Here is a 109,491-nt window from a genome sequence, read left to right on the forward strand (position 1 = left end):
CTCCCCCCGCCCCCCCCCGCCCGCAGCCCCCCCGAGCGGGCGAGCCGCCCCGCGCGCCCCCCCCCCCCCCGGGGGGGGGCGCCGGCGCGCTCCTGCGTCTTCGGCGAAGAGGCCGAGCCGTTCCGCAACGGCGAGCGCTCCGGCACGCACGTCCTCGCCCTCACCCGCGACGCGGACGAGACGATCGCGGCCAACGCCGACGAGATCGAGCCGCCTTCGACTCGGAAGTCCTGACCCTTGCCCTGGGTGAGGTCAAAGCTCAGCAGGACGCGCGCGATGGCCACGGTCGGGGTCTTGGGAGGGGGGACTCTTCATCCTCTGGGGCTCCTTTGGGGTGTCCGGATACCACCGGACACCGTCCGGGCGGATAGTGGTTAGTCACTACGCCCAACGCGTGTGACCCGCTGGAGTTCCGGGGCGATCCGAGAGAAAACCGCAGTTCGGACACAGTGGACGCTGTCCGGACACTGTCCGGGCGGACGTGTCCGGACAGCGTCCGGGAGCGTCCGGGTCAGCCGATGTCGGCGAGGAGAACGGTGGCGTTGTCCGCGTAGGGATGCGGACCCTCAGCCAGGGATGCGCGCACGGCGGTCTCGATCGCAGCGTCCACGAACCGCAGGGCGATGCCGGTCGACAGGTCCTCGTCGACCTCGGCGAACAGGTCGTGGCCGGCGTCCTGGTGGGGCTCGTACGCGCCGTCGCTGGCGAGGAGGAGGCGGCACGGTCCGTCGAGCTGGATGGTCACCGCTTCGATTGCCGGGTGGCCATACCTGCTCATGGTCTCGTCGTCGGTGCGCCCGGATCCGAGGTACGAGGTGATCTCGTTCCGGCTCCCGCCGCTGGGGAACCTCGGGGTCGGCGGCAACACCCGGCGCATGTTGTGGTCCTCGGTCAGACGCCGGGTGATGCCGCGTACGAGGAGGTAGGCGCGGCAGTCGCCGGCCCACGCAACTTTCAGCCGCTGGTCGGGGGCGAGGACGGCGACCACCGCGGCGGCCGAGGGCATGTAGCGCCACATGTACGGGTCCTGCCGGTTCGGTTCGGCCGCGTAGCTGTCGTAGATGTGGCGCAGTCCGGCCTCCGAGTCGGCGCGGCGGGAGGCGGCGCGGGCCAGGCGGCGGGCCGCGGTGCGGGTCCACTCACGGACCTCCTCCGTGGAGCCGATGCCGTCGAGGAGGACGTACGCGCGGGTCCCATCGGGGGCCGTGTGGACGGCGGTCGCGTCGCATTGAGTGGTGCGCAGGCCGGTGTTCTGGGCAGTCGTATAGGTGCGCATAGGGGCTCCGTTCTTCTCTGCTTGGACGAGTGTGGGTCAGGCCGCGGCGAGCGTGGTGGCGGGCTGGGCGGTGCGGATGGTCTGCCAGATCTCGCCGGGGGTGATGCCGAAGGGCACGGGCAGCTCGACGAGGATCAGGCCGCCGTCGAAGACCGTGAGGCGTCCGGGGAGGTGCTGGGCGGTGCGGGTGCCGGTGCTCGGCCGGTACACCGTGGGGTGCGCGTCCGCGCGGCCGTGGTCGGCGACCTCGCCGGCGAGGTGATGGTGGTCGGTGTGCAGGTCGAGGAGCGCGACCAGTGCGGCCGTCACCTCCTGGCCGTCGCTGCTGTCGAGGAGGCCGCTGGACAGGATCGCCAGGAGGCGGGCGCGCAGCTCGCGCTCGCGGACCGCGTGGAGCGGGTTGGCGGGCATCAGGTCGCCGACGCCGGGCAGGTGGCCGACGAGGGGCGCGGAGACGTACCCGATGACCTCGCACGGGAATTCGATGGGGGCGGCCGTGCGGGCCTGGTGGAGAATCGCGCGGGCGCGGCCAGTGATGTCCTGGTCTCCGGTCCGGCCGTTGAGGACCGAGGCGGCCTGGTCGAGGGCGCGGGCGGTGAGGCGCAGGGCGCGGGACTCGGGGTGGCCGTCGGCGCGACCCAGGGTGATGCCGGCGAGGAGGAGGGCGCGGTGGGCGGCCTTCGAGCGAGCGTTCATGACGTCGGTCCTCTCTCTGTGGTTCAGGCGGCGGCGACGATGGCGGCGGCGGCCACGTGGTAGCAGCGCGTTCCGCGCAGGCCGGCCGGGCAGTTGCACTGGCCGGAGGCGGCCGTCCGGTAGACCTCGCTGCCGTCGTCGGAGACGGTGAGGAAGATCTGCGTCCGGCTGCGGTGACGCCGGAGGGGGACGAGCGCGCCGAGCTCCAGGAGCTCAACCGCCTTGGTGACCTGCCAGGCGTGATGGCCGGTGGCGTTGGCGCGGGCCCGGCGGACCTTGGCCCGGCACTTGGGGCCATAGCCGTCGGGCGAGGGGCAGCGCAGAATCCGGTGGCACTTGAGGCAGCGGGCGGGCTCGGTGGCGCTCATGGCCGCCCCTTTCGCTTTGGTGGGTGGTGTGTGGTGTCAACCCCCATCATACCCAAGTGACTTTAGGTAAAATAGGTTTGGATTCCTGGGGTGGCAAAGGGTAGGCAAAGAAGCCGAGTTGGAAGTCGGATGCCCGCCCCCTCCTGGGGGCGAGCACCCGCGCAGCCGGTCGGACTACTGACTCTTGGGCCTCACGCAGCCGTCGTGCCGGTCGCAGTTGCACTTCCCGCAGCCCGCGCAGCTCTGCCCGGCACCCAGCCCGCATCCGGAGCAGCCGCCGGACGCCTCCAGGTCGGCGTCCTCCAGCGCGTCCGCCAGGTCGAGCAGCGCGCCCCTCTTGAACAGCTTCCGGGGCCTGCACGAGCCGTCGCAGAACTCCGGGCCGCCGAGGAGCACCGCGTCCTCGCCCTGGTGGCCCTCGCAGCCCTCGGCGTTCCGGACGCGTACGGTGATCTCGCCGATCTTCAGCTCTCCCTCGCCCTCGATGTCGGCGCGGGACCGGAGGGCGCCGACCTCGGCGATCATCGCCAGGTGGTCGGTGACGGGCTCGCCCTGGGCTCGGGCAACGCCCCAGACGATGTCCCGCAGCGGGCCGGGGCCACTGGCGAAGAAGGTTCGCTCCTCGATGGCGGGGTGCTCGATCGTGACGTCGTACATGGCGGTTCTCCTCCGTTGGATGGTGGAGGGGCGGGCCGGGCGGCCCGCCCCGGTGTGCTGGTGCGGGTCAGGCGCGGGCCGGGTCCGGCTGCGGCCGGTGGGCGAAGACGCACAGGGAGCTGAGGCGCAGGGGCTCGACAGCCCATCCGGCGTCCGCGAACCGGTCACGGACGGCTTCGAGGCACGGGCCGTGCAAGCCGTCGTCCCGGCGTCGGGCGAGGCCGCGCTCGATCCAGTAGGCGGCGACCAGGCCGTGGCCGCGGGGCTCGACCGCGAAGCCGCTCACCGGGACGTCGGTGTCGGCCGGGTCCGTGATGTCGTGCTCGTCGGTCAGGTTCGCGCCCTTCATCCCGGCGAGAACGGTGCGGGCTGCGATGACGTCCGGGTGCTCGGAGTGCCGGGGGGCGCTGCCCCTGGTCCACGCGGCCGGAGCGGCCTCCAGCTCGGCAGCGGCCCGGTTTGCTTCGGCTGCATACACCGGGTCGTGCTTCGCGAGGTAGTCCACGGCGATGGTCAGGCGGTTAAGGGCCGCCTTCCACTCGGGGTCTGTCGCGTCCGGGTTGGTGCGCACCCGGGCGCCAGCCTCTTCGGCGGTCTGGCGGGCCTCGGAGATCAGCCGGTCGATCCGCACCTGGGCGGCCTTCTCGCGCTCGCCGGACAGGGCGGACTGCTCCTCGTCCAGCTTTCCGCTCACGGTGCCCTCGTGGCAGAGCGTCGAGGTCTCGCCAGGGGCCGCGCCGTGCGGGTCGGAGGTGTACCGGTCGTGAACGAGGACCTGGTCGGCCGCCTCGGCGAGCGCCAGGATCTCGGCGCTGCGCTCGCCGGGCTCGATCGGGTCGGCGGAGCAGCGGGCGGCGGTCAGGGGGGAGTCAGGCTCGGTGGCCGCAGGGCGCTCGGCGGCCAGCTTCTCGGCGGCCTTCGTGCACGGGGAGCAGAACCGGTCGACGTCGGCCAGCTCGGCGTCGGTGAGGCGTGTGCCGGTCCGCCGGCCGCACAGGGCCTTGTCGACCGCGCTCTGCGCGTAGTGGGGGAGGACGCCGCTGGCACTGCGGACCGGGATGATCCCAGCCTGCTGGTGGAGGGGGAGCGCGTGGGGCATGGTTCTGGCCTTTCGAGGTGGGTGGTGAGTGGGTCACCCCCCATCATACCCAAGAAGACTTAGGTAAATCGTGTTGGCTAAAGAAATCGCAGGAAGATTGCGCAGCACCAACGGCACTCGCGCTTACCGAACTCAACTTGTGGAACACTCCTCCGCATGACCGCCCGACCGAAGAAGACCCGCACCCCCTACACGCCGAGCGCCGACCTGGTGACCGCACTCGCCGATCTGAAGACCGAGGAGGCAGCGTTCGAGACGGCCCGCCAGGCCGCCCGCCGCGCGGTCGCCGACGAGCTGCGCGCCTCCGGCCAGTCCAACGCCCGCGTCGCCGAGCACACCCCGTGGACCGAGGAGACCGTACGCGGCATCGCCAACGAGCACGGCATCCCGCCCCGGCCGAAGGGCGGCAACCCGCCCACGTACAAACCCAGTCCGGAAATCGCCGCCGCGTTCGCCGCCCTCACCAAGGCCGGAAAGGATTACGAGGAGAAGCGACAGGCGACACGCAAGGCGGTCGCAGACGACCTTCGGGCCGCGAAGGTGTCCCACGCCCGCGTCGCCGAGCACACCCCGTGGACCGAGGCGACCGTACGCAGCATCGCCGAGGAGCACGGCGTTCCGCCGCTTCGGAAGCCCACCGTCCGATCCATCCACGACTGAGGAGCCCAGTGGCAGACACAGACACCGAGAAGACGACAGCACCCGTGGTGACCGTCGGCGTTGCGCAGCGGCCCGGGACCGAGCCGCCGTACGCGGATGGATGGCACGTCCACCGGCGCGGTGAACGGGTGTCTGCGGTCGTCGTGGACGGGGCTGGCCACCACGAGGTCGTCGTCGACTACGCCCGGCTCGCACCGTCGACGGTCGCCCTGACGGGGATGGCCATGGGCGGGCTCGTCGGCCTGATCACCGCCGGCCGCATGGCGCACGCGTACGAGTATCCGCCGCACGTGTCTGCCGCCATCGCCTCCGTGGAGCCCGGACTCCCGACCAGCGTCCATTGGATCGGCGACTGCCGGGTGTGCGGCTGGGACGGCGAGAAGCTGACCCTGTGGTCAACGGACCAGACCATGGGCGAGTGGCTGCGCTGGAACGGCGGCAAGACAATCAAGGTCCTGCCCGTCGAGGTCACCGAGACTCAGGACAACTGGGCGCGCCTCGGCCTCTCCCAGGCGACCGAGATGACGTGCCGCCAGGTGGAGATCCCTGAGGACATCCCGCTGGTGATCATTTACAGCGACGGGGTCTCGGACCAGGTGACCCCGGAGACCGCAGAGGAACTGTGCCGGGAGCACGCCGATGACCCGCAGGCCCTGGCTGACGCGCTCGTAGCCGCCGCCGAGGGCGAGAACGACAAGGACACCGGGGAGTTTTACCGGGACGACGCGACCGTGATCGTCCTGCGCAGGCCCGCCGCCTGACACGGCCCTGCCTCCCGCCGGGCGACCTGGCGGGAGGCTCAGTTGAACAGGCGCAGGTAGGCGGACCGGCCCGCCCGGAACGGGTCCTCCGCGATCATGCCCCGCTCCACGGCGGTCCGGATGTCCGACAGGGCCAGCTCCAAGGCGTCCACGACCGGATCGCGCTCCGGGGGGACGCCCGGGAGCGCGCGCAGTCTGGCCAGCGCCGTGGCGAACGCCTCGGGAAACGCCTCTTCGGTGAAGGCACGGTCGTCGTTGTCCAGGGCGGCGTCCTCCAGGACATCGTGGAGGCTGGCCGTGTACCAGTCGTGGGCCTGGTCGCCGGTATCGGATTCCGTGGTCACGCACTCAGTCAAGCATGGTGCTGACACGCAATATCGCCCTTTGCTTGCGCGACGAGGTGGCCGTCGGGGAACGCCCGCATGCGACGCTGTCGCACCTGCCATGACGGCCTCCTGCCAGCTGTCGGACGGGCGGAGCCGCACCGTCCCGGAAGACACGCAGTGGCCCCGCACGGAGTTCGTGCGGGGCCACTGCGCGTGCCCGGCCCGCCGGGGGAGGGCGGGCCGCCTAGGCGGCGCGGGCCATGATCAGGATCACGAGGAGAAGAGCCATCAGGCCGCCTGCGATCCACTGCCCCGGGGGGATGTCCGAGGGCCGGAACGGCTCGGGCTGGATGATCTGCTCGCCGTCCGGGACGTGGCCGCCGTGGAACTCCTCGCGGTGCCTGCGGCGCTCCTCGGTCGCGCCGGCCTGGGTGAGCACCGAGGGCGACGTCGTCTTGCATCGCTCGCACCGGTACTGGTAGCCCATCGCTGCCTCCGTCATTTCAGATCACCTCCCCTCATAATGCTGGATTTTCCATGCGGTCGGACCCCGGTCGGCGTCCTGGATGAACCGGTATCCGGCCGCGATGTCCTCCGCGATCCAGCGCTCGGCGGCCGGGTCGCCCCCCTCTGCCGGGGCGTTGGCGGTGTTGTTGGTGTTGGTGTTGGCGGCCTGACCTGCAACAACAACGTCCCCTTGGGGGGGGTCCTGAGCAGGGGGCAGTGGCGGGAAGTCGTGGTGGTGGATGCCGGGCCCGTTCCCGGCCGGTGAGCGCACCCCCGCCCGATAGGGGATACCGGCCTCATCCAGCAGCCCCTTCACGGCCCGAGTATCGGGCAGGGAGAGGTGTGCGCGGAGGGTCGTGTGAAGCACTCCGCTGCCCCCTTGGTAGAGGTGGTGGAGAGCCCGGATCAGGTCCTGCCGGGAGAGGCTGGCAGCGGCTTCTTCCGGCTCCTCTTCCAGTTGCTCTTCAGGCTCCGCTTCCGGCTGCTCTCCCGACTCCTCTTCGACCTCTTCCAGGAGGGCCGAGTCGACCTTCTCGTCGTCCTTTTTGCCGGCCTCCTCGCCGGTCGCCTCCTGGCGCTTCCGAAGGCGAGCGAAGAGGCCGCCGCGGGGAGCGGGGGCACCCTCCTTCGACGCCTCCTCGGTGGCCTCCTTCTTGCCTTCCGCCGAAGCCTTGCTCTTCGCGGGGGCGTCCTTCTTGTCCTTCGCGGGGGCCTTGCCCTTTTCGCCCTTCTCCCCCTTCGCGGCCCCCTTCACGGATTTGCTTTCGGGAAGTTCGATCTGGCCGGAGGCGACCAGGGCGGCGAGAGTGAGCGCCACTCCCCCGACGATCCAGGGCGTGATCCAGCTCCGCTGTGACAGCTGCGCCACCCAGTAGACGGCGAACCCGGTGCCGGCGAAGCGGGCCCCGATGGAGCCCTTCGATCCGATCTGGCCAGTGAGCCACTGGATGCCGAGCACTATGAGCATGGTGAGGCCGGTGGCGCAGAGGCAGAGCATCTGCCACAGGGCGGTCAGGAGGCTGCTCAGGGCGCGTAGGAGATGGCGTAGACCGCGCAGGAGGTGCGGGCTGGCGTTCTTGCCGACCTCGACGGCGAGCGGGCCCAGCTCGGCGAGCGGGCGCGGGTCGGCGTACTGCCGGAGTTCAGGCAGGGCGAAGCCGCGGGGGCGGGCCTGCTCCCCTGCCTCCTCGCGCTCGGCTCCTTCGGCGGCCTCGGAGGGCGCATGCGCGGACGGGGCGTCGGCGTCGGCGTCGAGCGAAGGGACGACCGCAGGGGTCGGGACCGGCCATGTCCCCGAGCCCGACTCCTCGTCGGGCCCGGGGACGGCGTGAAGGTGTGCGGGGCTCATCAGGAGATCCGGCTCACGATCGAATCGAACATGTTCATGAACACGGCCAGGGATCCGCCGGAGGATCCGGCGGCGAAGGAGAACAGGATCGTGACGACTGCCAGGGTGCGGGTGGTCTGCTTGCGGTACAGGATGATCGAGAGCAGGATCACGGCAAGGCCAGCCATGGTGATCCGGCCACCTCCGACTGTGACACCGACGTCGTTGAGGACCCCGAGGATGTCCTGCACGATGCTGCGGAACTTCAGGGGATCACCTGCTGCTGCAAGGCCGCTTCCGGCGAGGAGGCTGAGGCCGAACACGGCACCCCAGCCGAGTTCGGGCATCTTCCCCTTGCCGGCGTTCTTACCGGTGCCGAACATGAGGAGCGTTACGAGGAAGGCCGCGACGCCGAAGGAGCCGAGGCCACCGATGACAGACATGGTCAGGATTTCCGTTCTGGGTTAGACCTCGGCCGACGTTCCGTACAGCAGGACGCCGACGACCATCGAGACGAGTGGGATACGGGCGAGGAGTGCGATCGGCGGGAGCCAGCTCCGGGACTTGTGGTCGAAACACCAGATGGCGACGGCGATGCCGTACCAGATGCAGACGTAGAAGTCGGTCCACGAGTCGTACGTAGCGGCGAGGTAGGCGACCTCGGCCGTGAAGAACTGCGGGACTCCGCCCGCGAATCCGCCGGCCAGGGCGGTGCCGTTGTAGAGGCCGTGGCGGGTCGGCCCGCGCAGACTCCCCCACCACTCGGTCACGGACGCCTTGGGGTTGAAGGGCTGCGCCCTATAACTGGGGCGCTCGTACTCCTTCTTCGGGTTCTTGCCGTACAGCCAGCGTCGGCGGATCGTCGGGGGGACCGTGTCGCCACCCTCGCCCTCTTCCTCGCTGGCAGCCTCGTCCTCGCCGGTCTCCTCGTCGGTCTCCTCGTCGAGTTCGTCGTAGTCCTGGGGGACGTCGAGCTGCGTCTCACAGTCCGCGCACCAGAAGGCGACGAGCATGCCGGTGGGCTTGGCGCGGACCTCGTGCGGGGCCGGGTGCTCGCACGGGTCAGGAGCGGGGACGTGGTGGGGAACGCCGTTGATCCACTTCACGCTGTCGCCGGTGGGCTGCGGGGGCGGGGTGATGTCCTTCTTCGGGGCCCACCAGTCGGGGAGGCGGTGCCCGTCGCGGTCGGGCACTTCCACCCGGGCCGCCGGGGTGGCGACCTGGGCGGGGATGGCCGGCGGCTCGGCGGCCACGGGCTGTGCCGTGTCCACGACCTTCTTCTCCGGCTCGTCCTTGGCCCGGCCGAACTGGAAGACGTCACGGACGCGGAACGGGCTCTCGGCCGGGCTCTCGGCCGGGGCCTCGTCTTCGGGCTGATCGTCGGTGCGGTCCACGCGGTCACTTCCTTCGGTACGGCGTGAAGAGGGCGGCGGCGCGGCGGCCGGGGTGCTCCCCCGCCGCGCGGTGACGGCGGTTCAGAGAGCGCAGGACGGGCACGGTGCGGTCTGCGGGGACGATCCGGATGCCGTCGAGAACCAGCTCCCCGGCGGCGATCGGGGCGCCTTCCATGGAGACCAGGGGTGCTGCGTGGCATCCGAGGGCCTGGCCGACGGCGCGGGCCTCGTGGCGAATGCCGCGCAGCCGGTCGGTGACGTCGCGGTCGCCGTGCATCAGCCGGCCGCCGGAGACGCGGAGCGGGTAGCGGGCCGACCACTTCTTGCTGTCGAGGACGATCACGATGCCGCTCGGGCTGATCACGAGGTGGTCGACGTTCGCCCGGCCGGTCGGCAGGGCGCGGTCGTGGAGGACCGTCCAGCCCTCGCGGGCCAGGGGGCGGAGGCGGGCGGCGGTGCGCCGCTCCCCCACTGCCCCGGCGGCCCACTGGTCTGCCTGGCGACCGCGTGCGGTCTGGATGCCCGCGAGGTCGGCAAGGCGGACCAGGGGACTGCGGAGGCTACGGGCTCGGGCGGCGGCGGAGGAGCCCGCACCGGGCCGCCGGTGCTGCTGGACGTACCAGGCAGCAACGGCGACCGCGGCGAGGACCAGGGCGAGGGTCATGACGCCTTCTCGATTCGGGACCGGGTGCGGCGGATGGTCTCGGTGAGGTTCGGCCGGTCGCCGTGCGCGGCGCGGATCTGGGCGGTCAGGTCGTCGTCGCTGATCTTCGGGTCGGCCTTGAGGATCTGGCGCATCGTGGCGGCCATCGAACCCCCGGAGATTGGGGTGACCGGCGGTGCCGGAGGCACCGGCGCGGCCGGGGGTGCGGGCGCGGCCGGGGGTGCGGGGGGCGGGGGGACCTGGACGGACACCGACCCGGCCGGCTCTTCGTACGCAGGGGGTGCTGGCGCGGGAGGCACCGGCGCGGCCGGGGGTGCGGGGGGCGGGGGGACCTGGACGGACACTGTCCCGGTCGGCTGTCCGGACATCTGCGGGGCCAGGGCTTGAGCGGGCTGCTCCTGGGCGGGCGGCAGGGCCGTGGTGGCCTGCTCGGTGGCGAGGATCGCCCCGGCCGCCTCGTACTCCTTGCCGCCGATCGCGCTCTGGTAAGCAGCGCGCCGGTTCAGGCGGGTGATGCGGTCAGACAGCATGGCCCGACCGGCGAGCTGCTGCTCCTGGTCGGTGACCCAGTGGGCGACGCGGTCCGACAAGGGCACAGCGTGGTGGCGCAGCAGCAGCCACCACGCCCCCTTGGCGAGGAGGTCGGTGCAGGCTCCGACGATGCCCGCCTCCGGGTGGCCCAGGGTCTCGCCGTAGGTGTAGACGGCCGCCATGCCCACCAGGAGGGCGACCCAGCCGCCGATCTGGGCGGGGCGGGCCCGCTGCGGGGAAACCCTGTTCAGCCACTCGATTCCGAGGCAGTAGACCCAGGTGAGGGTGAACACGGTGCCCATGCCGTACGCGACGAGGCCCGGTACGAGGGGGGCGAGGAGTCCGCCGATGCTGGCGGCGGTCCCCACTGCGGCAACGACGAGGAAGACGATCGCGATGCACGTGAGGGCGCGGAGGATCGTCTCGTCCCACTCGCGCGGCGGCTGGGGCTCCCAGGCGTCGTAGCCCACGGGCCGGGTGGAGGGGCGGCCGTCGATGACGGTCGTCTCCTGCCGGTGGCGTCGGACCTTCTTGTACTTGACGCCGGGCACACGATGCTCGGTGGCCTCGTCCATCGGTCTTGCCTCTCTGTGTCGCGACACGGGGATGGCCGGCCCGCCCGAGGGGGATCGGGGCGGGCCGGCCGGTCTGCCGCCGCTAACGGAAGCGGCGGCGGTCCTGCTCCTCCCACGCCTGTCCGGCGCGGGCGGCCTCTCGGATGTCCGCCTGTCGGCGGGTGCGGGCCCTGGTCCGCTGCTTGGCGGCGGCCCGCTCGGTGGCGGACCGGCGGCCCGCGTACGAGGAGGCGGCCAAGGCGCGGTCGCTGCCGCTGCGGAGCCAGGTGGGGAGCAGGCTCATCGCCTGCCTCCGTTGCCCGGGGTGGTCGGAGTACCAAGGCCGACCGGCGGGAGGGTCCCGGTCGCGGCTACCCGCTCCTTGTGCTCCTGGTATTCCTGGAGGCACCGCTGCTGCTCGGTCGGGGGCTGGGCGTTCTGCTGCTCGCTCACCGCGTCCTCCCCTCGCGGGCGAGGACGCGGCGCAGGACCTCGTCCGGGTTCGGGTCGGAGTCGCCGGGGTGGTGGGTGATGACGCCGGGCTGGACCCAGCTCTTGCACTTCTTGCAGACGTACTGCGAGCCGCTGCGGCTCATCGGGCGTCCGCAGCAGGTCGGGGCGTCGCTCATCGGGCCCTTCCCTTCGCGGCGGCCGAGTTGCCGGCGCTGGCGGCGGCGGCGCGCTGGGCGTCCTTGACGGACCGCGGGTCGCGCTGCGGGGCGGCGGCCTTGTACGCGGCGGCGGCCTTCTCCTGCTCGGTCATCAGGCGCGACCGCCCTTCGGCACGCCGGTCGGGGTCGGGGTCGGCTCGGTGCGGGGGCGCGGGAGCGTGGGGATGACGCGCTCGTCGGCGTCACCGCCCCACGCCTGGTCGGTCTCGGCGATGTGCTTGCGGAGCCACAGCGCGTACTCGCCCCGGGTGAGCCCGCTGGTGGGCTCGGGGGAGGCGTCGAGGGCGATGCGGGCGATCGTGTCGGCTCCGCCGCTGATGCTGCGGTCGGTGAGCTTGTACGCGCTCGCGCCGAAGGCGACGAGGAGGTCCTGCCGCTCCAGGGCCTCGGTGGGGCGCGTCTCGGTGAAGTGGCTGGCGACGGCGAGGACGACGGCACGTACGGCCGCCTCTTCGCTCGCCAGTTTCAGATCAGTAAGCTGGCTCATGCGTCATTCCTGTCGATAGCAGGTTTGGCGTGTCCCGATCCGCGCGTGCGACCGCTCGGGTTCGGGGTGGTGGCCCGGGATGCGACTCCCGGGCCACTGCTTTCAGCAGCCCCGGACCTCTTGCGTGCGACCGCGCGAGCCGGGGCTTTGTGCTGACACAACCAGGCTAGCAACTTCTTGCCATTTGTCAAGAAGTTGGAGAGGATGACGCCTATGTCTGAGGAGCGCCCGGCCAGAGGGGGGGACGATCTGCTTTCCCTCGCTCAAATCAAGCAGCGGTTCGGCGTCAGCCGGACGACCATCCACGGATGGAGGGCGCGAGGGGACTTCCCCGACCCGGAGCCGACGCCAGGAAGTACCCGCCTCCGCTGGCGGGAGTCGGCGGTGGCCCGATTCATGGAGAACAACCCGAAGCGCCAGGGTGCCCGGACGGACCTGAAGTCACCGGGAGAGAGCAAGGAGGGCGACGGCCGATCGGCGTAGGCCGCCCCCTCCCCCCGACCGGCGCGCGCGAACTGCTCGTTCATCGTTCGTTTATCGGGCTCAACCGGGGTGATTCCACCAGCCGTCGAGAACGACGAGGCCCTTCCCGCAGGTGCAGCGGGAAGGGCCTCGTCGTTCTCGGATGCAGGGTCGCCAGTTGTGATCCAGGGCCGCGCGAGCAGCGGTCCGACCCGCGCGGACAGAATATCCGGACACCGTCCGGACGATGTCCAGTCCGTCAGCGGTGCTTGCTGGACGGGAGGACCTGGCGATGAACGTCCCGGTGGACCACGTCCGTCTCGTATCCCCCGACTCGCGCGAAGTCCACGAGGAGGGTGTGGACCACGCGGGCGACCGCGACGGCGCGGTGCCGGCCGCCCGCACAGCCGGTGGCGATGGTGACGGCCTGCGGCTGCGCCTGGTCCATGAGCATGTGGGCGGCCAGGGCCGCGTTGTGAGCGAGGAGCTGTGCGCCGGGGGTGGCCAGTACGCGCTCGTAGACCGCATCGTCCAGGCCGGTGAGATGACGCATCTTCGGGTCGTGGTGCGGGTTGTGGAGGGCGCGCCGGAGGTCGAGGGTGATATCCGCGGTGGGCGGTTCGATGACGGTGCGGCCGTCGTCGTCGAGGGTGCCGCTGTGGCCATAGCCGAAACTGATCACGCGGATGTGTGTGGTCATGGCTTCAGTCTTGCCGGGCGAGGGGGCCGCGCGGGGTTCATGCCGGGAGTTTCCTGTTTCCTCTTTCCCGGCCGATCGCGGCCCCCGTCGTGTCCGGACGGTGTCCGTGCTGGTCAGCCGTGTCCGGCGGCGACGGCCGCCGCGAGGGCGATGCATCCCTTGTGCCACGCCTGGTCGAGGAGCGCCCCGGCACCGGGGTCGCGGCTGAGCCAATTGCTCTTGCCGGTGGCGTGGGCGGCGCGGACCAGGAGCGGGGCGTCGTCGCCCTCCTCGGCCCAGTGCCCGGCGCACCGGTCCACCGCGTAGTGGGTCGCGGCCGACAGGGCGAGGCCGGCGAAGGCGCGGCCGGGGCGAAGGCCGAGCCCGAAGGCGCGGTTCACCGCCCACAGGGCCGCGCCCTGGGTTGCCGTGTACGACAGGACGTGTCGCGCGCAGGCAGCGGCCCCCTCGGGGCCGGGCTTGCCTTTGCTTTCGGCTTCCTCATCCCGCTGGACGATGTAGTCGCCGACTTCGTGGGCGGCGGTCAGGACGGCGTAGGCTGCGGCGAATCGGGCGGCGGCGGACGTGGCCATGGTGGAGGCTCCTTCATTCGGTGTCTCTCATGCTGGCCGCGCGGGGCCATCCAGTGTGCTCATGGAGTGCATGCGGGACGTGGGACAGCTCACGGAAGTCGGCGCCGGGGCGGCGGCCCGTACGGGGAGGCCCAGGGGGGCCGGGTCCGGGCGGGAGCGTTCACTGGTTGGGGGACGGCGGCGCGCAGGGCTCGGCCGAGTTGAGCCATCACGGGGGCGATGGCCTCGGCGGCCGGGCGCAGCGCCTCCATGAACACATGGATCGGCGCGAATGCCTCGCGCATAAGGCTGGCGGCCTCTTCGGCGACGAGGCGCGTGTGGGGGCCAGTGTCGCCCCGGTGGACCTGAGCGACGGCGGCGGCAGCCTCCTCGGCAGTCAGGCCCTGGTGCTGGATGAGCCGGCGGATCAGGACGAGGGCGGTGCCAGCTCGGGTCTGCTCGGGGGTCATTCGGTCGGGTCCTTCTGGAGGAGATCGACGGGCACGTCGAAGGCGGCGGCGATCGCGTGGACGGCCGCGCGCCGGTCGGCCGGGGACAGGGTCTGCTGCGACTCGGGCGCGGAGGTGAAGGGGGCGGCGTCGGCGCGGTGTTCGTACGCCGGGGCGGGCGCGTTCATCTGTGCAGCTGGGGGCGTATCGCTCACGGCCGGGGGAAATCCTTGGCCTTGATCTTCGCCATGCGTCCGTCTGGATGGTGCCAGACGATGCCCTCGTACGGGCGGGCGTGCAGCCACTGCCGCAGGCCGTCGTAGTCGCGGGGGGCGGTGTCGCAGTCCGTGCGCACGGACAGGGGGGCCCATCCGTGAGGCAGGAGGACGTGTGTGTCGTAGCCGTCGGGGTTTCCGTTGACGCGCGGTCCGACCAACTCGTAGGTGCCGGGGGATTCGGACGCCAGGCCGTCGACGGCTTCAGCGTGGATCTTCTTCCAACTGGCCTGGGCGATGGGCTCCCATCCCATCCGCTTGCCGGTTGCCTCGTCGGTGGAGATGAGGAGGTAGTTGGGGGGCGGGGTCTTTTCGGCCTTGACCTCGCGGCGTGCCCACCATGCGCCGGTGGCGTCGAGCATCACGCACACTCCGTCCCACTTCCGTGTGGGGGTGCCTTCGCCGGCGGCGACCCACGAGCAGGAGGAGGTGATCTCGGGGAGGACGTGCGCGGGCCGGGCGTTGTAGTCGCGGGTGAAGAGGGTTGGGATCTTCTGCATGGTCGTCAGTCCTTGTCGGGCTGGTGGGCACCCTTTTCACGGGCGATGAGGTTCAGGGCTTCGGCGAACGCTGCGCCGGCGAGGTGTCGGGGCACCCGGGCGCGGTACTCGATCCGGACGCCGTCCGGGATGTCCGCCGCATCCGTGTCCAGGCATGTCCTGACGGTGTCCGGGCTGGTGGGGGCGGGGTTGCAGCCGCTCGGCTGCGCTGTGTCCGGCGCTGCGTCAGGGTCAGTCCCGGATTCTGTCCGGATGTCCGGTCGCCCGTCCGGACGCGGTCCGAGGGCAGTCACGAGGTGGACTCGGGCTGGTGCCGGTCCTGGAGCGGGGTCGGCGCTGCAGGGAAGAAGCAGGGCTCACCCCCGCCATTCAGAACGGCCTTCGGCTGGCCCGGGGCGGGCGCGGGCGGGGGGACGGCGATGGGGACCTGGGCGGTCAGGTGCGGGTCGAGCTGCTGGCGGGCCGCCTCGGCGACGTCGGCGGGAATCAGGAGCAGCGGGGGGCCCTGCGCCCACAGCAGGTGGTCGGGGCGGACGTGGAGGTGGAACATCCTCAGCAGCGCCTCCGCCATGTGCTCGGCGCACTCCGGGGACAGGTCGAGCGCCCATCCCTGGTGGGCGTGCTGGAGCGCCAGGGCGATGTCGTCGAGGGTCGCCGGCCGGGGGCCGAGGGACGGGTTCAGCGCCTCGTCCCACTGGTAGTCGCAGCGCTGGCACTGGCGCTCCAGCCGGGCCGGGAGCGGGCCGCGCCGCTCGGTCCGGCCGTTGTACTCCTCGACCAGGAGGCGGGCGACGGACGGCCGGAAGACGGTGAACGCCTCCGGGTGGGAGCACATCACGCACACCGTGTCGTCTCCGGAGAACGGCGGGAGGGGGGCGAAGTCGGGCGGGGGGACGCTGGCTGTGTCGGCCACGAGGGGGCTCCGTTCATCAGGTGGCCGCGCGGCAGGAGTTGCCGCGCGGCCGGGGGATGGTAGGCCCTTCGGCGGTCGTCACAGAGGGTCTTCGCCGTGGCGGGCACCGTCGAGGAGAGCACGAATCCGGTCCGCGACCGGGTCGGACACGTCGATTCGCTCCGCCGTACGGCGAACTTCCTCGTCAAGGTCGTCCGCCCACACTTCCACCCGGACGAGTGCAGCGTGGGCCTGGTCGGCGCTGCGGTAGTCGCCGACGCTGCCCTCTTCGTCCTCGGCGATCTCGTCGAGCCGCTTCCGGGCTTCGGTCCACGCGTCGTGGTGGTCGGGGCCACCCCAGCCGAACGCTTCGGGCCTGATGGCGTGGGCGGCGTCGCGGAATGTCTGGGCGCGCCCCCGGCTCCCGGCTCGGGGCCGGCCGTCGCCGGGGACGACGTCGAGAGGCACGGCGGCCAGGGCCTGGCCTGTGGAGGGGATGACGAGCGGGAGGAGGCCGACGGTGACGGCGGCGCGGAGCCAGTTTCTTGCCGAGGTTCGCCAAGTGTGCCGCTCGTCCTCGCTCAGCTCGGCCCATGGCCGGCGGGCGTCGGGCGATGCCTTGTGGGCGGCGATGGCCAGGGCGCGGATGCGGGGGTCGGTGTGGTGGAGGCGGGCGGCGGCCTCGGGGCCAGTCGCCGGGACCGGGGTGGTGTTCATGGTGCTGTTTTCCGTTCGGTCAGAAGCCGTCGGCGTACGAGGCGAGGATCCAGGCCGGGGCAGCCTGCAAGGGGGTGAGGCCGAGGGCTTGCAGGGCCTCGGCGAGCAGGTCGTCCCAGTCGGCGGCGAGCCGGCTGCGGGTCAGGTCGTCGACGTCGATGACGACCGGGTCACCGCGGCGCGCGGTGGTGACGTTGACGGCGAGGAGGTAGCTCGGTGCCCCGTCGGAGCAGTGCGTCTCGACCTTCACGTGGACGCGGGCCTTCGCCGCTTTCTCCCGGTCGTAGTAGCCAGTGTTCCGGGCATCCTCGGTCCACTCCTCGGTAAACCCGCCGAGGACGGCCAGGAGCCGCCGCTCGACGGCGTCGCAGAAGTCGGCTTCCGGGTGCTCCTCGTCGAACCAGTCGAGTTCGGCGAGGCCGCCGTACTCGTCGGTTTCCTGCACCTTCCAGCCGTCTCCGTCTCCGTCGCCGCCGAGGTCGTAGCCGTAGACGAGGAGGGCGTTCGTTGAGCGTCCCATGAGGTGCTTCTCCAGGGTGGGTTGGACCCCGGCCGCCGGGCGGCGGCCGGGAGGCGATGGCGTCAGGGTAGGGTCCGGCCGGTGGCCAGGACGCGGATGATCTGATCGGCGATCAGGCCGGGCCGGTCGGGCGGGGCGAGGAGCAGCGCGAGGTGACCGCCCGCAGGGGCGTTGGGGTGGGCGGTTCCCCAGGACCACTCGGGCCGGTGAACGCCCCACAGGACGTACAGGTGCTCTCCGGCGGCGGCCGGGCCGGGCAGTCCGGGGGCCTGTCCGTCGAGGGGGACGATGATGCTGTGCTCGGTGGCGTGAGCTCCGGTGACGCCCTCGGCGTCGAGGAGGCCGAGGACCGTGCTGGTGATCTCCGGGGGGACCTCGTTCCGCCGGGGGTCGGACCAGCCGAACGGCTCCTCGTCGCGGTCCAGCGGGCTGACGATGGCCACCAGGGCGGGGACGCCGTCGGGCGGGTGGTCCATCACGGGATGTCCTCCTTTGCCGAACGGTGAATCGGGCAGTGCTTGGCGTGGACGGTGCCGAGGCTGGTCCACCAGGTCTCGCACCAGCAGCCGGGAGGGACTGCGGTGGCGTACTCCACGGCCGCGTCACAGTCGGGATCGGCGGGCTGAAGGTGCTGGTAGGTGCCGATGAGGTAGATCACCCGGGCCGCGTGGCGGCACTCGCGGTGGATGCCGACGAGGAGCCCGACGGACGCGGTGAACAGGCCGATCGCCGACAGGGCGTCGCTGGCGTCGAGGGCGAGCGCGCCCGCCCAGACGGCCAGACCGTATGCGGTGGCGTACGCCGCGATGACGGCCTGGCGCGTCCGGTTCACTGGGTGCCGCCGTCTTGGACACGCTGGCGGACGCGGTCGGACACGATCTCGCGGGCGGCGCACACGGCGAGTTCGTAGACGGCGCTGATCGAGTCGGCGAGCACGGACGTGCCGTTACGGTCGGACGGCTCGGCCATGGCCCAGAACAGATCGTGCGCGGTCTCGAACTGGCGGTTGCCCCAGCTGGTGATGAACTGGCCGGCGAACCGGATATCGGGCGGCAGGAGGTCGGAGGAGACCGTGCCGTCGGCGACCTCGACGACCAGGTCGTAAGCGGCGTCGGGGCCATCGCGGTCGCGGGCCCTCTTGCAAGTGGCTTCGGCGAGGGCGGAGAGGAGCGCGAACGTCTCCCTGGGCCCCTGATCGACGATCGGCTGGAGCAGGGCCAGGCCCTCGTCGCGTTTGCCGACGACTCCATACGCCAGGGCCTCGATCATGATGTGCGGATCGGGGGCGGGCATCCTGCTGTCCTTCCTGTGGGTTCGGTGGGATGGTGGGCCGCGGTCCGGCCCGCCCCGCGTCCTTCGGGGCGGGCCGGCCGGGCATCAAGCGGTGGCAAGTTGGGCACCGCAGCCGCAGGTCTCGGTGCTCACCGGCCGACGGTCTTCTCATTGCGGATCTCGCGGGCGGTGTCGACGCCGGGCCAGCTGTCGAGCCCGGCGGCCTCCAGGCAGTCGAGCCAGGCGGAGCGCTCCTCCAGCTCGGCGACGCGGGCGGGGTCGAGCTGGAGGGAGGCGGCCAGGCACGCGGCGATCACGACGGCGTCGGGGGTGTCGCCGGGGAAGCCCGTGTTCGCGCCGTTGGGGGTGGTCACCCCGCAGTCGCCGACGTCGTTGAAGACCGCCCAGACGGCGCCGGAGGGGTGGCGCAGGATCTCCAGCGGCCGGTCCGAGTCGCCGGTCCATCCGGCGGCTTCGAGTGCCTCGGCGACGTCGAGGCGGCTGTTCCAGGTCATGAGGTGATCTCCAGGTCTGCGAGCAGGAGCCCGCTGTCGATGTGGTCGTACAGAGCACGAAGGCGGGCCACGGCCGACTCGTCTCGGAGGGACAGGGCGTCGCGGGTGGGCGGCGGCAGGAGCAGCCAGCAGGTGGAGCACAGGTAGAACCGGGACGGGATCGGCGTCTTGCAGGAGCGGCAGGGCCGTCCGGTGAACGCGCCGCGCGGCGTCCGGGCGGTCACTGGGCGGCCTCGGTGGCCAGGTGGGCGGCGTGGATCTGCCCGACCTGCGGGGTGAGGTACCGGGCGAGGACAGCCGGGTCCATGCCGCTGCGGCACTCCGGTCCGATCCCGACCGTCTTCGACGTGGCGTCGCGCAGCGGCCGGCCGCACTGGCAGCAGCGGATGCCGAACTCGGCGAACCGCCGTCCGGCCGCGACCGGGTCGGTGAGGATCGCGTCGACGACCCTCGTCAGGTAGGCGGCCCGGACCTGCGACCAGGCGGTGACGAACCGCTCGCGCGCGGCCGGGTCGGCGGGGACGTCGGCCCGGCGCGGGACGGGCGGCCCGTACGACGCCTTCGCGGGCCACGGCTTCAGTCCGTCGACCTTCGCGGTGATGACCCTCCGCCAGTAGATGACGGTGTCCGGGGCGGTCGGGTCGTGTACCGCGTAGTAGCCCTCGGCGATGCCGCCCAGCTCGGGCCAGTCCGGAGGAAGTGTCACGGGGTGTCTCCGTCGGTGGTGGTGGGCGCGGCCGGGATCCCGGGCTGGTCGGCGATCCAGCGGCCGAGCGCCTCGTGCAGCAGCCGGGCCGTGGTGAGGCCCATGCGTTCGTGACAGCACTCGGAGTAGACGATCGGGCCGGATGCGTCGATCTCGACGGAGTAGTACGACGTGTGGTCGTCCGGGTCGAACCGGATATCCGCCAGGTAGGCCGTCATCGGGCGTTCCGGCAGTTGAGGGTCCGGCAGCCGTCGGCGATGTAGCAGCCGTGCTCGCAGCGGGGGCGGTTGTACTCCGGCTCCTCGTCGCGGCGCGGGGCCCGGCGGGGCGAGGTCGGGCGCTTGTGCCAGCCGGTCGGCTCGTCCTGCGTCTCGGGGTCCCACTTCTCGACGGCGGCCTCGACGGCGGCCGGGTCGCGCGGGTAGCACCAGGCGTGGTCGTAGCCGCCGGTCTCGCCGGTCGGGACGCAGATCACGCGGATGTTGGAGCCCATCCAGATCCACAGGTAGCGGTGGGTGGCGTCCTCACCGAGGACGTAGCCCTGCCAGTGGTCGTCGTACGGCCGGTCCGAGAGCCGGAACGGAATCCGGTCCTCCGGCTGGGCGGTGAGCAGCTTCACGGGGTGGTCTCTCCTTCGTCGCGGTGGTCCGGCTCGTCGGCTTGGCGGATGAGCCGGGTGTTCGAGGGGTGCTGGCTGATCGAGAGGGCGCGGGCCAGGGCCCGGCCGCCGTAGCGGTCCACGGCGGCCTGGTGGCCGTGCTCGTCGAGGTAGGCCAGTACCTCGGCGGGGGTGAGGTCTGATGGGATCTCGGCAGCTGGTCTGCGCTGCTGGTTGCCGCAGAACAGGCACCCGTTGGTCGCGCTGGGGTCCACGGGGGAGCCGGGGTGGCGGGTGCACCGGTTGGCGCGCTGCTGGCCGCGCGCGCCGGCAACCAGCGCGCGAGCCTGGTCGAGGTCTGCGCTGATCTCGGCGAGGGTGCTGTCGTTGACATCGTGCCGGGTGGCGTACTCGCCGAGTTTGCGCAGGCACGCCCCCAGCGGGGGCAGGTAGTCCGGGTTCATGGGGTGCCGGCTTTCTTGCGGGCGGCGCGGTCCTGGCGGGCGCGGTCCACGGCGGCTGCGTGGGTCCGGGCGCGCTCGCGCCGTACTGCCGCCTCGGGATCCTCGTCGGCGGGAGAGGGCCGGATGTCGGGCTCGCGCCAGCGGGCGGCCTCCGGCGGGGAGGGGCGCCGGGCTTCCTCGACACGCTCCGCGTGCCGGTTGCGGCCGGAGGTGGCGCCGGTGAGGCGCTGCCCGGTGACGGCTCGTGGCTGCTGGACGCCGCGACGGCGGTTGTTGTTGCAGAAGAGGCAGCTGCTCCAGCCTTCCGGGGCGACCGGGTCGACCGGGCCGTGAGGGTGGTCGGTGCAGCCGGTCTTCGATCGCTGGTGGGCGAGATCGGCGGCGATCCAGTACGCCTCTTCCAGCGCTTTCATGACCGTCTGAAAGTCCTCCGGCACGCTGGTGAGATCCAGGTGGTAGGCGAGATCATTCGCGGTCGCCATGCGCGCCTGGAGATCCTTGAGCCCGACGACGCGGGCGGCGGGGACGCGGGGTGAGCGGCGGGGTGGCATCGGGCCTCCTAAAACGGGGCGGCGGGTGACTGGAGGGCGTCGAGCCGGGTCTGGGCCTGCTGCTCGCGGCAACGCCGGTATGCGCTGCTCGGCGGGGCGGCGCAGTTGCCGGGATCGGTCTCCACGGGTGCCTCGCCGGCCGGGGTGCCGTTCACATGGGCAGCGGCCCGGTCCAGTCCGGCATGGCACTCCTGGCACACCCGGTCGTCCGGGACGACGCCGGGGAACGGCTGATCGCAGACCTCGCACTGCTCCCGGTCCCGGTAGAGGCGCGGCGGCCGGTGCTCCGGCACCCAGCGCCCTGCGAGACGGTCAGTGCGCCGCTCCTTGATCCGGGCCTCACACGGCTTGCACGCGTGTCCGGTGTGGATGTTCAGCCCGTCCTCGCACTCCGTGTCCGGGCAGTACGGGGTAGGGCGCAGCAGTTCCTCCACCACGCCGAGGGGGGAACGGAGAACGCCGTCGTGGTGGTCGCGCTCATAGCCGTACGCGGTCCAACGCCGGGCAGCCCGTACGCCGAGCTGGTCGGGCGTCCGGTCCCCGAGCGCACGGGCGATGACCTGGCGGCTGACGTTCGGCAGGTGGCCGTACGGGAACTGCGCGGCGAGGACGGTCCGCAGCTCCGGCGGGAGCAGTGCCTCCGTGGCGTAGATCCGCTGCCGGACGTCCAGCGGGAACGGACTCCCCGGCCCAGTGCCCTTGTCGCTCGCGGACTTCGGCTTCCGAGGGCCAGGCACCGGCCTGGCCGCGACGGAATCTCCAGGTTCCTCCTCAGCCTCGACGGGACCGGTCTTGTCCGTCGCGGCGGAGCCGCTGTCTTCCTCGCGCACGCCACTACCCGCACTAGCCCTACGGGCGTCAGCGGCGCTACGCGCCGAAGGCGCTGGTTGTTCTTCCTTGTTCTGGTTGAGCTTGTTCTTAGTTACCACCCCCTCCGGGGGGTGTACGTCCCCCCCAAGGAGAGGGCCTACGTCCCCCCCCTCCAGAGGGGGTACCTCCTGTTCTGCTGGTTCATCCGGGTGAACGCCTCGGGCGCGTCCGGCCATCGTTGTCCTGGCCAGCTGGCCGTCTCGGTTGGCGTGGTGCCAGTCGGACGACTGGAGCGGACCGGTGAAGCCCTCCGGAGGGTGCACTCTCAGCGTGATGACGTACCGGCGGCCGTTGCCTCCGGTCTTCGTCAGCGTCTCCACATCGACCGCGCCGCCGGTCTCCAACTCCCGCATGTACGGGGCAACCTTGTCGCCGCGGGACAGCCCCATCATCGAGGCCAGGTCGTCGAGCGTCGGCCAGACGACTAGGTCGCCCCGGTCGCGGTTCACGTGCGCGTTGTAGAGGTCGTAGAGCCGGTTCGCCTGTGCGGAGAAAGCGAAAGCCACCCAGTGCGGCTTGATCCCAAAGGGCGGCAACTCGGAATGGACGACCTGCGGAACGTCGGGAGCCCAATTAGTCATCGGACACCCCCCGCAGGGGACGGACACCCAGCAGCGCAGGCGCGGTACCGGCCGCCCTGGGCACTGCTTCCTGACGCATGGTGTCTCTTCTCGGTCGTGCTGTCGGGTGGTGTTTCAGCTGGCGGGGCGCGAGGGCGTATGCGATCCGCGCACCCCTTGATCGTGATGCACATCATAGCCTACATGGCTTTCATGTACATCTAGGCCGACCGTCAGGTACGGTGAGCCCATGAGCGCTACGAGGGACGAGTACGAGCAGTCCATCGCCAAGGTCCGCAACTCCTTCGCGGACGCCGTCGGGCGAGCCCGCTACAACGGGGCCATCACCGTGCTGACCAGCCGCAGCAAGAGGGCGGCGGCCATCGTGCCGATGGAGTTCTACGAGCGCGCCCTGGTCGCCCTCGGCGAGTCCGTCGACCCCAAGGGCGATCCCGACGCCTGACCACTGGTTCACTGCGGGCCGCCTTCGACGAAGGCGGCCTCTTCGGCGTGCGCGGCCCGCCGCTGGTCAGCGATCATGTCCGCGACCCTCCACCGCCGGTTCAGCCGGCGCCGCTCCGCCATGGTGAGCTGCACCGCTCGGCTGTAGACCGACAGGACCCGCGCGGCCGGGGCGCACCAGGTCGGGAAGTGGTCCTCCTCGGACGGCTCGACGTTGCCGATCAGCTCGACGACGTACAGGTCGCCGTACCAGGCCATCGATGCGTAGTGCCGTGCGTACTCCCGGTCCGAGGTCGCATACACGCGGTCCGGGCGGCCGGTCGGCGGGTCGACGACGCCGAGGCCGGGCACGACACGGTTCTCACCGCGCGCGCGGGCCTCGCACGTCGGACACCCGTCGACCGTGCGGTGGTGGCCCGGCTCGATCAGGTCGGCCGGCTTGAGGCCGGGCACGCCGCCGTGGAACAGGCGAGGCAAGGACATCGGGTCAACGCTCATCAGGGGCTCCGCTCCGGAAACGACGGGCGGGGCCAGGCCGGTGCCCGGCCCCGCGAGGGTGTTCAGGACGTGGTCACTCCGCCGCGCCGGGTCGCCGGACGCGGGTCCGCAGCGGCACCTCGGCCTCGATGAGGAGGATCCGTGTCAGCCCGAACGACAGGCCGTGCTCGGCCGCCAGGGCCCGGATCGACGACCCGCTCGCATAGCCGGCCGCCACGGCGGCACGCAGCTGGTCGCGGACTTCGCCCTTGAGGCGCGGACGCCGGACTTGCGGTCCCCGCACACCACGCCGCACGGACTCCTGATCCTGGTCCTCGTTCATCGCTCAGTTCCTTTCCGGGGGGGTGGACTTGCCGGGCGGCGCGGGCGTCCAGCCCGGCCGCGTACGTCATCAGCGACCGGAGCGACTCGGCCCGCTCCTCGGGTGAGGCACCGGCCATCGCCGCCGCGAGGGCGGTCACCGTCTCTGCGTCGCAGTTGCAGTAGGCGGTGACCAGCCGGGCCGCGAACAACCGGGCCGGGTCGCCCTCGGCGTCGCCGAGCTGGTCGAGGACCCACGCCTCACCCCGGGCCGCGTCCGGCGGCCCGTGCCGGGTGAGGAGGGCCTTCAGCGCGGTGTCCGCGACAACCCGGCACACCGCGATCAGATCCAGCGCCTCGGCCTGCCAGACGATCCGGCCGGCAGTGTCCGCGACGAGCCATCCGTCGCCGTGGCGGGCCGCTTCAAGGCCCTGCCGCGTCCAGAGCGTCAGCACATCCGGGCTCAGCACGGCAGCACCGCCCCGCCGTAGACGGCAACGATCCGGGTGATCTCCGCCCGATCCGCCTCCGCGCACACCTTGCAGGACGGCAGCTTCTTCCCGTCCCGCAGATTCGTCGCAGCGCCGCAGTGCCAGCACGGCCGCGCCTCGTCGTCGTAGTGCCGCGGGTGCGACCAGTCGAGTAGGCCGGCCAGCGGCACCACAACCTCATGCGACGGCATCGGCTTCCGCCTCTCTCTTCGCCTTCGCCTTCGCCTGCCGCCGCTGCTGCTCGGCCGTACGGCGGGCCGCTCGCAGCAGCTCCGCCCGCTCGTACTCGTCGAGACCGCCCCACACGCCGTAGTCCTCACGGCGCGTCAAGGCGTGCGACAAGCACTGCGGACGGACCGGACAGACACCGCAGAAGCCCTTGGCGTACTCGGTCTCCAGCTGCGCCGGAACTCCACCGGTCCCGACCGGGAAGAAGATCTCGGGCTCCTGGCCGGAGCACGCGGCACCATCACTCCAGTGCGCGCGGCGGGGCAGCGTGATGCGGTCAGCCGGCCTCGGGATGCGCGGCATAGCTCCTCCTCGGTGTCGTGTCCGGACACGTCCAACCCCGATGCGCGGACACGTCCGGACAGATGTCCGCGCAGGCCAGACCCCCTTCACTCCCCCTCGTTCCAGTTGTCCGGGGTGCAACCCGGACATGGTCCGGACACGTCCGGACCATGTCCGTAGCAGTGCCGGTCGCTCCCCCGGCAGCACCGCGAAACGACGAGGAGACCGACCACTCCGAGGAGCAGCGGCATCCAGATCGGGGCCATCTCGACCACTACGACGGCGACCGTGAGGCAGGCCCACAGCACTTTCCAGAGGCTCACGGCGTCACCACCGCCCCGAAGTCCCTGCGCCAGCGGTCCACCGTCCGGCTGGAGATCCCCAGCCGGTTCGCGATGTCCCGCGCCGACCACTCGGCCTTCGTCATCTCCTCGGCCGCGTACCGCTGCTCCCCGTCGGTCAGCGGCGGGCACACACCCCGGCGCGACATCGCACGCTCCACAGCGATCAGATCGATGCCGCGGTACCAGGTCGTGCCAGGGCGGATCACGCCCCGCCCCCGGTCGGGGAGCTGCGCCAGCAGTCCCCCGACCGATTCCAGAGCGGCGGTCTTCTCGCCGGTCACCGCCGCCCCCTTCGCTGCGCAGGGCGCGGAGCAGCAACTCCGGTACGGTCCAGCGACGAGGAGTGATGGGCCACGACCAGCAGCGTCCGAGGTGCCGCAGCATCCAGCTCGATCACCCCGTACACGGCCGTGATCTGCGCGTCGTCGACCCACGCAATGCCGTTTCCGGCATCGCACACATGCTTCAGCAGGTTGTCGACGTCGATCCGCTGCCTGTCCGGCCGGAAGAACACCGCACCGACCGCGAGGTTCCCGGTCCACGGCTGACGGAATGCTCGTCGCAGCAGCCAGGCCGTACGGGTCTCCGCCTCCTCGTCCGCGCTCGCCTTGTACGCCCGCCCCTCCCGGCTGAACCGGGGCCTCGACTTCGACGCCGGCGTGCCCGGCAGCATGAGGAACAGCGGCTCCGGGGAGTCTGGCGCCAGCACCGATGCCAGCAGCCGCATCCGCTTCTCGTCCGCGTCCCTCCCGCCGACCGGCAGGAGACTCGTCCCGCTCACGAGGCATCACCCTCGCCCGACATCCAGTCCTCGGGCAGCGGCGCGGACGCGCGGAACGCGGTCAGCACCAGCTCGTCGTCCTCCGCACCGCAGTTCGCCTCGACGTCCAGCCACCGGCCCGGGAGGCTGTCAACGTCCAAGCCGCTCTCCGAAGCGATCTGGTCCATCAGGACCGTCACCGGCACGCCCGGCAGCCAGGCGACGACCTCCACGCGCGCCAGACGGGCCTTCGTGTCGATGTCGATCACGCGGACTGCGGTGGCCTCGCGGATGTCGTCCCGGCCCCGCAGGTAGGTGTGTCCGAGCGGCGTGATCGCGGGCCTCGCGTGCACGAGCTGGCCGAGCCCCCGCAACTCCAGCTCCGGAAACATCCCGGCCGGGTCCTCGGCGTGCGCGCCCTTCGCCATCTCCCGCAGCAGGGCCTCCGCCTCCGGCGCAAGCGGCAGCTCCCGCGCCATGCGGGTCACCCGCACCTGCGCGGCGCGCCACGCGGCCGTGTGCCTGGTCGTCTCCGCCGAGCACGGGCAGCCCGACACCGTCTCACGGGCCTCATCGCCGGTGTGCCCCACGCAGCGCATCACACTGTCCCGACCCCGCTGACACAGCGCCTCCGTGCAGCACGAGCAGCGCGGGCAGTCCTTCTGGGCCGGCCGGATGTACTCCGGGCCGAACGGCTCATCCACGGGACTCCTCCGTCACGGTGCTGGTGGTCTTGCACGAAAGGCAGCGGCGCACGCCGACGTCGACCAGGTGCGGCGTCCACCGCTTCTCGGCCGGGCACAGGGACCACAGCGGCCCGACCCGGAACAAGGCAGCGCGGGCCGGCCGGGGCGACGACAGGAAGAACGCCACGGCCACCACGGTGAGGACGGCCAGGGCGACCGCCAGGGCCTCGGTCACGAGCCCAACCCCCCGAATCCGGGACGCGCCGGGACGATCGGCCAGTCCGTACGCACGGACGCCGCCAGGTGCCGCTTGTGCGGGGTCGACTCGAAGTACCCGCGCAGACCCTCCTGCTGGTCGGCGTACCAGCGGGCCTGCCGCTCGTGCAGCTCGTCCAGCGGCAGCCCCTTCAGCTCGGGGTGCTCGTCGAGGATCGCCGTGGTGACCGCGCATGCCGCGACCGCGTCAGCGACCGCGTCGTGCGCGGAGCCGTGCGGCACCGCCCAGTGGGCGCACAGGTCCTCCAGGCGGCGCTTCCCGCGCCGGTACCGGTCGACCTGCTTGTCCAGCACCTTCGGGTCGAGGACGCACGGCACCGACGACCCGAACAGCGACCGCAGCCCGTACCTGTCAGCCTCGGTCTCGATCATCGTCAGGTCGAACGCCGCGTTCATCACGACCAGCGGCCGACCGGCCTCGCACGCCTCGGCGAGCGCGGCCGTCACCTCGGCGACGACCTCGGCGGCCGGGCGGCCCGCCTCGCGGGCGGCCTCGGTGGTGTATCCGTGGATCGCCGTGGCGCCGGGCGGGATCTCGACCCCGCCCGCGTCCGACACCCACGCTTGGACCCGGGCGGGCCGGCCGCCGTCGTACGAGACGACGGCGGCCGTGACGATCCTGTCGACCTCGGGCTCAACGCCCGTGGTCTCCAGGTCGAACCCCACCCAGGGCATGTCAGCCCAGGTCACCTGCGGTTCCCCTTCCGTGCCTTGCGGGTCGAGCGCTTCGGCTGCGACCGCTTCACCGTCTTCGTCTTCCGGGTCAGGACCGTGCCGGTCGGCTCCTGCGAGCCCTCGGCCGCCGAGTGCGCGGCCACCGCGTCCGCGAGGGCCTGCGCGTCCTCGTCCGGGGCGTGGACGACCTGCACCTGGCCGGCGTCTCCGGCGTCCTCGGCATTGCCGAGCTGGACCAGCTCCGCGCTCATGGGGACGACCTTGTGCAGCCGCCGCAACCCGCTCTTGGCCCACATGGCGTTGAAGTCGGTGTGCCAGAACGAGTTCTTCGTCCCGGAGTCCTCGGCTCGCCGGTACGCGGCGCTGTACTCGTCGCGGATCTCCTCGGCGTCCTCGCGGCTGAGGACGATCACCTGCGACCGGGCACCGGAGGTCATCCAGCAGAAGGCGTACGCCAGGATCGGCGCGCCCCGGTTCTTCTTCGGGAGGTCCACGCGCGGCTTGTGCGTGAAGTCCAAGGGCGCGGGGGCGGTCGGCTCGTAGTTCCACTCGTCGTTCTCGTGGACCAGGCCGACGTGCACCGAGCCGACCCGGCCGGACCGGTACATCAGCTCGACGTAACCCTGGTACATCGGCACGAACACGGCCTGGTTGCCCTCGCGCTTGATGACCGCGTGGCGGCCGTCCGGCACGAGCCCGAACCGGGCGCACGTCAGCAGGGCTTGCAGGAGGCTGGCCGGGGTGCAGCGGACCAGGCCCGGCAGGGCGGCCCGCACAGCGGCCAGGAATGCCCCGGTGTCCATGTGGGACGGCAGGGCCTTGGTGAAGTGGTCGCCGTACCGCTCCAGCCACGCCAGGACGGCGTCGGTGCTCTCTCCGCCCTCCTGCCGCTCCGACGCGTGCAGCTCCTCCGCCGTGCCGTCCGCGACGACCTCAGCGGGCCGGACCTTCGGGCCGGCCAGGGCGGCGGGCTTCTCCTCGGTGGCCGCGCGCACGCGGTCCCTCAGCGACGTCAATGCCATGGTCAGACCCCCTTGGCCGGGACGTAGAGCTTGCGGGCGCGGTACTTCGCGTACACGTCGGGCCGCTCGGTCTTCAGCCGGTCCATGTCGAGCGCGGGTGCCATGTGCGTGAACTCGGCCGCCAGCTCGGGCTCGGCCTCCGCGAACTGCTTCGGGGCGAAGTTGCCGTTCTGCTTCCACGTCCACGCCGACTCGCCCCCGGCCTTGGCGATCTCGTTCTCGCCGGTCAGCAGCCGCATCTCGTTCTCGACGGCGCGGATCTCGGCCTCGAGGGCCTTCTCCCGCTCCTTGAGGTCCGCCCGCTGCGCCCGCAGCGCCTTCGCCTTCGACAGGTCGATCTCGGCGATCGCCTTGGCCTTGACGCTCCAGAGCTTGCCCAGCAGGTCGGTCGTCGCCTCGTAGCCATCAGGGTCGGGCGGGAAGCCCTCGACGACGTGCCGCTGGAACCAGCGCCCGCAGTAGTCGACGAGGTAGCCGATCATCTCCTCGTCGCGCTCCAGCCTCGACCAGCGGAGCTTGTTGCCACCGACCAGGGCAGCCAGGTAGCCGTGCTGCCAGCCGCCGACCGCCATGCCCCAGTGCGTCTGGATCGCCGGGGCGTCGGGAACCGCTCCGTCCTCCCAGTCGTCGATCTGGTACTCGGATCGGTTCTTGCACTCCAGCAGTCCCGTCGCGACGTCGATGCCGGCGTCGTAGGTGTACCGGTCGACGTTGACCAGCATCCACGAGTGATCGACGTGCACGAGGGTCCCGGGAGACATCCCCACTCGGACCCCGGACCGCTTCGAGAACATGCGGGCGATGAACGCCTCGATCTCCGTACCGATCTCGGCGGCCTCGCTGTCCACCGGGACCGGCCGGCCGTGCTTCGCCTCGTAGACGTGCCGGGGGCTGGTGTACTTCCCGCCGCCCAGGCCGAGGATCGCGGCGACATCGCTGCCGCCGATACCGGCCCGCCGGGTGGCCTCCCACTCCTGGCGGGACGCGTCGGCGGGGAGCAGCAGACGCGCGGTCGGCGCGTCCGTGCGGATGCTGGTGGTCAACGTGGAGCCTTCCGTGGGGTGCGGGGCGGCGAGAAGGGAGAGCTGGGTCACGTCACGCATTGGGGACCGTCTCCTTCCTGCACGCCTTGCAGCGCAGGGAGATGAACTCGCCGTCACGGCACTGGTAGTTGATCCGGCCGTTGTCGCACCTGGTGCAGGCGGCGCGGGTGGCGGCCAGGTCGGCGAGGAACAGGGCGGCCTGCCGCGCGGACATCCGGCCGTCGCGGGCCTTCAGCTCTTCCTGGACGCGGCGGGCGGCCTCGCTGTGGCCGCGCATGTCGAGAAACAGGGCGGCCTGCCTGGCATGCAGGCTCTTGATCTGCGCCGCCGCCGCGTTCAGCAGCAGAACTGCCTCCGTGTACTCCCCGGCGTCGGCGGGTCCGGCCCTCATGGCGCGGATCGCGTCGCGCCGATCGGCGATCTCCAGCTCGGCCACGGCCTTGCGCCACTCGGCGAGGACGTCGGTGTACTGCTCGACGTGCCCGCACGCGTTCGACCATCGGTCGACCACATACCAGTCGCCGTCCTCGTGGAACCGGTGCGGCTTGGCCTCACCGCGGGGGCCGCCGCAGCGCGGGCACTCGGCGGCCACCGTCACGGTGACGACCCGCACGCCCTGGTATCCGCTGCTCGTACCCCGGTCGCACACCCGGTAGGTCATGGACGAGGGGCGCGGCTCGACGGCCGGGGCCCCGGCGATGTAGCGCACCCAGACCGCGGTGCCGTCGTCGTGCATCGCCGCGTACGCCTCGTACGCCCCGGCCGGCTCGTAGGAGGGGACCCGCTCGGCGCGGCCGACGCGCCGCGCGGCCGACTGACCGCTCTGGGGCGACGGGTAGACCGCCGCGAGCCGCCACACGCCGCGCTCGGCGCGGGCCGCTGCCGCGATCGGCGCGTGCTTGATGTAGAGGTTGTGTCCGCGCTTCATCAGCAGGCACCGCCGTTCTCGCGGCGCGAGGCGGCCGGGGCCATCTGGCGCGGCAGCGCGGCGAGCGCGCGGCGGGTCCGGAGCTGGGACGGGTGCCTCAGCGGCACGCACAGCGTGCACGTGCGCGGGTTGTGCTGGGTACAGTGCTTCTTCACGGTTCCTCGATTCGTGTCGTTGAGGTGCCTGACGGCGTCGGGGCGGCGATCAAGGCCCGGCATGGCCCGTCGCTCCCGGCGACGTCGTCAGAAAGCGGTGCGCGTACGTCCCCGCCCCTGGGAGGGGCTGATCCTCGCGATCGCGGGCACCGCCTCCGGCTCCGGCATCGCCTCGTCCTGCGACGCCTGGTCGGCGCCGAGGAGGGCGAGCACGGCGACCGGGATGACGGTGGTCATCGCCTGGATGAGCGCCAGTTCGCAGTCGCAGAACGCGACCGCCTGACCCCGCTTCTGGTGCGGCAGGTCGGCGATGTTCGCCTCCAGCCACGACCGCTTGCAGCCGAGCCGGTCGGCGGCCTGGTCGTAGTCGAAGTTCTCGACGACCGCGCAGCGGCAGTAGGCGCGGCGGGTGAGCTTGGCGCTCATGCCGCAGCCTCTCCGCGCTGCGTCGGCACGGCGGCGAGCAGACAGCTCCCCCGCTCGACCAGCTCGTCGAGCGTCGTGCCGTACGCCGTGGCGATCGACGCGAGCGTCGCCAGGGTCGGGATGGTCAGGCCGGCAAGGATCCGGGAGATCGTGGACTCCCGCACCCCCGTCCGGACGGCGATGGCGTAGAGCGTGGTGTCGCCCGCCGCCCGCGCCTTCTTGATGAGGACGTCGGACCGGAAGGCCAACGCGTTGGTCATGGTCATGAGTGAGACCCCCTGTGATTCAGAGTCTTGCGCGGACGCAAGCCTTGCGCGCAAGGAAGACTCTAGATCAGACCTTCCTTGCGCGCAAGGAAGACACGAATCCGGTTTGGTGTGATTATTTCTCGTACGGGTGCAGATCGATACGGGTGTCTACCAGCACCGACCACCCGCGCACCCCCGCATCTGCGCTACTTGCGTGCGCGCAAGGCATTCCCCCTTGCTTGACCGGGCGCTAGCCTCCGAGCATGCGGAGCACAGATCACAACGTCACCGGCACCGGCACAGCCAAGGCCCAGAGATTCGGCGCGCTCATCAGCGACCTCGCCAGCAAGGCCGGATACGACCTCGTGCCCGGCAGCGGCGGCCGGGCCGCCCTCGCCCGCGACGCACATATGAGCGCGGCATCGGTCGGCCGGATGCTGGAGGGACGCGCGCTCCCTCTCCCGCAGCAGTACGAGTCCCTCGCGCGAGCCGTCCACGCAGACGTGCGCATGCTCCTCGTGACCGCAGAGGTGATCTCGGCGGAGGCATGGCCAGAAGGTGGCAAATCGGATGTACTCTCAGCCACCCATACAGAGCCGCTTTCCCCTGAAGGCGCTGCCGAGAGGTGGGGCATCACCGAGCCCGGCATCCGCGACATGCTCATCGCAAGCGTCCGGCAGGCCATCCGTCTCCAGAACGAGGCCAACAGCCGGCGCACGAACAACGAGCAGGGGGAGGCCGTAGCAAGGAGGTAGCAGCAGTGCTTCGGCGCACAGCCATCACCGCATCCGGCAGCCTGGCAGCCGGAATCGCCATCGCCCTCGTCGACGGCCTTCCGCATCCCCCCGCCGGAACCATCACACCCCTCGCCGTCGATATCGCCCCGCTGACGTGCATGACCGTCATCACCCTCTGCATCCTTCATCGCTGGCTCGACCGCTACACCGCCAACATCCGAACCGAGATGGCCAAAGCCGCCGAGCAGCGCCGCGCCTGCGTCGAAGAGATCAGCGACCGCCTCGCGGAAGTCACACGGCGTGAAGCAGCGGTGAACCGTTCAGCCAAGATCGGCGAAGCCCGGACGGCCGCCCTCCTCAACGCTCTCGCCGAGGCCCGCAAAGAGAACGCCTGCCTCCGCACCGAGCTGGAAGAAATCGGCGAGGAGCGCAACACCCTCATCGCCACGATCCTCCAGCAGTCCGCCGACCGCTTCCGTCCCCGCCCCGAAGCCGCCACCGTCACCCGCCCCGCTCCGTGCATCCCCATGCCGGCCCGGCAGCGAGCACGCGACGGTGCCGTGCCCCAGCCGGTGCACGGCACCGTCGACCCCGCCCTCAACTAACCGACACGACCGGGTTCATACCGCACACCCGAAGAGCATCTCCCCGGGCGACCCCGTACGCCGCCTGTACCGCTCCACGGTCCAGACCCCACGCAGCAGCCTCTGTCACCACCTCGCCCGCGACCCAGCCCGCCCGCTGGTGCGCGGGCTCATCCGTGTAACCGGCCTCCCAGTCCCACACCCACCGCGACCGCGGTTCATGCACCTCCGGTCCCGCGTCCAGCTCCGTACCGTCCGCCGCATACCGGGCCGGCCCCAGCTCCCACAGCAGCACCCGCTCCGGGACGCCCCCGCGCACCTCATTCATCCCGCCCGGAACCTTCCGCTGCCACCACTCCAGCGACCACGTCTCGGCCCACACCGGCCCGCCGACGTCCGCCGACCACCCCGTCGCCGTGGCACCCGCGTGCTCCCGGTCCCAGAACCCGAGCACCACCGGCCCGCAGTGCACGACGTGCACCGGCCGCGACGGCATCGCCGCCACCGGCTCGTCGTCGAACTCCTCCGGCCCGCCGGCGCCCAGGGCCCGTTCGATCGTCGCCATGGCCGCATCGTCCGCTTCGGGCAGCAGGTGCCCGTACCGGTCCGACGTCGTGGTGATCGACTCGTGCCCCAGTCGTCGCTGCACGTACGTCAGCGAGTGCCCGGCCGACAGCAGCGCGGCGGCGAGCGAGTGCCGCAGGTCGTGCGGCGTCGGATTCTTCCACTCCGGGAGCAGGCCGGCCGCCTTGGCCTCCCGGACACCGATCTGCCACCAGTCCCAGAACGTCGAGTATGTCAGCCGGCCGCCCTGCGGCCCCTGGTAGATCAGCTCATCCGGGTCCAGCGCCAGCAGGCCGCGGTCGACCATCCGGCTCCACGTCACCCGGTCGACGCGGAGTGTGCGTCTCGACCTCCGCGACTTCGGCTTGCCCAGGTACCAGCTGCGCTCGGGTGACCACTTCCAGGCTCGCGCGATCCGTACCCGAGCCTTGCCGTCCGCCCGCTGGCCGGGCGGGATCAGGTGCCGCCTCGCCAGCGCGCTGATCTCACCCCAGCGGGCGCCGGTCGCGTACTTGTCCCGGACGAGCTGGCCGGACTCCTCGGTCGGCATGCACGAGGCGATGCCTTCGATCTCGTCCGGGGTCAGGAACTCCATCTCTTCGCCGCCGCCGCCGTCGTCGTCATCGCCGTCGTCGCCGTCGCCGTCGATGCGCGGCAGGCGCACCAGATGGCAGGGATTCCGCTGCCGCAGCGGCGGCTCGTGGTTCACCGCCTCGTCGAGGATTGAGGAGAGCAGGCCGCGGAGGTTTCTTACCGTCTTCGGGGCCATCTTCTTCTTCACCGACCCGCGCCAGACCATGGTCTCGCTCATGGCGTTCTGCCAGACGGACACCGTGTCCTTCGAGAAGTGCTCGGCGCTGCGGACGTCGCAGTTCCCGAACGTCGGCAGGATGTACGTTTCCAGCTCTTTGAGGATCGCCGCCCGGTACCGATCCTCCACGCCGGTCCTGTTTCTGATGGACTTCCGGGCGAAGGCGTCGAAGCGGTACTCCTCCTCCGTGCCGGCCGCCGGGTTGATGTACCCCTTGCCCTTCACCCACCCGAGGGGCCACTGCTGGTTCGCTTCGTTGACGGCGTCCCGAAACACCTCGGCGGCCGGCTCGTCCTGGAAGTTCTCGCCCTGCCACGGGTCGTCCCTGCCTCCGCCCAGCCGCCACTTCACGCGGTAGCTGGTGACCTCCCCGAGCTTGTTCTTCACTCCCTGTACATACGCCATGGACGGATGCTAGGGCGGCGTGCGCCAGCGGTGCGCCAGCAACACGAGAAGAGGAGCGGCGGTAACCGGCCGTTCTCGCAGGTCACCCTAAGTGTCGGTGATTGTGCCCGGAGCCGGACTCGAACCGGCACGGCCATGAAGGCCAGCGAGGTTTAAGCTCGCCGTGTCTGCATTCCACCATCCGGGCCAGGTGCGTGGCTCCGCGTAAGCACATGACCCTATCCGGGTGATCGCCGGGCCAGTCGGCCGCTGGCCCGATGTTGTCTTATTTTATTGCCGCCTGAAGTGGCGTCAGCCCAGGTGACAGAACACCCGGAGGGGGCTGTCCCAGCAGGTGGGCGGTCACGTCGTCAGCCGTGATTGACGGAAATTCGTCGCACCGCGAGTGCGCCGGGCGGCGCGGCGGGGCCGGGCGGGCGAGCCGTCCGCTCTTTATCGCGGTCGCGACCGGGTGCTACCCGGCGGACACCGGGAGCTATCGAAGGCGCACAGAACCCTCACTTGATCTTCGCTGGCTGATCACAGTCTGTTGCCGGAACCTCGGAGTCCGGACCGCCGGGCGCGATGGGGGACCTCAGGGGCGCCGTCATACCAAAGGAGGACGATCGGGCCTGCCGATGCGACCAGAGAGGGCCCCGGGAACGGGCACCCGGGCTGACGATCCGGAGCCGGGGCGCGGTCAGGATGGAGTCAGTCCCCGCACCTCACCCCACCGTGAAAACAGGAGTGCCCCCTCGTGACCACCACGCCCCTCGCACACCGAGCCACCACCGCGGCAGCGCGCGCCACGGATCTGTCCAAGGTGTACGGACAGGGCGAGACCCAGGTGGTCGCCCTGGACCGGGTCAGCGTCGACTTCCGGCAGTCGGAGTTCACCGCGATCATGGGGCCGTCCGGCTCCGGCAAGTCGACGCTGATGCACTGCGTCGCCGGACTGGACACCTTCAGCTCCGGATCGGTCCGCATCGGCGAGACCGAGCTCGGCACACTGAAGGACAAGCAGCTCACCCAGTTGCGCCGGGACAAGATCGGCTTCATCTTCCAGGCGTTCAATCTGCTCCCCACGCTCACCGCGCTGGAGAACATCACACTCCCGATGGACATCGCGGGCCGCAAGGCGGACCAGCAGTGGCTCCAGACCGTCATCGACATGGTCGGTCTGCGCGACCGGCTCAGCCACCGCCCCACCCAGCTCTCCGGCGGCCAGCAGCAGCGTGTGGCCGTGGCGCGCGCCCTGGCCTCCCGGCCGGAGATCATCTTCGGTGACGAGCCCACCGGAAACCTGGACTCGCGCTCCGGCGCGGAGGTGCTCGGCTTCCTCCGCAACTCCGTGCGCGAGCTGGGCCAGACCGTGGTCATGGTGACCCACGACCCCGTCGCCGCCTCCTACGCCGACCGGGTGATCTTCCTCGCCGACGGCCGGATCGTGAACGAGATGCTGCACCCCACCGCCGACGGCGTCCTCGACCAGATGAAGGCCTTCGACGCCAAGGGCCGGACCAGCTGATCCCCACCGCCCAGCAGACTTCCGGCTCTCACACCAGGACTCACTGACATGTTCCGTACCGCCCTGCGCAATGTGCTCGCGCACAAAGCCAGGCTGCTGATGACCGTCCTCGCCGTCGTGCTCGGCGTCGCCTTCGTCTCCGGCACCCTGGTCTTCACCGACACCCTCGGCAACGCCTTCCGCAAACAGACCGCCAAGAGCTTCGACGGCACCGCCGTGGTCGTCTCCAGCCCCACCAGCGACAGCGGCGGCGGGATGAGCCAGGACGGCCTCGCCGACGCCACCCTGAAGAAGATCCAGGGCGCGGAGGGCGTCGCCGGAGCCGTCGGCCGGGTCTCCGGCTTCGCCGGGGTCGCCGACCAGAAGGGCAAGCTGATCGGCAGCAGCTGGTCCAACACCGGGGCGAACTTCGCCCCCGGCAAGGACGGCGAGGACACCTCGTACGACTTCACCAAGGGCGACGGCCCGGTGAAGGCCGACCAGATAGCCCTGGACCGGAAGACCGCCGAGAAGGGCGAGTACGAGGTCGGCGACACGGTACGGGTCTCCACCAGCGGACCGGTGCGGGAGTTCACCCTCTCCGGTGTCTTCACCACCGAGGACGGACAGGTCAACGCGGGCGGCAGCCTGGTCCTGTTCGACACCGCCGTGGCGCAGAAGCTCTATCTGAAGCCCGGCCACTTCAGCGAGATCAATGTCGCCGCCGCCCAGGGCGTCTCCGACCAGAAGGTGCTGACCGAGGTCAAGGAGCTGCTGCCCAAGGGCGCCAAGGCCAAGACCGGTGAGGCGATCGCCGACCAGCAGGCCAAGGACATCGAGTCCGGCCTCAAGAATCTGAACACCATGCTGCTCGTGTTCGCGGGCATCGCGCTCTTCGTCGGCATCTTCCTGATCGCCAACACCTTCACCATGCTGGTCGCCCAGCGCACCAAGGAACTGGCGCTGATGCGCGCCATCGGCGCCTCCCGCCGCCAGGTCAAAAGCTCGGTGATCATGGAAGCGACGGTGGTCGGCGCGATCGCCTCCGCCCTCGGCTTCCTGCTGGGCCTCGGGCTCGCGGTCGGACTGCGCTCCGCGCTGAGCAGCTTCGGCGCGGAGCTGCCCGCCGGTGCGCTGGTCGTCGCCCCCACCTCGGTGCTGGCCGCCTTCGTCGTCGGTGTGCTGATCACCGTCCTCGCCGCCTGGCTGCCCGCCCGCCGGGCCGCCCGGATCGCCCCCATGGCCGCGATGGGCAGCGCCCACGCGGTCGCCACCACCAAGTCCCTGCTGGTGCGGAACACCATCGGCGGCGTCATCACGCTGGCCGGCGCCATCGGGATCGTCTCGGGCGCGGCCACCGGCGGCGGCCAGGGCCGGATGCTGATCGGCGGCGGGGCCTTCCTCGCCCTGATCGGTGTGATCGTGCTGATCCCGCTGCTCTCCCGCCCGGTGATCGCCCTGGTGCGCCCCCCGCTGAGCCGGCTGTTCGGAGTCTCCGGCAAGCTCGCCGCGCAGAACGCGGTCCGTAACCCCCGCCGTACCGGAGCGACCGCCTCCGCGCTGGCGATCGGACTCACCCTGGTCACCGGTCTGACCGTCATCGGCGTCACCCTGAGCCACGCCATCGACAAGGCGACCACGGACAACGTCCGCGCCGACTACATGGTCACGATGGCCAGCGGCAACACCATGGACGCCTCGGTGCTCACCGCGCTGGAGAAGGCCGAGGGCGTCAAGGCCGTCTCCGGCCAGCAGGCCTTCTTCCTGAAGATCGACGGCGAGGAGCGGATCGTCTCCGCCGTCGACGCCGCCGACGTCAGCGAGGTCTTCCGGCTCGACACGGTCTCCGGCTCGCTCGCCACCCTCGGCGAGGGCCGGATCGCCATCGCCGAGAAGACCGCCGAGGAGAACGGCTGGAAGCCCGGCGACACCCTGCCGGTCGCCTTCCACCAGGACGGCGACGACCGCAAGGCCGAGAAGAAGGAGCTGACGGTCGGCGCGGTCTACAAGGAGAACGAGTTCATCTCCCCGTTCGTCCTCTCCGCCTCCGTCGTCGCCCCGTACGACTCGACCCCGGACATCCAGGAAGTCTGGCTGACCATGGACGGCGGCGAGAGCGCCGCCAATGAGCAGGCCCTGGTGAAGGCGCTGGGCAATGACCCCGGCATGAACATCATGGACAAGCAGGAGCTGCGCAACTCCTTCGGCGGCATGATCAACCAGATGCTCAACATCATGTACGGCCTGCTGGGCATGGCCCTGATCATCGCGGTGCTCGGAGTCGTCAACACCCTGGCGATGTCGGTCTTCGAGCGTCAGCAGGAGATCGGCATGCTGCGGGCGATCGGCCTGGACCGGGCCAGGGTCAAGCGCATGATCCGCCTGGAGGCGGTGGTGATCTCGGTCTTCGGAGCGCTGATCGGCATCGGGCTCGGCACCTTCCTCGGCTGGGCCATCGGCGAGACCCTCAAGAGCTCCATCCCGGACTACGCCCTGGTCATCCCCTGGGCCCGGATCGGACTCTTCCTGCTGCTCGCCGGTGCGGTCGGAGTGCTGGCCGCCATGTGGCCGGCCCGCAGCGCCGCCCGGCTGAACATGCTGACGGCCATCAAGACCGAGTAGCCGACACCGCGCCGCCCGGGCCCCGCCGGAGAGAGCCGACCGCTCTCCCCGGCGGGGCCTTTCGGTGTGCCGGTGGATCAGTTCCAGGTACGGGCGCGCAGCGGCAGCCCGGCGGCCCCGGTCTCCGGGGTCTTGACGGCCAGGATCTGGTTGACGCCGATCCGGTTGTGTTCGAAGGCGAGCGCGCTGGCGGCCATGTACAGCCGCCAGACGCGGGCCCGTCCGAAGGAGGTGAGACGTACGGACTGCTCCCAGCCGGCCTCCAGATTGGCGACCCAGCGGCGCAGGGTCAGGGCGTAGTGCTCACGGATCGACTCGACGTCCCGGGCCTCGAAGCCCGCCTCCTCCAGCAGGGAGACGGTGCGGCCGAGGGGGGAGAGCTCTCCGTCGGGGAAGACATAGCGGTCGATGAAGGGGTCCACCCGGTAGGCGTCCTCGTCCTTCTCGGGGCGGCGGGCGATCTGGTGGTTGAGCAGCCGGCCGCCGGGCTTCAGCAGCGCGTGGAGCTGGTGGGCGTACTCCAGATAGCGGACGGCCCCGACGTGTTCCGCCATCCCGATGGAGGAGATCGCGTCATAAGGACCGTCCTTGACGTCCCGGTAGTCCTGAACACGGATCTCGATCCGGTCGGTGAGCCCGGCCTCGGCGATGCGCTTGCGGGCGTACGCGGCCTGCTCGCGGGAGATGGTGACACCGGTGACGCTGACGCCGTACTCGCGGGCGGCGTGCATCGCCATCGAGCCCCAGCCGCAGCCGACGTCGAGCAGGCGTTCGCCCTCGGTGAGGCCGAGCTTGCGACAGACGAGATCGAGCTTGGCGGCCTGGGCCTCCTCCAGCGAGGTGGTCTCGTCCCAATAGGCGCAGGAGTAGACCATGGACGGGCCGAGGACCAGCTCGTAGAAGGGGTTGCCCACGTCGTAGTGGTGGCTGATGGACTGCCGGTCGCGCCACTTGGTGTGCAGACCGCCGGCACGGCGCCGGGCCTCCTCCACGGGCGGCCGGGGCGGGGGCAGTGCGCCGCCCAGTCCGATCAGAGTGCGGGCCGCGGTGAGCAGTCGGGGGTCCCGGAGCGGAATGGACCCATCCGCCCGTTCCCAGATAAGGCCCGCGAGCCGGTCCAGGGCGGTGTAGAGGTCCCCTTCCACATCGATGTCCCCGGCGACCCAGCCCCGGGCGAGTCCCAGCTCGCCCGGCTGCCACAACAGCCTCCGCAGCGCCCGCCGGCGCCGGAGGATCAGCACCGGCCCGTCCGGCGGTCCCGCCTCGGAGCCGTCCCAGGCGCGCAGACGCACCGGGAAGGGAGTGTTGAGCAGTTCTTCGGCTAAGGTCGTCAGCCGCAGTGCGGCGTCGGCCATGACGCACACCTCCGTGATGATGATTCGCTGCCTCGGGGTCCTGTGCTCCGGTGCCCCGCTCACCGGGGACAACAAGCCGACCACTGTGCGTGCTTCCCGTCTGGACGCGATCTCGCACAGAATTCTGAACGAGCCCCTCGCACGGCGGTGGCATCAGCGACCGGCCGGGGGGAGCGGGCGACGGTTTCAGGACAGGCCCCGGCCCTGCCGGACATGCCGAAGGGCCGCCCGCACCACGGATGGCGGACGGCCCTTCGAACAGGGTTTCTTGCAGGTCAGGAAGTTTTGGCCTTCTCCGGAGCGGGAGTGGAGACCGGGGCCGGGGCGGGCTTGGCCGCCTCGTAGAACTCCTCGCGCGGCGACTCGATCGCACCGAGCGAGACGACCTCGCGCTTGAGGAACATCTGAAGAGTCCAGTCGGCGAAGACGCGGATTTTCCGGTTCCAGGTGGGCATCGCCATGCCGTGGTAGCCACGGTGCATGTACCAGGCCAGCCGGCCGCGGAGCTTGATCTTCGTCTTGCCCATGACGATCATCGCGACGCCCTTGTGGACACCGAGACCGGCGACCGCGCCCTTGTTGGCGTGGCTGTAGTCCTTCTGCGGGAAGCCGCGCATCCCGGAGATGACGTTGTCGCCGAGGAGCTTGGCCTGACGCAGCGCGTGCTGGGCGTTCGGCGGGCACCAGGCGTTCTCGACCCCGGCCTTGCGGGCGGCGAGGTCCGGGACCTGGGCGTTGTCGCCCGCGGCCCAGACATAGTCGGTGCCCTGGACCTGAAGGGTGGTGGCGGTGTCCACATGGCCGCGGGGGCCGAGCGGGAGACCGTAGCGGGCGAGCGCCGGGTTGGGCTTCACACCGGCGGTCCACACAATGGTGCTGGAGTCGACCTCAAGGCCGTTCTTCAGCACGACATGGCCGTCCACGCAGGAGTCCATCGAGGTCGAGAGGTAGATCTCGACGCCGCGGCTCTCCAGATGCTCCTTGCCGTACGCGCCGAGCTTCGGCCCGACCTCGGGAAGGATCTTGTCGGCCGCGTCGACCAGGATGAAGCGCATGTCCTCGCGCTTCACGTTGTTGTAGTACTTGGCCGCGTCGCGGGCCAGGTCCTCGACCTCACCGATGGTCTCGGCGCCGGCGAAGCCGCCGCCCACGAAGACGAAGGTGAGCGCCTTGCGGCGGACGTCCTCATCGGTGGTGGAGTCGGCCTTGTCGAGCTGCTCCAGCACATGGTTGCGCAGGCCGATGGCCTCTTCGATGCCCTTCATACCGATGCCCTGCTCGGCGAGGCCGGGGATCGGGAAGGTCCGGGAGATCGCGCCGAGGGCGACCACCAGATAGTCGAAGGGCAGCTCGTACGCGTCGCCGACCAGGGGGGCGACGGTGGCCACCTTGCGGTCCTGGTCGATGGTGGTGACCCTGCCGGTGAGCACCTCGGCCTTGGGCAGCACGCGTCGCAGCGGGACGACGACGTGCCGCGGCGAGATGCTGCCGGCGGCGGCTTCGGGGAGGAACGGCTGGTACGTCATGTACGAGCGCGGGTCGACGACCGTGACGGTCGCTTCGCCGTACCGCATCTTCTTCAGAATGCGGCGCGCCGCGTACAGGCCTACGTACCCACCGCCTACGACGAGGATCCTGGGACGCTCCGTGGTGCTCATGCCATCGAGTATCCACCCCCCTGACAGGGGGTGCTCGTGAGCCCCTTCACAAGAAGTTGGGTACCCCCTGCTACACTACGCGGCCCGCGTGACCGGGATCATGCTTCCGCGAAGGAACCAAAACCCCCGCCGCGGGCCACTGAACCCCCTGTGAGCTGGCCTTTAACCCTTCCTTACAAATGGACCACCGGCCGGGTTCACACCGTCGAAATGTCCCCCGGGCCACTCGGCCCGCCCCAGAGGGGGCCGAATGGCCCACGCGAGGGGGGCTTTCGGCCTCCCACAGCGCCCATCAGGGCTCTTTTCCTTGTGAAGAAGTTCACGAACTTCTTCACCGGGCGATGGACCAGGCGATCCCGTCGAGGATGTCGTGCTCGCTGACGACCACCTCGGACGCACCGGTCCGGTCCATGATCGCGAGGAGGACGAGAGCGCCGGAGACGATGACATCGACCCGGCCCGGGTGCATGACCGGGATCGCGGCGCGCTCGGCGTGGGTGGCGGTGGTGAGCGCGCGGGTGATCTCGGCGACGCGGGCGCGGGGGATCCGGGCGCGGTGGATCGCGGCCGAGTCGTAGGCGTCCAGACCGAGGGCGATGCCCGCGAGGGTGGTGACCGATCCGGCGAGGCCGACGAGGGTCCGGTCCCCGGTGAGGGGGACGGTCCCGGCGGCGAGATCGAGGGCGGCCTCGATGTCGGCGCGGACGGCGTCCAGCTCGGCGGCGGCGGGCGGGTCGCTGCGGATGTGGCGCTCGGTGAGCCGTACGCAGCCGATGTCCACGGACCGGGCCGCCTCGACGTGCTCCCGGCCGAGCACAAACTCGGTGGAGCCGCCGCCGATGTCCACGACCAGGCGCTCCTCATCGCCCGCCAGCTCCTTGGTGGCCCCGGTGAAGGAGAACTCGGCCTCCTGGTCACCGGTGATCACCTCGGGCTCGACGCCGAGGATGTCCAGGACGCCGCCGACGAACTCCGCGCGGTTCTCGGCGTCCCGGGAGGCGGAGGTGGCGACGAAGCGGAGCCGGTCCGCGCCGTGCTCCTTGATGACCGCCGCGTACTCACGGCAGGCGGCGAAGGTCCGCTCCAGGGCCTCGGGGGCCAGCCTCCCGGTGCGGTCGACGCCCTGGCCGAGCCGGACGATGGTCATCCGGCGGTCGAGCTCGGTCAGGCTCCCCGTGGCGGGGTCGACATCGGCGACGAGCAGCCGGATGGAGTTGGTACCGCAGTCGATGGCGGCGACCCGGGTCATGCGCGCTCCTAGGCTCGTTCGTTCGGGATCAGGCTTCGGCGGGCGCGCACGGCGAGACGCACGGCCCCTTGCGCCACCACTCGGGCAGCATCGCGATCGCCTCGTCGCCCAGCGGGTTGACCCCGGGGCCGGCCGCCAGCGAGTGGCCGACCAGGACATGGAGGCACTTCACCCGGTCCGGCATGCCGCCGGCGCTGGGGAAGCCCTGGAGCACGTCGATCTCGTCGCGGCGCGCGATGTAGTCCTCGTGCGCGGCGCGGTAGGCGGCGGCCAGCTCGGGGTCGGTCGCCAGGCGCTCGGTCATCTCCTTCATGACCCCGTTCGCCTCCAGCGTGCCGATCGCCGACGCGGCCCGGGGGCAGGTCAGGTAGTACAGCGTGGGGAAGGGGGTGCCGTCGGGCAGCCGGGGCGCGGTCTCGACGACGTCCGGCAGACCGCAGGGGCAGCGGTGCGCGATGGAGCGCAGCCCGCGCGGCGGGCGGCCGAGCTGTTCCTTGAACGCCGCGATGTCCGCGTCGGTGGGAACGGTGGATTCGGTGTGGGGAGGAGGGGTTTCCATGCCTGCCTTGGCTCTAACAGTCTCTGTGGTTCTGCCGGCGGTCCGCCGGAGGTGCCGGGTGCCGGGTGCCGTGTCGTGTGCCGTGTGCCGTGCCGTGCCGTGTGCCGTGTTGTCAGGACGGTCCGCGTCGTCAGCGGCGGTCCGCGTCGTCGACGCCGTCCCAGACATTGGAGTACCAGGGACGGTCGGCCGAACCGTCCTCGGTGCGCCGCTGTTCCGCGACCTCCGGATCGATCATCGTGTATCCGGTCTCGCCGGGGAGCACATAGTGCAGATGCTCCCGGGCCAGCCTGCGGATGTAGAGGTCGTCCTGGAGTCTCGCCTTCTCGTCCCGGAGGCGTTCGACCTGCTCTCTCGCCTCGGCCATCCGGTCGCGCTGCTCGGCCATGTCGCCGCGCTGGGAGACGTACTGCCGCATGGGGTACGCGAGGGCGACCACCAGCGAGCAGACGACGAGGGCGAGGAAGGCCGCGCGCCCGGTGAGCCGGGAGCGGCGGGCCTGCCGCCGGGTCTGGGAGCGGTAGACACGGGCGGCGGTCTGCTCTCCGAGCAGCCGCAGCCTGGTCGCGGTGGAGAACCGGTCTCGGCTCTTCCCGGCCATGTCTTCCGCCTCCCTCACGTACATACGTCCCCGGACACGGTACGGGACCGCGGCCGGGGACGTGCGTACGACGGGGCTCGGATCGGCCCCGGTGCGGATCAGCCCTTGAAGCGGGGGAACGCGCTCCGGCCGGCGTAGACCGCGGCGTCGTCGAGGATCTCCTCGATGCGCAGCAGCTGGTTGTACTTGGCGACGCGCTCGGAGCGGGCCGGGGCGCCGGTCTTGATCTGGCCGCAGTTGGTGGCGACGGCCAGGTCGGCGATGGTGACGTCCTCGGTCTCGCCGGAGCGGTGGGACATCATGCACTTGAAGCCGTTGCGCTGGGCCAGCTCGACGGCGTCCAGGGTCTCGGTCAGCGAACCGATCTGGTTGACCTTGACGAGAAGGGCGTTGGCCGCGTTCTCCTCGATGCCGCGGCCGAGGCGCTCCGGGTTGGTGACGAAGAGGTCGTCGCCGACGATCTGGACCTTCGCGCCCAGCTTCTCGGTGAGGGCCTTCCAGCCGTCCCAGTCGTCCTCGAACAGCGGGTCCTCGATGGAGACCAGCGGGTAGGCGTCGACCAGCTCCGCGTAGTACTCGGTCATCTCGGCGGCGGTGCGGGACTTGCCCTCGAAGGAGTAGACGCCGTCCTTGTAGAACTCGGAGGCGGCGACGTCGAGCGCGAGCGCGATGTCCTGGCCGGGGGTGTAACCGGCCTCCTTGATCGCCTCAAGGATGAGGTCGAGCGCGGCCCGGTTGGAGTCGAGGTTCGGCGCGAAGCCGCCCTCGTCGCCGAGACCGGTGGACAGGCCCTTCTGCTTCAGGACCTTCTTGAGGGTGTGGTAGACCTCCGCGCCCCAGCGCAGCGCCTCGGAGAAGGACTCCGCGCCGATCGGGGCGATCATGAACTCCTGGATGTCCACGTTGGAGTCGGCGTGCGAGCCGCCGTTCAGGATGTTCATCATCGGAACGGGCAGCAGGTGCGCGTTCGGGCCGCCGAGGTAGCGGAAGAGCGGCAGGTCGGAGGCCTCGGAGGCGGCGTGGGCCACGGCGAGGGAGACGCCGAGGATGGCGTTGGCGCCGAGCGAGCCCTTGTTGTCGGTGGCGTCCAGGTCGAACATGGCCTGGTCGATCAGGCGCTGCTCAGTGGCGTCGTAGCCGACCAGCTCGGGGCCGATCTGCTCGATGACGGCGAGGACGGCCTTCTCGACGCCCTTGCCGAGGTAGCGGTTCTGGTCGCCGTCACGAAGCTCGATGGCTTCGAAGGCTCCGGTGGAAGCACCGGACGGAACGGCAGCACGGCCGGTGCTGCCGTCGTCGAGGCCAACCTCGACCTCGACCGTGGGGTTGCCTCGGGAGTCCAGGATTTCCCGGGCTACGACGACGTCGATGGACGGCACGAGCATCTCCTTTATGGGATGTGACGCATGGAACGCAGGGTCTCATTGGCCTTGCGACAAGAGCCTAACCGGCCAGCGGGTCACACCCGGCGGATGCCCGCCCCCTGGGACGAAAAAGCGCGTGAACTCAGGCGTCCGGGGACAGGTCCGAGGACGGTCCGGGGATGGTCCGGGGATGGTCCCGAGAGAAAAGAACCCGCGTTTACCGGCTGGTAACGAAAACGGGGACGAATAGCACCCCGGCCCGGCGCGTTCGGGGGAAGCGCGCCGGGCCGGGGTGGTCCACTGCTCCGGGAGCGCCTTTTCGCAAAGACGCTCCAGAAAGGGAGGGACGGGTCAGCTCAGGTCGAGCAGCTGGCCCGGGTAGATGACATCGGCGTCCTGGACGATGTCCTTGTTCAGCTGGAACAGCTCGCCCCAGCCGCCGTCGACCTTCTCGGCCGCGGCGATGGTGCTGAGGGTGTCGCCGGCCTTGACCTCGTACTCGCCGTCGCCCTTCTGGAAGCCCTGGACCTTGGCGGCGGGCTTCGACTGGGGCTGTGCGGCCTGCGGGGCCGGGGCGGGGGCCTGGGCGCGCTCGGAGCGGGTGGTCGGGACCTCGGCGCGCTGCTGCTGCGGCTGCGGCTTGGCCTGCTGCGGGGCCTGCTGCTGCGGCTTGGCCTGCTGCGGGGCCTGCTTGACCGGGGCCGGAGCCGGGGTGGTGCCGGTGTACGGGGTGTTGGAGAGGCCGACGCCACAGCTCGGCCACGCGCCCTTGCCCTGGCCCGCGAGGACCTTCTCGGCGGTCTGGATCTGCTGGGCCTTGGTCGCCTTGTCGGCGGTGGGGGCGTAGGCGGTGCCGCCGTACGCGGCCCAGGTGGAGGCCGAGAACTGGAGGCCGCCGTAGTAACCGTTGCCAGTGTTGATGGACCAGTTGCCGCCGGACTCGCACTGGGCGACCTTGTCCCACTCGGCGGCGGTGGCGGCGGACGCGGTGCTCGCGCCGATCAGCGGGGCGGCGACGGCCGCGCCGGTGACACCGGCGAACGTGACGACGCGGACAGCCTTGGACGGGCGACGGTGCTTGCCCTTGCCGGAAAACAGCATGGAACTTCTCCTCACCGACGCCTGCGAGGTGAGCTGTCGGGTTCGGGCCAAGTGAGTTGCCCGGCCGCGCGTCCTAGCGCGCGGCTTCACCCCAAGCCGGTTCCCGCCGTCGTCTCCAACGGCCGGTGCCCGGCGCTTACCTGGGTCCCCCGCTCCTGCCTTCGGCGCACTCAAGCGTCGATTCCCTTCGACCGACGGCAGGATTCGGCGTGACGGTCGACGGGGCCCGCGGTGGCGAGCGGTTCAGACCGTAGACGCAGCTCTCCCTGTTGTTCAAAGGAGCACAACGGGGAGAATCGCCCATCCCGTCACTCCGGTACCTGGCGTTTCCGCAGGTCGGGGATGGAATGGGCGATTCCACTTAACGTTTCGCATTCAATCCGACAAAGAGACGCTTGTCTCATTTGAGCAAACTAGGACAGAAGCGCCCTAACTACCCCTGCTGTGCGGCGAGGTCGAGGCTCTGGCCGGGGTGGATGAGGTCGGGGTCGCCGCCCACCGTCTCCTTGTTCTCCTCATAGAGGGCGTTCCAGCCGCCGTCGACCTTCTGCGCCTGCGCGATGGCCCAGAGGCTGTCGCCGGGCCGGACGGTGTACGCGCCGTCCTTCCCCTCTTCCGCCTTCTCGCCGGCCTTCCCTCCGGCCTTCCCCGCCGCCCCTTCTGCCTCTGTCGCGCCGGGCGCCTGAGTGACGCCGTCGCGGGCGGGGGAGTCGCCGCGGGAGACATGGCCGGGGTCGGCCTCGCGCTCGGTGACCGGGTCGCCGGAGGTGCTCGTACCCTCCGGGGCCTGCTCGCCCTGCCCGTCGGCGCGGGGCGGGCCGCCCGCGGCCGACCCGGCGTCCGCACCGGCCCGCTCGCCGGAGTCCGCGGTCCGCTTCGGGGCGGCCGGCTCCTTCGCGGGCTCGCCGCGGTGCTTGCCGGGGCCCTTGTCCTCGCCCTGGCCCTGGGCCTGGCTCTTGGCCGCGTCCTTGACGGCCTCGGTGGTGCCCTTGGCCTTCTCCCGGTCCGCGCCGGGGCCGGTGCCGCCCGCGCGGTCCGCGCCGCTGCCCACGCCCTGGGTCTCGGCGGGGGCCGGAGTGGCGGACTCCGTGGCGGAGCGCTCGGCCTTCTTCGGCTTGGCCGGGGCGATGGACCCCGTGCCGGTGCCGGTGGTGCCGGTGGTGCCGGTGGTGAGCCCGGCCATCTCGGCGCAGGAGGCCCACGCCTTCGCGCCCTGCGCGGCGAGGACCTTCTCCGCCACGGCTATCTGCTGCGAGCGGCTGGCGAGGTCGGCGCGGGAGGCGTAATCCGTACCGCCGAACGCCTCCCAGGTGGCCTGCGAGAACTGGAGCCCGCCGTAGTAGCCGTTGCCGGTGTCGGCGCTCCACGCGCCGCCGCTCTCGCACTCCGCGACCCGGTCCCATGTCGTGGACTCGGCGGCGGACGCCGATCCCGCGCCGAGCAACGGGATCGCGATGGCGGAGCCCGTCACCCCTGCCGCGACAACGAGGGCCGGAACCTGACGGGGTCGGCGATGTCGACCATTACCGGAGAGCATGCGGTTGCCTTTCGCCTGACTGCTTGAGACGGGGTGAACGTAGCCGCACTCCAACACGAGTCACAAGTCGATGCAGCGGAGATCACGCGAAAGTCACAACGGTGACGGGTCGTCAGTTCCGTGTGGGTTCAGTGTCGTTTCAACGGCTGGTGAACTCCACGGGCAGGGTGCGCAATCCACGCATAATCAGCCCGCCGCGCCATCTCAAATCGGCCGGATCGGCGGCCAGACGGAGGTCCGGCAACCTTCTGAGCAGGGTCGCGATGGCGGTTTGTCCCTCCAGCCTCGCGAGCGGCGCACCGAGGCAGTAGTGGATGCCGTGGCCGTATCCCAAGTGCTGATTGTCACGCCGGGAAAGGTCAAGAACGTCCGGTTCGTCGAACCGGTCGGGATCCCGGTCGGCGGCGGCCAGCACCACGAGCACGGGGTCGCCCGCCGCGATCCGCTCGCCGCCGATGACGAGATCCTCCGTGGCGAACCGCCAGGTGGCCACCTCCACCGGTCCGTCGTGGCGGAGCAGTTCCTCGACGCCGGTCTCCAGCAGCCCCCTCTCACCCGCCGCCAGGGACGCCTGGAGGCGCTCCCGCTCCCCCGGGTTGCGGAGCAGCGAGTAGACGCCGTTGCCGATGAGATTGACGGTGGTCTCGAAACCGGCGAAGAGAAGGATGAAGGCCATCGCGGCGGCCTCGTTCTCGGTGAGATGCTCGCCGTGGTCACTGGCCCGGATCAGCCCGGAGATCAGATCGTCCCCGAGGTTCTCGCGTTTGCGGTGAATCAGCTCGACGAGATAGCCGCGCATTTTCTTCACCGAGCGGGCGACACCGCCCCGGGGGCCGCCGCCGTGACGAATCATCATTCCCGCCCAGTCGCGGAAGTCGTCCTGGTCTTCGCGGGGAACGCCCAGCAGGTCACAGATGGCGTAAATGGGCAGCGGAAAAGCGAAATCATGGATCAGATCGGCCTCGCCCCGCTCCAGGAAACCATCGATGAGCTGATCGGTCAGTTCCTGCACCCGGGGCGCGAATTCGGCCACCGTGCGCGGGGTGAAGGCCTTGGACACCAGCCGCCGCAGCCGGGTGTGGTCCGGCGGGTCGATATTGAGCAGATGCGTCATCAGCTCGGCCTTGCGCTCTCCCGGAATACCGGTTTTCCCCTTGGCGTGCGCGGGCTCGTCGTGGTGCGCCGGATTCTTCGACAGCCGCTGGTCGGCGAGGGCCTGCCGGGCATCGGCGTAGCGGGTGACGAGCCAGGCCTCGACGCCGCTGGGCAGCTCGGTGCGATGGACCGGGGCGTGCTCGCGGAGCCAGGCGTAGGCCGGGTACGGGTCGGTGGCGAACTCCCAGCTGAAGAGTTCGGGGACGGGGCCGGGGGCCGGGGTGACGCCGGGGGCGGGGGTGGCGCCGGGGGCGGGGCTGCTGCTCACTCCCCGACGGTATCCGCAACGCGGGGCCCGGGCCCGCCCGGCCTCCGCCGGGGGTTCTCGTCCACCGGGGGTTCTCGTCTACCGGGGGTTCTCGTCTACCGGGGGTTCTCGTCTACCGGGCCGGCTGTCCCTCGGCCGCCCGGATCGCGTCGCGGTAGGCGCGGCCGGCCGCGCGCAGCGCCGTCTCCGGGTCGGTGCCGGACTCCTCCGCGCGTACGGCGAGGGCGAGCAGCTCGTACCCGATGCCCTCACCCGCGGGCGGCGGGACCGTGAGGCCCGCCTTGCGCGCCCGGAAGGCGAGCTTGGCGGCGAGCGCCAGACCGGGCTGGCCCAGCGGGACGCCGTCGGTGACCGAGTCGCGTTCCTTCTCGGCGGCCTTCATCCGCAGCCAGTGCGCCTGGACCTCCTCGGGGGTCTCGGCACGGGCGTCGCCGAAGACATGGGGGTGCCGGTGGATCAGCTTCTCCACGAGCGTCCCGGCCACGTCGTCCACGGAGAAGGGCTCCTCGCCGTCCTCCTCCGCGATCCGCGCGTGGAAGACGACCTGGAGGAGTACGTCCCCCAGCTCCTCGCGCAGTTCGTCGCGGTCGCCGTCCTCGATCGCCTCGACCAGCTCGTACGCCTCCTCGATGCCGTACTTGGCGAGGCCCTGGTGGGTCTGCTCGGAGGCCCAGGGGCACTCGGCGCGGATCCTGTCCATGATCTGTACGAGGTCGAGAAGCCGGGCTCCGGGGAGGTCGTAGGAGCCGGGGAGCAGCTCCAGATCGGGCATCGACTCCCGGCCCGAGCCCGCGAGGCGGGCGAGGCCGTCGGTGAGCGCCCGGTCGCCCTCTCCGGCGGCGAGGACGACGACGGTCGCGCCCTGGGCGCAGGCGTCGACCAGCTCCCGGGCGGTGGGCGAGGCGATCTCGATCTCGACGCCCGCCTCGCGGAGGTAGGGCAGCTGGGGGTGGGCGGCGTCGGCGCACAGCACCCGCCCGGCCGTGCGCAGGGTCTGCCACGCGGGCCAGGACAGCAGTCCCGGGGCGACGCGGTGGCTGGCGGTGAGCAGGACGATGCGGCCGGTGGCGGGGTGTTCTGTGGTCACCCCTCGAACCTACCTCGCGCCCGGCCCCCGGCAGGCCGGGGAGGTGCGGACCCCTGGCCGGGAAGGTGCGGGTCCCGGCTCGGGCGGCGGGCGGGGGCCGCGAGGCGGGTTCGGGGCGGCTGCTAGGCGCCGCTCGGCTCGGCGGGCGGGGGCTGCTTGGTGACCTGGGTGATCCAGGGGGCCTTGTAGTCGCCGAGTTCGAGCTTCTGGTCGTTCCAGCTCCCGAAGCGGGGGTTGACGTCGATGTCGAGTGTCTTGGCGGCGGCGGTGAAGGCCGCGTTCAGCCGCTGCTGGCCGTCGGGGCTGTTGGCCGCCCCGATGGACTCGGCGAGCTTGCCGACGAGGATGTCCCGGCGGACGGCTTCGTCGACCTGGCCCGGGGCCACCCCGCGCTGCTGGAGGTAGACCGCGGTGAGCTGCTGTTCGCCGCCCGCCTGCTGGGCGAGGACGACCCGGCCGTCCGCGACCTCCTTGCGGGTGGCGGCCACCCCGGCGTCGTCGGCTGCGCGCTCGATCACCCGGCCGACGATGAGGTCGTAGAGCTTGGCGCGGCTGAGCTGTCCGCTGTCCTTGATGAGCTGGGCCGACTGCGGGGAGCTCTGCTGCGCGGCGCGGACGTCCTTCACCTTCGCCTGGACGGCGGAGACCTCGATCCGCTCGCCGCCGACGACGGCGGCGGCGCCGGGGTGCGCCTGGTTGCCGCAGGCGGTGAGCAGGGGCGCGGCGGCGAGCAGCGCGGCGGAGACGGTGATCACAGTGCGACGGCGGCGGTGCAAAGGAGCCTCCCGGCGTGATTGTGCTGCGCTTCACAAGCCTGCGGAGTTGATGTTAGGCAGTCCGGGCGGCGCGGGCCACTACTTCGCCGCCACTGATTCGGCCGATACCGGCTCCGCCCGCTCCGGCTCGGCGCTCCGCCGTCGCCCGGGCTCCGGCCGGAGCATGATCGTCCGGGAGAGGAGGAAGGTGATCGGGATCGCGGCGGCGGAGGCGATCAGCGGGGCGTAGCGGCTGCCGAGTCCGAGCACGTCCACCAGGAGGTAGACGCCGGCCGTGGTCACGGCGAAGTTGGCGGCGTTGGTGAGCGGGAAGAGCAGGAACTTCCGCCAGGTCGGACGGGTCCGGTAGGTGAAGTACGAGGTCATGAAGAAGGAGCCGACCATGCTCAGCCCGAAGGCGGCGACATGCGCCGCCACATAGGGCAGCCAGTTCAGCAGAAGCAGGTACAGGCCGTAGTACGTTCCCGTGTTCACGGCTCCGACCAGGGCGAATCTCAGCAGCTGACCCCGGACTGTCATCGTCTTGCCAACTCCCCCGTGCGGTTTCCGTGTGTGTGCGTGTGCGGGACGGTCTCCAGCAGCGTGCCACACGTGCCGCCCCCGGGGGCGCGGGCGGCGGTGATGTGGCGGTGATGCCCCGACGGTGCCGCGGCGGCGGTGCCGCGGCGGCGGTGCCGCGGTGATCACGGGTTGTGGAACTGCCGCTGCCGCTCCAGCTGGCGGCGTACATCGGCGGCGAGCGGGTGGTAGGGGCCGTACGCCCGCTCCGCGTCGTACAGCAGCGCCTGGTACTGCCGTCCGGCGGCGGTGTGGTCGCCGACGGCGAGGAGCAGCCCGGCGATCCGGCGGCGTACGTCGAAGGCGCGGGCCGGGTCGGGACCGCTCTCGTGGTACGGCAGCAGGGCGCGGTACTCGGCGAGCGCCTCGGCCGGCTCGCCGAGCTGTTCCAGGCACTGGGCCGCGTCGTAGCGGAACTGGAGTGTCTGCGGATCGCCGGGTCCGGCCTCGGCGGTCCGGTCGTCGGCGAGTCTGCGCAGCTCGGGCAGGGCCCGGCGGTACTGGCCGTCGTCCATCAGGGTGGTGGCGTACTGCTTGCGCAGGATTCTGACGACCGGGGAGTGCTCGCCGTGCTCGGCCGCGGCGGCCGGGAGTATGCCGCCGAGGATGTCCACGGCCTGGGTGACTCCGCCCTCGCCGAGCAGACGCTTGACCTCGTCGACGGCGGCGGCGACATCGAGGCGGGGGGTGGCCGGCGGCCGGGCGGGCGGGGGCGCGGCGGCGCGGTCGGGCCAGGGTGCGAAGGGCCGCAGAAAGGGCCGGGTGGGGTCGAGCGGTCCACCGGCCGCGCCGCGTGCGGGCAGCATCGGGGTGAGCGCCTCGTACACCTCCTGCGCGTCGGCCGGGCGGTGCTGGGGGTCCTTGGCGAGCAGCCGGAGCACCAGGGCTTCCAGTGGCTCGGGTATCTCGGGGCGGAGTCCGCGGACGGGGAGCGGGGGTTCGTAGAGATGGCGGTGGAGGACGCCGAGGGCGGTGGAGCCGGCGAAGGGCACTGTGCCGCTGAGGAGTTCGTGCATCAGCACGCCGAGTGCGTAGAGGTCGGTGTACGGGCCGACCGCGCCGCCCATCGCCTGCTCGGGGGCCATGTAGGCGGGGCTGCCGATGGGCGAGCCGGTGTGGGTGAGACGGGTGGTGTCGGTGTCGATCACGGAGGCGACGCCGAGGTCGAGGACGACGACCGTGCCTTCGGGGGTGACCATCACATTGCGGGGCTTGAGGTCGCGGTGGACGATCGGGACGGCGTGCACGGCGGCGAGCACCGCGCAGAGCTGGGCGGCGACGGAGACCGCCCACTGCCAGGGGTAGGGCTCGTGCTCGGCGAGATGGTCGGCGAGGTCCGCGCCCTCGACGTACTGCATCACGAGATAGAGGTCGTCGCCGTCCTTGCCCGCGTCGTGGACGGTGACCAGCCCGGGGTGGGTGACCTGGGCGGTCACCCGGCATTCGCGGACGAAGCGGCGGCGGATCTCGTCGGCCCCGGTGGCGGCTGCCATCCGGTCGGGGCGCAGCAGCTTGACGGCGACGCGCCGGTCGAGCCGTCCGTCGTAGGCGGTCCACACCTGGCCCATGCCGCCCTGGCCTATGACGGTGGAGAGTTCGTATCTGTCCGCGATGACGCGTCCGTTCACCGCCCCTGCTCCTTGCGGAGATAGTCGCTCAGCTCGTCGAGTTCGGCGCGGACCTGGTCGATCCGGGGGGTGCCCGCCACGGGAGGCGGGGTGGGGTAGGCGACCGGATCGGGCTGCTGCTGGTGGGGCGGGGGCTGCTGTGGTGCCTGGGCGGTGTACGGGGAGGGGGCCGGGACCGTGGGCGGTGTGGCGGTGTACGGGGACGGGGCGGCGGGCGTGGGCGTGGGCCGGGGCGTGGGCCGGGCCGGGGGGCGGGGCGGCGGGCTCGCGGGGGCGGGCCGGTTCGACGGGTAGCCGTAGGCGGGGGGCCGGCCGGGCGGATAGCCGTAGCCGGGAGCGGGGGTGGCCGGTCCCTGGGGCGGGTAGCCGTAGCCGGCGGGCGGGTGCGGCGGCGCGGACAGCCCGTGGATCGGAGGGGTCACGGAGTACGGCGAGGGCTGCCCGGCGGCTGCCGGAAACGGCCGCTGGTAGTGGCGGATGTCCGCCACCAGGTAGTGCACCGACACCCCGATCGCCAGGGCGATCATCGTGAGCGCGGCGACGATGTCGAGGGGCGTCATATCGGCCGGCTCCTCGGACTTCGGGGAGTTGGAGGTGGAGCTGCTCTCCAGCTCGCCCAGGAGCACGATGATCCCGATCGCCGTCACGAAGGTGATTCCGAACAGCACCCAGTCGAGCCGCCGCCCGCGCACGATCGCGAGCCTGAGCATGGCGGCCCAGGAGAGCAGGCCGAAGCCGAGCAGGGAGAGCGCCACGAAGACCACGCGGAGCGTGATGAGAACCGCGGTGCCCGGTCGTCTGTCGGGGGGCTGCGGGGCATAGCCGGGGCCGTGCATTCCTGCTCCTGATGGCCTGGGGACGAGGCTGAGTAGGTGACGAGCGTATACACCGGCGGGGCCCGGGGCCCGTGGTCAGGGGGTCCGATGTCCCGCGTGGTGTGTCCCGACTCCCGGCGGGCCGGGGGCAGTCGGCCCCGGCCCCGGTCCGGCGGGGCTCAGCCGGGGCGCACGGTACCGTCCGCCAGGCCGTCGTAGAGGCCTTGCACCAGCTGCTCGCCGAGCCGGCCGGCGAGGCGCAGCGCGTCCTCGAAGGCGGCGAGCGCCCGGAAGTGCTCGCCGTAGCGGCGCTGTTCGGACGGCGACAGCCTGGGCAGCTGCAGTCTGCGGACGTCGAGCCGGGTCGCGCTGGAGGCGTAGCTGCTGGCCTGGCGGGTGTTGGCGGTGCCGCGCAGGAAACCGGCGAGGAACCAGACGTCGAGCGCGGCCGGGTCGGGGCGCAGCAGATGGAGGTTGCGGCCGAGGACCGCGCCGGCGGTCGCCTCGTCGATGACGCGGACGACGGAGCCGCCGCCGAGCACGGGGACGACGGCGTCGCCGGACTCGACGCGGACGAGTTCGTCGTCGGTTTCTTCGGCGAGGGCTCCGGAAGGGGCCATGCCGGTGAGGACGTCCTGCTCGGTGAGGACGGCCCCGGGGCCGCTGTGCCCGCCGGCGGCCGGGTGGACCGTGCCCGCGCGGATCAGCAGGGCCCCGGTCCTGGCCAGTTCGCCGACGGTGGTGGCGGGCCAGGGCGCGGGCTGCGCGGGGGCGGGCGGCGGCGGGGCCAGCTCCCCGGCGAGCCGGATGGTGTCGGTGAGCCGCTCGCGGACCCGGAGGAGTTCGTCCGCGCCGACGGCGGAGTCCGGCGACGGGACATGGCGGGCCGGGGCGAGATCCACGTCGTCGTCGAGGAGTTCGAGTACGGGGACGGCGAGGGCGGGTCCATGGCCGGTCCGGGTGCCGGGCCTGTCGCCGGGCCGGGTGTTCGGGTCGCCGGTCGGGGTGCCGCCCGTGTCGAAGGCGCGCCAGGCGTCGAGCACGGTCTGTTGGAGCGCGGGCCAGTCGAGCCGGTCTCGGCCGCCGGCCGCCGCGGCCAGCTCGGCGGTCTCCACCAGCAGCAGTTCGGGCGCCTGGGCCTGCCCCTGCTCGGGTTTGCGCAGCACCCAGAGGTGGAGCGGGATGCCGTAGGGCGGGGCCGCGCCGACGGGCAGGGCGATGACGGCCCGCAGCGCGCCCCGGCGGAGCAGTCCGGCGCGGACACGGCGGCCGGAGCGGCGGGAGGCGGCGGCGGGCGGCATCAGCAGAACGGCGGTGCCGCCGGGGCGCAGCCGGGCGATGGCGTGCTGCACCCAGGCCAGCTCGGATTCGGTGCGGGCGGGGAAGCCGTACTCCCAGCGGGGGTCGTAGGCGAGTTCGTCGTGGCCCCAGTTGCGCTCGTTGAAGGGCGGATGGCACAGGACGGCGTCGGCGGCCGTGCCGGGGAAGGCGTCGGCTCGCAGGGTGTCGCCGGAGCGGGCGCGGACGGCCGCGTCGGAGCGGAGCGCAAGGCGCAGCGCGGTGAGCGCGGTGAGGTCGGGGTCGGTGTCCTGGGCGTACAGCGCGGCGGGCCGGTCGACCGCGCCGAGCAGGGCCCCGGCCCCGGCTGCCGGGTCGAGGACGGTCGCGCCCTCGTGGGGGGCGGCGAGCGCGGCCATGAGGGCCGCGGGTCCCGGCGGGGTGAGGGTGTACTGCCGGAGGTTGGCGTCGAGGAAGCGGCCGAGCAGGAACTCGAAGGTCTGGCAGGGGCCGAGTTCGGCGGCGAGTTCGGCGGCGGAGCGCAGTACGGCGGTGGAGCCGGGTGCCTTCGCGGCCGAGCCGGGGGTGGATCGGGGGAAGGCGGCGCGGAAGAGCTGCGCGCGGTCGTCGCCGAAGCGGGCGGCGAGCACCGCTTCCAGCGCGGTCGGCAGCAGCTGGGCCGTCTCCTCGTCGGGGGCTGCCGCCAGCTCCTGCCAGAGGGCCGGCCTCTCGCGCACGAGCAGCAGGACGCAGCCGGTGCGGATGAGCGCGGTCGCGGTGGTCGCGGGGTGGTCGGCGAGCTGCTGCCAGACGCGTTCACGCAGGGGGACCTCTGCGAGTTTTCCCTGGTCACGCAGCCACTGCTCGACCTTGGTGAGGGGGAAGGAGGGGCTGGTCTCGGTGCCGCCGACGGGTTTGGGGAAGTCGGGGTGCCTGCGCCGCCAGTTACTGACGGCTGCCCGTCCGACGCCTGCCAGCCGGGCGATCCCGGCGGCGGTCACCTCGCTCGCGTTCTCCGGCATATGGCCGCCTCCGTCATCCGTCGCCGCTGGTCAGAATCCCTTTGTTGTGTCATCGAGCATACCCGTCACACATGGATCCACGACTTCACAGCACGGAGTTCACTCAATCTTGTGAACCGTGTTGACTCGGTTCACAGCCTCTGTTCTTATTGACCTATCACCACGGGGGCTCCCCACAGGGCCCGATCACCCGCCATGTCCGGGAGGACACTCATGTCACACGCCGCGCCGCAGCCCCAGTACGACGGAAGCCAGCCCTACGGGCAGCACCCTCAGCAGTACGGACACCACTCCCCGGCCCCCCGGCCGATGCGCAACGGCCTCGGCACGGCCGCGCTGATCCTGGGCATCCTCGGCGTCATCACCGGCCCGATCCCCCTGATCTTCTGGCTGGGCGGCACCCTCGGTCTGATCGCCCTGATCCTCGGACTGGTCGGCCGGGGCCGGGTGAAGCGCGGCGAGGCCAACAACAAGGGGGTGACCACCATCGGCGCGATACTCGGGCTCCTCGCGATGATCGGCGCGACCATCGGCGCGGTGATCACCTTCAAAGCCGTGGACGACGCGGTCAACGAGCTGGACAACTCCATGAGCGCGAGCAAGGAGCCCGCGGCCGGCTCCGACGGCAAGGACGAGAAGAAGGGGAAGGGGAGCAAGTCCGGAGCCCTCACCGCCGGGGAGACCGCCCTCTACAAGAACGGCCTCAAGATCACCGTCTCCGCCGCGAAGAGCTACTCCCCCAGCGAGTACGCCGCCGGACACACCGCCGGCAACAAGGCGTACGAGGTCTCCGTGACCCTGGAGAACACCGGCGGCGAGAAGTTCGAGACCGGGCTGCTGACGACCGACGGCCGAGCCGGCGCGGACGGCGTCGCCGCCGAGCAGATCTTCGACGACAAGATCGGCTCCGGCGTCACCGGCACCATCCTCCCCGGCAAGAAGTCCACCGGCAGGTACGCCTTCTCCGCCCCCGCCGGCACCAAGGCCCTCTCGGTCGAGGTCAGCCCCGGCATCCTGCTCGACGCGTCGGTGTGGGAGCTGTCGGTCTGACGACCGCGCCCGGCGAAGGACAGCGCCACCGTGAGGGAGTTCGGCGGGCGGTGACCGACCGGGGGGGCCGGTACACCGCGCCCGGGGCGATGCGAAGATCCTTAACGTCCAGGTCAGACCCGGTTTCCCGCTTTGTGCCACCGCGCGGGACCCACGGTCAGGCAGGCCGCCCGTCCCTCAGCCCCCGCACCACGGAGAATCCGATGCCCGTCAGAGCCCTCCTTCCCTCCCGCCGCCGCACCGCGGTCACCACCACCGTCGCAGCGCTCGTTCTCGCCCTCGGCGCGGCGGGCTGCGGCGGAAACGCGAAGGACGCCGAAGAGGCGAAGGGGACGGCGGAGCCGGGGAAGAAGAAGGAGAGCTCCGCGCCGTCGAGCGCGGACCGGATATGGGCCGAGCGAGGCGTTCCGGCGTTCAGGGCGCTCAAGGCGGCCTCGTCCGCCACCGTCGACCTGTCACTGGACACCGACGAGGGACAGATGCGCGCCAAGGTCCGGAGCAACCGGCAGAACGAGTGCCTGACCGTCATGGCCTTCGCAGGCCGGGGCACCCTCCAGCTGATCAGGACGCGTGACAACGGCGCCTATCTGAAGGTGAACGAGAAGCACATCAGGGCCAACGCGCGAGGGAAGAGCCCCGAGCGGGTGGAAGCCGACATCAAGCTGTTCTCCGACCGCTGGATGGAAGGGGACCCGTCCGCGCCGCAGGTTCAGAAGAGCCTTCAGCTCTGCGACTTCGGCCAGAAAATCGCGCAGCCGCCCGCCGGCCTGACGGGCGCTCCCGAGCCCCGGAAGGTCAGGGAGAACGGCCGCGAGACTCTCGTCTTCGCCATCCGGGACAAGGACGCGCGCTTCATGGTGCAGGTCACCGCCGAGGGCAGGCCGACCGTGTTGAAGTTCGAGCAGACCGGTGGCAAGGATCCGTTCACGGCACTCTTCTCCGGCTACGGGGAGCCGGTCCGGGCCGTGCGACCGGCCGAGAAGGACATCCTCACCAAGGACACTCTGACCAAGGAAGCGGCGCGGCTCGGCTGACCGCCGGCCGTCCGGCGGCGACCGCCGCCCGCTACTCGCACTGGGCGAGCATCGCCCTCTTGTCCGCCGGTGTCACCGGCATCTCGTAGGCGAGTGCCACCTGAGAGATCCGCACCGCGTAGGAACAGCGGATCTTCTTGTTCGGCGGCAGCCAGGACGCCGGCCCCGAATCGCCCTTGGAGCTGTTGGACGGACCGTCCACCGGCAGCAGATTCAGCGGGTCGTTGGCGATCCGCCGCCGCTTCTCCGCGGACCAGCGAGCCGCGCCCATCTGCCAGCTGTACGAGAGGGGAACGACATGATCTATCTGAACCGCGGCGGCCTTCCGCTTGCGCCACTCGATGGAGGTCCCGGTATAGGGGTCGTCCAGGGTCAGTGCGACGACCACGCAGTCGGAGCCGGAGCGGTAAGCCAGCTCCCGGCCGTCCCGTGCGAGCAGGTCGTTGCGGGTGTCGCAGCCGTTGCGGGCCAGCGGGACCCCGTCGGCGGTGTCCATCCAGGCATGGCCGAAGCGGGAGCGCTCATACCCCGTCTTCGGTCCGCGTCCCTTGGTCGCCACCTTCTCGATCAGCCGGCGGGCGGCGGCCCGGTCCGTGCTGGAGGCCAGGGGCGCGAGCCCCGGACCGGTGCCCCTGGGGTTGGCCAGCGGGCTGGTGCCGGCCGATGTGGAGCCTCCGGCCGAGGGACCGTCGGTCTCGCATCCCACGAGAGCCGCCGCCGTGGCCAGTGCCAGCAGGCAGCCGATGATCGTACGGGGTCGTGGGACCCGGGCTTCGTTCACCTCCGCAGCCTACTGACCAGCGCTCAGAACAGCTTCCACCAGGGCTGATCGAGCACTTCTCCCCGGCCGTCGCGGCGGCTGTCGCGACGGCCGGGGAGAGCTCGGCGGACCGCCGGTCAGGATCCCAGGATCGTGGTCAGGAACTCCCCGGTCCAGCCGAGCAGCTCCCGTCCCACCACCGGCTTGCCGCCGATCTTCCCCGTGGTGGGGCGGGGCACCAGCACCTGCTTCGCGGCGGGCTTGATGACGGTGCGCGGGTGCAGCCGCTTGAGCCGCAGTTCCTGCGACTCGCGCAGCTCCACCGGAGCGAACCGGATATTGCTGCCCTGGAGCACGATCTCGCCGACCCCGCAGGCCCTGGCCAGCATCCGCAGCCCCGCCACCAGCAGCAGATTCTCCACCGGCTCCGGCAGCTTCCCGTAGCGGTCTACCAGCTCGTCGCGGACCGCCTTGATGTCCTCCTCCGTGTTGGCGGAGGCGATCGCCCGATACGCCTGGAGCCGCAGCCGCTCGCCGGGGGCGTAGTCGTGCGGGACATGCGCGTCCACCGGAAGCTCGATCTTGACCTCCAGCGGCGCTTCCTCCTCCACCCCGCCCTCCAGCGAGGCCCGGTAGTCGGCGACCGCCTCGCCGACCATCCGGACGTACAGATCGAATCCGACACCCGCGATATGGCCCGACTGCTCGCCGCCGAGGAGATTGCCCGCGCCCCGGATCTCCAGGTCCTTCATGGCGACGTACATGCCCGCGCCCATCTCGGTGTGCTGGGCGATCGTCGCGAGCCGCTCGTGCGCGGTCTCGGTGAGCGGCTTCTCCGGCGGATAGAGGAAGTAGGCGTAGCCGCGCTCACGGCCACGGCCGACCCGGCCGCGCAGCTGGTGCAGCTGGGAGAGACCGAAGTTGTCGCCGCGCTCCACGATCAGCGTATTGGCGTTGGAGATGTCGATGCCGGACTCGACGATCGTCGTGGAGACCAGCACATCGAACTTCTTCTCCCAGAAGTCCACCACCACCTGCTCCAGCGCCGACTCCGACATCTGGCCGTGCGCGGTGGCGATCCTCGCCTCGGGGACGATCCCGCGCAGCCGGGCGGCGGCCCGGTCGATGGACTCGACCCGGTTGTGGATGTAGAAGACCTGGCCCTCACGGAGGAGTTCACGGCGGATGGCCGCGCCGATCTGCTTCTCCTCGTACGGCCCGACGAAGGTGAGCACCGGGTGGCGCTCCTCCGGCGGGGTGGTGATGGTGGACATCTCGCGGATGCCGGTCACCGCCATCTCCAGCGTCCGGGGGATGGGGGTGGCGGACATGGTCAGCACATCGACGTTGGCGCGCAGCTTCTTCAGCTGCTCCTTGTGCTCGACGCCGAAGCGCTGCTCCTCGTCGACGATGACCAGACCCAGGTCCTTGAACTTCGTCTCGGACGAGAAGAGCCGGTGGGTGCCGATGACGATGTCGACCGCGCCGTCCCGCAGCCCTTCGAGGGTCGCCTTCGACTCGGTGTCGGACTGGAAGCGGGAGAGCGCCCGCACCTTGACGGGGAACTGGGAGTACCGCTCGGAGAAGGTGCCGAAGTGCTGCTGCACCAGCAGGGTGGTGGGGACGAGGACGGCGACCTGCTTGCCGTCCTGGACCGCCTTGAAGGCGGCCCGCACCGCGATCTCGGTCTTGCCGTAGCCGACGTCGCCGCAGATCAGCCGGTCCATCGGGACAGTCTTCTCCATGTCCTCCTTGACCTCGGCGATCGTGGAGAGCTGGTCGGGCGTCTCCACGTAGGGGAAGGCGTCCTCCAGCTCGCGCTGCCAGGGGGTGTCCGGGCCGAAGGCGTGTCCGGGGGCGGCCATCCGGGCCGAGTACAGCTTGATCAGGTCGGCGGCGATCTCCTTGACCGCCTTCTTCGCACGCGCCTTGGTCTTGGTCCAGTCCGCGCCGCCGAGCCGGTGCATCGTGGGGGCCTCGCCGCCCACGTACTTGGTGATCTGCTCCAGCTGGTCGGTGGGGATGTAGAGCCGGTCGCCGGGCTGGCCGCGCTTGGCCGGGGCGTACTCCACGACCAGATACTCGCGGGTCGCGCCCTGGACGGTGCGCTGCACCATCTCGACATAGCGGCCCACGCCGTGCTGCTCGTGGACGATGTAGTCGCCCGTCTCCAGGGTCAGCGGGTCGATCGTCTTGCGGCGGCGGGTCGGCATCCGCTGGCCGTCCTTGCCGGCCGCCTTCTGGCCGGAGAGGTCGGTCTCGGTGAGCACCGCGAGCTTGAGGCCGGGGTCGATGAAACCGAATTCGATGGAGCCCCGGGAGACATGGACGACGGCCGGGTCGATGGCGGTGAGGCTGGGGTCGAGCCGGGCGGGTACGCCCTCGCCGCCGAGGACTTCGACGGTACGGGCGGCCGGGCCCTGGGCCTCGGTGACGAAGACCGTGCGCCAGCCCTCGGCGAGCCAGCCCTTGGTGTCGGCGAGCGCCCGCGCGGTGTCGCCGCGATAGGACTCGGGGGCGTGCATGCCCAGCTTGATCGTGTCCCCCGACAGCTCCTCGTCGGCGGCGAACGGGGAGATGGACCACCACATCATGTCCAGCTCACGGGCCCGGTCCCGGACGTCCGCGATCCCCCGCAGAGAGGCCGCGCCGACATCGATGGGGGCCTCGCCGCCACCCGCCGTCGCCGCCCAGGACGCGTGCAGAAACTCCTGGCTGGTCGCGACCAGGTCGGCCGCCCTGGTGCGCACCCGCTCCGGGTCGCAGACCACCGCCATCGAGCCCTTGGGCAGCACGTCCAGCAGCAGTTCCATCTCGTCCACCAGCACCGGGGCGAGGGACTCCATACCCTCGACCGCGATCCCCTCGGCGATCTTGCCCAGGAGTTCGCCCAGCTCGGGATGGGCTTCGGCCAGCGCCGCCGCCCGCCGCCTGACCTCGTCGGTGAGCAGCAGCTCCCGGCACGGCGGGGCCCACAGTCCGTGCTCGGCGACCTCCAGGGAACGCTGATCCGCGATCTTGAAGTAGCGGATCTCCTCGATGTCGTCGCCCCAGAACTCCACCCGCAGGGGGTGCTCCTCCGTCGGCGGGAAGACATCCAGGATCCCGCCGCGCACGGCGAACTCACCGCGCTTCTCGACCAGCTCCACCCGGGAGTACGCGGCCGCCGCCAGCGCGTCCACGACCTCGTTGAGATCGGCCTGCTGCCCCGTGCGCAGCGCGACGGGCTCCAGCTCGCCCAAGCCCTTCACCTGCGGTTGCAGTACCGAGCGGATCGGCGCGACGACCACCGACACCGGCCCGGCCGCCGGATCGTCCGCCGAGGGGTGCGCCAGCCTGCGCAGCACCGCGAGCCGGCGGCCCACCGTGTCCGAGCGCGGCGAGAGCCGCTCGTGCGGCAGGGTCTCCCAGGAGGGGTACTCGACGATGCCCTCCTCGGGCAGCAGCGAGCGCAGCGCCGCCGCGAGGTCCTCGGCCTCCCGCCCGGTCGCGGTCACCGCGAGCACCGGGCGCCCGCTGTCCCGCGCCAGCGCGGCGACCGCGAAGGGCCGCGCCGCGGGCGGCCCCACCAGATCGACATGGGCACGGCCCGCGCCCCGGGCGGCCCGCACCGCTTCGGCGAGCGCGGGGTCGTTGACGACGGCATCGAGCAGACCGTGCAGGCTCATGAAAGGGTTTCCCTCCCGGGAAGGCAGAGCGAGGGGCAACGCGAAGGGCCCGACACGTCTCACGGGCCGGGGTCCTCCAGCGTACGCCCGCCCCCGGACCCCCCGCCCGCCGAACCACACCCGCCGCACCCGCCCGAAAAGCTCCGGGAAGCTCGTGGCGAGCCTCCCGGAGCCGGGTTCTTCGTGTCTCCGCGGTGGGGCTATTCGGTGGCGATCGCGTTCAGGACGTTCATGCGGCCGGCGCGGAAGGCCGGGACGAGGGCGGCGAGGAGGCCGACGAAGGCGGAGGCGATGAAGACGGTGGCGATGGTGGGCCAGGGGATTTCGAGGAGTTTGAGGCCTTCGAGGGCGAGAAGTTGTTGGGCGGCGGTGCCCCAGCCGAGGCCGAGGGCGAGGCCGAGGAGGGCGCCGAAGAGGGCGATGACGACGGATTCGAGGCGGATCATGCGGCGGAGCTGGCGGCGGGAGAGGCCGATGGCGCGCATGAGGCCGATTTCGCGGGTGCGTTCGACGACGGAGAGGGCGAGGGTGTTCACGACGCCGAGGACGGCGACGATGATGGCGAGGGCGAGAAGGCCGTAGATGATGTTGAGGAGCTGGTCGATCTGCTCCTGGAGGCCTTTCTTGTAGTCGGTCTGGTCGCGGACCTTGTACTGGGGGTAGTCCGCGAGGGAGGCCTTGAGGGAGGCCTGGGCCTGCTTGGTCTGGCCGTCCTTGGCGGTGGCGAGAAGCATGTAGTCGCGGGGCATGTGCTCGGCGGGGATGTACTTCTCGGCGGTGGCGATGGAGATGTATTTGACGCCCTGGTCCATGGCGCCGCCGTCGGAGGTGATGGCGGCGACCTTGAGCTTGGCGGTGCGGCCCTTCTCGAAGGCGAGGGTGAGGGTGTCGCCGACCTTGACCTTGTGGCGGGTGGCGTAGTCCTCGCCGACGGATATGGAGTCGGCGCGGTAGGCGTCGGCCTGCTCGCCGTCGACCATCTCGCGGCGCAGGTCGCGCGCGTAGCTGGGGTCGGTGGCGACGATGCTCTCCAGGGCGGTGCTGCCGTCGTCGGCGCTGACCTTGGCGAGGACGTCGCGGGAGCGGGTGATGTGGTCGATGCCGTCGGCCTGGCGCAGGGCCTTCTCGGCCTGGGGCACGATCCGCTGTCCGCTGTCCGACTGGACGATGAAGTCCGCGCCGACGCTGCGGTCCAGCTCGTCGGTGGCGGAGGCGACCATGGACGCGCCGACGACGGAGAGGCAGGCGACCAGGGCGAGGCCGATCATGAGGGCGGCGCCGGTGGCTCCGGTGCGGCGGGGGTTGCGCAGGGCGTTGCGTTCGGCCATCCGGCCGACGGGGCCGAACATCCGCAGCACGAGCGCGCCGAGCGCCCGGACGACGAAGCCGGCGAGCAGGGGGCCGATGACGATGAAGCCGAGGAGGGTCAGCAGCACTCCGACGCCCAGGTAGAGGGAGCCTTCGGCGGCCTTCTCGGTCTGGGAGGTGGCCAGCAGGGCGGCGGCGCCCGCGCCGGTCAGAAGGAGGCCGAGGGCGGCCCGTACCCAGCCGGGCTTTCCGTCGGCGGGGGTGCCGGCGTCGCGCAGGGCGGCCATCGGGGAGACCCGGCCGGCCCGGCGGGCGGGCACATAGGCGGCGAGGACGGTGACGATGACGCCGAGGGCGAGCCCGACGGCCGGGGTCGTCCACTTCACCGTCAGATCGCCGGTGGACAGCTCCATGCCGATGGAGCCCATGATCTTCATCAGTCCGACCGCGAGGCCGACACCGGCCGCGACGCCGGTGAGGGAGCCGACGACGCCGAGGAAGAGGGCCTCGACGAGGACGGACCGGTTGACCTGCTTGCGGCTGGAGCCGATGGCCCGCATCAGGCCGATCTCGCGGGTGCGCTGGGCGACCAGCATGGAGAAGGTGTTGACGATGAGGAAGATGCCGACGAGGAAGGCGATCCCGGCGAAGCCGAGCATGGCGTACTTGAGGACGTCGAGGGACTTGCCGATCTCGTCACGGCCCTCCTCGGTGGCCTCTTCGGCGGTCTTGATGGTGAGCTTGCCGCCGCCGAGCGCGTCGGCGACGTTCTTCTTGAGGGTCTCGTTGCTCACCCCGTCGGCGGCGGTGATCCCGAGATAGGAGAACCGGCCCTCGGCCCCGAGCAGCGCCCGCTGGGCGGTGGGGAGGTGGAGGTGGAAGATGGCCGCGCCGGGGTTGGTGACCTTGAAGGAGGCGATGCCGCTGATCCTGGCCCTGACGTCGCCGTTGGCGGTGATGACGCGCAGCTCGTCGCCGAGCTTGAGCTTGTGCTTCTCGGCGGTGTCGGCGTCGACCATGATCTCGGTGGGGCCCCGGGGCGCGTTGCCCGAGGTGATCTCCATGGACTTGAGGTCGTTCTCCGTCCAGTTGCCCACGATGGTGGGCGGGCCGCCGGACGGGCCCACGTCCTTGTTGTCGGCGTTGACGACGGTGACGGCCATGCTGTTGACCGCGCCCTCGGCGAACTCCACCCCCTCGGCCGACCTGGCCTTCTCCAGGGCGGCGGCGGGCAGCGTCGTGGGCTTGCCGCTCCGCTCGGCCGCCTCGTCGCCGTCGCTCTCGGCGGGCCGGACGGTGACATCGGTCGCGGTGACGGCGAAGAGCTTGTCGAAGGTGGTGTTCATCGTGTCGGTGAAGACGAGCGTCCCGGACACGAAGGCCACGGACAGCAGCACGGCCACGGCGGAGAGGGCCATGCGGCCCTTGTGCGCGAAGAAGTTGCGCAGGGAGGTCTTGAAGACGGTCACGAGGTACGCCCCCGGGCGTCGAAGTCCTTCATGCGGTCGAGCACGGCGTCGGCGGTGGGACGGAACATCTCGTCCACGATCCTGCCGTCGGCGAGATACAGGACGCGGTCCGCGTAGGAGGCGGCGACCGGGTCGTGGGTGACCATGACGATGGTCTGGCCCAGCTCGTCGACGGAGCGGCGGAGGAAGCCGAGGACCTCGGCGCCCGCGCGGGAGTCCAGGTTTCCGGTGGGCTCGTCGCCGAAGATGATCTCAGGCTGGGCGGCGAGCGCCCGGGCGACGGCGACGCGCTGCTGCTGGCCGCCGGAGAGCTGGGTCGGCCGGTGCTTGAGCCGCTCGGAGAGGCCGACCGTCGACACGACGCGGTTGAGCCAGGCCGCGTCGGGCTTGCGGCCCGCGATGTCCATGGGGAGCGTGATGTTCTCCAGGGCGTTGAGCGTGGGCAGCAGATTGAACGCCTGGAAGATGAAGCCGACACGGTCCCTGCGGAGCTGGGTGAGCTTCTTGTCCTTGAGCCCGGTTATCTCGGTGTCGTCCAGGTGGATGGTGCCGGAGGTGACGGTGTCGAGTCCGGCGAGGCAGTGCATCAGGGTGGACTTGCCGGAGCCGGAAGGCCCCATGATCGCGGTGAACTGCCCCCGGGCGATGTCGACGTCGACATGGTCGAGGGCCACGACTCGGGTCTCCCCCGCGCCGTACGCCTTGACGACCTGCCGTCCACGCGCGGCGACGGCCGTGCGCCCTCCGGTGTCCCCGTGCCGGGGAATACTCACAGCCGTTGTCACGAGATGTCTCCTATTTTCGTTGCCTGTATGGGTATTGCCGCGTGTGTACGGGACGGGTGTCGCCGTGTGCCACTCAAGTCTGTCGACGGGGGCGCTCCGGCGCGCTGGTGCCCAGCGCAGTCTTGAACCGGGGGTTTTCCCCACCCTCCGGCGATGCGGCCCGTACCCCCAACAACGTAAAGAGCCCGGCCCGCCCGGCACGTCGTCCCTCGGGACGAACACGCCCCGGCCGTTCGCGAGGGGCGCCCCCTAGGGGCCACGGGCTTCAGGAGGCGTCTTTCCTCGGGGTTCACGCCCTGCCGTCGCGCCGACCTCAAGTGAGAGGGTGTCCCCGGCAGGAATAGGTGCAGGGGGAAAGGGAATTGGCGTGGGGGAGATACCGAAGCTGTCCGTGCCCGGGCCGGCGGCCACCGAGGCGGCGGACGAGGCCCGCTCGCGCAAGGCGGTGGTCGCCGCGCTGATGACGGCGATGGCGCTCGCCTCGCTCGACGGCACGGTCGTGTCGACCGCCGTCCCGCAGATCGTCGGCGACCTCGGCGGCTTCTCCGTCTTCTCCTGGCTCTTCGCCGGCTATCTGCTCGCCGTCACCGTGACACTGCCGGTGTACGGGAAGCTCTCCGACACCTTCGGCCGCAAGCCGGTCCTGATCGCCGGCATCGTCCTCTTCCTCATCGGCTCGCTGCTCTCCGCGCTCGCCTGGGACATGGCCTCGCTGATCGCGTTCCGGATCGTCCAGGGGCTGGGCGGCGGGGCGCTCCAGGGCACGGTCCAGACGATCGCGGCGGATCTGTACCCGCTGAAGGAGCGCCCGAAGATCCAGGCCAGGCTGTCCACCGTGTGGGCGGTGTCGGCGGTGGCCGGACCGGCGGTCGGCGGGCTGCTCGCCACCTACGCCGACTGGCGCTGGATCTTCCTGATCAACCTTCCGGTGGGCGCGGTCGCGCTGTGGCTGATCACCCGCCATCTGCGGGAGCCCGGCCGCGACCGGGCGCGCGCCCGCGCGGCGGCGGCCCTCGCGGAGAAGGACCGTACGCCCTCAGGAACGACCTCAAGCACACCCTCCGGCACACATTCCGGTACGCCCTCCGGCACGCCTTCCGGTACGGAGGAGATCCGCGCGGAGGGTACGAGGGGCCCCGGCGACAGCAGGGGCCCGGGCGGTACGAGCCGCCCCGGGGGTACGAGCCGCCCCGGCGGCACGACAGGGCCCCGCCGTCGTACGCCCCGGTCCCGGGCCTGCCAGTCCTCCCGGGCCTCCCGGGCCTCCCGAGTCGACTGGCCCGGCGCGCTGACGATCTTCGGCGCGGGCGCGGCGCTGCTCACCGCGCTCGTCCAGGGCGGTATCGCCTGGCCCTGGTTCTCCGCGCCCTCGCTCGCGCTGCTGGGCGGTGGGGCCGTGCTGGTCGTGGCCGTCGTCCTCGTCGAACGGCGGGCCGCCGAACCGATTCTGCCCGGCTGGGTCTGGCGGCGGCCGGCCATCGCCTCGGTCAATCTGGCGCTCGGCGCGCTCGGGCTGCTGATGATCGCGCCGATGGTCTTCCTGCCGCTGTACGCCCAGTCGGTGCTCGGTCTGGGGCCGGTGGCGGCGGGGTTCGTGCTGTCGGTGATGACCCTCAGCTGGCCCATCACGGCGGCCCTGTCCAGCCGGGTGTCGGACCGGATCGGCGTCCGCCGGACCGCCATGACCGGCATCTTCCTGGCCGCGCTCTGTCTGGCGGCCTTCCCGCTGCTCCCGCACCCCGCCGCCCCCTGGCAGCCGGCCCTGCTGATGCTGCTGCTGGGCGGGGCGCTGGGAATCTTCCAACTCCCGCTGATCGTGGGGGTCCAGGGAGCGGTCGGCTGGTCGGAGCGGGGCACGGCGACCGCGTCCATACTCTTCTACCGCCAGATCGGGCAGAGCGTCGGCGCGGCGCTCTTCGGCGCGGTGGCCAACGCGGTGCTGGCCTCCCGGCTGGGCGGCGCGGGCGACCTGGAGTCGGTCTCGCGCTCCCTGGAGGACCCGGCCTCCCTCACCGCGGAGGCCGCCGAACGGCTGCGGCTCGCGGTGGACGCGGCGGTCGACCATGTGTACGTCGGGGCGGCGTCCGCCGCCGTCGCCGCCCTCCTCGTCCTGCTGTTCATGGCCCCGCGCCACTTCCCGGTGGCGGCCGACGAGCCGGATCAGGACCCGGCCCCCCGAACCGCCTAAAGCACGGGAAGCACTGGAAGCGCGAGAAGCACTACTCCCCGGCGGGGGCCCGGCCGGTCAGAGCGGCGAGGCTGTCGCTGATGTGGGCCATGTGCGCGTTCATCTCGTCCCGCGCCTCCTCGTGCTCGCGCAGCAGCCGTTCCGTCTCACGGACCGTGCGCTCCTCGCTCATCCGCGCCTGGGCGAGCAGCTCCGCCGCCCGGGCCTCCGCGTCCTCCTGGCCGTGGCGGGCCTGCTCGCGCCCCTCGGAGAGTACGCGTGCGGCCTCCTCGACGGCCGTCTCGGCGAGGGTCGTCAGCTCGGCGTGGCGGATGTCCAGCTCCGCCTCGCGGGCGGCCAGCTCGCGCTCCTGCGACTCCCAGCGCTCGGCCTGCCCCGACTCCAGATCGGCGAGGAGCCCCTCCGCCCGCAGCCGGGTCTCCTGCCACACGGAGAGCGCGTCGGCACGCCGGACCTCCGCCTCGGAGCGGGCCTGGCCGAGCCGTTCGGCCGCCGCCTCCCCGGCCGTCCCGAGGATCTCCTCCGCGCGCGCGTCGGCGGCGGCCCGGACCCCGTCGGCCTCCTCGCGCGCCGCGTCCCGCAGCCGTCGCCCGTCCTCCTTGGCCGCCTCAAGCGAGGCCAGCGCCTCCCCGCGCGCCGCCGACCGGACCTCCGACGCCTCCTCCTCCGTCAGCGCCAGCAGCTCCCTGGCCCGATCGCTCAGTGAGTCGTAGGTCTGCGGCCGCAGCGCCCCGACCGCCTCGCGGAGCCGGGCCGCCTCCGCCTCCATCTCCTTGGCGAGCACGGTCAGCCGGGCGGCTCTCTCCCAGGCGTCGTCACGGTCCTTGGAGACGGCGCTGACATGGGCGTCGGCCGTCTCCATGCGGTAGCCGCGGCGTACGACGGCGAAGCCGTGAGGCGATACCGATTCAGCGCTCATCCTTGGAGTCCCTTTCCAGATCCACAACGATGCATTACGCGATTGTGCTCATATCCTTCCGGATACAAAACAAACGCTCATAACGCGACACTGTGGCATCAGGCAAAAGAAGAAAGCGAACGGGGCGTCCGGTCCATGACGACGGTGGACCGGACGCCCCGTGGCGTACCCGAGGCGGGGCGGCGGGCTACAGCAGGCCGTCCCACATCTGTTCCAGCAGCACCGACCACCAGTTGTCCGGCGAGGACAGCGCCGCCGGGTCCAGCGCCGCCAGCTGCGCCTGGAAGTCGACGGTCCAGCGGCCCGCCTGCTCGGGGTTGAGGCCGTAGCGGAACCGCCACATCCGGCCGAGCAGCGCCATGCAGCGCACAAACTCCGGCAGCCCGCTGTTCACGAACTGCGGCGGGGTGGGACGGCCGCCGGGAGCGGCCTCCACCGGCACCGCGACGATGTGCGCGGTCCCGTACTGCACACAGATGGCCCGGCCGAAGTCATTGCCCACGACCAGATACGAACCCGCGTCCATGGCGGCCTGAACCTGGCGCTGCGCCGCCAGCTCGGCCAGCGTCGGCACCACCGGATGGGCCGGCTGCGCCCAGAAGAAGGGGTTGAAGTCGGCGGGCAGCCCCGCCCACACCAGCGTCGCCGCGACGGTGTCCGGCACTCCCTGCCGGGACACGGCCCGCTGGTCGAACCGGAGGATGCCCTGCGGCCCGAACGCCGACACCAGCTCCTGCGCCACCGCCTGCGGCGGGACCGGCGGAGTCCGCTGGACCTGCGGCAGCGGCGCGCGCACCGGGGCGGGGCGCGCCGGGCCGTCGGCGACCTGATGCAATTCACCCTGGTGGGTGATGAGTTGACGCATGCCCTGTTGCCGGCTCGTGTGGTCCGTACCGTACGGGGCGATGCTGGTGATCCGCGCCTGGGGCCAGGTCTCGCCGATCATGCGGGCGCAGTAGCCGCCGGGCAGCAGACAGGACTCCAGTTCGGTGTGGAGTTCGAGCACCTGCTGCGGCGGCACGTTCAGCGCGCGCAGCTCGTGCAGGATCTGCCACTCGGGGTGCGGGGTACCGGGCGCGGATCTGCGGATGATCTGCGCCTCCGAGCCGTCGGGCGCGCGATAGCGCAGCACGGCCTGGTAGCCGGGGCCGACGGTCGGCACCCCGGGCTGCGGATAGCCGTACGAGGGGGGCATGCCGCCCTGCGGCGGCGGTACGGCTCCGGGCACCGGGCCCGGCGGGCCGGGGCGGGGCGGGATCACGGGTCCGCCGGGGCCGGGCCGGACGGGGTCGGAGAAGACCGTCGCCGCCTGGTGCACCCCGCCCGCGGGCGGCTGGGCCGGGGGCGAGGGCGGCGGCGGGGTCGGCGGGCCGGGCGGCCGGGCGGGCTCGGCGGGCAGCTGAGGGCTCAGCTGGGTCGGCTGGTATCCGGCGGCGGGCGCTCCGGAAGGCGGCGGGGTCGCCCCCGGGCGGACGGGGGGCGCGCCGGGCACACTCGGCGGCGGGCCGGGCGGCGGCGGGGTCGTCGGGCCGCCGCCGCGCCGGGGCCGCTGGGCCCTGCTGGTCGCTGCTTCGGCCGCCCCGCCGGGGGCGGTGCCGGGCACCGTCTCCCTGAGCGTCGGACGGACCGCCGTGGGCGGCAGTTGACTGCCGCCGGGCATCAGCGCGGTCGGGACGTCCGCGTCCACCGCCGCCTCACCGTCTCCCCGTCCGGGCACGGGCGGGGAGTACACGGTGTCGGGCAGGGGTACGGAGACGTCGTCCGCGCCCGCCTCGCTGGTGTCCGTCCAGGAGGTCTCCGTACCGGTACGGGGGGCTCCGCCGGGGGCCTCGGAGCCGTCGCCGCCCTTGGCCGGAGCCGGAACGGAACCCGAAGTCGCGGACGGGTCAGAGGTCTCGGGAACCTCGGAGGCATCGGGAACAGCCGCGTCGGGCGCTTTGGGCGCCTCGGGAACGGGCACACCCGCCGCCGGTGACGGCAGCTCGGCACCCGAGGAACCGGAATCGGAACCGGAACCGGACCCAGAACCGGAAGCGGCCGGCAGACCCGCCCCCAGGGAGTCGGACCAGGCCGAGTCGCCGCCGCGCGATCCGCCGCCCGCCTGGGAGGCGTTGCGCGTCGGCCCGGCCAGGGGCCAGTCGTCCTCCGGCGGCTCGGCCGCCGTCTTCCTCTTCCCGGAGCCGGGCCGGTTCGCCGCCTCCTGGAGCCACTCGGGCGGAGTCAGCAGGAACGACGTCTGGTTCTGGTCGATCCGCTGCGGCGGCTCGGCCGGGGCCGCACCCGCCGGGGCGACCGGAGCGCCGTACTCCTCCTCGTACCGCCTGATCACCTCGCCCACCGGCAGCCCGGGCCACAGCGAGGCCTCGCCGCTGTCCCGCGCTATCACCAGGCGCTGTTCACCGCCGTCCGAGCGGACGCCGCTCTCGCGGTCCTCCGCCCAGACGACGAAGCCGAGGCCGAACTCCCTCACCCGCACCTCGCGGTGCTGATAGGGGGGCACGTCGCCGTTGACCCACTCTTCCGCGCGCTCCTGCGCCTGCGCGAAGGTCACCATTGGAGCGTCACTCCTCGCCAGAGACCGGGACGGCGCGCGCGAAGCCGCCGTCCACCATCAGATTCGCCACGGTCTCCAGCTCCGGCGGATTGCCCGCCAGCCGCCGGAGGAAGCCGTCGAAGTCGTCGCCGCACGGCAGCAGCAGCTGATCCACGCGCTGCTGCACATGGAGACCGTCGCGGTCGCGCGCGTCGTCGTAGGCGCAGAACCAGACCGAGCCGATCGCCGCGCCCCGCGCCTTGACCGCCAGGATGCCGCCCTGGACGAACGCGACGCCCAGGTAGTCCTTGGTCAGATGGTCGCGCAGGCACTTGTTGACGTACACCAGGTCATTGACGGCCGCCTCGTCGCGGATCGTCAGGAACGGCTGGTCCACCAGCAGCCCCAGCTCCGCGTCGAGCGCCGCGCCGACGGGGGCGCAGCCGCCGGCCGCCTTGAGGAAGGAGCGGTACGCGCCGGGCAGCCGGTAGCCCAGCTCCTCCTCCGCGCCGAGCAGCTGCTGCTCGGTGACCGAGAGCGCGCCCTTGGGGAGCCCGAAGTGGACGGGCCGGACCTCCTGGAGCGGGCGGGTGCCGCGCTTGTCGTGGTCGACCTCGGTGGCGGCGAGGCCCGCGTGGTGCCGCAGCAGCGCCTTCACCTCGACCGGGACCAGTTCGAGCCGGCGGGTGCCGCGCACATGGTGCCAGGTCCAGCCGTGCGGGGTGGCGACGGCCGGGATGGTGTCCCACAGCTCGTGCCCGGCGGCGTGCAGCGCCGCGTTGGCCGACACATAGTCGGTGAGGCGCAGTTCGTCGACGCCGAAGCCGGCCGGGGGCTCGGCGATCTCGGCGGCGGCGCGGGCGTACGGTGAGAAGTCCGGGTGGCCGTCGGCGTCCACGCGGACGCCCCGGGGGTGGCGGGAGGCCCTCACCGGGTCCGGGAAGTGCACGGTCTGACCGGCGTAGGCCGCGTTGGGCGGTTTCACGGGTCCGTCCGGCGGTATGGGATGTCCCCCGGATCCCGGGGACCGGGGACCGGGAGGCGTCCCCAGGCCTTGCCGATCTGTCGTCATGGCGATCCGCCCCCTGCTGGCTACTGACTGTCCGGGACAGCCTAAGCGGTGGGGCGCCTGGGAGCGCGGGTCATGGGCCGCCCCCGGGCGGGCCCGGCCCGGCGGTCACCAACTGTCACAAACGGGTGACCGAACGCCGACGGCGCGACACGTTTCAGTGACCCAGCTACCGCACACTGCGTCGCATTTGGCACGCTGTTCATTCACTTCGGGGGAGTGCGGGGAGGGACAAAAGCACCATGCACACAGCGCAAGCAGGTACTCCGGCCACGACGGGTGATCCTCGTCTCAGCTGGAGGGGCGGCGAGGAGGCCGGTCCGCCCACGCTCAGCCACCGGCGGGACGGCATCCTGCCGGCGGTCGCGGCGGCGCTCTCCGTACGCGGCGAGACGCTCAAGTCGACCGCGGGGAAGGGTGACCGGGCGCCGGTGCTCCACCCTCTCGTACAGGACTTCCTGGACCGGCTCGGCAGCAGCCGGCGGGAGCGTTTCACCGGGCGGTGCCCGGAGGCGATCCTGCTGTCCCGCCATCTCACGGCGGCGGAGGCGGGCCGCTCCAAACGGGCACGGCGCAAGCCGCTGGCCCTCAGCGAGGCGAAGCGCGCGCTGCGGCAGTCGAAGCTGACGGCGCGCAGAATCCGTGAGGACGGTGACCCGCTGCACGGCAGTTACGCACCGCCCTGCCGTTCCTGTACGGCGATGCTCGACCACTTCGGGGTCCGCGCAGTGGACCCGGCCGCGACGGATCTCACGAATGGCTGAACCAGCAGCGATGCCCGAAAACCTCAGCACCACCCGGTTCCCGGTCGCCGTCGACGCGGCCCTCCAGGAGGCGGGGTGGCGGCCCGGCCGCTGGGACATCAAGCTCGCCGAGCACTGGGCCGACACCCTCCGCGCCTTCGAGTCGCCCGCCGGTCACCGGCACGCGGTCTTCCCGGCGGCGGTGGAGGCCTGGGCCGAGTTCGGGGGCTTGCGGATCGTCGCCCTGGGGCCGGGCCGGCAGACGGCTCCCCCGGTGGTGCGGGTGGATCCGCTGGCGGGGCTGCATCTGGCGAGGACGCTGGCGGATTTGGGGCGGGCGCTGGGGACGGAGGTGGCTCCGCTGGGGGTGGAGGGGGAGGATCAGGCCGTGTTGGCGATAGACGCCGAGGGGCGTGTCTACAGCATCGACCACACCGGCGACTGGTACCTCGGCCCCGACATCGACCACGCCCTCACCACCCTCGTCACGGGCCTCCAGCCCGCCCGGCTGACCACGGGGACCTGAGCCCCGGGAGGCCGGTTCCCAGCCGTTGGGGGCGCTCCCTCCGGCTTCGCCATAAGTGCCCACAGGCGAGGCTTGTTTTGACCAGGTCCCCAATTCCAGCCCCGCTGGGGGTACCTCCCGGCGAAGCCAGGGGGAGATTGAGGACGGACCCCGCGCCACAAGGACCCGCACCGGGCGGGGCCGTCAATTCAGGTCCCTTGCCGACCACAGGCCCTCGTCGGGGGCCAGCCCCCGAACCCCCGCGCCTCAATCGCCGGCGGGGCTGAATTGTCCCCCCCTACCCCGCGGGGAGCACCGCGGAGACGCGGAAGCCGCCGGTGTCGGTGGGGCCGGAGACGAAGACGCCGCCGAGGGCGAGGACGCGTTCGCGCATGCCGAGGAGGCCGTTGCCGCCGCTGGGGAGGGCGGGGGAGGTGGGGTCGGGTTGGCCGGGGGCGCAGTTTTCGACCTGCATGGCGACTTCGGCGTCGCGGTGGGCGAGGCGGATGGTGACTTTGGCTCCGGCGGCGTGTTTGTGGACGTTGGTGAGGGCTTCCTGGACGACGCGGTAGGCGGTCTGCTCGACCTCGGGGGCGTACTCGCGGGGGTCGCCCTGGACGGCCAGCTCGACGACCATGCCGGTCTGGCGGGACTGCCCGACGAGGTCCTCGACATCGGCTATGCAGGGCCCAGCCCCGCCGCCCGCGGCCCCGCCCCTGGCGGCGGCAGCGGCGGCGGCGGCGCCGACGGAGGCGAGCGGGACCGGCGCGCCGGTGCGGCGCTCGCCGTCGCCGGTGCGCAGGACGCCGAGCATCTCGCGGAGCTCGGTGAGGGCCTGGCGGCCCATGTCGCCGACGAGCGCGGCGTTCTTGACGGCCTTCTGGGGGTCCTTGGGGGCGACCGCCTGGAGCGCCGCCGCGTGGACGACCATGAGGCTCACCCGGTGGGCGACGACGTCGTGCATCTCGCGGGCGATACGGGTGCGCTCCTCGGTGCGCGCCCACTGGGCGCGCTGCTCGGCGCGGTCGGCGAGCAGGAGCAGCTCCTGCTCCAGGCTGTCGGCGCGCTCGCGCAGGCTTTCCATGAGCCGGCGGCGGGCGCCGATGTAGAGGCCGAAGAGGACGGACGGGAGGACGACGCCGACCGCGACGAAGCCGGCCATGAGCGGTACGTACCAGTCGCCGGGGTCGGCGAGGTCGGAGGCCCGGACGTCCTGGCCGACCCGGACGAAGCTCACGATGAAGGTGGCGGTGAGCGCCATCCCGGCGAGGGTGCCGATGATCCGGCGCGGTACGTCGGAGGCGGCGAGCGTGTAGAGGCCGACGAGGCCGAGGAGGTAGCCCATCTCGGCGGGTGTGACCGCCACCGAGACGAGGACGACGGCGACGGGCCAGCGTCGCCGCAGGACAAGGACGGACCCGGCGATGAGTCCGAACAGCACTCCGAGCGGGACGGGCGTCGCGGTCTCGTCCGCGAACCACGCGCCCTCGGCAGCGCACTCCAGGGCGGAGAGCAGCGCGAGTCCCACGTCCAGCGCGGCACTGCGTCGGCGTCCCCACCACAGCCAGCCCCGGGTGGTCGAACCCGTGGCCTCTCGGTATGCCCCCGTTGTGGTCATGCGTCTCAGCCTACGGGCGGACGCGAGTGGTTTTCCCGGTCGCCGCCCGCCCGCCGGAGCGGTGTCCCCGAGCAGTGTCCCGGGAAGGCCAGGGGAAGGCCATGGGAAGGCCGCGGGGAAAGAGCGTGGACAAGTACCGTCGCGAGAGAGGCGGGTGGTACGGCATAGTGTGGGTTGCTGGTCGGAGAGCCAGGTCACCACGACCGGCCCGTCGGCCCGCTGTCCCCCGTGGTGTAATCGGCAGCACAGTGGCTTTTGGTGCCATTTGTCCGGGTTCGAGTCCTGGCGGGGGAGCCCTCCCTCCTCGGCAGTCCTGCCCGGATGCCCGGCCCGCCCTTTATTTCCTCCGGTAAGCACCCCGGTATCCTTCGGATGTCCACCACCCGAAGCCGAAGGGCATTCCCGTGAGCGCCAACCGCCCGGCAGCCGTCGTCGTCCTCGCAGCGGGTGAGGGCACCCGTATGAAGTCGAGGACCCCCAAGGTTCTGCACGACATCTGCGGGCGTTCGCTCGTCGGCCATGTCGTGTCAGCCGCCCGTGAGCTGGACCCCCGGCATCTCGTCGTCGTCGTCGGGCACGCGGGCGAGAAGGTCACGGCCCATCTCGCCGAGCGCCACCCCGGGATCCGCACCGCCCACCAGGCCGAGCAGCGCGGCACCGGACACGCCGTCCGGACCGCTCTCACGGCGCTGGACGAGGATCTCTCGGGCACCGTCGTCGTCGTCTGCGGAGACACCCCGCTGCTCTCCGGCGACGCCCTCACCGCGCTCGCCGCCACCCATGACGCCGACGGCAACGCTGTCACCGTGCTGACCGCCGAGGTCCCCGACGCCACCGGCTACGGCCGGATCGTGCGGGACGGCGGCGGGGCCGTCACCGCGATCGTCGAGCACAAGGACGCCACCCCCGCGCAGCACGCCATCCGGGAGATCAACTCCGGGGTCTTCGCCTTCGACGGGGAGCTGCTCACCGAGGCCCTCGGCAAGGTGCGCACCGACAACAGCCAGGGCGAGGAGTACCTCACCGACGTCCTCGGGATACTGCGTGAGGCCGGTCACCGGGTCGGCGCGTCCGTGGCCATTGACCACCGTGAGATCCTGGGCATCAACAACCGCGTACAGCTGGCGGAGGCCCGCCGACTGCTCAACGAGCGACTCCTGGAGCAGGCCATGCTCGCCGGGGTCACCGTCGTCGACCCGGCGTCGGTCCTGATCGACGTCACCGTCACTTTCGAGCCCGATGCCATCGTCCACCCCGGCACCCAGCTCCTGGGCGCCACCCATCTCGGCGAAGGCGCCGAGGTCGGCCCCAACACCCGTCTGAAGGACACCACCGTGGGCGACGGCGCCCGCGTGGACAACTCGGTCGCCGAGTCCGCCGAAGTCGGCGACGGAGCCCTTGTCGGCCCGTACGCCTATCTCCGTCCCGGCACCCGCCTCGGCAGGAAGGCCAAGGCGGGGACCTATGTCGAGATGAAGAACGCCACGATCGGCGAGGGCTCCAAGGTCCCCCATCTGTCGTACGTGGGGGACGCGACGGTCGGCGATCACACGAACATCGGCGCGGCCAGCGTGTTCGTGAACTACGACGGAGAGGTCAAGCACCACACGGTGATCGGCTCCCACTGCCGGACCGGGGCGGACAACATGTTTGTGGCACCGGTCACGGTCGGGGACGGCGTCTACACCGCCGCGGGCTCCGTCATCACCAAGGACGTACCGGCCGGTTCACTCGCCGTGGCCCGGGGCCAGCAGCGGAATATCGAGGGCTGGGTCGCCCGGAAGCGGCCCGGCAGCGCCGCCGCGCAGGCCGCCGAAGCGGTATCCGAACGGGCCACCGGAGAGAACTGACCGGAAACAGGTATGCCGAACTCGGCGTACCGTGATACATGCACACAAATTCGGCTGGCTCGCGTCCCCATCACCCGCGCGGCCAGAGAAAACCCCTCTGAGGAGACAGTGCTGTGACCGGGATCAAGACGACCGGCGAGAAGAAGCTGATGCTCTTCTCCGGCCGCGCCCACCCCGAGCTGGCCGAGGAAGTCGCACATCAACTGGGCGTCACCCTGGTGCCGACCAAGGCCTTCGACTTCGCGAACGGCGAGATCTACGTCCGTTTCCAGGAGTCCGCCCGCGGCGCCGACTGCTTCCTGATGCAGAGCCACACGGCTCCCATCAATAAGTGGATCATGGAACAGCTGATCATGATCGACGCTCTGAAGCGGGCCTCCGCCCGGAGCATCACCGTGATCGTGCCGTTCTACGGGTACGCCCGCCAGGACAAGAAGCACCGCGGCCGCGAGCCCATCTCCGCCCGCCTCGTCGCCGATCTGATGAAGACGGCCGGCGCGGACCGGATCCTCACCGTGGACCTCCACACCGACCAGATCCAGGGCTTCTTCGACGGCCCGGTCGACCACCTCTTCGCGCTCCCGATCCTCGCGGACTACGTCGCCGCGAAGGTCGACCGGAGCAAGCTCACCGTCGTCTCCCCGGACGCCGGCCGGGTGCGCGTCGCCGACCGCTGGTGCGACCGTCTGGGCGCGCCGCTGGCCATCGTCCACAAGCGCCGGGACAAGGACGTCGCCAACCAGGTGACCGTCCACGAGGTCGTCGGCAATGTCGAGGGCCGGATCTGTGTCCTGGTCGACGACATGATCGACACCGGTGGCACCATCTGCGCCGCCGCCGACGCCCTCTTCGCCAACGGCGCGGAGGACGTGATCGTCACGGCCACCCACGGAGTCCTCTCCGGCCCGGCCGCCGACCGTCTGAAGAACTCGAAGGTCAGCGAGTTCGTCCTGACGAACACCCTGCCGACCCCGAGCGAGCTGGAGCTCGACAAGATCACGGTGCTCTCGATGGCCCCGACGATCGCCCGCGCCGTGCGCGAGGTCTTCGAGGACGGCTCGGTCACCAGCCTCTTCGACGAGCAGTTCTGATCCACGTACCGAAGGGCCGTGTCCCCCGCCCGGGGGCACGGCCCTTCGGGCTGTCCGGGGCCGCCGTCCGTGATCGATTGGGTGCGCGGGGGCGGGCCCGGCTAGACTGTCCGGGTTGCTCGGCGAGGGAGGTCGCACCCCAGGTGCGGCGGTCCGTTATCGACGCGCTCTTCGCAGCAGGCGTAGCAGGCCATTCGTGGCCGGGTGACCATCAGATCCGTCTGTTCTACGAGGAGTGCACATGTCCGAGGTAAAGCTCGCCGCAGAGGTCCGCAGCGATTTCGGCAAGGGCGCGTCCCGCCGTGTCCGCCGTGACAACAAGGTCCCCGGCGTTCTCTACGGCCACGGTGGCACCCCTGTCCACGTGATCCTGCCGGGCCACGAGCTGCTGCTCGCGCTCCGCACCCCGAACGTGCTGATCGCCCTGGACGTCGAGGGTCGCACCGAGCTGGCCATCCCGAAGGCCGTCCAGCGTGACGCCATCCGCGGCAGCCTGGTCCACGTCGACCTGCTGGTCGTCAAGCGCGGCGAGAAGGTCACCGTCGAGATCCCCGTCCACACCGAGGGCGAGCTGGCCCCGGGCAGCTTCCTCCTTGAGCACGTGCTGAACACGCTGCCGGTCGAGGCCGAGGCCACCCACATCCCCGAGGCCGTCACGGTCTCCATCGCGGGCCTTGAGGCCGGCGCGTCCATCCTCGCCAAGGACATCCCGCTGCCCGCGGGCTCCACCCTGGCCATCGACGAGGACGCCGTCGTCCTCCAGGTCCTGGCCGCCCAGGCCGAGGAGCCGGCCGCCGACTCCGAGGGCGCCGAGGGCTCCGAGGCCTGATCCTCGCCCGCTGGAACCTTCTCTTCGGCCGCCGCCCGACACCACACCGTGTCGGGCGGCGGTCGAGTGTCTGGATGGAGACGCTCCGATGACCACCCCCGACCCGAACGCCCCCTGGCTGATCGTGGGCCTCGGCAACCCCGGCCCCGACTACGCGGCGAACCGGCACAATGTCGGCTTCATGGTCGCCGACCTGCTCGCGGACCGCGTCGGCGGTACGTTCAAGCGCGCCCCGAAGGCCCAGGCCCAGGTGGTGGAGGCGCGGATCGGCCCGCCGGGACCGGCGAGCCGGCGGGTGGTGCTGGTGAAGCCCATGTCGTACATGAACCTCTCCGGCGGTCCCGTCACCGCGCTGCGGGACTTCTACAAGGTCCCCACCGCGAACATCGTGGCGGTCCACGACGAGCTGGACATCGACTACGGCACCCTGCGGCTGAAGCTCGGCGGCGGGGACAACGGGCACAACGGCCTCAAGTCGATGACCAAGTCGATGGGCCCCGACTACCACCGGGTGCGGTTCGGGATCGGCCGCCCGCCCGGCCGGATGCAGGTCGCGGATTTTGTACTGAAGGACTTCTCCTCGACCGAGCGCAAAGAGCTGGACTACTGCGTGGACCGCGCCGCCGACGCGGTGGAGGCCCTGATCTCCGAGGGCCTGGAGCGGGCCCAGGGCACGTACAACTCCTGACAACCGGGGCAAGTCCCCGCGACGGGTTGACCGGGCGCACCCCGATGCCCAAGGATCGCGCCCCATGAGTCGCATGCTCCTCCACAGTCGCCGCGCCGCCATGAGTCTGGTCGCGCTGCTGCTGCTGGTCGCCGGCGGCTGGGCCTCGTGGGGCACCGCCCAGCACGTCATGCTCGCCAAGGGCCGTGAGCACGGCACCATCACCGTCGACGGCTGCGGCGAACAGACCTGCTCGGGGCGGTTCGCCCCGGACTCCGCGGCCGCCTCCCGCCCCGGGCTGACCATCGACAAGTCGGTCGCCGTGAAGAAGGGCGCGAAGCTCTCCGTCGTGGTGAAACCCGGCACCGACGAGGTCGTACGCCGGGGCACCGGCGGGATCTTCCACGCCTGGCTGCCGCTGGGCGGCGCGCTGCTGCTCGCGGCGGTGATCATCGGCGGCGGGGTGGGGCTGCCGAGAGTCGCGTGGACCAGCGCCGGGATCGGCGGGGTGGTCCTGGTGGGCACCTTCGTCACCCTCTGAGCCCCGCGCCGAGCGCACCCCCGTACCCCCTGTACGCACCGCTGCCCGGCGCTCACACACTCGTGAGCGCCGGGCAGCGGCGGCAGGATCGCGCGTAAGGCTCAGCCGGTGTTGCGCAGACCGGCCGCGACACCGTTCACGGTCAGCAGCAGCGCCCTCGCCAGCAGCGGGTCCGGGCTCTCGCCGCGGGACGCCGCGCCGCGCTGGCGGGCCAGCAGCGAGACCTGGAGGTAGGAGATCGGGTCCAGATAGGCGTCCCGGATCGCGAACGTCTGCTGGAGCGCCGGGTTGGCCTCCAGCAGGGTCGCGCCGCCGGTGACCTTCAGGACCTCGCTCACCGTCAGCGCGTGCTCCGCCTCGATCGTGGCGAAGACGTGCTTCAGCTCCTCGGGGACGAGGGTGTCCACATAGTGCCGGGCGATCCGCAGATCCGTCTTCGCCAGCGTCATCTCTACATTGGCGATGAAGTTGCGGAAGAAGTGCCAGCGCTCGTGCATCTCCGAGAGCACCTCGCCGTGCCCGGCCTCCCGCAGCGCCTTGAGGCCCGAGCCGACCCCGTACCACCCCGGCACGATCTGCCGGGACTGGGTCCAGCCGAAGACCCACGGGATGGCCCGCAGGCCGTCGAGTCCCGCGCCGCTGTCCGGGCGGCGCGAGGGGCGCGAGCCCAGGTGCAGATCGGCGAGCTGGTCCACCGGGGTCGAGGCGAAGAAGTACGCCGGGAGGTCCGGGTCGTCCACCAGGGCCCGGTAGGCGGCGTGCGCCGCGTCCGAGACGGTGTCCATCGCCGCGTCCCAGCCCGCCAGCGCCTCCACCGACTGGCGGGGCGAGGTGTGCAGGGCCGAGGCCTGGAGCGTGGCGGCGACCGTCAGCTCCAGGTTCTCCCTGGCCAGCGAGGGGATCAGATACTTGTCGGAGATGACCTCGCCCTGCTCGGTCACCTTGATCTCGCCCTCCAGCGTGCCCCACGGCTGCGCCAGGATCGCGTCGTGCGAGGGGCCGCCGCCACGGCCGACCGTGCCGCCCCGGCCGTGGAAGAGCCGCAGCCGCACCCCGTGGCGGTGGGCCACGTCGCGCAGCCGGCGCTGCGCCCGGTGGATCTCCCACTGCGAGGTGGTGATGCCGCCGAACTTGGAGGAGTCCGAGTAGCCCAGCATGACCTCCTGGACATCGCCCCGGAGCGAGACGAGCCGGCGGTACGAGGGGTCCGCGAGCATTCCGTCGAGGATGACGTCCGCCGCGCGCAGCTCGTCGGTGGTCTCCAGGAGCGGCACGATGCCGATCTTGGCCCAGCCGGCGTGGAGGTCGATCAGTCCGGCCTCACGGGCGAGGACGGCGGCCGCGAAGACGTCGTCCGCGCCCTGGCACATCGAGATGATGTACGACTCGATGACCTCGGGGCCGAAGCGCTCGAAGGCCTCCTTGACGGTGAGGAAGACCCCGAGGGTCTTCTCTCCGGCCGCGTCCAGGGGCGCGGGGGACGGCGCGAGGGGGCGGCGCGAGCGCAGCTCCTTGGCGAGCAGCTTCTGCCGGTACTCGCGCGGCATGTCGGAGTAGCGCCAGGACTCCTCGCCGAGCCGGTCGAAGAGCTGGCCCAGCGCGTGGTGGTGGGCGTCCGCGTGCTCGCGGACGTCCATGGTGGCGAGCTGGAGGCCGAAGGCGGCGATGGTGCGGATGGTGCGGTCCATACGGCCGTCGGCGAGGAGGCCGCCCCGGTGCTCGCGCAGCGAGGTCTGGATCAGGGTGAGGTCGGCCAGCAGCTCGGCGGTGCCGAGGTAGTCGCGGCCGGGCTCGTGCGGGGTGTTGCGGGCGAGCCGCTCCCGGGTGTTGACCAGCTTCTGCTGGATGCAGGTGGCCTTGAGCCGGTAGGGCTCCTCGGCGTTGAGCCGCTTGTAGCGGGGGCTGATCTCGGGGAGCCGCTCCAGGTCGGTCTGGAGCGAGGTGAGCAGCTCCTCGGTGGCCCCGGTGTAGCGGATGGAGTTGGAGAGCTGTCCGCGCAGGGAGTCGATCTGCTCCAGCGCGTCGGTGATGCCGTGCTCGTGCTGGAGGATCAGCACCTCGCGGGTGACGGCGGGCGTGACGTTGGGGTTGCCGTCGCGGTCGCCGCCGATCCAGGTGCCGAAGGTCAGCGGGCGGGTGCCGGCGGGCAGTTCGACGCCGACGCGCTCCAGCTCGGCGGCGAGGTCCTCCAGGACGTCGCCGACCGCGCCCGCGTGCAGCTCGTCCAGGTAGTAGATCGCGTTGCGCGCCTCGTCGGCCGGTTCGGGCCGCACCACGCGCAGTTCGTCGGTCTGCCAGATGAGGTCGATGTTCTCGGCGAGCCGCAGGTCGTAGCGCCTGCGGTCGGCGGCGGCGGCCGGCGTGTCGAGCAGGGCGGCGATCCGGCGCAGCTTGTTGAGCACCGAGCGGCGGGCGGCCTCGGTGGGGTGGGCGGTGAAGACGGGCCGTACGTTGAGGTTCCGCACGGTCTCGCGCAGATGCTCGGGGTCGGCGTCCTTGAGCCGGTCGGCGGTGCGGGCGAGCAGGCTGCCCTCGGCGGCCCGGCGCTCGCGCATCTCATGGCCTCGGTGCACCTGCTCGGTGACGTTGGCGAGGTGGAAGTAGGTGGAGAACGCGCGCACCAGCTTGGCGGCGGTCTCCAGATCGGTGTCGCCGAGCAGCTGTGCTGCTGCCTCGCCGTCGCTGCGGGTGAGGGCGCGCACACGCTCGACGAGGTCGAGCAGTTCGGCGCCTTCCTGGCGGACGATGGTCTCGCCCAGGAGGTCGCCCAGTCGGCGGATGTCGGCCCGGAGTTCGGCGCTGGCCGTCGGGGTCTGGTCGGCACTGCTCACAGGTGCGGCTCCTTGCAGTGTTTGAGCACGTCTGGAGGGGTACTGGAGGCTGCGGACCGCGCTGTCCGACGTGACCCAGGATAGGGGCCCGACTCTCCGGGGTTATCCACAGGGCCCTTGCCGTGGGGCGGCGCGCTGACATACTTACGAAGCCGTAGGTTACGGATCCGTAGCCTGGCGTGGTCATCTCTCTCTCACCCCACAGGGGACCCCACTATGACAACAAGCCCCGAGTTGAAGGACGACGTCCCGGAGTCGGGGGTCGCCGAGCCGGGTGCGGGCGATCTTCCCTTGGCGACGCTCGGCGGTGACAGCAAGCGGTCGATCGAGCAGATCGCCCTGGTGCTGTTCATCGCGGTGCCCTTTCTCGCCCTGATCGCGGCGGTGCCGCTGGCCTGGGGCTGGGGGGTGAGCTGGCTGGACATCGGCCTGCTGGTGGTCATGTATTACATCGGCTGCCACGGGATCACCATCGGTTTCCACCGGTATTTCACGCACGGCTCCTTCAAGGCGAAGCGGCCGCTGCGGATCGCGCTCGCCGTCGCCGGGTCGCTGGCGGTGGAGGGCCCGCTGGTGCGCTGGGTGGCCGACCACCGCAAGCACCACAAGTTCTCGGACGCCGAGGGCGACCCGCACTCGCCGTGGCGGTTCGGCGAGACGGTGCCCGCGCTGATGAAGGGCCTGTGGTGGGCCCATATCGGCTGGATGTTCGACGAGGAGCAGACGCCGCAGCACAAGTACGCCCCGGACCTGATCAAGGACCCGGCGATCCGCCGGATCTCCCGTGACTTCATCTGGTGGACGATTCTGTCGCTGTCGATCCCGCCGATCGTCGGCGGTCTGGTGACGATGTCCTGGTGGGGCGCGTTCACCGCGTTCTTCTGGGGCTCGCTGGTGCGGGTGGCGCTGCTGCACCATGTGACCTGGTCGATCAATTCGATCTGTCACGCGGTCGGCAAGCGGCCCTTCAAGTCGCGCGACCGCTCGGGCAATGTGTGGTGGCTGGCGGTGCTCTCCTGCGGTGAGTCCTGGCACAACCTGCACCACGCGGACCCGACCAGCGCCCGGCACGGTGTGCTGCGCGGCCAGGTGGACTCCAGCGCCCGGCTGATCCGCTGGTTCGAGCAGCTGGGATGGGCCTCGGACGTGCGCTGGCCCAGCTCTTCGAGGATCGAAGCCCGTCGCAGTACCACATCAGCCGACACGGCATGATGGAAGACGTGGCGACCGACGGCAGCAGCAGTAATGGCACGGAGAAGAACCGGACGGGCCGGCGGGCCCGCCGGGTGCGGATGACGGGCGCGCAGCGCCGGGAACAGCTGCTGGACATCGGTCGGGCGCTCTTCGCCGACAAGGGTTTCGAGGGCACCTCGGTGGAGGAGATCGCCGCCAGGGCCGGGGTCTCCAAGCCGGTGGTGTACGAGCACTTCGGCGGCAAGGAGGGGCTCTACGCGGTGGTGGTCGACCGCGAGATGCGCCAGCTGCTGGACATGGTGACGGGCGCGCTCACGGCGGGCCATCCCCGGGGGCTGCTGGAGCAGGCGGCGTTCGCGCTGCTGGACTACATCGAGCGGTATACGGACGGGTTCCGCATTCTGGTGCGGGACTCCCCCGTGGCGCAGTCCACGGGCACTTTCGCCTCGCTGATCAGCGATATCGCCACTCAGGTCGAGGACATCCTCGGCATGGAGTTCAAGAACCGGGGCTTCGACCAGAAGCTGGCGCCGCTGTACGCGCAGGCGCTGGTGGGGATGGTGGCGCTGACCGGTCAGTGGTGGCTGGACGCCCGGCAGCCGAAGAAGGCCGAGGTGGCCGCGCATCTGGTCAATCTCGCGTGGAACGGTCTGGACGGTCTGGAGCCCAAGCCCCGGCTGATAGGCCACCGCAAGAGCTGACGGCCGCCCACCGGCCGGGGCCGAACCGGTCCCGGGACCGGTCAGACGGCTTTTCTGGCCACGGCGAAGATCCTGCGGAACGGGAAGACCGTGCCGTGCGGGCCCGGCGGATAGGCCTCCCTCAGCAGTGCGCGGTACTCGCCGAGGAACGCCTCCAGGGCGGCCGGGTCGCTCTCCAGCGCGGTGAGCACCGGCCGCAGGGTGGTCCCCTTGATCCAGTCCAGTACCGGGTCCTCACCGGTCAGCAGCTGGAGATAGGTGGTCTCCCAGACGTCGACCTCGTCGATCCCGCCGCCCGTCCCGCCGCCGCTCTCTCCGCCGAGCCCGGTCAGCCGGTCCAGATAGACGGCCGGCGCCTCGGTGTACGAGCGGCCCTGGTCGCCGCCGATCCGGTCCCGCCAGCGCGGGGATCCGCACAGCTCCGCCAGGAGGGTGTGGCTGGGGGCGTCGAAGTTCCCCGGGACCTGGAAGGCGAAGATCCCGCCCGGGGCGAGGCCGTCGACCCAGCGGGCGAAGGAGTCGAGATGGCCGGGCACCCAGTGGAAGAGCGCGTTGGAGACGATCACGTCGTACGGCTCGTCCGGGCTCCAGTGGACGGCGTCCGCCGTCTGGAAGCCGAGGCTGCCGCCGCCCGGGGTGGGGCCCGCGTACTGCTTCCCGGCGCGGGCGAGCATCTCCAGGGAGTTGTCGAAGCCGGTGATCAGGGCCGCCGGCCAGCGGTCCGCGAGCAGCGCGGTGACATTGCCCGCGCCACAGCCGAGGTCGGCGATCCGCAGCCGCCGCCCCTCCGGGGCCGGCGGATCGGGGATCCGGGCCAGGAGATCGAGGAACGGGCGGGTGCGGTGTCCGGCATGGCGCAGATACTGCTGCGGATCCCAGATGGGTGTGGAGGGCATGCGGTCATCGTGAGGCAAGAAGTATCTTGACGTCAAGAGACTTCATGTCGAGGGACCCTCTACACTGATCGTCATGGAGGACGAGGTCGATCGACTGGTCGCAGCTTGGCGCCGCGAGCGCCCGGACCTCGACGTGGAACCACTCGAAGTGCTCAGCCGGGTCTCCCGGCTGGCCCGGCATCTGGACCGGGCCCGGCGGCTCGCCTTCTCCGAGCACCAGCTCGAACCATGGGAGTTCGACGTGCTGACCTCGCTGAGGCGCGCGGGCGACCCCTATCAGCTCTCCCCCGGTCAGCTGCTCACCCAGACGCTGGTCACCTCCGGCACCATGACCAACCGGATCGACCGGCTCGCCAAGAAGGGCCTGGTCGAGCGGCTGCCTGACCCCAGCGACCGGCGCGGAGTGCTGGTGCGGCTGACGGCCGAGGGCCAGGACCGCGCGGACCAGGCCCTGGCGGGCCTGCTCTACCAGGAGCGGGCGATCCTCTCGGAGCTGTCCCGGGCCCAGCGCGCCGAGCTGGCCGCCCTGCTACGCCAGCTGACCGCCCCGTTCGACAACACTCCCGGTTAGATCGACCGGGCCGACGCCCGCCCGTCTCGCCAGGGCCACCGCCGCCAGCGTGGAGTGCACCCCGAGCTTGCCCAGCACATTCTGCATATGGGTGCGGACGGTGTGCGGGGAGAGGAAGAGACGCTCGGCGACCGCCTTGCGCCCCAGGCCCGCCACCATGCACCGCAGCACCTCCCGCTCGCGCGGGGTGAGCGACTCCACCAGCCGTTCGCTCTCGGTGCGGTGCTTGCGCGCGGCCGTCAGCTCCCGCAGTACGCCGGTGAGCAGCGCGGGCGGCAGATGCGTCTCGTCCCGCAGCACGCCCCGGATGACGGCGAGCAGCCGTTGCAGCGAGCAGTCCTTGGCGACCCAGCCGGAGGCCCCGGCCTGGAGCGCCAGGGCGGCCCGGCGCGGATCGTCCTTCTCGGCGAGCACCACCGTACGGACGCGCGGCTGGCTCGATCTGACCCCGGCGACCAGGGATATCCCGTCGACGACCGGATCCTCCCCGTCGTCGGAGACGGCGCGGGCGACGGGCGCGCGGGCGCCCGGCGGTGCCGCGTTGCCGCCGAGATCGGCGTCGACGAGCATGACGTCGAAGTTGCGCCCCTCGGCGATCCCCCGCTCCAGACATCGCACGGCGGCGGGACCGCTGCCGGCCGCCGCCACATCGACATCGGGCTCGGCCGCGAGAGCGGCGGCGAGCGATTCGGCGAAGATTCGGTGGTCGTCCACCACCAGGACCCGGATACGGACCACAGACACCCCCTGGCTCGGAGAGCGGACCGACGCGGGTACGCCGCCCGGGAGAGGGAGAACGCCGTTCGTCCGGCCGCCGCCGCACTGTGGCTGAACAACCCGCCCCGGGCGTCGTACCCGATGGTTCTCGCCCCCTGATCAACACCGGCCCCCACCGGTGCTGAGCATCAGCGTACGGGCGGTGGGCGGGAGGGGAAGCCTATTTGCAGAACTGATGGCTCACGGTGTTCACGGTGTGCCAAAAGTTTCACAGTGAGACGGAAATCGACATTGATCGACGGCTCCGAACATGGCGCACCGCCTCGCCGCAGGGGGAACGGCCGCCGGTCAGGAGAGCCGGCGCGCTCCGGCGGCCGGTGCGGCGGCGAAGATTTCCGGTCTGCGAAAACTCGCCTCCGCAAACGCGCGCTCCACCGATCCGGCCACCCGCTCCCGCGCGGACGCCTCCACGAGCGCGATCGCGGAGCCGCCGAACCCGCCTCCGGTCATCCGCGCCCCGAGCGCCCCGGCGGCCAGCGCGGCACGGACCGCGAGATCCAACTCGGGGCAGGAGACCGCGAAGTCGTCGCGGAGCGAGGCATGGCCCTCGGTGAGCAGCGGGCCGATCGCCCGCGCCCGCCCCGCCTCCAGCGCCGCCCGCACCCGCTCCACCCGGCCGTTCTCGGTGACCACGTGCCGGGTCAGGGCGCGCTGTACGGGGTCGGTCAGCCGGGTCAGGGCCCCGGGCAGCTCCTCCTGGGGTATCTCCCGCAGCGAGCCGAGGCCCAGCGCGGCCGCCGCCGACTCGCAGCCGGCCCGGCGCTCCCCGTACGCGCCCGTGCTGTGGGCGTGTTTGACGCCGGTGTCGATCAGCAGCAGGGCGAGTCCGTGCGCCGCCGGGTCGAAGGGGATCTGACGGCGGGAGAGATCGCGGGTGTCGAGGTACAGGGCGTGTCCCTCGGCGCAGCAGGCGGAGGCCGTCTGGTCCATGATCCCGGTGGGCGCGCCCGCGTACGCGTTCTCGGCGCGCCGGCAGATCAGCGCCATCTCCCGCCGTCCCAGCTCCACCCCGTACAGCTCGGTGACCGCGAGCGCGGTGACGACCTCCAGCGCGGCGGAGGAGGAGAGTCCGGCTCCGGCCGGGAGGGTGGACTCGTAGTGGAGGTCCGCGCCGCCCACCCGGTGGCCCGCCTCCCGCAGCGCCCACAGGACGCCCGCCGGGTAGTCGGTCCAGCCGCGCGGGCCCCGGCCGGGGGCGAGGGCGTCGACCCGCAGCTCGACCGGGCCGCCCGGGGTGCCCTGCCCGCCCGGGGCGCCCGGGGCATCGGCGGAGTGCAGCCGGAGGATCCCGTCGTCCCGCCGGGCGGCCGTCGCGACCACCGTCCGCGACAGGGCGAAGGGCATCACGAGCCCGTCGTTGTAGTCGGTGTGCTCGCCGATCAGATTGACCCGGCCGGGGGCCTCCCAGACGCCCTCGCTCACCGGGGGCTCCCGGTGCTCCCGACGCTCCTGGCGCTCCTGGCGAACTCCCAGGCGTCGGCGACGATCCGGGTCAGCTCCGGCCGCCGGGGTCGCCAGCCCAGCCGGTCGCTCGCGGCCTGGGCGGCGGCGACCAGCACCGCCGGGTCGCCCGGGCGGCGGGGGGCGAGCGCCTGCGGCAGGGGGTGGCCGGTGACGTCCCGCACGGTCTCGATGACCTCGCGGACCGAGAAGCCCTGGCCGTTGCCGAGATTGCAGATCAGATGCTCGCCGGTCCGGGCCGCCGCCAGCGCCAGCAGATGCGCCTCGGCGAGGTCGGCGACATGGATGTAGTCGCGTACACAGGTGCCGTCGGGCGTCGGATAGTCGTCCCCGTAGACCGAGATCGACTCGCGCCGGCCGAGGGCGACCTCGAAGAGCAGCGGGATGAGGTGCGACTCGGGCTGGTGGCGCTCGCCCTGGCCGCCGTAGGCCCCGGCCACATTGAAGTAGCGCAGCGAGATCGCGGCCAGTCCGTGGGCCGCCGCCTCCCCGGTGAGCATGTGGTCGACGGCGAGCTTGGTCGCCCCGTAGGGGTTGGTCGGCACGGTCGGGGCGGACTCGGTGACGGGGGCCCGGTCGGGTTCGCCGTAGGTCGCGGCCGTGGAGGAGAAGACCAGGGTGCGCACCTCCGCGTCGCGCATCGCGGCGAGCAGCGCGAGGCTGCCGCCGACATTGTTCTCCCAGTACTTCTCGGGGCGCGCGACGGACTCGCCGACCTGTGAGAAGGCGGCGAAGTGCAGGACCGCGTCATAGCTCGGACAGAGCCATTTCGCGGCGTCGCGCACATCGCCCTCGATGAACTCGGCGGCGGCCGGGACGGACTCGCGGAAGCCGGTGGAGAGATTGTCCAGGACGGTGACCCGGTGGCCCGCCTCCAGCAGATGGAGCGCCACCACACCGCCGATGTATCCGGCCCCGCCGGTCACCAGGTATTTGCTCATTCGCTCGCTGCCTCTCGCAGTCGGGCCGCCGCCGCCTCGGGCGGCACATCGTTGATGAACACGCTCATGCCGGACTCGGAACCCGCGAGAAACTTCAGCTTGCCGGGAGTGCGGCGAATGGTGAAGAGCTCAAGATGGAGGGCGAAGTCCTCCCGTCCGGCCGCCCGGAACGGGGCCTGGTGCCAGGCCGAGACATAGGGGGTGGGCGGGGTGTCCGCGCCGAATATCCGGTCGAAGCGGCGCAGCAGCTCCAGATAGATCCCGGGGAACTCCTCGCGCGCTGCCGCGTCGAGCGCGCGCAGGTCCGGCACCCGCCGCCGGGGGTGCAGATGGACCTCGTACGGCCAGTGCGCGGCGTACGGCACGAAGGCGACCCAGTGGGCGGTGGTGAGGACGATCCGCTCGCCCTCGGCGAGTTCGCGCGCCACGACGTCGTCGAAGAGATTGCGGCCGGTGCGCTCGCGGTGCGCGGCGCCGGTGCGGAGCATCAGCTCGACGCGCGGGGCGACGAAGGGGTACGCGTAGATCTGGCCGTGCGGATGGCCGAGGGTGACGCCGATCTCGGCCCCCCGGTTCTCGAAGCAGAAGACCTGCTCGACCTGGGGCAGCCCGGCGAGCGCGGCGGTCCGGTCGGTCCAGGCGTCGAGCACGAGCGCGGCTCTCTCCTCGCCGAGGTCGGCGAAGGAGGCGTGGTGGTCGGAGGTGAAGGAGACGACCTCGCAGCGGCCGGAGTCCCCGGCGAGGGAGGGGAAGCGGTTCTCGAAGACGACGACGTCGTAGTCGGCGGCCGGGATCTCGGAGAGACGCCCCTCGCGGGAGGGGCAGAGCGGGCACTCCCCGGCCGGCGGCCGGTAGGTGCGGTCCTGGCGGTGGGCGGCGACGGCGACCGCGTCGCCGAGCAGCGGGTCGTGGCGGATCTCGGGTCTGGGTCCGGTGTCGACCGGTGGGAGTGTCCGGCGGTCGACGGCGTCGCGCACGGTGTCGTCGCGGGAGTCGTAATAGAGCAGTTCGCGTCCGTCGGCCAGCCGGGTCGACGTCTTTTTCACGGTGAAGCCCCCTCACCATCCCCAACACAATCAAACACAACAAAGCATGATCCAACAGGAAGCGTCAATGGGTGCAACACATGCGCTTACCTATGACATTCACTCGCATATCCACTGAAAGTGCGGGATTGAGGGGTGCGTGAAGGCGCGCGTCGGCGAAAGGGATTCGCACGGCGGGACGGGGGTGCCGGGCGCGGCCGGTCGCGCCGGGGGCCGCGAAGCCCGGGAAGAGCCGACACGGTGGGGCGCCCCCTGGCCTCCGCCGGGTCCGGCCCGGGCGGTGCGCCTCGGCCCGTGCCCGCAGGGCACAGAGGCCATCGGTGAGCGACGACGACACCGCGGGTTTCCCCGACTCCGCCGGGAGCACTCCGTGCCCGAGGGGCCCGAGGGCGGCAGGGAAGAGCGTGCGCGCCAAGGCACGGCGGGCGGACGGGGCTTCGAAGGCGTGGGCTAGCGCACGGCGACGGTGGCCCGGTCGAGGAGGCCGGTGCGGGCGGCGAGGGCGGCGGCTTCGAGGCGGGAGCCCACGGAGAGCTTCATCAGGACTCGCTGCACATGGGTGCGGGCGGTGCTGGGGGCGATGCCCATGCCCGCCGCGATCAGGCGGGTGTCCTCGCCCTCGGCGACCCGGACCAGCACCTCGACCTCGCGCGGGGTGAGCAGGTGCAGCAGCCGCTGGCCCTCGTCGTCGGGCTGGGCCACCGGGTTGAGCAGTTCCGCGAACGCGCCCTGGAGCAGGGCGGGGGCCACCACGGCCTCGCCCGCCCGCGCCTTCATCATGGCGCGCTCGACGCCCTCGATGCGCTCGTCGTGGCGGACATAGCCGGAGGCGCCTGCGGCGAAGGCCGCGGCGATCCCCCGGGGGCTGGGCACCGGGCCCAGCACCACGACGGCGACCTGGGGCCGCTCGCGTTTGATCTTCACCACCGGGTCGAAGGCCCCCGGTTCGGCCGGGGCGGCCGTGCCCAGCAGACATACCTCCGGCGCTCTGCTGACCACCAGATCGGCCGCGCCCGCGGCCGGCGCGGCCGCGGCGAGCACTCGGTGCCCGCGCAGCTTCAGGGCCGAGGCGAGCGCCTCGGCGAGCAATCGGTGATCGTCGACCACCATGAGCCGTACGCCCATTGAGCAACCCCCATCCCCCGGCAGCGGTGAACCCCGGACCTGCCCCGGCAAGTTACACGCTTGTTCGACTGCGCGCGTCAATATCTCGGCAGAAGTCCCCCACAGTGCCGAATTCTTAGCTGAACAGGGTCCCTTATGACTCGACCATGACCAACACATGACCATGGCCCGGCCTTTCCGAGTGGGGAAAGTCCGGGCCTGGTCGATGCGGTCGAGATTCGGCCGATTCAGCTGAATCCATCGGTTGGGGCGGGCGTTCGATTCAGCCGGTCCGGTAGCCGAGGATCAGGGTCCGGTCGCCGTAGGTGTGCTCGCTGATCAGGGATCCGCTCAGAAACAGCCGTCCGTCCGCGAATCGCATCTCGTCGCCGTCGGCGGTGAAACTCCGCTCCCGGTCGCTGGACTCCTTGTCCCCCGGGTTCTTCATCAGCACCGTCTGCCGGAAGGTGCCGCCGTCGATACTGATCACCTGTCCGCCGGTGTCATATGCCGCCGTCTTGTAGGCGATCAGATTTCCGCCGTCCATCCGCATCGGCAGCAGCAGATGCCGGGCTCCGGCCTCAGTGCGGTCGCTGGTCGGCTTGCCGGTGGCGAGATCGAAGGAGACGATCTCATTGGTGTCCTGGAATCCCGAGGAACTCTCCCGCGCGGCGGTCGGCAGATAGACCCTGCCGTTGCCCACCACGATCTTCTTGCAGTTCTCGACCTCGGTCACCCGGCACTTGGCCTCATAGGCGTCCCGCGCGGCCGGGATCCTGGCGCGCAGCCCGCCCCTCTCGTCCACCGAGAAGAGGTCGGAGAAGCCGGAGGATCCGGCGGTGTCACCGACGTCGGCCGCCACCACCAGGGGTTTGGTCGAGACGACGCTCGCGTACTTCACCGTCTCGGGCATCTTGTACGTGAAGAGGGGGCGGCCGTCCTTCGGGTCGAGCCCCTGGACGGTGACCTGGGGCTCGCCGACCCGGCCGCACTGGCGGACCGCGACGAGCGCGGGCCCGCCCGCGTACCCCCGGTCGTGGCAGCCGTCGGCGGAGGCCTTCGGCTTCCAGCGCACCTTGCCGCTGTTCAGGTCGAAGGCCGCGCCGCCGTTCAGACCGCCCGCGGCGACCGTCGAGCCGCTCTGGGTGACTTCGGCGAAGACGACCTTGGCGTCGCCGCCGGTGGCGCTGGTGACCGAGGTGCGCCAGAGCAGCTTGCCACTGGCAAGGTCGACCACACCGACCTCGGTGCACGGCTGGAAATAGCGCGGCCCGGTGCGCTTGGCGGCCTCGAAGAGGATCGCGGCCTTGCCGTCGGCGGACTGGTGGAGGGAGGAGGCGCAGATCTGGCCGGGGAGGGAGAGCGTCCAGGAGACCGTGCCCCGGTCCGCGTCATGGCCGACGATCGAGTTGAGGCCGGGCTTGACGAAGGTCTTCCCCGCGATCCAGGAGCCCTTGACCGAGGTGATGCTCTTGACCTCGGGCTCGGGGCGGTGGAAGGCGAGCCCGGCGGCGGGGTCGGCGGGAACCTTCTCCGCGCCGGGGCCGTCGGGGGCGCTGCCGCCTTCCTCCTTCCCGCTCTTCCCGCCGTCGTCCTTCTTCTTGTGCCCGCCCGCGCCCGCCGCGGGGCGGGCGGGGTCGTCCCGGTCCCCGAAGGCCGCGTAGGCGATCCCGCCGCCGCCGATCAGCAGCAGCGCACCGGCCACCGCGACGATCGTCCGGGTCCGCCTGCCGGGCTTCTTGGCACCGCCGGAGCCGGAGCCGGGGTGGGGCTGCATGGGCTGCGTCGGATACCCGTACTGCTGCTGCGGGTACTGCTGCTGCGGGTACCCGTAGCCGGGCGGCGGCTGTACGGGCGGGCCGAAGCCTCCCGCGAAACCGGGCGGGGGCTCCTGCGGCGGCCCGAAACCGGGCGGCGGCTGATTCGGCGGGGGCGGGGGCGGTTGCGTCATGGCGTGCGTACCTCGGGGCGGATCGGAGCGGGTGGGGACGAGCAGGGTTCGGAACCCGCCGTGATCACTTGGTGAAGGCCATCATCGTCCTCGTCCGCATCTCCTCCGCGTCGTTGCGGGCGCTGACCCGGCCGCTGGCGATGAAGAACCGGCCGCCGTCGTAGACCATCCGCGAGGAGTAGAAGGTGCTCTCCTCCTGCGCGGTCGCGTCCTGGAGCTTCAGCAGCGCCTTCGGCGCGCCGCCCGACGGCGAGATGGTGGCGAGCATTCCGCCCTTGTCCCAGGTCGGTTCGCGGTAGGCGAGGACGTTCCCGCCCTCCATCCGCAGCGGCATGATGGTGCTGTCACCGCCGGACGGTGTGCGCCAGGTGGGCCGGCCGCTGTCGAGGTCGAAGGCGACGACCTCGTTGGCCCCGCCGGGGCGGGCCGACTGGGTGGCCATGTAGAGGGCGTCGGCATCGGCCGCGACCCCGATGCAGCCCTCCAGGTTCTCGCCCAGGACGACGAACGATCCGCCGCACCTCGGCTGGAACTTGTCCTTGCCGCCCTGGATCCGCGAGCGCTCGGTGCCGTTCGCGTTGAGCGCGACGACACCCCACTTCTTCTCCTTGGACTGCTTGAGCGAGACGACGATCGGGTCGGCGGAGAAGACCTTCTCGACCTCCCAGCCCTCGGGGGCCTTGTAGGTCCACTTCGCCCTGCCGGTGGCGGGGTCGATCTCCTGGAGCTGGTGCTTGGGCTTGTTCCAGTCCGTGGTGGGGCACTGGGTCGCGGCGAGCAGCTTGGGACCGCCCGCGAAGGCGAACGGCTTGCAGCCGCTGACCGGCCCCTTGAAGAGCTGCCTGCCGTCGGCCATCGAGAAGCCGAAGGAGTTGCCGAGTCCGGCGGCTCCGAGGGTGTCGCCGCTGATGGTGAGCGTGAAGTCGGTGAGCGCGTTGAAGCCCTCGCCGGTGCGGAGGGTCTTCTTCCAGCCCGGCTTGCCGGTCTTCAGGTCGATCATCCGGAGGTCGAGGCACTCGGCCCTCTCGGTGTGGCCGTCCTTCACCCCGACGACGATCTTTCCGTCGGGGGAGGGCTCCAGCGTCGCCGAGCAGATCTCGGTGTCGACCGGCACGGTCCACTTCTTCTTGCCGTCGGCGGCGGAGTAGCCGACGATCCGCTTGTACATGGCGCGTACGACGGTGTCCCCGGCGACCCAGGGGCCGAAGGCGTCGACGCCGTTGCGCGGCAGGTCGACATCGTTGGTGGTGACGAACGCGATCTTCGCCTCGCCGTTCTGGCGTCCGGCGTTCAGCTCGCCGTCCCCGTCGCCGTCCGGCCGTTCGCCGGCCTCGGCGCCGGGGTCCTCCTTCTCCGGGTCCGTGCCGGAGGCCGGTCCTTCGGAGGCGGGGTCGGCGGGCCCCGGGCCGTCGCTCTTGCTGACGTTCTTCTTGCGGCTGCCCCCGCTGTCGCCCTCACTGACGACGAAGTAGGTCCCGGCCCCGATGACCAGCAGCGCGGCGGTGGCCGCGCCGATCACCACGGCCGGCTTCCGCTTGAAGAACCCGCCACCGCCGCCGGTGCCGCCGCCGGGCGGGGTGCTGTACGGGGGCTGCCCCTGGTCCTGCCACTGGTAGCCGAGCTGCGGCGCCGGGGGCTGCTGGCCGTACGGGCCGGGCTGCTGCTGCGGGTACTGCTGCTGATATCCGTACGCGGGCTGTGGCTGCTGCTGCGGATAGCCGTACCCCGGCGGCGGGCTCTGCGGGTACGGCTCCGACTGCGGGTACGGCTGCGGCTGCGGCGGGGTCTGCGGCGGTCCCTGGTACGGAGGCATCACCGGCGGGCGCGCGTCCTGCGGCGGTATGTGCGGGCCGCCGTACCGGGGGTCGGCCCGCTGCTCCGGAGCGGGGTCGGCCGCCCAGGGGTTCTGCCGGGGGTCCACCCGGGGATCCGACGGCTGGTCGGGCGGCTGGTCCTGCGGCTGGTCCGGCGGCGTCCACTGGCGCGGATCCGGCTGCCGGTCCTGGGGAGCCCCGAAGCCTCCCGGCGGTTGCTGGCTGGGCGGCTGAGACATCGCGCGTCCCCTTTCCTACGATCCCCCGCCCGAACCGTTCTCCCCCGCGTTCCGGCGGGCACCTCGGAGCGGGTGCCACGGCCCGGAAAGGAGCGTTTTCGGACAGGGTCCCGTGTATTCACGACACTGAGCGGGGCTTCTTTCTATCACCCGAACGGCCCCCGCCCCGGCCCGGTCCACGGCTGTACCCAAGGGCGAACCGAGCCGTCATCCCCCTGTTACGAGAGTGCTCACCGTATGAATCCGGCTACGGGGCCTGCGCTGAATCCGGTCAGGCGGCGACCGCTTCGACCACGCTGAGCACGGCCGGAGTGGGCACGACACGCGTCAGCCGCAGCCCGGCCCCGGCGAAGAGTTCGCGGAACTCCTCCCGGGTGCGTTCCCGGCCCGTCAGCGACGCCATCATCAGCAGATCCAGGGTCTTCCCCTGATGCGGCCGCCCGTCGGACACCAGCACGGCGTCGACCACCAGCACCCGCCCGCCCGGCGCGAGGGCCCGGCGGCAGTTGCTCAGCACCCGCACGCACTCCTCGTCGCTCCAGTCGTGCAGGATGCGCTTGAGGACGAGGAAGTCACCGGACGGCACCTCCTCGAAGAAGTCGCCCTCCTCGGTGCTCCAGCGTCCCGTGAGGTCCGTGTGCGCGCCGAGACCGTGGCCCGCGAGGACGTGTCCGCGGTCGTAGAGAGTGCCGGTCAGACCCTTGCCGCAGCGCAGTGCGGCGGCGAGGAACCCGCCCTGGCCTCCGCCGATGTCCACGACGGCACCGGGGCCGGTTTCGGGGAAGCCGTAGGCGTCGGCGATCGGCCGGTCCTCGGCCGAGGACATGGCGGCCATGCCGTCGTGGAAGACGGCCGCCGTCGCGGCGTCCTGGGCGAAGTGGTCGAAGAAGGACCGGCCGAAGACGTCCGTGAACGCCGACCCGCCGGTCCTCAGACAGTGGTCGAGCCGCCCGGCCGGCTCCCAGAAGGTGCGGTCGGTGAGCATCAGCACGGCGTCGCGCAGCGACCCCGGGACATCGCCGCGCAGCATGCCGCCCGCCTCGGTCAGGGCGAACCGGCCCTCGGGGTCCTCGGTGAACACCTCGCGGGTGGCGAGGAGCCGCAGCACCCGGTAGAGGCTGCCCTCGTCCAGGCCGGTGGCGGCGGCCAGTTCACCCGCGGTGCGCGGCCCGTGCGCGAGACGGTCGGCCACTCCGCACGCGGCGACGGCGCGCAGCGCGGCCGACACCGCGTAACCGATCGCCTCGTCGAGCAGGCGCGCCCCGACCACCGCCCGCCGTCCGTCCTGCCCGTCCTGCCCGTCCTGTGCCATCGAGCCTCCCCGGTCTCCGTCGAACACATCCGCATCCAGGTATTCCACGGCCAGCCGCGGGGCACTCCGCGAGCCCGGAGCATGACGCGAAATCAGCGCGGCGGCTGACGGCCGACATCGGAGGTCGGGGCCTGTCCCAGACAGGCGTCGAGCGCGGCCGCGCCCGCCAGCATCGCCAGGCCGCGCGCCGTCAGCCGGTCGCGCCACTCCCGCAGCGCCGACCGCAGCGGCTCCGGCCCGCCCGCCGTCCGTACCCGCTCCAGCACCAGGGCGATCCGCTCCAGCCCGTACCCGCCCCGGCGGAGCTGGTGGGCGAGGAGTACATCGCGTACATCGGCGGAGGTGTAGACGCGGTAGCCGGTGCGCGGATCGCGCCGGGGTACGACCAGCCCGGCCCGCTCCCAGGCGCGCAGGGTCGCGGGGCGGAGGCCGAGCCGGTGCGCGAGCGGGCCGATGAACACCGCGCCGGTCTCCGGCCCGTCCGGCTCCGGCTCCGGCTCCGGCCCGTCCGCCGGTTCGAGGTCGCGCAGCGCCTGCTCCACGGCCGCGAGCGTGTCCCGGTCGCCGGCCAGCTGTGCGTGGCTCTCGTCGATGAGCCGCAGCGCGTCCTCGACAGCGCCGCCGTGCACGGCCCGCATGACCGCCGCGGCGGTCGCGTGGCCGTGCGCGGGGACCAGCGCCAGGAAGGCCCGCAGGGCCGTCGCGTGGCGCGGACCGTAGACGCGGTAGCCGCTCGGGGTGCGCCCGGCGGGCGGCAGGATCCCCGCCTCCTCGTAGTTGCGCACCGCCTGGGTGGACAGTCCGTGCTCACGCGCCAGATCGATGGGCCTCAACGGCACTTTGAAGGTTCACCTCTGTCCAGCGGCCATAAATGGCGGAAAAGTTTACACCGAGGCTTCAACGATACGGTTGAAGTCATGACGGACCTGATCCAGGACGCCGCCCTTGCCTTCACCGGCGACGCCCTCACCTCGCTCCTGTCCCCCTCCATCCGGCTGCTCGGCCTCGGCGAGCCCACCCATGGCGTCGAAGCCTTCCCCGAACTGCGCAACGAGCTGTTCCGCCACCTCGTGGAGCACGAGGGCTACCGCTCGATCGCCCTGGAGAGCGACTGTCTGTCGGCCCTGACCGCCGACGCGTACGTCGCCGACGGCACCGGGACCCTCGACGCGGCGATGAGCGGCGGCTTCAGCCACGGCTTCGGCTCCTCGCCCGCCAACCGCGAACTCCTGCGCTGGATGCGCGCCCACAACGAGGGGCGTCCCGCCCACGACCGGCTCCGCTTCTACGGCGTCGACGGCCCCCTGGAGACATCCGGCGCCGCGAGCCCCCGCCCGGCCCTGACCGCGCTGTACGACTGCCTCGCCGGCCGTCTCGAACTGCCCTGGAGCCGTGAGCGCCTCGACGAGCTGCTCGGACCCGACGACCGCTGGAGCGATCCGGCCGCCATGTACGACCCCGTCCACTCCGTCGGCCGTACCCCCGAGGCCCGGGAGCTGCGCCTGATCGCCGACGATCTGGGCGCGCTGCTCACCGCCCACACTCCCCCGCTGACGGCAACCGCCTCCCCGGACGGCTTCTGGCGCGCCGGGCTGCACGCCCGCACCGCCGCCGGACTGCTGCGCTATCACGCGGCCATGGCCGACGCCACGCCCACCCGTTTCGACGCCCTCCTCGGGCTGCGTGCCTCAATGATGGCGGACAACCTCGACGCGATCGTCCGCCGCGAGGCCCGCCGCGGCCCCACCCTCGCCTTCACGCACAACAGCCATCTCCAGCGCGACATCAGCGGCATGCGGTTCGGCGACCGGGCGGTCCGGTGGTGGAGCGCCGGTGCCATCATCGGCTCCCGTCTCGGCGACCAGTACGCCTTCGCCGCCTCCGCCTTCGGCACCCGGGGCGCCGACGTGCCCGCCCCCGACACCCTCGAAGGCCTCCTCTCGACCCTCCCCCACCCCCGTACCGTCATCGCCCCCGCCCGGCTGCGCCCCGCCCTCACCCGGGCGCCGGTCCCCCGGATCCCGGCCGACCACACGTACTTCTCCCTCGATCCGGCCACCGTCGACCAGCTCGACGCGATCGTCTTCGTCAAGGAGATCTGAGCGCTACCTGCGGGGGCTGCCGTCCCAGCGCCAGGTGGTCAGGCGGGCGCGGCCGGGCAGTTCGGCGCGGCCGGTGGCCCACAGCAGGATGGTCCAGGGGTCCGTGCGGTCCGTGCGGTCCGTGCGGTCCGTGGGATCCGTGCGGTCCGTCGGGTCCGGGGCGTTCGGGAACAGCCGGGCGAGCACCCGTGAGCAGAGATCCGCGGGCGGGTGCCAGGCGAGCCCGAGCCCCTGGGCCAGGTCGTGGGTGTGCACCAGTGCCTCCACGATGCCCATCGCGGCGAAACCCTCGGCGTCGGAGGCGCCGAAGACATGATGGGCGCGGACCCGCGGGGGTGTGGTGCGCACCATCGCGACCAGCAGCGCGCCGCTCGCCTCCAGCACCCGCAGCAGCCCGGCGGGCCCCGCCGCGCGGTCCGCGCGGATGGCCAGCGAGGGGCCGCCGGGCCGGTGGCGTTCGAAGACGAAGGGCACATCGTCGTCCATGGGCGGTGTGCTGGGGCCCAGTTGCACGGCGTAGGCGAAGAAGTCGTCGCTGAGGTGCTCGACGGTCTCCCAGCGGTCCCACTCCAGCGTGCCCGCCTTCGCGTCCCACGCGGCCGGGGGCACTTCTTGAAGGGCGGTCAGGGCCAGTCGTACGGCGAGGTCGAGGTCGTCCGCGGTGACGGGGGAGGGGGAGAGGCCGGGCTCGGCTGATCGGGACATGGCAGGACCGTATCCCGGCGACGGTCCGGCTCCGGCTCGGCGACGGCCCGTGATCGCGGCAGTAGCCTGCCGTCTGACACCGGCCCCGACCCAGGAGCGCGCACCGTGTTCGAACCGCCCGAGACCCCTCCGTACCCCGATGCCTTCCGGCCGGACGAAACCCCTGCTCCACACCCTCTGCTCGCGCCGGTGACCGGGCTTCTCGGCTCCTGGGCCGGCCGGGGACGCGGCGAGTACCCCACGCTCGACGAGGAGTTCGCCTATGCCCAGCAGGTCACCTTCAGCCATGACGGGCGGCCCTTCCTCCACTACGAGGCCCGCGCCTGGCTGCTCGGCCCGGACGGCGCGCCGCTGCGGCCGTCGGCCCGGGAGAGCGGGTGGTGGCGGCTCCAGCCCGACGGGCGGGTGGAGGCCCTGATCACCCAGCCCACCGGCATCGCCGAGATCTCGGTCGGCCGCGCCGCCGACGGCGTGGTCGACCTCGCCACCCACGAGGTGGCCCTCGCCCCCACCGCCAAGAAGGTCGACGCCACCCGCCGCCGCTACACCCTGACCGACGGGGACACCCTCGACTTCGTCCACGACCTCGCGGCCGTCGGCCAACCGCTGCTGCACCATCTCTCGGCACGGCTGAGGCGACGCGGGGACGGAGCCGTGCCGTAGACACGTCTCGGCCGGTCAGTCGGCTTCCGGCGGGGCAAGGTCCCAACGGGGTCCCGTGTCCGCGTTCTTGGCCCAGGCGTATTGGCGGTCGGGTTCGACGGTGAGGCCGTAGTCGAAGCGGCTCGGCGTGCCGAGCCGGGTCCAGGTCTCCCACGCATGGTCGAGTTCGTCGGCGAGGCGGCGGGGGCCGCCCTGGTGGGCGAGGGTGGTGGCGTCGGGGAGCGCGGAGAGCATGGCCCAGGAGGAGATGCCGTCGTGAAGCCATGCGTTGAGGCCGTCCGCGTCGGGGGCGACGGTGAAGCGGAGCTCGGGAAGGGCGACGCGGAGGGCGAAGACGAGGTCCCAGTCGTCGCGGAGCGGGGTGAGGTCCCGCTTCCAGGGCGACTCGCTCTCCTGGGGCGAGCGGGCGCGGACCGTGGTGAAGTCCGCCTCGACGGTGGCGCGGGCGGTGGCGGTGGCACGGGCGGGCATGAACTGGGCCAGGCCCTGGATCCAGCCGCCGGCCGAGCGCCCGTCGGCGGCGACGGTGAGGGCGACATGTCCGAGCCGCCCCCAGGGGGTGACGATCCGCCCGCCGGGCACGGTCTGCGCGACCCATGACCAGGGGACGCGATCCACCGCGTAGGTGGCGATGACCCGGTCGTAGGGCGCGTACTCGGGTACGCCCCGCGCCCCGTCGCCGACGTGGGTCCGTACACCGGGGGCATGGGCCGCGAGCCGGGCGCGGGCCGCTTCGGCCAGGGAGGCGTCCACGTCCACTGTGGTGACGGGACCGGCGCGGCGGGAGGCGAGGGCCGCGTTCCAGCCGGTTCCGGTGCCGAGTTCCAGGAGACGCTGACCGGGTTCCGGCCGAAGGGAGTCGAGCATGTCCACCACGATGGCCTGGCAGGAGAGGCTGGAGGTGGCGACTCCCCCGGTGACCTGGGTGACGGCGGCGGCGTCGGGATCCCCGTACAGCTCGTCCGCCCATCCCTCCGGATCCGTCCCCCGGTCCACGGGCACGTACGCCGTCCCGTCCCAGCGCCACAGCCGGTCCGGGGCGAACAGGTCGCGGGGCAGTCGGTCCACGGCCTCACGGATCCACGGCGACCGCGCCGGCCAATCGCCCCGCTGCTCCATCGACCGGGCGAGACGGCGGCGGCCGGCGAGGTGGCTCATCTACTTCTTGCGCTTTCCGTCCGAGGGCGGCTGGGGCGGTACCTGCCCGTCCGTGTTCCCCGGCGGCGGCTTCCCCTTGGACAGGTCTGCGGGCGGCTTCTCGTGCTTGCCCATGGAACGTCCTCCTCACCGGTCCGTCGTTCCGGCCAGAGTGGTGCAAGAGGGCTGATCGGACCAGACGCCTCGGCAGCGGACATGGCCAGAACACCGCGCCTCAATAGGTACAGGTGTCCATTTCCGGCTGTCTCCGGCCTTCCGGCAGTCAGGAAGATCGACCAGATCGCGGCGGCAAAACGGCGGGCGCTCTCGACGCGGGACCCGTTACAGTCGACGGTGTGGCGGCCTCCGACCTTTGGGGTCCGCCCGTATCGTCACTGATGCGATCGATGGATCTGGAGTCATGGTGCACACCGTGGGGGCGCGAGCTATCTGCGTCGAGCCGGAGAACTGAGAACTTTCTCAGTCCCTGTTCTCGGCCCGGCTCGGCGTGTGATCGACCCCCACCTTCCATGACTCTTCAGTGAGGCCACGCCGCCATGCGCTCGACGCGGATCCGTCAGACGTTCACCGACTTCTTCGTCTCCCGCGGGCATCAGCCCGTCCCGTCCAGTTCGCTGATCCCGGACGATCCCACCCTGTTGCTGGCGAATGCCGGGATGAACCAGTTCAAGCCCTATCTCCTGGGTGAGACCGCCCCGCCGTTCCCCCGGGCCACCAGCATTCAGAAATGCGCGCGGACCTCGGACATCGACCAGGTGGGCCGTACGAATCGGCATGCGACGTTCTTCGAGATGATGGGGAACTTCTCCTTCGGCGACTACTTCAAGGAGGACGCCGCGGCCTTCGCCTGGGAGCTCATGACCGAGGGGTACGGGCTGGAGAAGGAGCGGCTCTGGATCACCGTTTTCGAGGACGACGACGAGGCCGAGCGGATCTGGCGGCGCATCGGTGTCCCGGCGGGGAGGATCCAGCGGCTGGGGATGGAGGACAACTACTGGTCGATGGGGGTGCCGGGGCCGAGTGGGCCGTCGTCGGAGATCAGTTACGACCGGGGTCCGGGGTTTGGGGAAGAGGGCGGGCCGGCCGTCGACGGGGAGCGGTACATCGAGCTGTGGAACCTGGTCTTCATGCAGACCGTGCGGGGTGAGGGCCCGGCGAAGAAGGACTATCCGATCGTCGGGGAGCTGCCGAGCAGGAGTATCGACACCGGGCTCGGGCTGGACCGGCTGGCCGCGGTCCTTCAGGGGGCCGAGAACGTCTGCACGACGGATCTGCTGCTGCCCACCCTGAACACGGTCCAGGAGCTGGCCGGCCGGGAGTACCCCGGTGAGGGGGAGGAGAAGGTGTCCTTCCAGGTGGTCGCCGAGCATGCCCGGTCCGCCGCCTTCCTCATCGCGGACGGGGTGCTGCCGGCCAAGGACGGGCGGGGGTACATTCTGCGGCGGCTGATGCGGCGGGCGGTGCGCCATGCCCGGCTGCTCGGTATCACCGGGCCCGTGCTGCCCGCCGCGACCGCGAGCGTGGTCGCCAATCTGGGGGACGTCTGGCCGGAGCTGACCGGGCGGGCCGGTCTGATCGAGCAGGTCGTGACCGCCGAGGAGGAGTCGTTCGCCCGGACTCTGGCCCAGGGCACCCGGCTGCTGGACGCCGCGATCACCCGTACCCGCGAGGGCCGGTCGGTGACCCTGGCCGGTGAGACGGCCTTCGAGCTGGCCGACACCTACGGCTTCCCGCTGGAGCTGACCGTCGAGGCCGCCCGGGACGCGGGGCTCACGGTCGACGAGGATCGCTTCGGGACCCTGCTCGACGAGCAGAGGCGCCGGGCGAAGACGGGCGGGAAGGCGAAGACGGCCGAGGCTCTGAAGAGGCTGGAGGCCTACCGCGAGCTGGCCGCGCGGGTCCCCCGGACCGAGTTCGTCGGCTATGACAGCCTGATCGCCGAGACGACGGTCACCGGGCTCATCACGGGCGGCGTCCCGGGCGGCGTCGCCGCCGAGGGGGACGAGGTGGGGCTCGTACTGGACCGCTCGCCGTTCTACGCCGAGGCCGGGGGCCAGATCGGGGACACCGGGACCCTGACCATGGGCGACGGGACCGTCGTCGAGGTCACGGACACCCGCTACGGCCTGGAGGGCTTCCGTGTCCACACCGCGCGCGTCCTCCGGGGGGAGGTCCGCGCCGGGGCGGTCGGCGAGGCCCGGGTGGACGCCGGGCGGCGGGCCGGTCTGACGCGTTCGCACTCCGCCACCCACATCCTGCACGCCGTCGTGCTGGCCACCCTCGGCGACCACGCCCGCCAGCAGGGCTCTCTCGTCGAACCCGACCGGCTCCGCTTCGACTTCGCGCACTTCGCCGCTCTCACCCCGGACCAGCTCGCGCGGATCGAGTCGGCGGTCAACGGGCATGTCCTGGACGACCCCGAGGTGCGCGCCTGGTTTGCCGACCGCGCCGAGGCCGAGGCCGCCGGGGCGATCGCCCTGTTCGGGGAGAAGTACGGGGAGACCGTACGGATCGTCGACATCGGCGACTTCTCCCGTGAGCTGTGCGGCGGCACCCATGTCGCCCACGGCTCCCAGGTCGGCACCTTCCGGCTGCTCGGCGAGTCGTCCATCGGCTCCAACCTCCGCCGCGTCGAAGCGCTCACCGGCCACGGCGCGCTGCGGCACCAGGACACCGAACGCCGGCTGCTGAACGAACTGGCGCGGCTCGTCGGGACCCGCCCGGCCGAAGCCCCCGGGGCCCTGCGCAAGCGCCTCGACGCCCTCGCCGACGCCCAGCGGCAGCTTTCCCGGCACCGGGCCGAGGAGCTGCGGGAGCGCGCCGGGCAGCTCGCGGGCCGGGCCCGTACCGCCGGTCGCGGGCGGCTGGTCGTCCAGCGGGTCACCGGCGTCACCGGCGTCACCCCGGACGAGCTGCGCACTCTGGCCTCCGAGGCCCTCACCCGCCTCGGCGAAGGCCCGGCCGCCGTGATCCTGGGAGCCGAACACGAAGGCAAGGCCCTCCTCGCCGCCGCGGTCTCCCCCGGCCTCCACCGGTCCGGCGTCCAGGCCGCCCAGCTCCTCACCGGCGCGGCCCGCGCCGTCGGCGGCGGCTCCGGCGGGCGCGGCCCGCTGGCCGCCGCCGGAGGCCGCCGCCCCGAGGGACTCGCCCAGGCCCTGGACATCGCCGCGCGGGAAGCCACCCGGCTGCTCGGCGACAGCGACAGCGACAGCGGCTGACCGCCAAGCATCTGGAGGTGGGCGAGTCCATCCAGGAGTACGCCTTCCGCACCCGCCCGGACGGGCTGCCGTACGACCGGTCCACGCCCGGCCCGGGGGCGTCGTGGAAGCGGTGGCACCGGCGTCGATGACGCTACCGGGGACCCTGGACCAGTGGCGCGAGTGGCCCGGGTGGAGGTCCCCGGTGCGCTGGTGCCGGTGCACTGCGAGCCCGAGCGGGGGTACGCGGTGTACGCGGAGCCGAATGTATGGGTGCGCCACACCCTTTGATCAGGAGTCTTCGGCCAGCTCCAGCCAGCGCATCTCCAGCTCCTCGCGCTCGGTGATCAAGCCACGCAGCTCCGCGTCGAGCTTCGCGACCTTGGCGAAGTCGGTGGCGTTCTCGGCGATCCGGTCGTGAAGCCCGGTCTCCTTGGCGGAGATCTTGTCGAGCTGGCGCTCGATGCGGGACAGCTCCTTCTGCGCGGCGCGGGACTCGCCCGCCGACTTGGTCTTGGTGGCGCCGGTCGGCTCGGCGGGCCTGGCGGGGGCCGGGGCCGCCGACTCGATCATGGCGCGGCGGCGTTCGAGGTACTCGTCGATGCCGCGCGGGAGCATCCGGAGGGTGGAGTCGCCGAGGAGGGCGAAGGTCCGGTCGGTGGTGCGCTCGATGAAGAAGCGGTCGTGGGAGATGACGACCATGGAGCCGGGCCAGCCGTCGAGGAGGTCTTCGAGCTGGGTGAGGGTCTCGATGTCGAGATCGTTGGTGGGCTCGTCGAGGAAGAGGACATTGGGCTCGTCCATCAGCAGCCGCAGGATCTGAAGGCGGCGGCGCTCACCGCCGGAGAGGTCGGAGAGCGGGGTCCACTGCTTCTCCTTGCCGAAGCCGAACTGCTCGCAGAGCTGGCCGGCGGTCATCTCGCGGCCCTTGCCGAGATCGACGCGGTCGCGGATCTGCTGGACGGCCTCCAGGACGCGGAGGGAGCCGGGCAGCTCGGTGACGTCCTGGGAGAGATAGGCGAGCCTGACGGTCTTGCCGACGACGATCCGTCCGGCGGCGGGCTGGATCTCGCCGCCGCTGCGGGCGGCCTCGGCGAGGGCGCGGAGCAGGGAGGTCTTGCCCGCGCCGTTGACGCCGACGAGACCGATGCGGTCGCCGGGGCCGAGCTGCCAGGTCAGATGCTTGAGGAGGACCTTGGGCCCGGCCTGGACGGTGACGTCCTCGGCGTCGAAGACGGTCTTGCCGAGGCGGGCGTTGGCGAACTTCATCAGCTCGCTGGTGTCGCGCGGCGGCGGCACGTCGGCGATCAGCTCATTGGCCGCCTCGATGCGGTAGCGGGGCTTGGAGGTACGGGCGGGAGCGCCGCGCCGGAGCCAGGCCAGCTCCTTGCGCATGAGGTTCTGGCGCTTGGCCTCCTCGGTGGCCGCGATGCGCTCGCGCTCGGCGCGGGCGAAGACGTAGTCGCTGTAGCCGCCCTCGTACTCGTAGACCGAACCGCGCTGGACGTCCCACATCCGGGTGCAGACCTGGTCCAGGAACCACCGGTCGTGGGTGACGCAGACGAGCGCGGAGCGGCGGGACCGCAGATGGTCGGCGAGCCAGGCGATGCCCTCGACGTCGAGGTGGTTGGTGGGCTCGTCCAGGACGATCAGGTCCTGGTCGGCGATGAGGAGCTTGGCGAGGGCGATCCGGCGGCGCTCGCCGCCGGAGAGCGGCGCGATCACGGTGTCGAGGCCCTGCGGGAAGCCCGGGAGGTCGAGCCCGCCGAAGAGCCCGGTCAGCACATCGCGGATCTTGGCGTTGCCCGCCCACTCGTGGTCCGCGAGATCGCCGATCACCTCGTGGCGGACGGTCGCCTCGGGGTCGAGCGAGTCGTGCTGGGTGAGGACGCCCAGGTGCAGGCCGCTGTTCTGGGTGACACGGCCCGTGTCGGGGTCCTCCAGCTTCGCCAGCATCCGGATCAGGGTGGTCTTTCCGTCGCCGTTGCGGCCGACCACGCCGATGCGGTCCCCCTCGGAGACGCCGAGGGATACGCCGTCGAGCAGTGCACGGGTCCCGTACACCTTGCTGACAGCCTCGACATTGACCAGATTGACGGCCATTTTTCTCCTGCTCCGGGGGATCGCGGTTCCGGAGGCCAGCGTACGGCGGTGGCGCGCCGTGTGACTCCGGCGACCGAAACCGCTGGTGAGAGGCCGGACGTACACACACGCTCCGGGAGCGGGCGCGTACACAGGGTTTCCCTCTTGAGTCTCCACCGGCTGGAGGCCCCAGGCTGGGGGCATGAACAGCGCGGCTCTCCTCTCCATCGGCGAACTCTCCCGGCGCACCGGACTGCCGGTGCGCACGATCAGGTTCTACTCCGATGCGGGAATCGTCGCGCCGACCAGTCGAACCCCCGCCGGTTACCGGCTCTACGACCTCGAAGCACCGCACCGGCTCGAACTCGTCCGGACCCTGCGCGAGCTGGGCATCGACCTCCCCACGATCCGGCGGGTGCTGGACCGCGAGGTCTCGGTGGCGGAAGTCGCCGCGGCGCACGCCGATGCCCTGGATGTACAGATCCGGGCGCTGCGGATGCGGCAGAGCGTTCTGCGAGTCGCGGCCCTGGGCGGGGCAGGCCCCGAGGAGACGCAGTCCATGCACAGGCTCACGCAGTTGTCCCGCGAGGAGCGCGGGCGTCTGATCGACGAGTTCATCGACGGTACGTTCGGCGGCCCGGCGGCCGATCCACAGACGCTGGCCATGGTCCGCGCCGCGACCCCCGACCTCCCCGACGATCCCTCCGCCGAGCAGGTGGCCGCCTGGGTGGAGCTGGCGGAGCTGGTCGGCGACGAGGGCTTCCGCACCCGGATGCGGAAGGCGGCGGCACGGCGGTCGGTCGGACTGGCGCCCGGCATCGACGGCGCTCCCGACCTCCAGGCGGACCGCTACTGGCGGCTGGTGTGGAAGGTCAACGGGTGGCAGGTGGTACCGGAGTTGATCCCGGCGTACTCCTGGCCGGCGGCGGAGTAGGCGGTCGACTTTCGGCCGACGTGGCAAGATCTGCCCGCGAAGACGAAGATCGACAAACGGGGAGAGTCGGCTGATGACACGGCACACCAAGGGAACGTTCCTGTCCAGAGCTGTGCTGGCCGGTCTGGCGTGTGCAGCGCTGGCCGGCTGTCAGGCCACCTCGCCTTCCTCCTCCGACGCTCCGGACAAGCCCGCCGCCAAGCCCGCCGCCAAGCCCAGCGCCAAGCGGGCCGCCGCCGGGGCGACCACCGTCGCCGAGGCGGAGTGCGCCTCGGCGACGTTCAGCTGGAGCACTCCGCGGGAGCGGAACAAGATAGTGAAGGCCTCGCGTCCGGTCACCGTCACCAGCGAGATGGTGAACAAGAAGATCACATTCACGCCGATCCCCGTCCGGGCCGTGCGCTCCGAGGTGACGTCGAGCGCGAAGCTGGACGAGGAGACCGTCCTCGCGTCCCTGGAGAAGCGGATGAAGGCCGTACCGGGGAGCCTGGCGCGCGCCGGGAAGCCGCTGCCGAAGTCCTCGGACGAGGCCTCGTTCCAGGACGTCGGCAAGGCTTTCGA

Annotated in this window: 117 protein-coding genes, 2 tRNA genes, 1 pseudogene and 1 riboswitch (1 of these 121 cut by a window edge); of the genes and pseudogenes, 29 read left to right on the plus strand and 91 right to left on the minus strand. The window is 71.6% G+C overall.

Annotation, left to right across the window (positions count from 1 at the left end; translation table 11 throughout):
* Positions 1–234: hypothetical protein (locus tag IE247_RS34190; RefSeq protein WP_229868839.1), on the plus strand; the 234-nt coding region annotated here is incomplete at its 5' end.
* Between the two features lie 277 nt (positions 235–511).
* On the opposite strand, the gene IE247_RS07815 is transcribed toward IE247_RS34190, so the two are convergent.
* The 5 genes from IE247_RS07815 to IE247_RS07835 form a co-directional block, all read right to left on the minus strand.
* The gene (locus tag IE247_RS07815) at positions 512–1,276 is read right to left on the minus strand and encodes a protein phosphatase 2C domain-containing protein (RefSeq protein WP_190122211.1); all 765 of its coding nucleotides are present in this window, start codon (positions 1,274–1,276) and stop codon (positions 512–514) included.
* A 36-nt stretch (positions 1,277–1,312) separates the two neighbouring features.
* Entirely contained in the window at positions 1,313–1,972 is a 660-nt protein-coding gene (locus IE247_RS07820; protein WP_190122212.1) for a hypothetical protein, read from the minus strand.
* Positions 1,973–1,995: 23 nt separating this feature from the next.
* Positions 1,996–2,340 carry a hypothetical protein gene (locus tag IE247_RS07825; protein WP_190122213.1) on the minus strand — a complete coding sequence of 115 codons (345 nt, stop codon included), beginning with the start codon at positions 2,338–2,340 and terminating at the stop codon, positions 1,996–1,998.
* Positions 2,341–2,514: 174 nt separating this feature from the next.
* The gene (locus IE247_RS07830; protein ID WP_190122214.1) at positions 2,515–2,997 is read right to left on the minus strand and encodes a hypothetical protein; all 483 of its coding nucleotides are present in this window, start codon (positions 2,995–2,997) and stop codon (positions 2,515–2,517) included.
* A 67-nt stretch (positions 2,998–3,064) separates the two neighbouring features.
* Entirely contained in the window at positions 3,065–4,096 is a 1,032-nt protein-coding gene (locus IE247_RS07835; RefSeq protein ID WP_190122215.1) for a hypothetical protein, read from the minus strand.
* A gap of 156 nt (positions 4,097–4,252) precedes the next feature.
* Here IE247_RS07835 and IE247_RS07840 point away from each other — a divergent pair, with 156 nt between their 5' ends.
* Entirely contained in the window at positions 4,253–4,756 is a 504-nt protein-coding gene (locus IE247_RS07840; protein ID WP_190122216.1) for a hypothetical protein, read from the plus strand.
* 8 nt (positions 4,757–4,764) lie between these two features.
* Positions 4,765–5,517 (plus strand): SpoIIE family protein phosphatase, encoded by a 753-nt coding sequence (locus tag IE247_RS07845; RefSeq protein WP_229868849.1) that lies wholly within the window; start codon positions 4,765–4,767, stop codon positions 5,515–5,517.
* A 38-nt stretch (positions 5,518–5,555) separates the two neighbouring features.
* Here IE247_RS07845 and IE247_RS07850 read toward each other — a convergent pair whose 3' ends face one another.
* From IE247_RS07850 to IE247_RS07905, 12 genes are all read right to left on the minus strand, one after another.
* Positions 5,556–5,861: a hypothetical protein gene (locus IE247_RS07850; protein ID WP_190122217.1), complete on the minus strand. Its 306-nt coding sequence runs from the start codon at positions 5,859–5,861 to the stop codon at positions 5,556–5,558.
* Between the two features lie 226 nt (positions 5,862–6,087).
* The gene (locus IE247_RS07855) at positions 6,088–6,345 is read right to left on the minus strand and encodes a hypothetical protein (protein ID WP_190122218.1); all 258 of its coding nucleotides are present in this window, start codon (positions 6,343–6,345) and stop codon (positions 6,088–6,090) included.
* Positions 6,346–6,351: 6 nt separating this feature from the next.
* Positions 6,352–7,698, minus strand: a complete 1,347-nt coding sequence (locus tag IE247_RS07860) for a hypothetical protein (RefSeq protein ID WP_190122219.1) — start codon at positions 7,696–7,698, stop codon at positions 6,352–6,354.
* On the minus strand, positions 7,698–8,120 hold the full coding sequence (locus IE247_RS07865; protein ID WP_190122220.1) for a hypothetical protein: 423 nt from the start codon (positions 8,118–8,120) through the stop codon (positions 7,698–7,700). The genes IE247_RS07860 and IE247_RS07865 overlap by 1 nt, the downstream gene beginning before the upstream one ends.
* A gap of 21 nt (positions 8,121–8,141) precedes the next feature.
* On the minus strand, positions 8,142–9,071 hold the full coding sequence (locus IE247_RS07870) for a hypothetical protein (protein ID WP_190122221.1): 930 nt from the start codon (positions 9,069–9,071) through the stop codon (positions 8,142–8,144).
* 4 nt (positions 9,072–9,075) lie between these two features.
* The gene (locus IE247_RS07875) at positions 9,076–9,735 is read right to left on the minus strand and encodes a nuclease-related domain-containing protein (RefSeq protein ID WP_190122222.1); all 660 of its coding nucleotides are present in this window, start codon (positions 9,733–9,735) and stop codon (positions 9,076–9,078) included.
* Entirely contained in the window at positions 9,732–10,841 is a 1,110-nt protein-coding gene (locus tag IE247_RS07880) for a hypothetical protein (protein ID WP_190122223.1), read from the minus strand. Before IE247_RS07880 ends, IE247_RS07875 begins: the two co-directional genes overlap by 4 nt.
* 82 nt (positions 10,842–10,923) lie before the next feature.
* The gene (locus IE247_RS07885; protein ID WP_190122224.1) at positions 10,924–11,124 is read right to left on the minus strand and encodes a hypothetical protein; all 201 of its coding nucleotides are present in this window, start codon (positions 11,122–11,124) and stop codon (positions 10,924–10,926) included.
* A complete protein-coding gene (locus IE247_RS07890) occupies positions 11,121–11,273 on the minus strand; it encodes a hypothetical protein (protein ID WP_190122225.1) in 153 nt (50 codons plus the stop codon). Before IE247_RS07890 ends, IE247_RS07885 begins: the two co-directional genes overlap by 4 nt.
* Positions 11,270–11,449, minus strand: coding sequence for a hypothetical protein (locus tag IE247_RS07895; RefSeq protein WP_190122226.1), 180 nt, complete (start codon positions 11,447–11,449; stop codon positions 11,270–11,272). Before IE247_RS07895 ends, IE247_RS07890 begins: the two co-directional genes overlap by 4 nt.
* A complete protein-coding gene (locus tag IE247_RS07900; protein ID WP_190122227.1) occupies positions 11,446–11,583 on the minus strand; it encodes a hypothetical protein in 138 nt (45 codons plus the stop codon). The genes IE247_RS07895 and IE247_RS07900 overlap by 4 nt, the downstream gene beginning before the upstream one ends.
* Positions 11,583–11,978 (minus strand): hypothetical protein, encoded by a 396-nt coding sequence (locus IE247_RS07905; protein WP_190122228.1) that lies wholly within the window; start codon positions 11,976–11,978, stop codon positions 11,583–11,585. The genes IE247_RS07900 and IE247_RS07905 overlap by 1 nt, the downstream gene beginning before the upstream one ends.
* Positions 11,979–12,191: 213 nt before the next feature.
* On the opposite strand from IE247_RS07905, the gene IE247_RS34955 reads away from it, so the two are divergent.
* On the plus strand, positions 12,192–12,461 hold the full coding sequence (locus tag IE247_RS34955) for a helix-turn-helix transcriptional regulator (RefSeq protein WP_373305524.1): 270 nt from the start codon (positions 12,192–12,194) through the stop codon (positions 12,459–12,461).
* A 238-nt stretch (positions 12,462–12,699) separates the two neighbouring features.
* On the opposite strand, the gene IE247_RS07910 is transcribed toward IE247_RS34955, so the two are convergent.
* The 19 genes from IE247_RS07910 to IE247_RS08000 form a co-directional block, all read right to left on the minus strand.
* The gene (locus IE247_RS07910; protein ID WP_190122229.1) at positions 12,700–13,140 is read right to left on the minus strand and encodes a RapZ C-terminal domain-containing protein; all 441 of its coding nucleotides are present in this window, start codon (positions 13,138–13,140) and stop codon (positions 12,700–12,702) included.
* 113 nt (positions 13,141–13,253) lie between these two features.
* Entirely contained in the window at positions 13,254–13,712 is a 459-nt protein-coding gene (locus IE247_RS07915; RefSeq protein WP_190122230.1) for a hypothetical protein, read from the minus strand.
* A gap of 89 nt (positions 13,713–13,801) precedes the next feature.
* Positions 13,802–14,161 (minus strand): hypothetical protein, encoded by a 360-nt coding sequence (locus tag IE247_RS07920; RefSeq protein WP_190122231.1) that lies wholly within the window; start codon positions 14,159–14,161, stop codon positions 13,802–13,804.
* Entirely contained in the window at positions 14,158–14,355 is a 198-nt protein-coding gene (locus IE247_RS07925) for a hypothetical protein (protein WP_190122232.1), read from the minus strand. Before IE247_RS07925 ends, IE247_RS07920 begins: the two co-directional genes overlap by 4 nt.
* Positions 14,352–14,915 (minus strand): RNA ligase 1 family protein, encoded by a 564-nt coding sequence (locus IE247_RS07930; RefSeq protein WP_190122233.1) that lies wholly within the window; start codon positions 14,913–14,915, stop codon positions 14,352–14,354. The genes IE247_RS07925 and IE247_RS07930 overlap by 4 nt, the downstream gene beginning before the upstream one ends.
* A 289-nt stretch (positions 14,916–15,204) precedes the next feature.
* Positions 15,205–15,828, minus strand: coding sequence for a hypothetical protein (locus tag IE247_RS07935; RefSeq protein ID WP_190122234.1), 624 nt, complete (start codon positions 15,826–15,828; stop codon positions 15,205–15,207).
* A 78-nt stretch (positions 15,829–15,906) separates the two neighbouring features.
* A complete protein-coding gene (locus tag IE247_RS07940) occupies positions 15,907–16,524 on the minus strand; it encodes a hypothetical protein (protein ID WP_190122235.1) in 618 nt (205 codons plus the stop codon).
* A gap of 19 nt (positions 16,525–16,543) precedes the next feature.
* A complete protein-coding gene (locus tag IE247_RS07945; RefSeq protein ID WP_190122236.1) occupies positions 16,544–17,044 on the minus strand; it encodes a hypothetical protein in 501 nt (166 codons plus the stop codon).
* A gap of 62 nt (positions 17,045–17,106) precedes the next feature.
* Positions 17,107–17,520 carry a hypothetical protein gene (locus IE247_RS07950; RefSeq protein WP_190122237.1) on the minus strand — a complete coding sequence of 138 codons (414 nt, stop codon included), beginning with the start codon at positions 17,518–17,520 and terminating at the stop codon, positions 17,107–17,109.
* Positions 17,520–17,876 (minus strand): hypothetical protein, encoded by a 357-nt coding sequence (locus IE247_RS07955; protein WP_190122238.1) that lies wholly within the window; start codon positions 17,874–17,876, stop codon positions 17,520–17,522. The genes IE247_RS07950 and IE247_RS07955 overlap by 1 nt, the downstream gene beginning before the upstream one ends.
* Positions 17,873–18,337: a hypothetical protein gene (locus IE247_RS07960; protein WP_190122239.1), complete on the minus strand. Its 465-nt coding sequence runs from the start codon at positions 18,335–18,337 to the stop codon at positions 17,873–17,875. The genes IE247_RS07955 and IE247_RS07960 overlap by 4 nt, the downstream gene beginning before the upstream one ends.
* Positions 18,338–18,465: 128 nt before the next feature.
* On the minus strand, positions 18,466–18,831 hold the full coding sequence (locus tag IE247_RS07965; protein WP_190122240.1) for a hypothetical protein: 366 nt from the start codon (positions 18,829–18,831) through the stop codon (positions 18,466–18,468).
* A complete protein-coding gene (locus tag IE247_RS07970) occupies positions 18,828–19,055 on the minus strand; it encodes a hypothetical protein (RefSeq protein WP_190122241.1) in 228 nt (75 codons plus the stop codon). The genes IE247_RS07965 and IE247_RS07970 overlap by 4 nt, the downstream gene beginning before the upstream one ends.
* Positions 19,052–19,537 carry a DUF6011 domain-containing protein gene (locus IE247_RS07975; protein WP_190122242.1) on the minus strand — a complete coding sequence of 162 codons (486 nt, stop codon included), beginning with the start codon at positions 19,535–19,537 and terminating at the stop codon, positions 19,052–19,054. The genes IE247_RS07970 and IE247_RS07975 overlap by 4 nt, the downstream gene beginning before the upstream one ends.
* Entirely contained in the window at positions 19,534–19,755 is a 222-nt protein-coding gene (locus IE247_RS07980; RefSeq protein ID WP_190122243.1) for a hypothetical protein, read from the minus strand. Before IE247_RS07980 ends, IE247_RS07975 begins: the two co-directional genes overlap by 4 nt.
* A complete protein-coding gene (locus IE247_RS07985) occupies positions 19,752–20,156 on the minus strand; it encodes a hypothetical protein (RefSeq protein WP_190122244.1) in 405 nt (134 codons plus the stop codon). Before IE247_RS07985 ends, IE247_RS07980 begins: the two co-directional genes overlap by 4 nt.
* The gene (locus IE247_RS07990; protein ID WP_190122245.1) at positions 20,153–20,599 is read right to left on the minus strand and encodes a hypothetical protein; all 447 of its coding nucleotides are present in this window, start codon (positions 20,597–20,599) and stop codon (positions 20,153–20,155) included. Before IE247_RS07990 ends, IE247_RS07985 begins: the two co-directional genes overlap by 4 nt.
* Positions 20,596–21,150, minus strand: coding sequence for a hypothetical protein (locus tag IE247_RS07995; RefSeq protein WP_190122246.1), 555 nt, complete (start codon positions 21,148–21,150; stop codon positions 20,596–20,598). The genes IE247_RS07990 and IE247_RS07995 overlap by 4 nt, the downstream gene beginning before the upstream one ends.
* Before the next feature lie 8 nt (positions 21,151–21,158).
* The gene (locus IE247_RS08000; protein ID WP_190122247.1) at positions 21,159–22,526 is read right to left on the minus strand and encodes a hypothetical protein; all 1,368 of its coding nucleotides are present in this window, start codon (positions 22,524–22,526) and stop codon (positions 21,159–21,161) included.
* Positions 22,527–22,830: 304 nt separating this feature from the next.
* Here IE247_RS08000 and IE247_RS08005 point away from each other — a divergent pair, with 304 nt between their 5' ends.
* Positions 22,831–23,043: a type II toxin-antitoxin system Phd/YefM family antitoxin gene (locus tag IE247_RS08005; protein WP_190122248.1), complete on the plus strand. Its 213-nt coding sequence runs from the start codon at positions 22,831–22,833 to the stop codon at positions 23,041–23,043.
* An 8-nt stretch (positions 23,044–23,051) separates the two neighbouring features.
* Here IE247_RS08005 and IE247_RS08010 read toward each other — a convergent pair whose 3' ends face one another.
* The 16 genes from IE247_RS08010 to IE247_RS08085 all read right to left on the minus strand — a co-directional run bounded on the left by IE247_RS08010 (position 23,052) and on the right by IE247_RS08085 (position 31,422).
* The gene (locus IE247_RS08010; RefSeq protein WP_229868851.1) at positions 23,052–23,525 is read right to left on the minus strand and encodes a hypothetical protein; all 474 of its coding nucleotides are present in this window, start codon (positions 23,523–23,525) and stop codon (positions 23,052–23,054) included.
* An 88-nt stretch (positions 23,526–23,613) separates the two neighbouring features.
* Entirely contained in the window at positions 23,614–23,862 is a 249-nt protein-coding gene (locus IE247_RS08015) for a helix-turn-helix domain-containing protein (RefSeq protein WP_229868854.1), read from the minus strand.
* Between the two features lie 441 nt (positions 23,863–24,303).
* Positions 24,304–24,522, minus strand: a complete 219-nt coding sequence (locus IE247_RS08020; RefSeq protein ID WP_190122250.1) for a hypothetical protein — start codon at positions 24,520–24,522, stop codon at positions 24,304–24,306.
* Positions 24,509–24,862, minus strand: a complete 354-nt coding sequence (locus IE247_RS08025; protein WP_190122251.1) for a WhiB family transcriptional regulator — start codon at positions 24,860–24,862, stop codon at positions 24,509–24,511. Before IE247_RS08025 ends, IE247_RS08020 begins: the two co-directional genes overlap by 14 nt.
* Before the next feature lie 86 nt (positions 24,863–24,948).
* On the minus strand, positions 24,949–25,164 hold the full coding sequence (locus IE247_RS08030; RefSeq protein WP_190122252.1) for a hypothetical protein: 216 nt from the start codon (positions 25,162–25,164) through the stop codon (positions 24,949–24,951).
* The gene (locus IE247_RS08035) at positions 25,161–25,466 is read right to left on the minus strand and encodes a helix-turn-helix domain-containing protein (RefSeq protein ID WP_190122253.1); all 306 of its coding nucleotides are present in this window, start codon (positions 25,464–25,466) and stop codon (positions 25,161–25,163) included. Before IE247_RS08035 ends, IE247_RS08030 begins: the two co-directional genes overlap by 4 nt.
* A complete protein-coding gene (locus IE247_RS08040; protein ID WP_190122254.1) occupies positions 25,463–25,966 on the minus strand; it encodes a RusA family crossover junction endodeoxyribonuclease in 504 nt (167 codons plus the stop codon). The genes IE247_RS08035 and IE247_RS08040 overlap by 4 nt, the downstream gene beginning before the upstream one ends.
* A complete protein-coding gene (locus IE247_RS08045) occupies positions 25,963–26,649 on the minus strand; it encodes a hypothetical protein (RefSeq protein ID WP_190122255.1) in 687 nt (228 codons plus the stop codon). Before IE247_RS08045 ends, IE247_RS08040 begins: the two co-directional genes overlap by 4 nt.
* A complete protein-coding gene (locus IE247_RS08050) occupies positions 26,642–26,866 on the minus strand; it encodes a hypothetical protein (protein ID WP_190122256.1) in 225 nt (74 codons plus the stop codon). Before IE247_RS08050 ends, IE247_RS08045 begins: the two co-directional genes overlap by 8 nt.
* Entirely contained in the window at positions 26,863–27,597 is a 735-nt protein-coding gene (locus IE247_RS08055) for an exonuclease domain-containing protein (protein WP_229868856.1), read from the minus strand. The genes IE247_RS08050 and IE247_RS08055 overlap by 4 nt, the downstream gene beginning before the upstream one ends.
* On the minus strand, positions 27,594–28,604 hold the full coding sequence (locus tag IE247_RS08060) for a recombinase RecT (RefSeq protein WP_190122257.1): 1,011 nt from the start codon (positions 28,602–28,604) through the stop codon (positions 27,594–27,596). The genes IE247_RS08055 and IE247_RS08060 overlap by 4 nt, the downstream gene beginning before the upstream one ends.
* Before the next feature lie 2 nt (positions 28,605–28,606).
* A complete protein-coding gene (locus IE247_RS08065) occupies positions 28,607–29,707 on the minus strand; it encodes a YqaJ viral recombinase family nuclease (protein ID WP_190122258.1) in 1,101 nt (366 codons plus the stop codon).
* A complete protein-coding gene (locus tag IE247_RS08070) occupies positions 29,700–30,575 on the minus strand; it encodes a hypothetical protein (protein WP_190122259.1) in 876 nt (291 codons plus the stop codon). The genes IE247_RS08065 and IE247_RS08070 overlap by 8 nt, the downstream gene beginning before the upstream one ends.
* Complete coding sequence (locus IE247_RS08075) at positions 30,575–30,730, minus strand: hypothetical protein (RefSeq protein ID WP_190122260.1); 156 nt, start codon at positions 30,728–30,730, stop codon at positions 30,575–30,577. Before IE247_RS08075 ends, IE247_RS08070 begins: the two co-directional genes overlap by 1 nt.
* Positions 30,731–30,817: 87 nt before the next feature.
* The gene (locus IE247_RS08080; RefSeq protein WP_190122261.1) at positions 30,818–31,156 is read right to left on the minus strand and encodes a hypothetical protein; all 339 of its coding nucleotides are present in this window, start codon (positions 31,154–31,156) and stop codon (positions 30,818–30,820) included.
* A complete protein-coding gene (locus IE247_RS08085) occupies positions 31,153–31,422 on the minus strand; it encodes a helix-turn-helix domain-containing protein (RefSeq protein WP_190122262.1) in 270 nt (89 codons plus the stop codon). The genes IE247_RS08080 and IE247_RS08085 overlap by 4 nt, the downstream gene beginning before the upstream one ends.
* 245 nt (positions 31,423–31,667) lie before the next feature.
* On the opposite strand from IE247_RS08085, the gene IE247_RS08090 reads away from it, so the two are divergent.
* Complete coding sequence (locus tag IE247_RS08090; RefSeq protein ID WP_190122263.1) at positions 31,668–32,159, plus strand: XRE family transcriptional regulator; 492 nt, start codon at positions 31,668–31,670, stop codon at positions 32,157–32,159.
* Between the two features lie 5 nt (positions 32,160–32,164).
* The gene (locus IE247_RS08095; RefSeq protein WP_190122264.1) at positions 32,165–32,746 is read left to right on the plus strand and encodes a hypothetical protein; all 582 of its coding nucleotides are present in this window, start codon (positions 32,165–32,167) and stop codon (positions 32,744–32,746) included.
* On the opposite strand, the gene IE247_RS08100 is transcribed toward IE247_RS08095, so the two are convergent.
* Together IE247_RS08100 and IE247_RS08105 are read right to left on the minus strand one after the other, a co-directional pair.
* Positions 32,739–34,505, minus strand: coding sequence for a tyrosine-type recombinase/integrase (locus tag IE247_RS08100; RefSeq protein ID WP_190122265.1), 1,767 nt, complete (start codon positions 34,503–34,505; stop codon positions 32,739–32,741). The two genes, IE247_RS08095 and IE247_RS08100, sit on opposite strands and share 8 nt — an antisense overlap.
* Before the next feature lie 104 nt (positions 34,506–34,609).
* A tRNA-Leu gene (locus IE247_RS08105) sits at positions 34,610–34,692 on the minus strand.
* A 549-nt stretch (positions 34,693–35,241) separates the two neighbouring features.
* Between IE247_RS08105 and IE247_RS08110 the strand changes: the two genes are divergently transcribed.
* Both IE247_RS08110 and IE247_RS08115 read left to right on the plus strand, forming a co-directional pair.
* On the plus strand, positions 35,242–36,012 hold the full coding sequence (locus tag IE247_RS08110; RefSeq protein ID WP_190122266.1) for an ABC transporter ATP-binding protein: 771 nt from the start codon (positions 35,242–35,244) through the stop codon (positions 36,010–36,012).
* A gap of 48 nt (positions 36,013–36,060) precedes the next feature.
* Positions 36,061–38,613, plus strand: a complete 2,553-nt coding sequence (locus IE247_RS08115; RefSeq protein ID WP_190122267.1) for an ABC transporter permease — start codon at positions 36,061–36,063, stop codon at positions 38,611–38,613.
* 77 nt (positions 38,614–38,690) lie between these two features.
* On the opposite strand, the gene IE247_RS08120 is transcribed toward IE247_RS08115, so the two are convergent.
* The 15 genes from IE247_RS08120 to IE247_RS08190 all read right to left on the minus strand — a co-directional run bounded on the left by IE247_RS08120 (position 38,691) and on the right by IE247_RS08190 (position 56,624).
* A complete protein-coding gene (locus IE247_RS08120; RefSeq protein ID WP_190122268.1) occupies positions 38,691–39,968 on the minus strand; it encodes a class I SAM-dependent methyltransferase in 1,278 nt (425 codons plus the stop codon).
* Between the two features lie 275 nt (positions 39,969–40,243).
* Entirely contained in the window at positions 40,244–41,626 is a 1,383-nt protein-coding gene (locus IE247_RS08125) for an NAD(P)/FAD-dependent oxidoreductase (protein ID WP_190122269.1), read from the minus strand.
* Between the two features lie 331 nt (positions 41,627–41,957).
* Entirely contained in the window at positions 41,958–42,875 is a 918-nt protein-coding gene (locus IE247_RS08130; protein WP_190122270.1) for a Ppx/GppA phosphatase family protein, read from the minus strand.
* Between the two features lie 28 nt (positions 42,876–42,903).
* Entirely contained in the window at positions 42,904–43,434 is a 531-nt protein-coding gene (locus IE247_RS08135; RefSeq protein WP_190122271.1) for a DUF501 domain-containing protein, read from the minus strand.
* 130 nt (positions 43,435–43,564) lie between these two features.
* Positions 43,565–44,035 (minus strand): FtsB family cell division protein, encoded by a 471-nt coding sequence (locus tag IE247_RS08140; RefSeq protein WP_190122272.1) that lies wholly within the window; start codon positions 44,033–44,035, stop codon positions 43,565–43,567.
* A 98-nt stretch (positions 44,036–44,133) separates the two neighbouring features.
* Complete coding sequence (gene eno / locus IE247_RS08145) at positions 44,134–45,414, minus strand: phosphopyruvate hydratase (RefSeq protein ID WP_190122273.1); 1,281 nt, start codon at positions 45,412–45,414, stop codon at positions 44,134–44,136.
* A gap of 336 nt (positions 45,415–45,750) precedes the next feature.
* Positions 45,751–46,500: a LysM peptidoglycan-binding domain-containing protein gene (locus IE247_RS08150; protein ID WP_190122274.1), complete on the minus strand. Its 750-nt coding sequence runs from the start codon at positions 46,498–46,500 to the stop codon at positions 45,751–45,753.
* Positions 46,501–46,503: 3 nt separating this feature from the next.
* Positions 46,504–46,677, minus strand: a riboswitch (cyclic di-AMP (ydaO/yuaA leader).
* 256 nt (positions 46,678–46,933) lie between these two features.
* Positions 46,934–48,037 (minus strand): transglycosylase family protein, encoded by a 1,104-nt coding sequence (locus tag IE247_RS08155; protein ID WP_190122275.1) that lies wholly within the window; start codon positions 48,035–48,037, stop codon positions 46,934–46,936.
* A 139-nt stretch (positions 48,038–48,176) separates the two neighbouring features.
* Positions 48,177–49,460, minus strand: coding sequence for a cytochrome P450 family protein (locus IE247_RS08160; RefSeq protein WP_229868859.1), 1,284 nt, complete (start codon positions 49,458–49,460; stop codon positions 48,177–48,179).
* A 112-nt stretch (positions 49,461–49,572) separates the two neighbouring features.
* Positions 49,573–50,547: a nucleoside triphosphate pyrophosphohydrolase gene (locus IE247_RS08165; protein WP_190122276.1), complete on the minus strand. Its 975-nt coding sequence runs from the start codon at positions 50,545–50,547 to the stop codon at positions 49,573–49,575.
* A 122-nt stretch (positions 50,548–50,669) separates the two neighbouring features.
* The gene (locus tag IE247_RS08170) at positions 50,670–51,323 is read right to left on the minus strand and encodes a SurA N-terminal domain-containing protein (protein WP_190122277.1); all 654 of its coding nucleotides are present in this window, start codon (positions 51,321–51,323) and stop codon (positions 50,670–50,672) included.
* Between the two features lie 78 nt (positions 51,324–51,401).
* On the minus strand, positions 51,402–51,842 hold the full coding sequence (locus IE247_RS08175) for a GtrA family protein (RefSeq protein ID WP_190122278.1): 441 nt from the start codon (positions 51,840–51,842) through the stop codon (positions 51,402–51,404).
* Between the two features lie 164 nt (positions 51,843–52,006).
* Positions 52,007–53,509: a serine/threonine-protein kinase gene (locus IE247_RS08180; protein ID WP_190122279.1), complete on the minus strand. Its 1,503-nt coding sequence runs from the start codon at positions 53,507–53,509 to the stop codon at positions 52,007–52,009.
* Positions 53,506–54,345: a hypothetical protein gene (locus IE247_RS08185; RefSeq protein WP_190122280.1), complete on the minus strand. Its 840-nt coding sequence runs from the start codon at positions 54,343–54,345 to the stop codon at positions 53,506–53,508. The genes IE247_RS08180 and IE247_RS08185 overlap by 4 nt, the downstream gene beginning before the upstream one ends.
* A gap of 158 nt (positions 54,346–54,503) precedes the next feature.
* A complete protein-coding gene (locus IE247_RS08190) occupies positions 54,504–56,624 on the minus strand; it encodes an N-6 DNA methylase (RefSeq protein WP_190122281.1) in 2,121 nt (706 codons plus the stop codon).
* A 213-nt stretch (positions 56,625–56,837) separates the two neighbouring features.
* Here IE247_RS08190 and IE247_RS08195 point away from each other — a divergent pair, with 213 nt between their 5' ends.
* The gene (locus IE247_RS08195) at positions 56,838–57,674 is read left to right on the plus strand and encodes a DUF4352 domain-containing protein (RefSeq protein WP_229868861.1); all 837 of its coding nucleotides are present in this window, start codon (positions 56,838–56,840) and stop codon (positions 57,672–57,674) included.
* Between the two features lie 203 nt (positions 57,675–57,877).
* Complete coding sequence (locus IE247_RS08200) at positions 57,878–58,708, plus strand: hypothetical protein (protein WP_190122283.1); 831 nt, start codon at positions 57,878–57,880, stop codon at positions 58,706–58,708.
* Positions 58,709–58,739: 31 nt separating this feature from the next.
* Here IE247_RS08200 and IE247_RS08205 read toward each other — a convergent pair whose 3' ends face one another.
* From IE247_RS08205 to IE247_RS08220, 4 genes are all read right to left on the minus strand, one after another.
* Positions 58,740–59,456, minus strand: a complete 717-nt coding sequence (locus tag IE247_RS08205; RefSeq protein ID WP_373305531.1) for an HNH endonuclease family protein — start codon at positions 59,454–59,456, stop codon at positions 58,740–58,742.
* A 149-nt stretch (positions 59,457–59,605) separates the two neighbouring features.
* Positions 59,606–63,136, minus strand: a complete 3,531-nt coding sequence (gene mfd, locus IE247_RS08210) for a transcription-repair coupling factor (protein WP_190122285.1) — start codon at positions 63,134–63,136, stop codon at positions 59,606–59,608.
* Between the two features lie 200 nt (positions 63,137–63,336).
* On the minus strand, positions 63,337–65,913 hold the full coding sequence (locus IE247_RS08215) for an ABC transporter permease (RefSeq protein WP_190122286.1): 2,577 nt from the start codon (positions 65,911–65,913) through the stop codon (positions 63,337–63,339).
* Positions 65,910–66,698 carry an ABC transporter ATP-binding protein gene (locus tag IE247_RS08220; RefSeq protein WP_190122287.1) on the minus strand — a complete coding sequence of 263 codons (789 nt, stop codon included), beginning with the start codon at positions 66,696–66,698 and terminating at the stop codon, positions 65,910–65,912. Before IE247_RS08220 ends, IE247_RS08215 begins: the two co-directional genes overlap by 4 nt.
* Positions 66,699–67,074: 376 nt before the next feature.
* Between IE247_RS08220 and IE247_RS08225 the strand changes: the two genes are divergently transcribed.
* Positions 67,075–68,886 (plus strand): MFS transporter, encoded by a 1,812-nt coding sequence (locus IE247_RS08225; protein WP_506005035.1) that lies wholly within the window; start codon positions 67,075–67,077, stop codon positions 68,884–68,886.
* Positions 68,887–68,917: 31 nt separating this feature from the next.
* Here IE247_RS08225 and IE247_RS08230 read toward each other — a convergent pair whose 3' ends face one another.
* From IE247_RS08230 to IE247_RS08240, 3 genes are all read right to left on the minus strand, one after another.
* Positions 68,918–69,805, minus strand: coding sequence for a coiled-coil domain-containing protein (locus IE247_RS08230; protein ID WP_190122288.1), 888 nt, complete (start codon positions 69,803–69,805; stop codon positions 68,918–68,920).
* A 187-nt stretch (positions 69,806–69,992) separates the two neighbouring features.
* Complete coding sequence (locus IE247_RS08235; RefSeq protein WP_190122289.1) at positions 69,993–72,359, minus strand: SUKH-4 family immunity protein; 2,367 nt, start codon at positions 72,357–72,359, stop codon at positions 69,993–69,995.
* 7 nt (positions 72,360–72,366) lie between these two features.
* Positions 72,367–73,410 (minus strand): SMI1/KNR4 family protein, encoded by a 1,044-nt coding sequence (locus tag IE247_RS08240; protein ID WP_190122290.1) that lies wholly within the window; start codon positions 73,408–73,410, stop codon positions 72,367–72,369.
* 239 nt (positions 73,411–73,649) lie between these two features.
* Here IE247_RS08240 and IE247_RS08245 point away from each other — a divergent pair, with 239 nt between their 5' ends.
* Together IE247_RS08245 and IE247_RS08250 are read left to right on the plus strand one after the other, a co-directional pair.
* A complete protein-coding gene (locus tag IE247_RS08245; protein WP_190122291.1) occupies positions 73,650–74,171 on the plus strand; it encodes a YwqJ-related putative deaminase in 522 nt (173 codons plus the stop codon).
* Positions 74,172–74,181: 10 nt separating this feature from the next.
* Positions 74,182–74,676 (plus strand): SUKH-3 domain-containing protein, encoded by a 495-nt coding sequence (locus IE247_RS08250; protein WP_190122540.1) that lies wholly within the window; start codon positions 74,182–74,184, stop codon positions 74,674–74,676.
* 277 nt (positions 74,677–74,953) lie between these two features.
* Here IE247_RS08250 and IE247_RS08255 read toward each other — a convergent pair whose 3' ends face one another.
* Complete coding sequence (locus IE247_RS08255) at positions 74,954–76,273, minus strand: sensor histidine kinase (protein WP_190122292.1); 1,320 nt, start codon at positions 76,271–76,273, stop codon at positions 74,954–74,956.
* 222 nt (positions 76,274–76,495) lie between these two features.
* Here IE247_RS08255 and IE247_RS08260 point away from each other — a divergent pair.
* From IE247_RS08260 to IE247_RS08285, 6 genes are all read left to right on the plus strand, one after another.
* Positions 76,496–76,567: transfer RNA gene (locus IE247_RS08260), tRNA-Gln, on the plus strand.
* 110 nt (positions 76,568–76,677) lie between these two features.
* Positions 76,678–78,123, plus strand: coding sequence for a bifunctional UDP-N-acetylglucosamine diphosphorylase/glucosamine-1-phosphate N-acetyltransferase GlmU (gene glmU / locus IE247_RS08265; protein ID WP_190122293.1), 1,446 nt, complete (start codon positions 76,678–76,680; stop codon positions 78,121–78,123).
* A gap of 113 nt (positions 78,124–78,236) precedes the next feature.
* Positions 78,237–79,214, plus strand: a complete 978-nt coding sequence (locus IE247_RS08270; RefSeq protein ID WP_190122294.1) for a ribose-phosphate diphosphokinase — start codon at positions 78,237–78,239, stop codon at positions 79,212–79,214.
* Positions 79,215–79,455: 241 nt separating this feature from the next.
* The gene (locus IE247_RS08275; RefSeq protein WP_190122295.1) at positions 79,456–80,043 is read left to right on the plus strand and encodes a 50S ribosomal protein L25/general stress protein Ctc; all 588 of its coding nucleotides are present in this window, start codon (positions 79,456–79,458) and stop codon (positions 80,041–80,043) included.
* Between the two features lie 88 nt (positions 80,044–80,131).
* Positions 80,132–80,731 carry an aminoacyl-tRNA hydrolase gene (gene pth, locus IE247_RS08280; RefSeq protein WP_190122296.1) on the plus strand — a complete coding sequence of 200 codons (600 nt, stop codon included), beginning with the start codon at positions 80,132–80,134 and terminating at the stop codon, positions 80,729–80,731.
* 64 nt (positions 80,732–80,795) lie between these two features.
* Complete coding sequence (locus tag IE247_RS08285; protein WP_190122297.1) at positions 80,796–81,251, plus strand: hypothetical protein; 456 nt, start codon at positions 80,796–80,798, stop codon at positions 81,249–81,251.
* Between the two features lie 101 nt (positions 81,252–81,352).
* Here IE247_RS08285 and ppc read toward each other — a convergent pair whose 3' ends face one another.
* On the minus strand, positions 81,353–84,082 hold the full coding sequence (gene ppc, locus IE247_RS08290) for a phosphoenolpyruvate carboxylase (RefSeq protein ID WP_190122298.1): 2,730 nt from the start codon (positions 84,080–84,082) through the stop codon (positions 81,353–81,355).
* A 216-nt stretch (positions 84,083–84,298) separates the two neighbouring features.
* On the opposite strand from ppc, the gene IE247_RS08295 reads away from it, so the two are divergent.
* Positions 84,299–85,294 carry an acyl-CoA desaturase gene (locus tag IE247_RS08295; RefSeq protein ID WP_190122299.1) on the plus strand — a complete coding sequence of 332 codons (996 nt, stop codon included), beginning with the start codon at positions 84,299–84,301 and terminating at the stop codon, positions 85,292–85,294.
* Complete coding sequence (locus IE247_RS08300; RefSeq protein WP_190122300.1) at positions 85,291–85,977, plus strand: TetR/AcrR family transcriptional regulator; 687 nt, start codon at positions 85,291–85,293, stop codon at positions 85,975–85,977. Before IE247_RS08295 ends, IE247_RS08300 begins: the two co-directional genes overlap by 4 nt.
* A gap of 41 nt (positions 85,978–86,018) precedes the next feature.
* Here the strand turns inward: IE247_RS08300 and IE247_RS08305 are convergent, their stop codons facing one another.
* Entirely contained in the window at positions 86,019–86,873 is an 855-nt protein-coding gene (locus tag IE247_RS08305) for a trans-aconitate 2-methyltransferase (protein WP_190122301.1), read from the minus strand.
* A 73-nt stretch (positions 86,874–86,946) separates the two neighbouring features.
* Between IE247_RS08305 and IE247_RS08310 the strand changes: the two genes are divergently transcribed.
* On the plus strand, positions 86,947–87,444 hold the full coding sequence (locus tag IE247_RS08310) for a MarR family winged helix-turn-helix transcriptional regulator (RefSeq protein WP_190122302.1): 498 nt from the start codon (positions 86,947–86,949) through the stop codon (positions 87,442–87,444).
* Here the strand turns inward: IE247_RS08310 and IE247_RS08315 are convergent.
* The 9 genes from IE247_RS08315 to IE247_RS08355 form a co-directional block, all read right to left on the minus strand.
* Positions 87,403–88,182, minus strand: a complete 780-nt coding sequence (locus IE247_RS08315) for a LuxR C-terminal-related transcriptional regulator (RefSeq protein ID WP_190122303.1) — start codon at positions 88,180–88,182, stop codon at positions 87,403–87,405. The genes IE247_RS08310 and IE247_RS08315 overlap by 42 nt on opposite strands.
* A gap of 327 nt (positions 88,183–88,509) precedes the next feature.
* On the minus strand, positions 88,510–89,643 hold the full coding sequence (gene galK / locus IE247_RS08320) for a galactokinase (protein ID WP_190122304.1): 1,134 nt from the start codon (positions 89,641–89,643) through the stop codon (positions 88,510–88,512).
* Positions 89,640–90,623 carry a UDP-glucose 4-epimerase GalE gene (galE, locus tag IE247_RS08325; protein ID WP_190122305.1) on the minus strand — a complete coding sequence of 328 codons (984 nt, stop codon included), beginning with the start codon at positions 90,621–90,623 and terminating at the stop codon, positions 89,640–89,642. Before galE ends, galK begins: the two co-directional genes overlap by 4 nt.
* Positions 90,620–91,669 carry a galactose-1-phosphate uridylyltransferase gene (galT, locus tag IE247_RS08330; RefSeq protein ID WP_190122306.1) on the minus strand — a complete coding sequence of 350 codons (1,050 nt, stop codon included), beginning with the start codon at positions 91,667–91,669 and terminating at the stop codon, positions 90,620–90,622. Before galT ends, galE begins: the two co-directional genes overlap by 4 nt.
* A 450-nt stretch (positions 91,670–92,119) precedes the next feature.
* Complete coding sequence (locus tag IE247_RS08335; RefSeq protein WP_190122307.1) at positions 92,120–92,794, minus strand: helix-turn-helix transcriptional regulator; 675 nt, start codon at positions 92,792–92,794, stop codon at positions 92,120–92,122.
* A gap of 262 nt (positions 92,795–93,056) precedes the next feature.
* A complete protein-coding gene (locus IE247_RS08340) occupies positions 93,057–94,724 on the minus strand; it encodes an outer membrane protein assembly factor BamB family protein (protein WP_190122308.1) in 1,668 nt (555 codons plus the stop codon).
* A gap of 64 nt (positions 94,725–94,788) precedes the next feature.
* Entirely contained in the window at positions 94,789–96,777 is a 1,989-nt protein-coding gene (locus IE247_RS08345) for an outer membrane protein assembly factor BamB family protein (protein ID WP_190122309.1), read from the minus strand.
* Positions 96,778–97,048: 271 nt separating this feature from the next.
* Positions 97,049–98,089, minus strand: coding sequence for a methyltransferase (locus IE247_RS08350; RefSeq protein ID WP_190122310.1), 1,041 nt, complete (start codon positions 98,087–98,089; stop codon positions 97,049–97,051).
* Positions 98,090–98,181: 92 nt separating this feature from the next.
* Positions 98,182–98,928 (minus strand): MerR family transcriptional regulator, encoded by a 747-nt coding sequence (locus IE247_RS08355; RefSeq protein ID WP_190122311.1) that lies wholly within the window; start codon positions 98,926–98,928, stop codon positions 98,182–98,184.
* A gap of 78 nt (positions 98,929–99,006) precedes the next feature.
* Between IE247_RS08355 and IE247_RS08360 the strand changes: the two genes are divergently transcribed.
* Positions 99,007–100,191 (plus strand): erythromycin esterase family protein, encoded by a 1,185-nt coding sequence (locus IE247_RS08360; RefSeq protein ID WP_190122312.1) that lies wholly within the window; start codon positions 99,007–99,009, stop codon positions 100,189–100,191.
* A gap of 3 nt (positions 100,192–100,194) precedes the next feature.
* On the opposite strand, the gene IE247_RS08365 is transcribed toward IE247_RS08360, so the two are convergent.
* The gene (locus IE247_RS08365; RefSeq protein ID WP_190122313.1) at positions 100,195–100,896 is read right to left on the minus strand and encodes a maleylpyruvate isomerase mycothiol-dependent enzyme family protein; all 702 of its coding nucleotides are present in this window, start codon (positions 100,894–100,896) and stop codon (positions 100,195–100,197) included.
* A gap of 105 nt (positions 100,897–101,001) precedes the next feature.
* On the opposite strand from IE247_RS08365, the gene IE247_RS08370 reads away from it, so the two are divergent.
* Positions 101,002–101,559 (plus strand): heme-binding beta-barrel domain-containing protein, encoded by a 558-nt coding sequence (locus IE247_RS08370; RefSeq protein WP_190122314.1) that lies wholly within the window; start codon positions 101,002–101,004, stop codon positions 101,557–101,559.
* Positions 101,560–101,574: 15 nt separating this feature from the next.
* Here IE247_RS08370 and IE247_RS08375 read toward each other — a convergent pair whose 3' ends face one another.
* A complete protein-coding gene (locus tag IE247_RS08375; RefSeq protein ID WP_190122315.1) occupies positions 101,575–102,717 on the minus strand; it encodes a methyltransferase domain-containing protein in 1,143 nt (380 codons plus the stop codon).
* A 536-nt stretch (positions 102,718–103,253) separates the two neighbouring features.
* Here IE247_RS08375 and alaS point away from each other — a divergent pair.
* Together alaS and IE247_RS08385 are read left to right on the plus strand one after the other, a co-directional pair.
* Positions 103,254–105,935, plus strand: a complete 2,682-nt coding sequence (alaS, locus tag IE247_RS08380) for an alanine--tRNA ligase (RefSeq protein WP_190122316.1) — start codon at positions 103,254–103,256, stop codon at positions 105,933–105,935.
* A pseudogene (locus tag IE247_RS08385) lies at positions 105,929–106,205 on the plus strand (N-acetyltransferase); the annotation flags it as partial. The gene alaS and the pseudogene IE247_RS08385, both read left to right, overlap by 7 nt.
* On the opposite strand, the gene IE247_RS08390 reads toward IE247_RS08385, so the two are convergent.
* A complete protein-coding gene (locus tag IE247_RS08390) occupies positions 106,206–108,017 on the minus strand; it encodes an ABC-F family ATP-binding cassette domain-containing protein (protein WP_190122317.1) in 1,812 nt (603 codons plus the stop codon).
* A gap of 181 nt (positions 108,018–108,198) precedes the next feature.
* On the opposite strand from IE247_RS08390, the gene IE247_RS08395 reads away from it, so the two are divergent.
* Both IE247_RS08395 and IE247_RS08400 read left to right on the plus strand, forming a co-directional pair.
* Positions 108,199–108,930: a MerR family transcriptional regulator gene (locus IE247_RS08395; RefSeq protein ID WP_190122318.1), complete on the plus strand. Its 732-nt coding sequence runs from the start codon at positions 108,199–108,201 to the stop codon at positions 108,928–108,930.
* Between the two features lie 73 nt (positions 108,931–109,003).
* A protein-coding gene (locus IE247_RS08400) for a hypothetical protein (protein WP_190122319.1) crosses the window boundary here: on the plus strand, positions 109,004–109,491 show its 5' portion. Its footprint extends 214 nt past the window's final position; only the first 488 of its 702 coding nucleotides appear in the window; its start codon is at positions 109,004–109,006; its stop codon lies off the right edge, out of view.

The sequence above is a fragment of the Streptomyces inusitatus genome, assembly GCF_014651115.1.
In the GTDB taxonomy this organism is placed as follows: domain Bacteria; phylum Actinomycetota; class Actinomycetes; order Streptomycetales; family Streptomycetaceae; genus Streptomyces; species Streptomyces amakusaensis.

What these genes read in the sequence shown, in the direction of transcription:
- IE247_RS07815 (WP_190122211.1), bottom strand. Translation starts at nt 1,276, where the DNA reads ATGCGCACCTATACGACTGCCCAGAACACCGGCCTGCGCACCACTCAA.
- IE247_RS07820 (WP_190122212.1), bottom strand. Translation starts at nt 1,972, where the DNA reads ATGAACGCTCGCTCGAAGGCCGCCCACCGCGCCCTCCTCCTCGCCGGC.
- IE247_RS07825 (WP_190122213.1), bottom strand. Translation starts at nt 2,340, where the DNA reads ATGAGCGCCACCGAGCCCGCCCGCTGCCTCAAGTGCCACCGGATTCTG.
- IE247_RS07830 (WP_190122214.1), bottom strand. Translation starts at nt 2,997, where the DNA reads ATGTACGACGTCACGATCGAGCACCCCGCCATCGAGGAGCGAACCTTC.
- IE247_RS07835 (WP_190122215.1), bottom strand. Translation starts at nt 4,096, where the DNA reads ATGCCCCACGCGCTCCCCCTCCACCAGCAGGCTGGGATCATCCCGGTC.
- IE247_RS07840 (WP_190122216.1), top strand. Translation starts at nt 4,253, where the DNA reads ATGACCGCCCGACCGAAGAAGACCCGCACCCCCTACACGCCGAGCGCC.
- IE247_RS07855 (WP_190122218.1), bottom strand. Translation starts at nt 6,345, where the DNA reads ATGACGGAGGCAGCGATGGGCTACCAGTACCGGTGCGAGCGATGCAAG.
- IE247_RS07860 (WP_190122219.1), bottom strand. Translation starts at nt 7,698, where the DNA reads ATGAGCCCCGCACACCTTCACGCCGTCCCCGGGCCCGACGAGGAGTCG.
- IE247_RS07865 (WP_190122220.1), bottom strand. Translation starts at nt 8,120, where the DNA reads ATGTCTGTCATCGGTGGCCTCGGCTCCTTCGGCGTCGCGGCCTTCCTC.
- IE247_RS07875 (WP_190122222.1), bottom strand. Translation starts at nt 9,735, where the DNA reads ATGACCCTCGCCCTGGTCCTCGCCGCGGTCGCCGTTGCTGCCTGGTAC.
- IE247_RS07880 (WP_190122223.1), bottom strand. Translation starts at nt 10,841, where the DNA reads ATGGACGAGGCCACCGAGCATCGTGTGCCCGGCGTCAAGTACAAGAAG.
- IE247_RS07885 (WP_190122224.1), bottom strand. Translation starts at nt 11,124, where the DNA reads ATGAGCCTGCTCCCCACCTGGCTCCGCAGCGGCAGCGACCGCGCCTTG.
- IE247_RS07895 (WP_190122226.1), bottom strand. Translation starts at nt 11,449, where the DNA reads ATGAGCGACGCCCCGACCTGCTGCGGACGCCCGATGAGCCGCAGCGGC.
- IE247_RS07900 (WP_190122227.1), bottom strand. Translation starts at nt 11,583, where the DNA reads ATGACCGAGCAGGAGAAGGCCGCCGCCGCGTACAAGGCCGCCGCCCCG.
- IE247_RS07905 (WP_190122228.1), bottom strand. Translation starts at nt 11,978, where the DNA reads ATGAGCCAGCTTACTGATCTGAAACTGGCGAGCGAAGAGGCGGCCGTA.
- IE247_RS34955 (WP_373305524.1), top strand. Translation starts at nt 12,192, where the DNA reads ATGTCTGAGGAGCGCCCGGCCAGAGGGGGGGACGATCTGCTTTCCCTC.
- IE247_RS07910 (WP_190122229.1), bottom strand. Translation starts at nt 13,140, where the DNA reads ATGACCACACACATCCGCGTGATCAGTTTCGGCTATGGCCACAGCGGC.
- IE247_RS07915 (WP_190122230.1), bottom strand. Translation starts at nt 13,712, where the DNA reads ATGGCCACGTCCGCCGCCGCCCGATTCGCCGCAGCCTACGCCGTCCTG.
- IE247_RS07920 (WP_190122231.1), bottom strand. Translation starts at nt 14,161, where the DNA reads ATGACCCCCGAGCAGACCCGAGCTGGCACCGCCCTCGTCCTGATCCGC.
- IE247_RS07930 (WP_190122233.1), bottom strand. Translation starts at nt 14,915, where the DNA reads ATGCAGAAGATCCCAACCCTCTTCACCCGCGACTACAACGCCCGGCCC.
- IE247_RS07940 (WP_190122235.1), bottom strand. Translation starts at nt 16,524, where the DNA reads ATGAACACCACCCCGGTCCCGGCGACTGGCCCCGAGGCCGCCGCCCGC.
- IE247_RS07945 (WP_190122236.1), bottom strand. Translation starts at nt 17,044, where the DNA reads ATGGGACGCTCAACGAACGCCCTCCTCGTCTACGGCTACGACCTCGGC.
- IE247_RS07950 (WP_190122237.1), bottom strand. Translation starts at nt 17,520, where the DNA reads ATGGACCACCCGCCCGACGGCGTCCCCGCCCTGGTGGCCATCGTCAGC.
- IE247_RS07960 (WP_190122239.1), bottom strand. Translation starts at nt 18,337, where the DNA reads ATGCCCGCCCCCGATCCGCACATCATGATCGAGGCCCTGGCGTATGGA.
- IE247_RS07965 (WP_190122240.1), bottom strand. Translation starts at nt 18,831, where the DNA reads ATGACCTGGAACAGCCGCCTCGACGTCGCCGAGGCACTCGAAGCCGCC.
- IE247_RS07980 (WP_190122243.1), bottom strand. Translation starts at nt 19,755, where the DNA reads ATGACGGCCTACCTGGCGGATATCCGGTTCGACCCGGACGACCACACG.
- IE247_RS07990 (WP_190122245.1), bottom strand. Translation starts at nt 20,599, where the DNA reads ATGAACCCGGACTACCTGCCCCCGCTGGGGGCGTGCCTGCGCAAACTC.
- IE247_RS07995 (WP_190122246.1), bottom strand. Translation starts at nt 21,150, where the DNA reads ATGCCACCCCGCCGCTCACCCCGCGTCCCCGCCGCCCGCGTCGTCGGG.
- IE247_RS08005 (WP_190122248.1), top strand. Translation starts at nt 22,831, where the DNA reads ATGAGCGCTACGAGGGACGAGTACGAGCAGTCCATCGCCAAGGTCCGC.
- IE247_RS08010 (WP_229868851.1), bottom strand. Translation starts at nt 23,525, where the DNA reads ATGTCCTTGCCTCGCCTGTTCCACGGCGGCGTGCCCGGCCTCAAGCCG.
- IE247_RS08015 (WP_229868854.1), bottom strand. Translation starts at nt 23,862, where the DNA reads ATGAACGAGGACCAGGATCAGGAGTCCGTGCGGCGTGGTGTGCGGGGA.
- IE247_RS08020 (WP_190122250.1), bottom strand. Translation starts at nt 24,522, where the DNA reads ATGCCGTCGCATGAGGTTGTGGTGCCGCTGGCCGGCCTACTCGACTGG.
- IE247_RS08025 (WP_190122251.1), bottom strand. Translation starts at nt 24,862, where the DNA reads ATGCCGCGCATCCCGAGGCCGGCTGACCGCATCACGCTGCCCCGCCGC.
- IE247_RS08060 (WP_190122257.1), bottom strand. Translation starts at nt 28,604, where the DNA reads ATGGCATTGACGTCGCTGAGGGACCGCGTGCGCGCGGCCACCGAGGAG.
- IE247_RS08065 (WP_190122258.1), bottom strand. Translation starts at nt 29,707, where the DNA reads ATGCGTGACGTGACCCAGCTCTCCCTTCTCGCCGCCCCGCACCCCACG.
- IE247_RS08070 (WP_190122259.1), bottom strand. Translation starts at nt 30,575, where the DNA reads ATGAAGCGCGGACACAACCTCTACATCAAGCACGCGCCGATCGCGGCA.
- IE247_RS08080 (WP_190122261.1), bottom strand. Translation starts at nt 31,156, where the DNA reads ATGAGCGCCAAGCTCACCCGCCGCGCCTACTGCCGCTGCGCGGTCGTC.
- IE247_RS08085 (WP_190122262.1), bottom strand. Translation starts at nt 31,422, where the DNA reads ATGACCATGACCAACGCGTTGGCCTTCCGGTCCGACGTCCTCATCAAG.
- IE247_RS08090 (WP_190122263.1), top strand. Translation starts at nt 31,668, where the DNA reads ATGCGGAGCACAGATCACAACGTCACCGGCACCGGCACAGCCAAGGCC.
- IE247_RS08100 (WP_190122265.1), bottom strand. Translation starts at nt 34,505, where the DNA reads ATGGCGTATGTACAGGGAGTGAAGAACAAGCTCGGGGAGGTCACCAGC.
- IE247_RS08115 (WP_190122267.1), top strand. Translation starts at nt 36,061, where the DNA reads ATGTTCCGTACCGCCCTGCGCAATGTGCTCGCGCACAAAGCCAGGCTG.
- IE247_RS08120 (WP_190122268.1), bottom strand. Translation starts at nt 39,968, where the DNA reads ATGGCCGACGCCGCACTGCGGCTGACGACCTTAGCCGAAGAACTGCTC.
- IE247_RS08125 (WP_190122269.1), bottom strand. Translation starts at nt 41,626, where the DNA reads ATGAGCACCACGGAGCGTCCCAGGATCCTCGTCGTAGGCGGTGGGTAC.
- IE247_RS08130 (WP_190122270.1), bottom strand. Translation starts at nt 42,875, where the DNA reads ATGACCCGGGTCGCCGCCATCGACTGCGGTACCAACTCCATCCGGCTG.
- IE247_RS08135 (WP_190122271.1), bottom strand. Translation starts at nt 43,434, where the DNA reads ATGGAAACCCCTCCTCCCCACACCGAATCCACCGTTCCCACCGACGCG.
- IE247_RS08140 (WP_190122272.1), bottom strand. Translation starts at nt 44,035, where the DNA reads ATGGCCGGGAAGAGCCGAGACCGGTTCTCCACCGCGACCAGGCTGCGG.
- IE247_RS08150 (WP_190122274.1), bottom strand. Translation starts at nt 46,500, where the DNA reads ATGCTGTTTTCCGGCAAGGGCAAGCACCGTCGCCCGTCCAAGGCTGTC.
- IE247_RS08155 (WP_190122275.1), bottom strand. Translation starts at nt 48,037, where the DNA reads ATGCTCTCCGGTAATGGTCGACATCGCCGACCCCGTCAGGTTCCGGCC.
- IE247_RS08175 (WP_190122278.1), bottom strand. Translation starts at nt 51,842, where the DNA reads ATGACAGTCCGGGGTCAGCTGCTGAGATTCGCCCTGGTCGGAGCCGTG.
- IE247_RS08185 (WP_190122280.1), bottom strand. Translation starts at nt 54,345, where the DNA reads ATGCACGGCCCCGGCTATGCCCCGCAGCCCCCCGACAGACGACCGGGC.
- IE247_RS08190 (WP_190122281.1), bottom strand. Translation starts at nt 56,624, where the DNA reads ATGCCGGAGAACGCGAGCGAGGTGACCGCCGCCGGGATCGCCCGGCTG.
- IE247_RS08195 (WP_229868861.1), top strand. Translation starts at nt 56,838, where the DNA reads ATGTCACACGCCGCGCCGCAGCCCCAGTACGACGGAAGCCAGCCCTAC.
- IE247_RS08200 (WP_190122283.1), top strand. Translation starts at nt 57,878, where the DNA reads ATGCCCGTCAGAGCCCTCCTTCCCTCCCGCCGCCGCACCGCGGTCACC.
- mfd (WP_190122285.1), bottom strand. Translation starts at nt 63,136, where the DNA reads ATGAGCCTGCACGGTCTGCTCGATGCCGTCGTCAACGACCCCGCGCTC.
- IE247_RS08230 (WP_190122288.1), bottom strand. Translation starts at nt 69,805, where the DNA reads ATGAGCGCTGAATCGGTATCGCCTCACGGCTTCGCCGTCGTACGCCGC.
- IE247_RS08235 (WP_190122289.1), bottom strand. Translation starts at nt 72,359, where the DNA reads ATGGTGACCTTCGCGCAGGCGCAGGAGCGCGCGGAAGAGTGGGTCAAC.
- IE247_RS08240 (WP_190122290.1), bottom strand. Translation starts at nt 73,410, where the DNA reads ATGACGACAGATCGGCAAGGCCTGGGGACGCCTCCCGGTCCCCGGTCC.
- IE247_RS08245 (WP_190122291.1), top strand. Translation starts at nt 73,650, where the DNA reads ATGCACACAGCGCAAGCAGGTACTCCGGCCACGACGGGTGATCCTCGT.
- IE247_RS08250 (WP_190122540.1), top strand. Translation starts at nt 74,182, where the DNA reads ATGCCCGAAAACCTCAGCACCACCCGGTTCCCGGTCGCCGTCGACGCG.
- IE247_RS08255 (WP_190122292.1), bottom strand. Translation starts at nt 76,273, where the DNA reads ATGACCACAACGGGGGCATACCGAGAGGCCACGGGTTCGACCACCCGG.
- IE247_RS08275 (WP_190122295.1), top strand. Translation starts at nt 79,456, where the DNA reads ATGTCCGAGGTAAAGCTCGCCGCAGAGGTCCGCAGCGATTTCGGCAAG.
- pth (WP_190122296.1), top strand. Translation starts at nt 80,132, where the DNA reads ATGACCACCCCCGACCCGAACGCCCCCTGGCTGATCGTGGGCCTCGGC.
- IE247_RS08285 (WP_190122297.1), top strand. Translation starts at nt 80,796, where the DNA reads ATGAGTCGCATGCTCCTCCACAGTCGCCGCGCCGCCATGAGTCTGGTC.
- IE247_RS08295 (WP_190122299.1), top strand. Translation starts at nt 84,299, where the DNA reads ATGACAACAAGCCCCGAGTTGAAGGACGACGTCCCGGAGTCGGGGGTC.
- IE247_RS08300 (WP_190122300.1), top strand. Translation starts at nt 85,291, where the DNA reads ATGATGGAAGACGTGGCGACCGACGGCAGCAGCAGTAATGGCACGGAG.
- IE247_RS08305 (WP_190122301.1), bottom strand. Translation starts at nt 86,873, where the DNA reads ATGCCCTCCACACCCATCTGGGATCCGCAGCAGTATCTGCGCCATGCC.
- IE247_RS08310 (WP_190122302.1), top strand. Translation starts at nt 86,947, where the DNA reads ATGGAGGACGAGGTCGATCGACTGGTCGCAGCTTGGCGCCGCGAGCGC.
- galE (WP_190122305.1), bottom strand. Translation starts at nt 90,623, where the DNA reads ATGAGCAAATACCTGGTGACCGGCGGGGCCGGATACATCGGCGGTGTG.
- IE247_RS08335 (WP_190122307.1), bottom strand. Translation starts at nt 92,794, where the DNA reads ATGGGCGTACGGCTCATGGTGGTCGACGATCACCGATTGCTCGCCGAG.
- IE247_RS08340 (WP_190122308.1), bottom strand. Translation starts at nt 94,724, where the DNA reads ATGACGCAACCGCCCCCGCCCCCGCCGAATCAGCCGCCGCCCGGTTTC.
- IE247_RS08345 (WP_190122309.1), bottom strand. Translation starts at nt 96,777, where the DNA reads ATGTCTCAGCCGCCCAGCCAGCAACCGCCGGGAGGCTTCGGGGCTCCC.
- IE247_RS08350 (WP_190122310.1), bottom strand. Translation starts at nt 98,089, where the DNA reads ATGGCACAGGACGGGCAGGACGGGCAGGACGGACGGCGGGCGGTGGTC.
- IE247_RS08360 (WP_190122312.1), top strand. Translation starts at nt 99,007, where the DNA reads ATGACGGACCTGATCCAGGACGCCGCCCTTGCCTTCACCGGCGACGCC.
- IE247_RS08365 (WP_190122313.1), bottom strand. Translation starts at nt 100,896, where the DNA reads ATGTCCCGATCAGCCGAGCCCGGCCTCTCCCCCTCCCCCGTCACCGCG.
- IE247_RS08375 (WP_190122315.1), bottom strand. Translation starts at nt 102,717, where the DNA reads ATGAGCCACCTCGCCGGCCGCCGCCGTCTCGCCCGGTCGATGGAGCAG.
- alaS (WP_190122316.1), top strand. Translation starts at nt 103,254, where the DNA reads ATGCGCTCGACGCGGATCCGTCAGACGTTCACCGACTTCTTCGTCTCC.
- IE247_RS08390 (WP_190122317.1), bottom strand. Translation starts at nt 108,017, where the DNA reads ATGGCCGTCAATCTGGTCAATGTCGAGGCTGTCAGCAAGGTGTACGGG.
- IE247_RS08395 (WP_190122318.1), top strand. Translation starts at nt 108,199, where the DNA reads ATGAACAGCGCGGCTCTCCTCTCCATCGGCGAACTCTCCCGGCGCACC.